Raw genomic sequence first — 109,675 nt, 5'->3', positions numbered from 1 at the left:
CGAGTGGTGGGAGAGTCTGCCTGTCGGGATCCGCGACGAGATCGACTCGGCTGCCTTGGTCGCGTCGGACTCGGGCGGCCCTGGACGTCCAGGCAATCGACCAGTACGTGCTCGAACACGCGAGGTGTACTGAGGCTGCGCTCAACGACGGAAAGCGGCTCCGTCACCGCGTCTCGGCACTGATGACGATGTCAACGGCGCGAGCCCACCCCTACGCTTCGTCGACTGACACCCGGACCCGACGCCGCCCCGGCCTGCCGAGCAGCGAGGTGGTGAACCGGTTCCCACCGACGACCTCCCCAACGACGAGTCGGCCATCGCTCAGCAGAAGAGGTCCGTCGAACACCGTGGTCGGACTTTCCAGATCCCGTCCCCGGCCATCCGAAGCACCGTGATCGTTGAAGATCCGTACCTTGACCAGCACGGTCTGGGCCTGCACGCGGACGATGAGGTGGGTGTCGCAGGCAGCAGCGGGCTCGCTGTGGAGAGCCAGTGTCGCGGGGATCCACTCGGTCGAACCGATGGCCATCACTGGGTGATTCACGTACAGGTCGGGGTCGGTACCTGCGATCTGCATCGTCCGACTGCTACGCCATCCGTGACCTCCCCGGAGGACAGGACCCCGCGCGGACAGCGACATGAGACAGGTGACCGACGGGCGTCGTTCTGGCACTCGCTCACCAGTCTCGGCCGGCGATCAGCTCCTCTGCATCCGCGTCTGTGAAGCCGTATGCCGACGCGACAAGCCAGAACTCCTCAGCGATCCATTCGCGCGCAACCGTCTCGATCTCACTCCCGGCTGCCTCGAACTCCGCTTCCAGAAGGTTGAACTCCTCCGTCGCGGCCTGGGTAAGCGCGTACAGGGCTTCCAGGTTCGGCGGCTGCTCAGCCTCAATCCGCTCGCACAGTCGCAGCAGTATCGCCCTGCCCTGGTCTACGACGTCGTCGGGGAAGTACGAGTCCTCGTACATCGGCCGCAAAAACGCGTGCCCTGTTACCTGCTGGTTTGTGATCGGCATGCGCTTCCCCATCTCCGCAAAGCAACTGACGCGCCGATCATGCACGACACCACTGACAGCTACGCCGCCCACGTACGCCAGTTCACTCGTGACCAGCACATTCCTCACAGGCCGCGACGTACGCGCGCGATCGCGGGTGGGGCCGAAGCCGGTGCGCACAGCATGAAACCAGCCTCTCCGGCCGACCGGCTGGCCAGGCACGCGCCGACGACTCCACCCGCCGCCGCAGGCGCGTGCCGGCCGCGCTCGACGACCTGACCGCGATGGTCAGCCGATCAGTCGTCCGTCGACTCGGCCCGGTCCCGGACGAACCGCCTCACCTCGGCCGGCGCCGAGCACAGGCAGGAGGGGGAGCGTCTGCTCGACTCCGCCCTGGATGGCCTCACGGTCCGCCGCTGTGGTCCCTGAGGCCATGGACCGACCGGCGGGTACGGTGCCCGGCCGCGTGATGGCGGGGGGGGGAGAGCCACCACGCGGCCCGGGTCCGCTCGGGGGCCCGCGCCGCTCACCGCCGCGGACTCCCGTGAAGACGCTTGTGGCCGCTTTCCGCAGACTCAAACCTTCCATCCGGACGTCGCACGGGTGCGCCGTCACCGTTCGCGCCGCTCCTCCACCGCCGCCGCGATGGAGGCGAGGGGCGAGCCCGGGTCGCGTTCGACTTCCAGGTCGCCGAGGGTGACGATGCCGACGAGCTCGCCGCTGCCGGTCTGCACGGGCAGGCGCCGTAGCGCGTGCCGGCGCATGAGGTCGACGGCTTCATCGACGTGGTCGTCGGGCCCGACCGTGATCGGTTCGGTGCTGCAGATGGCCAGAACGGTCGTCTCGGCCGGGTCGCGGTCCTCCGCCAGCGCGCGGACGACCAGGTCCCGGTCCGTGAGGATGCCGCGGAGCCGTCCCTCGTCGACGACCAGCACGTCTCCGATGCCCGCGTCACGCATCACCCGCGCCGCTTCCGCCAGCGAGGTCTGGCGCTCCACGGTCACCGGGTTGCGCGTCATCACCTCGTGCACTCGTCGGGTCATCGGTCCTCCCGATGGGTCGATCGGTCGCCTTGGTCGGAACGGTCCGGACAGTGCCCTTTCGTCGGGCGGTGCCGTCTGCGCGGCGTCTACCCGTCCACCGGCGAGGTAGGCCCTGAGCCGGTCCGTCCCAGTATCCGGGTGACGGCGCCGGGACGCGTTGCGTGCGGGCGGCGGACCCGAGTAACGGCATCACCCTTTCGCTGCTGACGCACGGCTACGCCTGGCTCCCCGACCGGATGCGCACCTCGGCGGCGGCCCGGTCACGGAGTGGGCCGGGCTCGACGTCACCGTTCCCGATCAGGACCTGACCAGTCCGCCGTGCGGGATGCCCGCGCTTCCGCGGCGGCTTCCGGTTCCGCCTGGCCTGGGCGCGTCGCGACCGGGGGCGGACGGGGCTCGGGCGTGAGTGGGCCCCGACCGGCCGGGGGGGGGATGGCCGATCGGGGCGGCCCCAGGCCGGCCGGGGGGAGGCGGGCCGGGGCGTTTCGGGAGTGGGGACGGGAAGGGCGTCGCCTCACGGCGGAGGGCACTGCAGGGCATCGACCGAACGATCTTCCCCGCAGGCACCGGATCGGGCCCGGGGACATCGTCCCTTCCCGCACCCACGTAAACATGAACGCTCAACGACGGTGTCGTGTTCCCGTCGCGGGTGGCCTTGGCCCCCGGCCTGCGGATCAGCCATGATCACACGCATGGTTTCAATGGTGCAGAACGTGGCGATCGACTGTGCGGACGCCTATGAGCTGGCGCGGTTCTGGAGCGGTGTGACCGGCCGCCCGGTGCATCCGGACGTCAAGCCGGGGGATCGGGAGACCCTCGTGCCGCTGGCGGAGGGCCCGGTGCTGTACTTCAACCAGGTACCCGAGGCCAAGACGGTCAAGAACCGGCTCCACCTGTGCCTGCGCCCCGAGACCTCGCGCGATCAGGAGGTGGAGCGCCTGCTGGGCCTCGGTGCCTCCTTCGTCGCCGATCACCGCAACCCCGACGGTTCGGGCTGGGCAGTTCTTGCCGACCCGGAGGGCAATGAGTTCTGCGTTCTGCGCAGTGATTCCGACCGGGCGGCCACGGATTCGTAGCCCCAGCGCGTGCGTCCGCCTTTCGCCGATCACCGGCCGATTTCTTAGCATCACAGGTCAACAATTCTCCTGGCCGCAACCCGGACGACTACAAAGGAGCCATCGGACCGACCCGGCCCTGACGGAGTGATAAACCCGTGGGCGGCCGGAATGAGGCGAAGGTGGTGGTGTGCATGCGCGAGTGCAGCAGGATCCGAGCGATTGCGGTCAGATTGCTCACGACGAGCCCGAGTCCTGGACCTCTCCCCTGAGGGGCCGGCCATGTTGATGCCGATCCTGTTCTCACCGGCTCAGGCCACGGCCGACGATTACCGCTCCCTGACGTCGACCATCCGGGCGAAGGCGGAAGACGGCCAGGGATTCTTCGGCGGAGCCGGACGCAAGGAGGGCGAGATGCCCTACCTGCCCCTCCACATCCGGTTGCGGGGCCTGTTCGTCGAGCTCTTCATCGAGCTCCGCCCGCGCAATACCAGCCTCCGTATCGCCGGGTTCCGGAATATCTTCGAGAACGGCGAGGCCCCGCCGGAAGCGTACGTGCACCACGTGCGGGACTCGGCCGCGCCGCAGGAACTCGACAGAACGGAAACCCTGCCGTTCGGCGGGGCCCGCGCCGACCTGGAGACGGCGGCAGCGGTCCGGCGTGCCGGGATCATGCTCGGACGCCGCCCCTTGAGCCTCGCGGTCATCCGACTCCACCAGAACCGTGATCCGCGGAGCACCGCCTACGGAATGCTGGTGCTCTCGGAAATGCTCTGCGAGGCCGCCCGGTATCCCGCGCTGGCCGATGCGATGTCACGCCTCTGGATACCCGGCGGACGACTTTAATCCGCAGGGACCACCGAATTCCCGCCCCCCTCCCGCCCCACGCGCATAGGGGCACGGAAGGAGGAAACGACCCCTCTTCAGGAGTTCCAGGAAGCGCTGGCCGCTTCGCGAGATGCCTCGTGCCGTGTGCCGCCCGGGCCCTGCCCCGGGCGGCACACGGCCTCCGCGACCACGGCCGGGCCAGGAACGCCCGCACCCGCCATAGGATGGCGCGCATGGCCGGTGTCATCCCCACGGATCCGCAGGAAGAAGCCGCACAGGGCCGCGTAGCCCTCTGGCTCACGCCGGAAGACCTGGGGTGGCTGGCACGCCACTGTTGCTGCCCGGAAGACGCGTCACCCGAGGAGAAGGACCGCTGCGGCCGCCTCCGGTTCCGAGCGAGCACCGCCCTGCACAAGCACGGCCGGTCCGACTGACGCCGCTCCGGGACGGGCCGAACGCTCCGGCTGCGGTGGACACGGGCGTGGAGTTCTCGTGCCGCGCCCGTCCCGGCCACCGGGGGTTCCCCTACCGGGCCTTCCCGTCAGGTCGACCGCATCGGCGGGGCGGTCAGGACGGCGGGATGCGGGACAGGAGGCTACGGAGCGCGGCAGTGCGGGCGTGCGTGGGATGCAGGTACCGTTCGCAGGCGGCCAGTGCCCGGGCGGCCTGCGCACGGGCCTCGTCACTGCGGCCCAGGCCGTGCAGCGCGGTGGCCCGGTACAGCTCCAGGTGCCCGACGGCGTGCGGCGGCGGCTCGGGGAGGGCCTGCGCCTCCAGCGACTCGGCCAGCGCCTCCTCGTGCCGGCCCAGGCCCGCCAGGCTGCGGACCAGCAGGACGCGGAGAGAGTCCGCGACCTCCCCGTCGTCGGCCCGTGGCAGGTTCGCGCGGACGATCGTCTCCGGCTCCTCGTACAGGCCCTGCGCGCACAGGGCGTGCCCGAGACAGATCAGGGCGGTCAGCTCGATCTGACGGTACTGGGCAGGATGCGCCCGCCGTGCCAGGGCGCGCAGGACGTCCCGGGTCTCCGACTCCGCCTCCACCGGTCGCTCTTCGTCGATGAGCACCAACGCACGGTTCAAGCGGGCGACCAGCAGCATGCCGTGGGGGAGATCGTTCGTCCGCCCTGCCTCCGCTATCAGCTCCTCGACCTCGCCCAGCGACGAGGGGACGCGTCGTCCGTGGGCGCGCGCCGCGACCACGGCGACATGGGTGGCGTACCAGGCGGTGCCCGGCCGGCGGTCCCGTCCCTTCCGGCGCCGCCGGGCCGTGGCGAGGGCCCGTGCCCGCGCCTCGGCCTCTTCGAAGCGGCCCTCCTCCATCAGCGCGTAGGCCTGTTCGAGAGCAGCGAAGTGCCACGGGGCCGGTGCTCCGCCCATCCAGGCCAACCAGGAGGTCGGCCGGCTCATACGCCCGAGAGGTGTCATGGCAGTTGACCTTATGCGGCCGCGGCGGACGTCCGACCGGCAGCCCGTCCACAGCCAGCCTGCCGGCCTCCGCCCCCTGCGGCTCCACGGCAACGAACCTGCCAAACTCCCTTAATATCACCGTCGTTGTATGACCCCGCCGTCGGGCGTAGCGTCGTCGCCAAGCTCCCGGTCCGTTCCGCGCGGCGCCGCCCCCCTTCCCCTGGTCCTCGCCGCCGCCCCCTTTCCGTACGGTCGATCAGGAAGGCGCTGTCTGCCGTGTCCGAACTCCATCTCGCCGTCGCGCTCGACGGTGCCGGTGGGCACCCGGTCGCCTGGCGCGAACCGGGTGCCCGGCCCGCCGAACTGTTCACGGCCCGCTACTGGGCCGGTGTGGTCGCCGAGGCAGAGGCCGGCCTGCTCGACTTCGTCACCTTCGACGACGCCCTCACCCTCCAGTCGGCCTCGCCGAACGGGCAGGACGAGCGGACGAACCTGGTCCGCGGGCGGCTGGACGCCGTGCTCACGGCGGCCCGCGTCGCTCCGCTGACCCGGCACGTCGGGCTGGTCCCCGGCGTGACCGCCACCCACACCGAGCCGTTCCACATCTCCAAGGCGGTCGCGACCCTCGACCACGTCAGTCGCGGCCGGGCGGGCCTCGACGTCCGGGTCTCCGGACTCCCGCACGAGGAGCGGCACTTCGGCCGTCGTCCGGTCCCGCTCCAGGAGGACGAGCTGCACGAGGAGGCCGCCGATCACGTCGAGGTGGTCCGCCGCCTGTGGGACAGCTGGGAGGACGACGCCGAGATCCGTGACGTGGCGACCGGCCGGTTCGTCGACCGCGACAAGCTTCACTACGTCGACTTCGAGGGGCAGCACTTCAGCGTCCGCGGGCCGTCGATCACCCCTCGCCCGCCCCAGGGGCAGCCCCTGGTCACCGTCCGGGCGACGGACAGCGCCGCGTACGGGCTGATCGCGCGGGCCGCGGACGTCGGGTTCCTGGCGTCCCGCGACACGGCAGGGACGCGGGCGGCGGTCACGGCCGTCCGGCAGGTGCGCGAGTCCGTTGGGCTCGGCCCGGAGCCCCTGCACCTCTTCGGGGAACTGACCGTGTTCCTGGACGCGGACGCCGCGGCGGCCTGCGACCGCCTCGGCCGTCTCGACGCGCTCGCGGGTGACCCGTACGACGGCGGCGGCGCCCCCGTGTTCACCGGCACTCCGACGCAACTCGCCGACCTGCTCCAGGAGCGCGCGGAGGCGGGCCTGTCCGGTTTCCGCCTGCGGCCGGGCGTGATCGCCCACGACCTGCCCGCCGTCACCCGCGTCCTCGTGCCGGAACTCCAGCGGCGCGGCCTCTTCCGCCGGGAGTACGGGGCGGGCACTCTGCGCGGCCTGCTGGGGCTCGACCGGCCCGCCAACCGCTACGCGGTGGCCGCCCTCCCCGCCTCCTGATCCCTCTCCCCGGAAGGACGAACCATGAGCACGAAGGCGCTCAAACAGATCCATCTCGCCGCCCACTTCCCCGGGGTCAACAACACCACCGTGTGGAGCGACCCGGCGGCCGGCAGCCATATCGACTTCGACTCCTTCGTCCACTTCGCGCGGACCGCGGAACGCGCCAAGTTCGACTTCCTCTTCCTCGCCGAGGGCCTGCGCCTGCGCGAACAGGGCGGCCGGATATACGACTTGGACGTCGTGGGCCGCCCCGACACCTTCACCGTGCTCGCCGCGCTCGCAGCCGTCACCGAACGCCTCGGCCTCACCGGCACGATCAACTCGACGTTCAACGAACCGTACGAGGTGGCCCGCCAGTTCGCGTCGCTGGACCACCTCTCCGAGGGCCGGGCCGCCTGGAACGTGGTCACCTCCTGGGACGCCTTCACCGGCGAGAACTTCCGCCGCGGCGGCTTCCTGCCCCGCGAGGACCGCTACACCCGCGCCCGGGAGTTCCTGGCCACGGCGAACGAGCTGTTCGACTCCTGGGAGCGGGGAGCGGTCGTCGCCGATGCCGCGTCGGGTCGTTTCCTGCGTGACGGACGGGCCGGAGCCTTCACGCACCAGGGCACGCACTTCGACATCGAGGGCCGTTTCAACGTGCCGCGCAGCCCGCAGGGCAGGCCGGTGATCTTCCAGGCCGGGGACTCCGACGAGGGCCGGGAGTTCGCGGCGGCTTCCGCCGACGCCATCTTCGGCCGGTACGGAACCCTCGACGAGGGGCGGGCCTTCTACGCGGACGTCAAGCGCCGCCTGGCCGCGTACGGCCGCACCCGCGACCGGCTGAAGATCCTCCCCGCGGCCACCTTCGTCCTGGGCGACACCGACGCCGAGGCGCACGAGGCCGCGTACGAGGTGCGCCGGCTGCAGGTCAGCGGCCAGACCGCGATCAAGTACCTGGAACACGTGTGGAACCGCGACCTGTCCGGATACGACCCGGACGGTCCGCTGCCCGACGTCGACCCCCTGCCCGGCGAGAACACCATCGCCCTCGGTCGGGCCAGTGTCCGCCAGTTCCGCGACCCCCTGGAGACCGCCCGCCGATGGCGCGCGCTCGCCGAGGCCAAGAACCTGTCCATCCGCGAACTCGTCATCTCCACCACCTCCGAGCAGACCTTCATCGGCTCCCCCGCCACCGTCGCCGAGTCGATCGACGCCCTCGTGCAGGCGGACGCCGCCGACGGCTTCATCCTGGTCCCGCACCTCACCCCGGGCGGCTTGGACGTCTTCGCCGACACCGTCGTTCCGCTGCTCCAGGAACGGGGCGTCTTCCGCACCGACTACGAGGGCACGACCCTGCGCGACCACCTCGGGCTGACCGGGCCGGACGCGGAGCGGGGCGCGGCGCGAGGCGTGGAGCGGGCCGTGGAGCGAGGCGCGGAGTCGGCTCGGCGGACCACGGTCGTGTGAAGGTCCCGCGTTCCCGGGGGTCCGTCCCGTCCGTCCGGTCCATCCCGTCCGACCGGTCCATCCCTTCCATCCTGTCCATCCCTTCCATCCGGCCCTGTCCCTTCCTGCACCTTCCCGACGTCCGAGGAGCCCGTCAGAGCCATGTCCGGTATCCCCCTCGGGGTCCTCGACCTCGTCCCGGTCCCTTCCGGTTCCACCGCCGCCCAGGCCCTCCACCACAGCATCGACCTCGCCCGGCAGACGGAGTCCTTCGGCTACGCCCGCTACTGGTTCGCCGAGCACCACCTGAACCCGGGGGTCGCCGGGACCTCGCCCGCCGTGGTTCTGGCCCTGGCGGCCGTGGCGACGAGCACCATCCGGATCGGTTCCGGCGCCGTCCAGCTCGGCCACCGCACCGCGCTGTCGACGGTCGAGGAGTTCGGCCTGATCGACGCCTTGCACCCGGGCCGCCTCGACCTGGGCCTCGGCCGCTCGGCGGGCGGGCCGCAGGCCCGGGCCGGCGACCCTGCGCCGGTCACGCCCGTCGTGGACGGGTACACCCCCAACGGGCTGCGCATACCGGCCCGGTTCTCCTTCGCTCACCTGCTGGGACACCCGCGCGTCGCGCTCCAGCACAAGCTGCTGAACCTGCCGGGCGCGCAGCCCCAGGACTACGCCGAGCAGGTCGACGACGTGCTCGCCCTGCTGCGCGGTGAGTACCGCAGTCCGGAGGGCGTGGAGGCGCACGCCGTCCCCGGCGAGGGCGCCGACGTGCAGGTGTGGATCCTGGGCAGCAGCGGCGGGGTCAGCGCGGAGACCGCCGGGCGCAACGGGCTACGGTTCGCCGCCAACTACCACGTCAGCCCGGCCACCGTGCTGGAGGCCACCGAGGGGTACCGGGCCGCCTTCAAGCCGTCCGCGGAGCTGGACCGGCCGTATGTGACGGTGTCCGCCGACGTGGTCGTGGCCGAGGACGACGGGACGGCGCGCGAACTGGCCACCGGGTACGCCCCCTGGGTGCGCAGCATCCGCACGGCCGCGGGCGCCATCCCCTACCCCACGCCCGCCGAGGCCCGCGCCCTCTCCTGGACGGACGCGGACCGCGAGCTGGTCGCCGACCGGGTGGAGACACAGTTCGTCGGCTCGCCCCGGACGGTCGCCGACCACCTCGAACGGCTCCAGGAGGCCACCGGCGCGGACGAGCTGCTGATCACCACGATCACGCACGGTCACGCGGACCGGGTCCGCTCCTACCGGCTGCTGGCCGAGGAGTGGAACCGCCGCGGCGGGCGCTGACCTGCGCGCCGTGCGGGCGTCCGGGGGCCCTCGTACCGTGGGGGTGTACTCCGGGAGGCATCGTGGCGTACCGGTTCTGCGAGAACGAACAGTTCGATTTCGAGGTGATGGTGCTCCTCGGGGCGGCCTGGCAGAAGGGTTCCGATCCCGGCGAGGTCCTGGCCACGGCCGGCATGCTGGGCGACGCTGACGGCCGTCGCTGGTTCGAAGGCTGGACGGAACTGGCCCGGCGCGTCCGGTCGGACGGCGAACAGACAGCCGGGGCAGGGCGGCGGACGAGCGCTCGGGACGCCTGGCTGCGGGCCGCCGGCTACTTCGGGACGGGGCTGGTCGCCGCCGACGCGCTGTCCGACGAGGAACGGCTCCTCGCGGTGTTCCGGGAGCACCGGGAGTGCTTCGACCGGTTCGCGGCGGCATGGGAGCCGGCCGCGGAGCGGGTGGCGGTGCCGTACGAGGGGACTGCGCTCCCCGGCTACCTCTTCCGGCCGGTCGGGGGCGACGCGGACGCGCCGACGGTGATCGTGAACAACGGCAGCGACGGTCCGGTGAGCACCGCGTGGACGATGCTCGGCGCGCCGGCCGTGGCGCGCGGCTGGAACGCCCTCCTCTTCGACGGGCCGGGGCAGCAGTCGATGCTGTTCGAGCACCGGATGCCGTTCCGTCCGGACTGGGAGAACGTGATCACCCCGGTGGTGGACTTCCTGGTGGCCCGGGACGACATCGCCGCCCGCAGGCTGGTGCTGGCCGGGATCAGTCAGGCCGGCTACTGGGTGCCCCGGGCCCTGGCCTTCGAACACCGCATCGCGGCGGGTGTCGCGGACCCGGGTGTGGTGTCCGTCGTGGACAGCTGGTGGAACAACTTCCCGCCGGAGCTGCACGAGCTGTTCGACTCGGGCGACCGGGACGCGTTCGACCAGGTCATGCGCGAAGGGATCGCGGAGGACGGGGAGTTCGCCGCCCTCTGGCAGTGGCGGGCCAAGCCGTACGCGATCGACTCCCCGTACGACCTGCTCACCGAGGTGGGGCGGTACGACCTGACGGGGCTGCTGGACCGGATCACGGTGCCGCTGCTGGTGACCTCGCCGGAGGGCGAGCACTTCTGGCCCGGCCAGTCACGGCGCCTGTACGAGGCGTTGCCGGGCGAGAAGGCGTTCGTGGAGTTCACGGCGGCGGAGGGCGCGGACATGCACTGCGAGCCGCTGGGCCGGGCCCTGTTCGAGCAGCGGGTGTTCGACTGGCTGGCCGCCCGCCTCGACGCCACGGCCTGACCTCAGGCAGGGGTGCGGCCGCCGCCTACGTCCTGCCGGCCGCCTGCGGCCCCGGCGCCGGGCAGTCCGGTGCCGTGGTACCGGACTGCACGTCCGAAGCGGCATCCGTGCGGGACGGGTTCCACAGCCGGTCGGCCTCCCCCCGCTCCACGTGGTCCTCGTAGATCCGCACCTTGTGCCGCATGACGCCCAGGGCCTCTCGCAGTTCCCTGATCTGCGCCTCCACGAAGGCCTCGTGCCTGCGCAACAGCTCAAGGCGGTCGAGCTCGTTGCCCGGCCCCTGCCGGACCAGCTCGATGTACTGCCGGATCATCGCCACCGACATGCCCGAGGAGCGCAGCTTGGTGCAGACCGCCAGCCACTCCACGTCCTCCTCGTGGTAGATCCGGCGGCCGTTGGACAGGCGGCGCACCGGGTTGGCGAACAGGCCCTCCCGCTCGTAGAACCGCAGCGCGTGCACGCTCAGTCCACTGCGCTGCGCCACTTCACCGATGCTCAGGTCCATGAGTGACTCCCGTCACGCCGCTCTTGATCTAGACCGGACTCTAGCTCCTAGCGTTGAGGTGACGGCCAGTCGGACGATCGGAAATGCGGGAGAACATGAGCGTTTGGTTTGTCACCGGTGCATCGCGCGGGCTCGGAGCGGAGATCACACGTGAGGCGCTGGAGCGGGGACACAGCGTGATCGCCACGGCGCGGGACGCGTCGGCGGTGCTCAAGGCCCACCCGGAGCAGCCGGACGGGTTGCTGGCGGTGGACGCGGACGTCACCGACGAGGAGCAGTTGGCGGCGGCGGTGGAGGCCGGACTGGTCAGGTTCGGCCGGATCGACACCGTCGTCAACAACGCAGGCTACGGCCTTGTGGGTGCGATTGAGGAGGTCTCAGACCGGGCTGCCCGCGACCTGTTCGAGGTCAACGTGTTCGGCGTGCTCAACACGCTGCGCGCGACCCTGCCGACGCTGCGCGCGCAGCGTTCGGGACACGTCCTGAACATCAGCTCCGTGGGTGGCTTCGCCACCGCTCCGGCGGTGGGACTGTACGGTGCGTCGAAGTTCGCCCTCGAAGGCATCTCCGAGGCCCTGCACGGCGAGCTCGCCCCCCTCGGCATCCGCGTCACGGTCATCGAACCCGGCGGCTTCCGGACCGACTTCCTGGGGAGCTCCAGCATCCGGGTCGAGCCGGCCAGCATCGCCGACTACGCCGTCGGCGCGGGGCCGGTGCGCGAGGCGATGAGCACGTTCGACGGTCTCCAGCCGGGCGATCCGGCGAAGGCGGCCCGGGCCATCGTCGACGTCACCGAGGCCGACCAACCGCCGCTGCGCCTGCAGTTGGGGGCCGACGCGGTGGAACGCGTCGAGGCGAAGCTGGATCTGGTACGACGTGAACTCGACCAGTGGCGTCACGTGGCGCTCTCCACCGCGATCTGAGGCACCGTCCGCCACCGACCTGCAGAATGATCTCGTGGCCGATGATGACAGGACCCGAACCAGCACGGAGCAGCGTTCCTTCCTGACGTGCGCGACGGCGGTGGCCCGGCTGCTGGGCGTCGAAGAGAGCGCCGGGGAGCCGGGCGATCTGCGCGCCCGCCGCCTCGCCCATGCGGTGCGCAAGCCGCTGCTCGAACGGGAGAGCATGCCCGAGGAGTGGTTCGTCCCGTTGATGGCGGCAGCCGTCCACGACCCGGACCCGAGTTTCTGCCGCTGGTTCGTCGAGCCCGCGGTCTACGCCTTCGGACTGCGCCGGGTGGCAGCGGCCCTCGTCGACCACCTGCGGAACGGCACGGATGCCGAGCGAGCGGGTGCTGTGCGGGCGTGGTACAGCGCCCATGTGCCGCTGCGCCCGGACAGGTCGCCGTTGTACGGACCCGGTGATGGTCTGATCGGGGCGGGTCGGCGTTGCCCCGCCTGAACGGGGGGCCGGCACGCGCGGGGGTGGACGCCCCGACGTCGCGGTCCCTCGTGCGCACGCTCCTGGACGAGCACGGCCACGCGGCGGTCCGGGCGCTCCTGTGGCGGAAGGACGACGGACCGAGACTCCCCGCGTACCGGAAGCACGGCGCCCGGCACGATCTCCGCGCCGAGGCTGCGTGCAGATGTGCCGAGGCTGCGTTCAGACGTTCAGCATGATGGCGTAGGCCAGGAAGAACAGGGCGCAGGCCAGGGCCACCAGACAGATGACGATGAGGGGCCCCTTGCCCCAGCCGCGGGTGAGAGGGCGGTACGGGCCCGCGCCGGAGCCGGTGCTCGACTCGCAGGGCGGCGTTTCGCCCGGCGGCACCCCGCCGGCGGGCCGTGACGTGTTGGTCGGGTCTCGGTCCGGAACGCGTGCTGACATGTCAGCCTCCCTCGGCTCGAAGGCCGCGCCCACCCATCCGGCAGGTCGGCCCCGGATGTCCGGCACCTACCCACCACATATCACCCTATGCCCGATATCCAATGAATAAGAATGAATAGGCATATTCACCCCCGTTTTGGGTAGAGGGCGAGTGCTGAACGGTGCCGGAGGTGAGACACATGGGCGCAGGCAAGAAGATGAAGGACACGGCCAAGACGACCAAGGGAAAAGTGAAGGAGACCACGGGGAAGGCCGTCGGCAACGAGGGGCTGGAAATGAAGGGCCGCCGCGAGCAGATCGCCGGTGATGCCAAGCAGACCGCGCGGAAGGCCAAGGACACACTCAAGCACTGACACCGACCCCTACGGGGCGTCGTGCGTCGACATGCGTGAGGGCCGGCAGGACACCTCCTGCCGGCCCTCGGCGAAGGACCGATATGAGCGCGAGCGAGAAGGCAAAGGCCGGGATCGAGCAGGTCGCAGGCAAGGTCGTCCGGAAAGCCGCCCACGCGATGGGCAAGGAGACCCTGGCGGCCAAGGGCGCGGCTCTGGAGGCCCGGGGTCGGGCCCGTCAGCTCAAGGAGAAGGGCAAGGACACGCTCAACTGACCAGGGCGGGCAGTTCGGACCACGTGCCGTGGTGGCCGGAGCCTCGTCCCAACACGAACCCTGTTCGCCGTCATGGTCCACGTCCTCGGCGAGTGCGTCCGGCACGCGGGGCAGGCCGACATCCTGCGTGAGAGCCCCGACGGCCGCACCACGGCCGCACCGGTCTGCGCGCCGAACACGAGAAGCAGGTCGACGAGGAAGCCCGTGCAGCCCACTGCGCGAAGATCGAGCAAGCCGCCAGGTCGGCCGCATCCCTCAGGGCTCAGTGGTGCCTCAGGTGCCCGCGCCCTCCCCCTCGTCCCCACTCCTCGACGCCGTGCCGCCCGTGCGGGCAAGCGCTGCCGGCCCGGGCGCCGTCCCGGTGTCGAGCTCGGCGATCACCCGCTGTTTCGGTCCTGGGCAGCCATGACCTCATCGCCGTGCTCGAAGGCCCAGGCGCCGAACGCGTCGATCGGGCCGAGCAACGTCCGGCCCAGGGCAGTGAGTTCGTACTCGACGCGGGGCGGCGCTTCGGCATAGGCGTGTCGCTCCACCAGACCGTTGAACTCCAGCCGCCGCAGCGTCTCGGTCAAGACCTTGGGACTGATGCCGCCGATGCGCTCGCGAAGTTCACCTGGCCGCCTGGGACCGTCCCGCAGGACCCAGAGCAGTACGGGGTTCCAGGTGTTGGAGAGAAGGTCGAAGGCGAGGCGGGCGCGACAGTCGGCGAGGGAGTCGTTGGTCGTCACGTACCAAATGGTGCCTGACGCGTTTCCTAGTGTCGTCCCGGAAGCGGTTGGAGCAACCGCGGAGAGGGATGGATCGATGAAGATCGGTGTGCTCGGGACGGGGAACATGGCGGATGCACTGGCCACGCACTGGGTGCGGGCCGGGCATGAGGTGTTCGTCGGAGGCCGGGACGAGCGGAAGGCCCAACGGCTCGCGACGCGTATCCGGGGCGGTGCGGGCCACGGGAGTCTGCGCGCGGCGGCGCGCTTCGGCGAGGTGGTGCTGGCCGCGCTGCCCTACGGTGCTGGGGCGGACGTCGTCAAGGAGCTCCAGGCGGCGCTGAACGGGAAAGTCCTGCTCGACTGTGCCAATCCGGTCGGACCCGGCTTCCGGCTGCTGACGGAGGGCGGCCCCTCGGCGGCGGGCCGCCTTGCCGCGGCGGCACCGGGTGCGCGGGTCGTCAAAGCGTTCAACCTCTGTCACGAGGACGTGTGGCGGATGACCCCGCCGGTCTTCGACGGTCAGCCCCTCGCAGTCCCGGTATGCGGGGATGACGAGGCAGCGCTCACCCGGGTGTACGAGCTGGTGCGGGATGTCGGCTGCGAGCCGGTGGCCGGAGGCGGGCTGGAGCGCGCCGGACTGCTGGAAGCGACCGCCGCGCTGTTCATCGGACTGTGGGTGGCGGAACAGGTTGACGTACGGACGATCGCACCGCCGTTGGCCTGTGCGACAGGCCCGAGTGCCGAGAGCGGGTGAGGCCTGCCGGGCACTGCGTCAGGAGTTCCAAGCCCCATGGGCGAGGAATATGGCGCGCAGCAACCGGCGCGCCGCCAGCCGCATGCCCCAGACCGTCGCACGTGCACCCCACACGGCGAGGCGCAGGAAGATGCGCCGGATGACGGACCGCGGCTTCCAACGGCGGAGGGCACGGCGCCTGCTTCTTCTTTTTCTGTGGTGCCGCAGGCGCCGCCTCCAGGGAGACACCATGACCACCTCCTCCGACCTCAGCGCCGTGGCCGTGCGCGGACTCCCCAACCTCGGCCCTTCTTCCCGAAAACCCGGTGCGCGGTGTCGGTCACCTTGCCCTTCAGATTTCCCGGTGGCTGACGGCCATGGCCTTCAGCGGCTTTCCCGGTCAACTGGTCCGCCTCGCCCGGGCGGTGACGGCGTACTGGGACAGCTCGCCGAGCCGTTGTCCGGTCCCGTCGTGGATCGCTCGCGCCGGGGCGTTCCGAGGCCGCCCTGCCTACCTCCGCGCGGACGGCTTGCGGGACGCCGTCTTCGTGGCGGCCGTCTTTCGGGCCGGGCTGCTGCCCGTTGCCTTCTTGGCAGCTGTCTTCCGTGCGGTGCTCTGGCCTGCAGACCGTTTCCTCGGCGCGGCCGTACTGGACTTCTTCGCAGCGGGCCTGGTCGACGAAGCGGATGTGGGGGCCTTCTTCCGGGGCGGTGCCGCCTTCGCAGCAGATCCCGAAGACCTTCCACCCGTGGTCTTCCTGTCCGCTGTCTTCTGCGCGGGAGCGGACTTTCTGGGCGACGGGGCCTTCTTGGCCGGTGTGGCCTTCTTGCGGGCGCTCGGGCCCTGCTCGGCCTGACGCGGGCGGGCGGAGCCGGACTGGGGAGCGTGACGACGGGCAGGCCGTCGCGGTGGCGGCGCCTGCTCCTCCTCTTCCTCGTCCCCGTCCTCTTCCTCGTCCTCGTCCTGCTCGTACCCGTCTTCCGGTTGCTCCTCTTCCTCCTCCTCGTCCTGGCCCTGCTCGTACTCGTCTTCGGGTTGCTCCTCGTCCTCCTCCTGCTCCTCGTCCTCTTCCTCGTCCTGGCCCTGCTCGTACTCGTCTTCCGGTTGCTCTTCTTCCCCCTCCTCGTCCTGAGCCTGCTCGTACTCGTCTTCCGGTGGCTCCCCCTCTCCTTCGTCCTCTTCCTCCGGCTCTTCTTCCGATTCCTCCTCGGGTTCGAGGTTGCCTTCTTCCTCCTGTTCTTCGTCGTCGTAACCGTCCGCCTCGTCCTCGTACGGCTCCTCGTCCTCCTCGTCTTCCTCGTCCTCCGGCCGACCGCCGCGCGTCAGGTCGAGCGTGCGCTCGTGCAGCGAGTCCGCGAAGCTGGCGAGCTGACGGTTGGCCGCAGCGGACAGGGCCTGCCGGCCGGCGTCGAGGGCTTCGCCCTTCAGCTGGTCACTCAGGTCGGCGAACTGCGGCATCTCCTTGACCTTGGTGAGGCCTTGCTTCAGCAGTTGCTCCGGCTCCAGGCCGAAGCGACGGCCGGCGATATAGGTCGCGATGGCGAAGGCCATCCGGCCCTTCTTCACCCGGCCGAGCACGTAGCCCCCAGCCAACGCGACTGCGAGTGCGATCTTGGTCGTGTCTTGCATGATCATCCCCTTCGGCCAGGGGCCCCGGGCCTGTCGGTGACGTACGCGACCGCGCAGCGGGATGTCTCGCCCTCCCGGCCCGGCGCGTCGGTCCAACCTCGGCCGTCCTGACAAGCTCCTGCCCCCCATCCAGGACTTAAGCGCAGATTTAGTGACATTCTGGATGGTGGGAGACCCTCTCCCAGGGGAGTGCCATATGTCCGCATCAGAACCTGCGCGCCCGCGGCGCGTCTCTCCGCGAGCTGCCGACGAAGGTGAAGAGCAGGGCCGGAAGCCGTCGCGGCGCGCCGGCCCCCGTCACCGGTCCGGCGTGCACGGCGCTGCGTCGGCGATGCGGTCGGCAGCCGAACAGCTGGCTCAGCTGCTCGGGCGTCCGCCGGACTCGGTTTCCTCGCTGAAGCCGACCGAGGACGGCTGGATGGCCCAGGTGGAGGTTGTGGAGTTGGAGCGCATCCCGGACACCACCAGCGTCATGGCCAGCTACAAGGTGGCACTGGACGAGGACGGCGAGCTGATCTCCTACGAACGCACCCGCCGCTACACCCGCGGAATGATCGACCGGCCGACCTGAGCGCAGGCCGCCGGGGGAAGGAGGCGCCATGACCATGGTGCCGCAAGGCGGCAGCGCCATCGCCCGAGGAGGCGGAAACTCGAGCAGCCTCTACGACGTACTCGAGCTCATTCTCGACCGCGGTCTGGTCATCGATGTGTTCGTCCGTATTTCGGTGGTGGGCATAGAACTCATCAAGATCGACGCACGCATCGTGGTGGCCAGCGTCGACACCTACCTCCGTTTCGCCGAGGCCTGCAACCGCCTGGACCTGGAAGCCGGGCGCAAGGCTCCGGCGCAGCTGCCGGATGTCGTGGGGAAGGTGATGGAGGGCGGTGCCCGAGGCAAGTCCAAGGGGGCATTGAGCGGTGCCGTCGACGCGGTCACCGACTCCCTGACCGGCAAGCGGTCCCGCAGCGAGGAACCGGAGGAGGAAACGGAGGAAGAGGAAGCTCCCAGGCGCAGACGTCCGGCCAGGCGCCCGGTGCGCAGGGAGAAGGAGTGAGCCATGGCGCTCTACGTGTACTCGATCGCCGCCACGGGCCATCCGCGGCATCTGGACGGCCTGACCGGGGTGGGCTCCAGCCCGTCACCCTTGCGTTCGGTAACCGCCCGCTCGCTGTGTGCAGTCGTCAGCGACGTCTCCGAGGAGATCCGGCCCAAGCGCCGGGACCTGCTGGTCCACCAGGAGGTGCAGGAGCGCCTGATGGCCGACGGCCCGATTCTGCCCTTGCAGTTCGGCTACATCGCCTCTGACGACAGCGCGGTCCAGCAAGTTCTGGAAACGAACGCCGACGGTTACCTGGACGCGCTCCGGCGCCTCGAGGGCTGCGCAGAGTACAACGTCCGGGTCGCCCAGGACGACCAGGAACCGCTGCTGCACCAGATCCTGCAGGACCTTCCCGAAGCCGCAGACCTCAACGAGCGGATCCGTGCCGGGGACACCGACCCTCAACTTCCTCTCGCCCTGGGTGAACTGGTCGCTCGCGAGGTAGAAGCACGACAGGAATCGCTTTCCGCCGGACTCGTCCAGGCACTGTTGCCCTTCGCTCGCGCACACGTCGCCCACCCGCCGACGGGGAACGACTTCCTCAACCTTTCGCTCCTCGTCCCCGACGAGCAGAAGGAAGACCTGATGACGGCCCACGCGAATCTGAGCCGGGAGATCGGCGGCGGCGTCGGCCTCCGCTTCACCGGCCCCCTGCCCCCGTACAGCTTCGTCTAGCTCCACCCGTCCCGCCGGTCCACCGCCCATGTGAAGGGAGGCGAACACCATGGGACTGCTGACCTACCTGCTGACGCTTCCCGTCGCGCCGGTGCGCGCAGTCACGTGGGTCGCCCAGCGCGTCGTCGAACAGGCCGAGGAGGAGTACTACGATCCCGCCCCCGTCTGGCGTGAACTCGCCGATCTGGAGCAGATGCTCCTCAACGGGGAGATCGACCAGGAAGAGTTCGACCTCCGGGAGGACGAGTTGCTCGACAGGCTCACCGAGATCGCAGAATTCCGGCACGGCACTTCGTGACCGGGGAACCGAGGCCGCCACGTGACTGATCCCCTACCCGACCGATTCGGATCCTTCCCCTCCCGCGCCCCGATGCCGTACGGGTCCAATTCGTCGTCGAGCCTGGCCGACATCCTCGAGCGGGTCCTGGACAAGGGCATCGTCATAGCCGGTGACATTCGCATCAACCTGCTCGACATCGAACTGTTGACCATCAAACTCCGGATTCTGATCGCCTCGGTGGACAAGGCCAAGGAAATGGGAATCGACTGGTGGGAACACGACCCCTCCCTGTCCTCCCGCCACACCGGCAGCCCGCTGGAGCAGGAGAACCGCCGCTTGCGCGCCGAACTGGAGGCTCTGCGGCGCGACGGGACCGGAGAAACCGAGCCTTCGGAACGCGCCGCAGGACGTCGTGGACCGTCCGGCCGCGCGCCTGAGGAGCGTCCGCCGTGAGCACCGAACCGGGACCCCTCACCTACGTCTACGCCGTGGCCCGGCAGACCGAGCGCCTGGCCGACGTCCTTTCCGGCCTCCGCGGCATCGACGCGGCACCCGTCAGGCTCCTGGCCGACGCCTCCGACGCCGGTTCCGCCCCGCTCGCCTTCGTCATCAGCCCCGTGGCGCACTCGGCCTTCAACGAGTCCGCACTCAAGAGGCACTTCGAAGACCTGCCGTGGCTCGAGAGCGTGGCCCGCGCCCACCACGACGTCGTGCAAGCGATCGCCGCGGAAGCGACGGTCCTGCCGCTGCGCATGGCCACCGTCTACGAGGACGACACCCGGGCCCGGCAGGCACTCGGCGGGCAGCGTGGAGCCTTGACCCGTCGCATGTCCGCACTCGACGGCCATACCGAGTACGGCGTGAAAATCTACCTGCCGCCGCCGGCAGCACCCACGACGGCCGAGCCCTCACGCGAGGCGGGCACGCCTCCCACCACGCCGGGCAAGGCGTACCTCCAGCGCCGCAGGGTGCAACGCAACGCCCGCGAAAGGGTCTACGAGCAGGCCCGGCTCGCCGCGACGGCCGTCGAAGCGGTCGCAGCCGGCTTCACCACCCAGCGCGTGCGTCACGCCCCGCAGAGCGGCGCCCTGAGCGGCCCGCAGGAGAACGTGGTCAACGACGCCTACCTGATCCCCGTCGAACTCGCCCAGCGGTTCCGGGCCGGCATCGAGGACGCCGCTCGGGACTTCCCCGAGGTCCGCATCGAGGTCACCGGACCGTGGGCCCCCTACTCCTTCGCCATGCCACCGGCCGAAGCCGCCGGCGCGGCGGGCGGCGAGCGTGGGCCATGAGCCTCGCGGAGTTCGACGAACCTCTGCCCGGCCGCCAGGTCGCCCTCGTCGACCTCCTCGACCGGCTGCTCAGCGGCGGGGTGGTCGTGGTCGGCGACATCGTCCTGTCCATCGCGGACATCGACCTCGTACGCATCTCACTGCGCGCCCTCATCGTGTCCGTCAGGTCCGAAGCGGATCCCGGCACGGTGCAGGACGCGCAGGACGCGCAGGGCGAGCCGGGCGAGGACGCGATGGAGGGGGACGGCCGTGGCCGCTGAGGAGCGTGCGCGTCACCCCCGCCGGCCCGGCGAGGGAACGCTCGACGAGGTCGGCGATACCATGGCGCACGCCTTCCGCCTCGTACGGCCGCCCCCGACCTCGCACGAGGAACCCACCGGAGCCGCACACCGTATCCGTGCCAATCGCGAGACCGTCGAGGAAGACCTCCTGAAACTCGTCCTCACCCTCGTCGAACTTCTGCGCCAGCTCATCGAACGGCAGGCACTGCGCCGGGTGGACGCCGGTGACCTGACCGACGAACAGGAGGAGGAGCTGGGTGCCACCTTGCTCGCCCTCCACGACAGCCTTTCCGATCTCTGTGCCGAACACGGCTACGCACTCGAAGACCTCAATCTCGACCTGGGGCCCCTCGGTCCGCTGCTCCCCCGCGGCGATTAGGGCCCGTCACGGCCGTCCATCAGCCGCCGGGAACGCGATCGGGTCCGGTCAGTCCCGTGCGCGGACCACCAGGCGGTACACGGCGAGGAGGATCAGGGAACCGACGATGGCGGCGATCCACGTCGACAGCTCGAAGAAGCCGTCGATGGAGTCGACCCCGAAAATGACCTTCCCCAGCCATCCGCCCAGAACGCCTCCGGCGATACCGATCAGTGGCGTAACGATGCAGCCGCCAGGGTCGCGGCCCGGCATCAGGAACTTCGCGATGATCCCGGCGAGCAGCCCCAGCACGATCCAGCTGATGATGCCCATGACATGCCTCTTCTCACATGAATCCTGTGATAGCTGTCTGCCCACGTGCCGCATCTCAAACCAAGGAGGCGTGTGGCCATGGAAGACGTCATGGCGACGATCGCCGCGACGCTGTGTGACGCGACGCATTACCGGGGGACTTCTGTCGTGGTGCGGCCCGACGGAGGGGGTGAGGGAGGAGAGGCGATCGTGTACTCACTGGCCCACCTCGGTCTGAACCGGCTGGGCTCCTTGAGGGCCCCCAACGTGGCGAGCGACCCCGGCTCTCCCTTCAGACAAGAGCTTCGCTGGGTCGTCCACGTCACCGTGTGGCGGGACAGGCCACGGACCGGGACGCCTCCGGAGGACCAACGCGGCAGAAGCTGGCAGGGCTACAGCGCGGATACCGCGGATCTGGGCGCCTGGGCGGAGAAGGCCGCCTACGTGCGCGTCTGGAGGGAGCCGGCGGGCGACCCGGGGCACGCGGCCGTCGCTGCCCCCGACGCTGCGAAGCCCAGTCCCCCGTGCGTCATCGTGGAGTGAGGAACCCCGGTGCGTGTTGAGGAGCGGTGCCTCACGCTCGCATGCGGCGGCGGGCGGCCGCCCGTACGACGAGCATCGCGGCAGCCCCGCCGACCCGTCGGCCGGCCGTCCACAGCCTTCCCTGACGCACGGCGGCGGGCGTCGGCACGCGCGCCCCGCGTTGACCCCGAGCAAGCGGCGCAGGTCTCGCCCGGGAGCCTGTTCGAGCCGGGCCGGGATTTCCCTGCCCGCAGCGTTGACCCAGACGTCGATGCCGCCGAAGCGGGCCACGGCCGCCGTGGCCAGATCGCCGCTTCTTTCCGCGGGCCACCGACCCATGTGCCCCGGAGCCCCGCATGGTGAGCGGGGGTGCTCACGCCGGCTCTCGGCCTGCGGCGAGCACGGAGTCGTCTGCGGCGAGCACGGAGTCGTCTAGGGTGCCGGTCCCCGGCAGGTGATGGCGGGCGGCGATCAGGGCGGCGTGCACGTCGGTGGTGCCGGTGGCCACGCACAGTGCCCGCTCGACGGCCTCGATCTCCTTGCGCACGGGCGAGTCGCCCTCCGACGCGTCGAGCACGGACAGCGCCCAGTAGCGGTCGACGAGACCGGGCAGCACGGCCGGGTGAGCCATCAGCATGGGTGGTTGCCTTTCGCCAGGGATCGATCAAGTGGCCGTCGCCTACCCTGCCGGGCGGTGTTGATTCCCGGTGAGGGTGAATACCTGGTCGAGTCCGACGACGCGCATGACGCGCTGGGTGTGGGTGGGAACCGCGGTCAGGACGATGTCTGCCCGGGCGGCATGGGCGTGGTTGTGGGCCACGAGCAGGGCGGTGAGTCCGCTGGAGTCGCAGAACTCCAGCCCGGCGAGGTCCACGACGAGGCACTGGCCCGGTCCGAGGGTGAGGGCGGTGACGCGTTCGCGCAGTGCGACGGCGGTGGCGTGGCCGCCACATGTTCGGGTCACAGCCGAACCCGTGAGCCAGCACCACCGTCAACCCCTGCGGATTGCCGGTGACCGTGACGTTGTTCCTGCGCTCGTGTCACCGGGCAGGCTCTCAGGAGGATCCGCCGGGGCGGCGGTCGGGACGACCGGACACGGGTGGCGTCGGTCGGCGCGGTCGGTCATCCGTACCGGCCGTCGGCGCGGCCGCCCGCGCCCAGCAGACCGGTCGCCTCCAGCCTCTGCGTGCGTTCCAGACGCGGCAGTTCGGTGCGCGCGACGTACGTGACGACGGCCGGGAGGCAGGCCCGTACCGGTTGCACGGCACGGAGCCAGCCGGGGACGTAGACGGAAGCCGCACGTCGTTCCGCGGCGGCCGCCAGTCTGTCGGCGACGTGGGCCGCCGGGTACACCTTGCGGGCCGGCCGTGGCATGTGGCCGCGCAGTTCCCGCAGGACGGCGTGGCGGTCGGCGTCGCGGATCATGTCGGTGTCGGTCCAGTTGATGTAGGCGATGCCGACGGCGACGCCGCGATGGGCGAGTTCTGCGCGCAGGGCGTGCGCGAAGGACTCGACCCCGGCTTTGGACGCGCAGTAGGCGCTCATGAGCGGTGACGTCCCCATGGCCGCCAGGGAGGCGACCTGGAGGTAGTAGCCGTGCGTGTCGAGGAGGTCGGGCAGGAAGCAGCGGGCCGTAACCGCACTGCCGATCAGGTTGACCTCGATGACGCGGCGCCAGACCTGCGGGTCCGAGTCGGCGAACGGCCCTCCCGCGGCGACTCCTGCGTTGCCCACGACGACGGACGCGGGTCCCAGGCGCGCCCGCACCTGTCGGGCCGTGTCGGCCATGGCCGCGTCATCGGTCACGTCGACCTCCCAGCAGGCCGGTTCACCGTGCAAGGAGGCGGCCACCTCCCGTAGACGCTCTCCTTCGAGGCCCAGCAGGGCCAGCCGCGCGCCCCGGTCGTCGAACGCCCGGGCGAGCGCCGCTCCCAGGCCGCGCGCCGCCCCCGTCACCACCACGGTGCGGCCCTGCAGGGGCCGGTTGTGCGTACGCGTCCTCACTCGCGGCCTCCGTCGCTCGGGCATGCCGTCCGGTTCTCCTGCTTCCAGGATGCTCCTGCCGAGAGCTCGCGCGCGCCGCCCGGGCTCGGCCCGCCGGCGCGAGAAGGCCGCGGCGGGCCTGTGGGACCCGACCGAACCCCCACGACACCTCGTCCGATCCGGGTGATATGCGGCGATATGTGGGTACGCGCACGATGACCGTGGAATAGCACCGCCGATGAAAGGTTGCGTCATGCCCCGAGGATCGAGCCCCAAGCGCGAGCGTCAGTACGAGCACATCAAGGAGTCGGGGGAGAAGCGCGGCATGTCGGAGGAGCGCGCGAAGGAAATGGCCTCCCGGACCGTGAACAAGGAACGTGCTCGCTCGGGAGAGAGCAAGACCGCCAGTCGCAGCTCCACCCAGGGCAAATCCGCCTCCCAGCGCGGAGGCGAGAAGTCCGGTGGCGGCAGCTCGTCCGGGCCCACCAAGGACGACCTGTACCGGGAAGCGAAGAAGCGCGGCATCGACGGACGCTCGACGATGACCAAGCAGCAGCTCAAGAACGCCCTGGGCCACTGACCCGAAGCCAGCGCCGCCGTAGGCGTTCCGTTCGCCGTCGTCGGAGGAGGAGCCATCGTGGCCGTCCGTCATCAGCTCATCCACTGTCCCCCGCGCAGGGTGTGGGCCGTACTCGCCGATCCGAACCTGTACGGGGAATGGGTGGTGGGGCCGTCCGAGTCCACACCGCTCGACGACTCCTGGCCCCGGACGGGAGCACAACTGCGCTACACGATCCGGCTGGGCCCCTGGTCCGCCGAAGGCACGACGACCGTCCGCCACCAGGAACCCGGCAAGGAACTCGAACTGGAGGCGTCGTTCAAGCCCCTGGGCACGGCCCGGATCTTCCTCCGGCTCAGGCCGTGGGGTGAGGAGACCCTCGTCGTCTGCGACGAGCATCCCCTGCGCGGCCTGGGAGGGACCCTGCACAACCCGGTGAGCGAAGCGGCCCTGCAGCTCCGGCACCGCGGCATGCTGGCCCGCCTGGCGAAGATCGCGGAACGGCTCCCCGACGAGGCGCTCCGTGCCTGACGCGGTGGTGATCGGCGCCGGACCCAATGGACTCGTGGCCGCGAACGTGCTGGTGGACGCCGGCTGGAGCGTGGTGGTCCTGGAGGCCCAGGAGGAACCGGGCGGAGCCGTGCGCAGCGACCGGGGGGTGCACCCGGACTACGTCTCGGACGTCTTCAGCGCCTTCTACCCGCTCGCTGCCGCCTCCCCGGTCCTCGCCCGCCTGGACCTCGGCGCGGAGGGCCTGAGGTGGAGCCACGCGCCGTCGGTCCTGGCGCACCCCCTGCTCGACGGCCGGTGTGCCGTGCTGGAGCGCCGGGTGGAGGACACCTGCGCGGGACTGGGCGCGTTCGCCGCGGCCGACGCCGACGCCTGGCGGGGCATGTTCCGGACGTGGAGCCGCGTCGGGCCGGATCTGGTCCAAGCCCTGTTCACGCCCTTCCCCCCGGTCCGGTCCGGGCTGCGGCTGGCCGGTAAGCTCCGCGCCTCCGGGGGGCTGAGGCTGGCCCGGAAGCTGGCCCTGCCGGTGCGCCGCCTGGGCGAGGAGGAGTTCGCCGGGGAAGGCGGCCGGCTGCTGCTCGCAGGCAATGCCCTGCACGCCGACCTTGCGCCGGAGGCCGCGGGCAGCGGCGGCTTCGGCTGGCTGATGTCGATGCTCGGCCAGAGCCACGGCTTCCCCGTCCCCGTCGGCGGATCCGGGGCACTGACGGCGGCGCTCGTGAGCCGCCTGCGGCGCCGCGGCGGTGTCCTGCGCTGCGGGGAGCGGGTCGCGTCCGTCGTCGTACGCGGGGGCCGTGCGGTCGGGGTCAGGACCGCGGGCGGGGAGGACGTGCGCGCGCACCGGGCCGTCCTGGCCGACACCTCGGCCACCACCCTCTACCGGGAGCTCGTCGGCGAGGAGCACCTGCCGTCCCGCCTGCTGCGGGACCTGGAACGCTTCCAGTGGGACTTCGCCACCTTCAAGGTCGACTGGGCGCTGACGGGTCCCGTGCCGTGGACGGCGCCGGGAGCGGCGGGCGCGGGGACCGTCCACGTCGCCGACGGCGTCGACGGCCTCACCCGCTTCGCCGCCCAGATCGCCACGGGCCACGTGCCCGACGAGCCGTTCACCCTCTTCGGGCAGATGACCACCGCGGACCCGAGCCGCTCACCGGCCGGTACGGAGTCGGCCTGGGCGTACACGCACCTGCCCCAGCGCATCGCCGCCGACGCCGGTCCCGACCGCATCACCGGCCGCTGGGACGTGCGCGAACAGGAGGCCATGGCCGACCGTGTCGAGGCCCAGGTGGAACGCTTCGCACCCGGCTTCCGCCAGTTGGTCCGCGCCCGCCGGATCCTGGCCCCGACCACCCTGCAGGCCATGGACGAGAACCTGCACAACGGCGCCATCAACAACGGCACCACCGCCCTGCACCAGCAGACCGTCTTCCGCCCCACCCCCGGGACCGGGAGGCCCGAGACGCCCGTCGAACGGCTGTACCTGGCCTCCGCCGCCGCTCACCCCGGCGGCGGCGTCCACGGCGCGCCGGGCGCCAACGCCGCCCGGGCGGCCCTGCGCTTGCGCGGAATGCCCACCCTCCTCCACCGGGCACTCCACCGGGCCCAGCGCGTCTGACGGCAGAGCGCCCCTGTCGCGTGTCGCGCAGGGACGCCCGGGCGGGATGCCACGCTTCAGGTTTCGGCCCTGGTCTCACACCGGTCTCACACCGGCCCCGACCCGGCGGCTCAGGGCTCGATCGTCATCTCCGCACAGCGCGCCACGACGGACGCGAGGCTCTGCCCCTCCGCGTGCAGCCGGCGCTGGATGCGCGCGCCGTTACCCCGTTCGTGCAGCCGCGCGATGCCCTCGCGGACGCGCTCGTCGTCGTCGTGGTCCTTCAACGCCTCACGCACGTGCCGGTACAGCGCTTCGACGGCGTGCTCGGCGGACGTCTCCCGCATGGTCTCGGGGTGCAGCAGGGGGCCGTCCAGGCCGGAGCGGCCGGCCCGCCAGGAGGCCAGGCGGAGCAGACCCGTATCGACCCGGGCCGGGGGGTGCCCGTCCTGCCAGGCGCGGGACGCCGTCTCGACGAGTCCGCGGACGAGAGCGGCGAGCAGGACGGGGGTGGCGGCGTCCAGGCCGACGTCGGCCACCCGGATCTCCACGGTGGGGTAGGAGGCCGACAGACGGGCGTCGAAGTAGATCATCCCCTGGTCGCGCAGCACCCCGGTGCCGATCATCGCGTCGACCCGCTCGTGGTAGCGGTCGGCGGAGCCGAAGACGCTGACGGGGCCGGCGGACGGCCATCGGTTCCACACCCTGCTGCGGTAGCTGGCGTAGCCGCTGTCCTCGCCCTGCCAGAAGGGGGAGTTCGCGCTCATCGCCAGCAGGACCGCCAGCCAGGGCCGGATGCGGTCGAGGACCGCGACCCCCTCCTCGTCCGAGTCGACCGACACGTGGACGTGGCAGCCGCACGTCAGCTGTTCCTGCGCCGTCAGTCCGAACTGCTCGCTCAGCCACCGGTAGCGGCGGCCGACGTTGAGCGACGGCTGCACGGGCAGCGGCGATGTCGCGACCGCCGCCACCACGGCGCCGGCACTCGCGGCGTGGCGGGCCGCCTCGCCGCGGATACGGACGATCTCCTCCTGGAGCTCGCCCATGTGCGTGATCGGTTCGGTGGCGAACTCCAGCTGCTCCTTCTGCAGTTCCTTCTCGAACTCGTGGTCCGGCCGGCCGCTGCTCCCGGGCTGTTGCCAGGCCGATCGCTCCGCGGCCGCCAGGACCGCCCCGGAGACGGCCAGGGGGGCGCCGCTGCGCCCGTCCACGAGCAGCAGCTCTTCTTCCACACCTACGCTTCGCATGTCGCCGCCTGCGGTTCGAACGGTCAGATGTCCCACGCCTGCCCCGCCCGCCGCCGGCCATGCCGCCGCCCCGTCGCCGGCCGCACGGACGGGGCAGGACGTGGACGTCATTGCGGTGGAGCGTCGCCCCGGCGGTTAAGACCGTGGTGCTGTGGAGAGAGGGCGAGGTCGGCCCACACCGTCTTCCCCTCGCCCTCGGGCCGTGTCCCCCAGCGCTGCGCGAGGCAGTCGACGATGAAGACACCGTGGCCGCCGACGCTCTGGGCACGGTGCTCCCCCAGTCGGGGCGGGGTGGGGCTGCGGTCGGTGACGGCTATGTGCAGCACGCTGCCGCTGTGGTCCACGCTCAGGCGGCGGGGTCCGCCTGCGTGCCGGTGGGCATTGGTGAGCAGTTCCGCTGCGACGAGAACGGCGTCGCCGTCGTCGACGGCGGTCAGCCCCCAGTCGGCCAGGGCCTGGCGTACGCAGGCGATCCCCGCTCCGCAGGCTCCCGCGTCACCGCGTTCGAAAGTGAGTTCACGGTGGTGCGGGGCGACGTACTGGGGAGGTCCCACGGCAGTTCCCGGACGGAAGGCCTACGGTTTCGGTTGCCCCGCACCTGCCCAGCGTCCGCCGCGGTATACGGCGCTGCTCCGGTCAATGTCCGTGCCGTGCGATCGCTTCCTCGACGGTGTCGTAGACCGTGAAGGCGTCGACCGCACCGGTCATCTCCAGCACCTGTCGGACCCCGCGGCTGGGCGAGACCAGCACGAGCGGGACGCCTTCGGCGTGGGCGCTGTCCCGCAGGGCGAGGAGAAGGTTGAGGCCGTCGGCGGTGAACAGTTCCACGGCGTTCAGATCGATGGCGAGCAGGTCCGGCACGGGGTCCAGCGCCTCACGCAGTGTGCGGTCACCGACGGCCGCGGTACCCAGGTAGAGGTCACCCGAGAGCACACAGACGACGGCGCCCCCGATACGGATCGTGTCCGTTTTCAGCTCGGGTGCCGGCATGGGCAGATCGGAGTGCGACGGGTTGGTGCTCATGGACCGCCTCCTCGCCCGTTCCGTGCCCGCTGCCCTCGGGCGGTGGCGTGACGGCCGGCGGGCTCCGGCAGGTGCCGGGCGGGCCCCGGCCGGGCTGGTCTCCACCGTACGCCTCCGGCCACAGGGGGGCACGGAGGTCGGCCCGGACGCGGCCGGTCGCCCGCCGCCGTGGGCGCCCGCGCGGGCGCCCACGGCCACCGCGGCCGTTACGGGAGCCGGGGGCGGATGCCTGCGGTACGGGTGCTGCCTTCGGGGGAAGCGAGGACCGGAAGGGCGTGAGCGGGCGGTCCGGGCGGGCACTGCCGAGGTATGACGCGACGCGATGACGGACCGGACCCGGCACATCGGCGCCCGGACGGGGTGGACGACGTGACGGTGGAAGCCCTCGGGTCCCTGTCGAAGGCGCTGGAGACGGTGGAGCGCGCCCGGGGCCACCTCTACGGGTTCCACCAGCTGACGGGGACGGCGGACCTGGAACTGGACCGTGCGGTCGGGCTGCTGAGGGCGGCCGGACACGACGAGTGGGCCGATCGGGTCGAGAGGGACATCCTGGGCCGCAACGTCATCCCCGGCCACTGGACCTTCCAGATCGTCGAGGCGTACGACCGTACCTACTACGAGCCGTTCAGAGGGCTCGAACGACAGGCGGTCGCAGCGCTGGCGGCCGGGAGGCAGCACCTCTACGAGGCCGAGATGAAAGAGGCACGCCGGACCGCAGGTCACCCCGATCACAGCGCCCGTCCCGAGGGACCGCGCTCGGACGACGAAGATCCGCGCTCCGACGACGATGCGCCGCCTTCGCCCTGACCGTCGCGGTGGCCCGGGCCGCGCCGCCCGCCCTCGACCGGACGGCGCGGTCCGCCGTCACCGGCCGGCGGGCCCCTCGGTGCGGTGGTCCTCGGGCCGCACGCCGGTGAAGGCGGAGGCGTCCTTGCTGCCGCTGGGGCGTCGCGACTTCCCCTTCGGACCTTCGTCGTGCATGCCCTCCTCGCCCTTACGGGCCAGTTCCTCGCCGCTCCGGCTGCTGCTCTCGGTCGGCCTGCCGTGGGGGTTTCCCGCTTCCTCCTTCGACACCGTCCTGCCGGCGCCCTTCTCGGGGGCGTAGCGGTCCGGGTGGAAGGACCGGTGGGCGCTGGGGTTGTCCTGCTGATGGGTCTCGTCGACGTCCGGCGACCAGCCGTGCTGTGCTCCCCGGTGCCGGCTCGCCTCGTGCTGTGACCCGTCCCTGTCCGATTTGCGACTCATGATCATTCTCCTGTTCTTCCAGGTGGGAGGCACCTGCCACCGATCGGGAACCGGCTGCCCGGCATGGTTGGCCCGATCGACCGCCCGGGCCGGTACCGCAGGAGGCGCCTACCCGGCGACCCGCTCGGCACTCCTTGGGCCCGGCCACCCGGGTGACCCGGGCGCGGCCCACGGCGCTGTCCCACCGCAGCAGCGGCCGCCCCCGTGAGGATGGGCAGGGCCGCCGCATCCCGGCCTGACAGCCCGCATCCACCAGCTCGGAGGACGTACATGGACGCGATCGTGCTCCTGCGCGACGACCACAAGACAGTCGAGAAGCTGTTCAAGCAGTTCGAGAAGACCGGGGACGAGGACACCGGCGAACGACGCCGGATCGCGGACCAGGTGATCGAGGAGCTCACCGTCCACGCCTGGATCGAGGAACAGATCTTCTATCCCGCTGCCCGAGAAGCCGCTCCCGACACCACCGACCACATCCTGGAGAGCATCGAGGAGCACCATGCCGTCGTGTGGATGCTGTCGGAGATCAAGGGGATGGACCCGTCCGACGAACGCTTCAAGGCGAAGATGAGCGTTCTGATGGAGAACGTCCGCCACCACGTGGAGGAAGAGGAGAAGGACTGGTTCCCGGACGTCCGCAAGGCCATGGGCCGCAACCGGCTCACCGAGCTCGGCCGGCAGCTCGAAGCCGAGAAGCCCAAGGCCCCGCGGGACCCGCTGGCCGTGCCCAGCGCCACCAGCTGATGACACCGCCCGGCAGCGGGTCCCGATCGCGTCCGCGTCCGGTCCGCCGGTCTGTGCGCGACGCCGCGGTTTCGGCCGGTCTGGCCGCTGCGCTGCTGACGGGCTGCGGGGCCTCTGCCGCACGGGTGGACGGGGCCAGGGACGCCGTCCGCGTCTTCGAAGGGGCGCTCGCCTCCCGCGACTACGCCGCGGCGTGCGAGCTGCTGGCCCCCGAAACGCGCGGCCGGCTGGAACAGGACGAGAAGCAGACGTGCGCGCGGGCGCTCGGGAGCCAGGAGCTGCCGGTGTCGGCGGCGATCGGCACGCCGGAGGTCTACGGGCGGCAGGCCCTGGTCCGCGCCGGGGAGGAGACGCTGTTCCTGTCGCAGTTCACCGGCGGATGGCGGGTGGTCGCGGCCGGCTGCACACCGCAGGGCGACCAGCCCTACCGGTGTCTGGTGGAGGGAGGCTGAGATGCGGGGTCTGTTCGCCGCCTGCCTGATCGTGATCGTGGGCGGGCTGGGGTACTTCATCGCGATCGGGGCGATGCACCGATGAGCCGACAGGGGCAGGACCGGGAACGACGCGGGAGCTTCTGGAGGGACAACAGCCTCACCCTGGCCTTCGGAGGCGCGTTCCTCGTCGTGCTTCTCGGTCAGGCGCTGGCCGGCCACGCGGAGTTCAACGAGGAGCTCACCGTCGACGGCCTCCAGCGGATCAGCCTGAGCCAGTACGTGACGACGTCGGACTTCGCCGTGGACGTCACCGAGAACTGGCAGTCGGAGTTCCTGCAGTTCTCGCTCTACATCTTCGGGACCGTCTGGCTGGTCCAGCGCGGCTCGCCCGAGTCCAAGGAACTCCACAAGATCGGCACGGAGTCCGACCGCGAGCAGCGCGTGGGCGACCACGCCACGCAGGACTCGCCCCGCTGGGCAGCCAGCAAGGACTGGCGCCAGGGCGTGTACGCCCGCTCGCTGGGCCTGGTCATGGGCGGGGTGTTCCTCCTGTCCTGGGCGGCCCAGTCGATCACGGGCATGGCCGCCTACGACGAGCAGCAACTGCGCCGGCTCCAGGACCCGGTCGGATGGGGCGGCTACGTCGTCTCGGCGGACTTCTGGAACCGGACCCTGCAGAACTGGCAGTCGGAACTCCTGGCCGTGGCGGCCATGGTCATCCTGTCCGTGTACCTGCGCCAGCGCGGCTCACCGGAATCCAAACCGGTGGGCGCCGCCCACACCTCGACCGGCGTCGAAGGCTGACGGCCGCGAGAGGCTCGCGGGCCCTCGGGCCCTCGTCGAAAGGAACGTCTGAACATGATCGGTCCATCCGACTTCTCCCCGGTCGCGGCCGTTGTCACCGGTTCCGACTCGGGCATCGGACGCGCCGTGGCCGCCCGACTGGCCGCGGCCGGACTGGACGTCGGCATCACGTGGCACCAGGACGAAGAGGGCGCCCGGCGCACGGCCGAGGAGGTCCGGGCGCACGGCAGGCGTGCCGTCCTCGCCCGGCTCGACCTGACGGAGCTGCCCGCCGCCGCCGACGTCATCGACCGGCTGGCCGGCGAACTCGGTCGCCTCGACGTGCTCGTGAACAACGCGGGCACCGGAACCGCCACGCCCTTCCTGGACCTGGACCTGGCGACCGTGCGCCAGGTCCTCGACGTCGACCTGGTGGGTCCCCTGCTGTGCGGACAGCGGGCGGCACGGCACATGATCCGCCAGGGCGGAGGCGGCCGGATCGTGAACGTCACCTCGGTCCACGAGCACCAGCCGCGCGTCGGCTCCGGGCCGTACTGCGCCGCCAAGGGCGGACTCGGCCTCCTGACCCAGGTGATGGCACTCGAACTCGCCGAACACGGCATCACCGTCAACTCCGTGGCTCCTGGGGAGATCGCCACCCCCATGACGGGTCAGGAGGACGGGGACGTGCGCACCGAGTCCCGTCCGGGCATTCCCGCCGGCCGTCCCGGTGACGCCCGGGAGGTCGCCGCCGTCATCGCCTTCCTGGCGGGCGCCGAGGCCTCGTACGTCACGGGGGCCTCCTGGGCCGTGGACGGGGGCATGCTGCGGATGGGTCCGATGGCCGGATCGCACATGGACCACGACCGGTGGCGCCGCCCCTGAACCGATGGGCATTCAGCAGCCGGTCCGCGCGTGGAACACGCGCCGCTGCGCAAGGGGACGGGCCGTCGGCGGCTGTGCCACGGGGAGGGTGCGCATTGCCGCTCCCCCCGGCCGTCACGTGGTCTGACGGCCGGGGGCCGCACTGCTGCCGAGGTGGCGTTCCAGCCAGTCCGCGGCGGCGCGCCGGTAGAGCCGTCTGTTGTCCGCCCGCAGGAATTCATGGCCCTCGTCGCGCAGCGTCAGCTGTCGCGCCGGTATTCCACGGCCCCGTGCCGCACGGACGAACTGCTCCGACTCCGTCGGGGGCACGTTGGTGTCGTGTTCGCCGTGGACGGCCAGCACGGGCGCGCGCAGTTGGTCGATGCGGCTCATCGGGGACAGGGCGCGCAGCAGGTCCCGGTCGTGTTCGGGATGTCCGTACTTGGCGGCGGCGGACTGGGCGATCCACGGTTCGGTGCCGGCGAAGAACGTGGCGAAGTCCGACATCCCGCAGACGGCCACCCCGGCACGGAAGAGGTCCGGATGCCACACGAGGGAGGCCATGGTCAGGTAGCCCCCGTACGAGCGGCCCATCACCCCCAGCCGCACGGGGTCGGCATAGCCGAGGGAGACGACGTGCGCGGCGCAGTCGGCGACGTCGTCGATGGCCGCGAACCGTCCGGCGCCGAGGTCGGCGTCCACGAACGACCGTCCCCAGCCGGAAGAGCCGCGGACGTCGGGGGCGAACACGTCCAGGCCCCTGCCGAGGAGCTCGTGGTAGAGCGGGCTGAACACCGGCCGCTCCTGTTCCTCGGGACCGCCGTGCAGGTGGATGACGCACGGGGCGGGCCTGCCCGGGTCCTGGCCCGGCGCCCGGTAGTACCAGCCCCCCAGCATCAGCCCGTCCCGGGCGCGGCAGCGCAGGGGCACGGGGCGTACGGGGGGCCGCCCAGGCGGTACCGCGTCCTCGTCGGAGGCCGACCAGCCGGCGCGCGCCGGTACGAGGCCCTGGTCCAGTTCCCAGATGCCCGGCCGGCGCCGGGACCCGGCCAGCGCGGCGAACAGGCCGCCGCGTTCCACGGGCGCGATGCGGGTCACCACTTCGTGCGGCAGCACCGGGCAGTGTCGCGGTCCGACGTCGCCGTCCGCATCGGTGAGGGGCAGGCCCGTGCTTTCCAGCTCGGTCGCGCCGTGGACGTTCCAGGCCAGGAGCGCCCAGCGGCCGTGGTCGGGCACGCTCAGCAGGTCGAGGGCGGCTCCCTCCCGTTCCGCCGCCACGGTTACGCTCCGGCCCGCGCCCTCCTCGTCCAGCCGGACCCGCAGGAAGGCCGCGAATTCGCGGTCCGTGTCGCTGCGCAGCCACACGGTCCGCGCGTCGGCGGAGAACCGGCCGATCCACGGGTCCCCGTCGGCGACGTGCAGGGCAAAGGTGGTGCGGCCGGAGCCGGTGTCGAGGACGAGGGCCTCGCGCCGGCCGCGCGGGCCACGGCGCACGAGCGCGAAGCGGCCGTCCGGGCTGGTGTCGCACACCCGCAGTGACGCCGCTCCCTCCTCGCCGTACAGCAGGACGGGCGCGTGCGCGCCGTCCGGGTCGACCAGGTACGCCGCGAGGCCGCCACCGCGGACCTGGCCGAGGGCCGGCACCGGGCCGGCCCCCACGTGCACGGACGGTGCCCGGTCGCGGGACCGCGCGGGCCGGTGTGCCGCCCCGCCCCCGAGGAGGGTCGCGGTGCCGTCGCGCTCGGACCAGGCCGCGCCGGGGCCCCGGACGCCGCTCGCGGCCGCACCGTCGGCGTCCGACGGGAGGTGCCCCGCCCCGGTGTGCTCCGCGCCCGGCACGGAAGGCTGGGCGACCGTGACGGCCAGGGCGGTGCCGTCACGGGTCCAGCACCCGAGGTGTGCGGAGCTTCCGGGCTCGGCACCGGCGAGAACCTGCCGTCCGGTTCCGTCCGGGCGCACCACCAGGACGCGGGTGTGCTCCCCGCCGCCCGGCGCCGAGGTGTAGGCGATCCAGCGCCCGTCGGGGGACCAGGAGACCTCGGTCACCGGATCGGGGTCGCCGTCCAGGACATGGGCTTCGGTGCCCCGGGCGGGGCCGCTCCACAGCTGGGGGACGCCCGCCCGGTCGCAGATGAAGGCCACGTGCTCACCGGTGGGGTCCGCAGACGGGTACCAGCATCCGTGCACGGTGAGCAGCGTGGGCGGGTCGGCGCCGACATGGTCCGGCATCCGCACCGGTACGGGCGCCGGTGCGGGGGACGTGCTGCCGGTCCCCCCGGTTCCGGGGGCCGCCGTCGTCCCGCCCGCCGTACCGAGTGCGTGATCCACGAGGTTCGTCCGCTCCAGGGGCATGGCCACCTCTCCCAGGCTTCCGTTTCCTGAGTTTTCCCACCACCCGGTCCCGTCACTTCACCGGATGCCGTGCGCCTGGAGCCAGATCTCCAGCGTCGCCACCTGCCACAAGGTGTTGGCCCCGCGCCGTGCGCGGTGGCGGTTGGGCTGCGCGAGCAGTTCACCGACGACCTGTGCGTCGAAGATCCCGCGTCGGCGTGCCTCCGGGGCCATGAGGGCGTCCCGCACCCGGGCCAGCACGGGCTCGGCCATGTGGCGCACGGCCGGCACGGGGAAGTAGCCCTTGGGGCGGTCGACGACCTGCCGGGGCAGTACGGTGCGTCCGACCTGCTTGAGCACTGCCTTGCCGCCGTCCGCGAGCTTCAGCCCCGGCGGACAGGCCGCGGCCAGCTCGACGAGGTCCTGGTCCAGGAAGGGCACCCGCGCCTCCAGGCCCCAGGCCATGGTCATGTTGTCGACCCGCTTGACCGGGTCGTCCGGCATGAGGGCGTGGACGTCCATGCGCAGGGCGGCATCGAGTGCGGTATCGGCTCCTGGGGTGGCCATGTGGCTCCGGACGAAGTCCATCGAGGCGTCGCGGCCGGCCGCGAGGTCCGGGTGGATCATGGCGGTGAGGTCGGCGTGCGTGCGGTCGAAGTACGCGCGGGCGTAGGCGTCGTCCGCTCCCGCCCGGCAGGCCGAGGCGATCTGCGGGTACCAGTGGTAGCCGGCGAACACCTCGTCGGCGCCCTGGCCGCACAGGACGACCTTGACCTCCTTGGAGACGTGTTCGGACAGCATGTGGAAGGCCACCGCGTCGTGGCTGACCATCGGCTCGCTCATGGCGCCGATGGCGTCCTCCAGCGCTGCGGGAAGCCGGTCGGACGGGATCATGAACTGCTGGTGGGCGGTCGAGAACCGGCGCGCGACCAGGTCCGAGTACACGAACTCGTCGCCGTCCTCACCGTTCTCCTCCTCGAAGCCCATCGCGAAGGTCGGAATGTCCTCGAAACCCTCCTCGGCGAGCATCGCCACCATCAGGCTCGAGTCCAGGCCTCCGGACAGGAGCACCCCCACGGGGACGTCCGCGACGGTACGGCGCCTCACGGCGGTCCGCAGCGCGTCGTGCACGGCCTCCCGCCAGGCCACGGGGTCGTCGCCGAGCTCGGAGTGCCTGGTGTACGTCGGCTGCCAGTAGCAGTGGTCGTGGCGGGTGCCGTCGGGTTCGACGACCCGGACGGTGGCCGGAGGGACCTTCCGTACGCCGGCCAGCACCGTACGGGGCGCGACCACGGTGCCGTGCCAGCTCAGGTACTGGTGGAGGGCCACCGGGTCGATGGACGTGTCCACTCCCCCGCCCGCGAGCAGGGCCGGAAGCGAGGAGGCGAAGCGGAGGCGGTCGCAGTCCTCGGTGACGTAGAGCGGCTTGATGCCCAGCCGGTCGCGGCCCAGGACGACACGTCCCGAGTGGTGTTCCGCTACGGCGAAGGCGAACATGCCGACGAAGAACTCGACGCATTCGCGTCCCCACTCCGCGTACGCCTTGACGACGACCTCGGTGTCGGAGTCGGAGAAGAAGCGGTACCCGAGCCTTTCGAGCCGGGCGCGCAGCTCCCGGTGGTTGTAGATGCAGCCGTTGAAGACCACCGTGAGGCCGAGCTGCGCGTCGACCATGGGCTGGGCGCCGCGCTCCGACAGGTCGATGATCTGCAGGCGCCGGTGGCCCAGGGCGACCGCCGCCTGGGACCAGATCCCTCTGCCGTCGGGTCCCCGCGGCTCCATCACATCGGTCATGCGTTCGACGGCGGCAAGATCGGGGCGGCGGCCGTCGAACCGTACCTCTCCGCTCAGGCCGCACATGACGCACCTCGCCATGCCTCGGCGCCCCGGGACGCCCGGAATACCCCACCCTTGTCGGCGGGCCAGGTCGCATACACCATGCTTCTGCACTCCTGTGCCGGCTCGACCGGCACAGGACGAGCCGGTCCAACAGGCGATCGACATGTTCCGCACCTGCCCGCACCTGGGGCTTTCAAGCGGACGCCTGCTCACTCGGCGTGTGGGCGGCACCGCCGCGCCCTGCTCGAGCGGGCATCCAGTTCATCGAGGAACCGGGTCAGTGCACGGGTTCCCAGTCTGAGGGATCGGAGCTCCACGCGCTCCTCGGGACCGTGCCACCGGTCCGCCGGCAGACCCGTCCCGAAGAAGAGCACGGGCGCGTCGCAGGCCCGGGCGAGCTGCGCGGCGGGGGTCGCCCCGCCGTTGCCGATGGGCCGGGCCGGAGCGCCGTAGGCGTGCCCGACCGCCCTGTGCAACGCCGCGAGGGCAGGATGCTCCGCCGGCGTGCGGTAGGGGTCCGAGATGGTGGAGGAAACGTCCAGTTCGTAGGCGTAGCCCGGTCGGCGGTGTCCGTCCAGCCAGCCGCGCAGCTGTTGCGCGACCTGGTCGGCCCGCTGGTCGGGGACGAGCCGGAAGAGCAGGTCGGCGCCGGCCTCGGCCGGGATAAGTCCGAACGCCGGAGCGTCGGTACGGCCGGCGGTGAGGCGGGCGATCTCGACCGACGGTCGGGTCCAGAGGCGCTCCGGTGCCGTGTACCCCGCTTCGCCGACGTCGGCGAAGGTGCCGGTGTCGGCCTGCCAGGACGGGAGGTGGAAGGGCAGGCTGTCGAGTGACGCCCGCAGGTCCGGCGCGGGTTCGCTCACCGCGTCGTAGAACCCGGGCAGAGTGATCCGCCCCGAATCGTCGCTCAGCAGGTCCAGCACCCGGCACAGCTCGACGGCCGCGTTCGAGGCGGCGCCGGACACGGCTCCGCTGTGGATGTCCCGCCGGGCGCCTCGGACGGTGAGCGAGGCGGTGACCGATCCGCGGACCACGCAGCAGACGGCCGGCTCGTCCAGGGACCAGAGCATGGAGTCGGAGACCATGACCACGTCCGCCGCCAGGTCGCCCGCGTGCTGCGACAGCAGGTGCGGCGAGGTGGACCGAACCGATCTCCTCCTCCCCCTCGATCAGGTACTTCACCGTCAGGGCCGGGGCTGGGGCGCGCCGTTCGGCGAGGTGCACAAGCAACGCCCACAGGTGACACAGGACCTGGCCCTTGGCGTCGGAGGCGCCCCGCCCGTAGAGACGGCCGTCGGCCTGCAGCGCGGAGAAGGGGGCGGTGAGCCGCCACTCGGAGGGAACGACGGCGTGTACGTCGTGATGGCTGTAGACGAGCAGGACCGGCGCGTCGGGATCGGCGGCCGGCCAGCAGGCGTGGACGGCGGGGAGGCCTTCCGTCTCCCACAGCTCCGCACGGGGGAAGCCTGCGCCGCGCAGGGTGTCCGCCAGCCAGTGGGCGGACCGGCGTACGTCGTCGTCCCGGTCCGCGTCGGAGGAGACGGACGCGATGCCCACCCACTCCGCCAGGGCCGCCACCTCCTCCGGACCGGGCATCCCGTCACCGGGCGAAGCGGCGTGGGCGGCGTTCACCGCCCCGCGGCCGCGGTATCACCGCAGGCCACCGCTGGCCACGGCGGCACCGCCGGGCGCCGCTTGCGGGGCGTCGGCTCCGTCGTCCGGGTGAACGTCTTCCAGCAGTCCGTGCATCTGGTCGAGCACCCGCCGGAAGTCGCTCCACGGGGTCGCCCGCTCGCCGGTGTCGGCAGGGGTCTCCGTCGGGCCGGTGCCCGCTCGTCTCGAGGTCATGCTCCACCTCTCGGGCTCGTGAGCCGGCTCTCCTGCCGGTTCCTCCCGCGCGCCACATGCGTGCCCGGGGCGTCTTCCCCGCTGCCGGAGGATCATGCGGAGCCGTCCGGCGGCGGCCGGCCGTCGCGCCGGGGCCGGCGGCGTCCCGCGCACCGCCCGTCGCACCACCCGAGTTTGGGATCGCGCGGAGCGTGCACAAGCGACGTGACAGTTACCTGACACGCACCACGGCGGGAGACGCACATGGGCATCATCGCTTGGATCCTGATCGGCCTGCTGGCAGGACTCGTGGCCAAGGCACTGATGCCGGGCAGGGACCCGGGCGGGATCATCGTCACGACGCTCATCGGCATCGCCGGTGGCCTGCTCGGCGGCTGGCTCGGCAAGGTCGTCTTCGGCGTCGACTCCATCGACGGCTTCTTCGACCTCTCCACCTGGATCGCCGCCATCGTCGGCTCGGTCATCCTTCTGGCCCTCTACCGCCTGGTCATCGGGAACCGGCGCTCGCACCGGCACGCGTGACCCCCGGCCGCGCGCCACGGTCGCACGGCCCACGGCGATCGGTTCCTCCCTCGGCCGAGGGAGGAACCGATCGCTTGTGCGACACCAGGTGTGGGATTCCCGGCACCGGGCAGACGTACGGCGCAGCCCCGCTCCGGCGGGGCTGACCAGTTCCAGGCCGGTGAGCTCCTGGCGGCCGAATCCTCCTGACACCGGATCGCGCCGGAACGCGCGCGGGCGGCCGCCCCTGTCACGGAGTGAAGAGCACCTTCACGGCGCCGTCCCGCTTCTCCTGGAACATCTCGTACGCGCTCGGGGCCTCCTGCAGGGGCAACCGGTGCGTGGCGAAGTCGTCGACGCCCAGGGGGTCGCCGTCGGTGAGCAGGGGAAGGATGTCGCCGACCCAGCGCCAGACGTTGGCCTGGCCCATGCGCAGGGTGAGCTGCTTGTCGAAGAGGGTCAGCAGGGGCAGTGGATCGGCCGCGCCCCCGTACACACCGGACACCGACACGGTTCCGCCGCGGCGGACGAGGTCGATGGCGGTGTAGAGGGCGGACAGCCGGTCGACGCCCGCGCGCTTCATCAGGGCCGCCGCCACGGCATCCGGCAGGAACGTGGTCATCTTCTGCGCGGCGGCTGCGACAGGGCTGCCGTGGGCCTCCATCCCGACCGCGTCGATGACGGCGTCCGGACCGCGCCCGCCGGTGAGTTCTCGGACGGCGTCCGTCAGGCCCTCGCCCCGTTCCAGGAGGTCCAGGGCGTGGTAGCCGCGGCGCCGGGCCCGCTCGAGCCGCTCGGGGACGAGGTCGATACCGATGACCGTGCCGGCACCGCGGTGGGCGGCGATGCGGCAGCTCATGTCCCCGATGGGGCCCAGGCCCAGCACGGCGACGCTGCCGCCCTTCGGGACCGCCGCGTACTCGACCGCCTGCCAGGCCGTCGGCAGCACATCCGACAGGTAGACGAAACGTTCGTCGGACGGCCCGTCGGGCACCCGGATGGGCAGGTGGTTGCCGAAGGGGACCCGTAGGTACTCGGCCTGGCCGCCGGGCACCTGACCGTAGAGCTTCGTGTACCCGAAGAGCGCCGCGCCCGTCCCGTGCTCGCGCACCTGCGTCGTCTCGCACTGGGACTGCAGCCCCCGTTCGCACATGAAGCAGGTGCCGCACGAGACGTTGAACGGGATGACCACCCTGTCCCCCGGCTTCAGCGAGCCGACCTCCGGCCCCACCTCCTCCACGATGCCCATGGGCTCGTGCCCCAGGATGTCGCCGGGGTCGAGGAACGCCCCCAGGACCTCGTAGAGGTGCAGGTCCGACCCGCACAAGCCGGTGGTCGTGATCTTCACGATCACGTCGTCGCGGTCCTTGAGGTCGGGGTCCGGAACGGATTCGAAACGGACGTCCCGCTTGCCGTGCCATGTGAGTGCCTTCATGACGCCTCCCTGCGGAGTGTGCTGCGCAGTGTGGTGTTCGATCCGTGGCCCCCATGGTGCGCGTGCCCCCTGCCACGTCGGCGAACCGGAATGTCCCGCAATGCGCTCACGGCATCCGGGTGGGTTTTCTGGGCAGTCGCCGGATATGAACCGACTTTCGGACACCGGACGCTCCTACTGGATGCAGACGGCGGACCTGCCGACCTTCGCCCCGCTGTCCGGGGCAGTCGAAACGGACGTGGCGATCGTCGGCGGCGGCATCGTCGGCCTCAGCACGGCGTGGGAGCTCTCGCGTGCGGGGCGCTCCGTCGTCGTACTGGAGGCGGACCGGCTGGCGGGCGGGGTGACGGGCCACACGACCGGCAAGCTCACCGCCTTGCACACCGCGGTGTACGACACGATCCGCGGCAAGCACGGGGACGACGCCGCACGTCGGTACGCCGCCTCCCAGAGCGCCGCCCTGCGGCACGTCGTCGAGGTGTCCGGTGAACTGGGCACCGACTGCGAACTGGAGAGCCGCCCGGCCTTCACCTACTGCCGGGATCCCGAGGGCGTCGACGCCCTGCGCGCGGAGGCCGAGGCGGCGCGGGCGGCCGGCCTCAGCGCGTCGTTCGTCACCGGGAGCGGGCTGCCCTTCCCCATTGCCGGGGCCGTCAGGGTGGAGGACCAGGCGCAGTTCCACCCCCTCAAGTACCTGCGGGGACTCGTCGAGGACGTCGCCGCGCGCGGCGGACGCATCCACGAGGGGACCCGGGTCACGCAGCTCGACGACGGGGATCCGTGCGTGCTCAGCACCGAATCCGGTGCCACCCTTGCCGCGGGGCACGTCGTCGTCGCCACCCATCACCCCCTGTTCGACAAGGCCCTGCTCGCCACCAGGCTCACGCAGCACCGGGACCTGGTGATCGCGGGCCCCCTGCCCGCCGGCCAGGACCCCGAGGGCATGTACATCTCGGAGGAGGAGGGCAAGCGATCCGTCCGCACCTCGCCCCTGCCGGACGGCCGACGGCTGCTCATCGTGACCGGGGAAGCCTTCACACCGGGCACCGGAGAGGACACCGAGGCCGGGTACGCCCGACTCCTGGCCTGGACCGAGCAGCACTTCCCCGGCTTCACCATCGCCCACCGGTGGGCCGCGCAGGACAACAGTTCGACCGACACGCTGCCGCTCATCGGCCGCCTGCCCACGAACGGCGAGAACGTCTACGTCGCCACCGGCTTCGCCGGCTGGGGCATGACGGGCGGCGTCCTGGCCGCGACGGTCATCGCCTCACTCGTCCGCGGCGACGAGGAGCCCTGGGACGGCCTGTACGACCCCGGCCGGGTCGGCTCGGCCCTGCGATCGGCGCCGACGTACCTCAAGGCCCAGTGGGACGTCGGGAAGCACTTCGTGCAGGACCGCCTGGACACCCTCGGCGACGGCACCAACGGCCCGGCCGCAGGCCTGCGGCCGGGTGACGGCACCGTGGTCCGAGCCGCCGGCGGGCCCTGCGCCGTACACCGTGACGACCAGGGAGAACTGCACGCCGTGTCGGCCGTCTGCACGCACATGGGGTGCCTGGTCGCGTTCAACAACGCCGAACGGACCTGGGAATGCCCCTGCCACGGTTCCCGCTTCGGCGTCGACGGCGAGATCCTGCAGGGACCGGCGCTGCGCCCCCTGGAACGCCGGGATCCCGAGGAACTCTGACGCGCCGGACCACCGGCCGGAATGAGGTGAGGCCATGGGCTTCTCCGCACGCAGACACGTCGGCCTGCGCGCCGCCGACCGGCACGCACGGCAGGCGGCCACGCGGTGGCGGCACGACGGTTCGGAAGCCCAGTGGGCCCGCAGCGACCTGCGCCTGCGTCGCGTGCTGTCCCTGTGGGCGATCCCCGTGTTCGCCGCCGGCAGCGCCCTCCTGGCGTACCTCGCTTCGCAGACCACCGCCGGGGCCGCTCCGCCCCGCACCGTGTACGTCGTCCTCGCCGCGGTCTGCTTCGCCCTGGCGGTCCTCGCACTGATCGACCTGCAGGTGATCAAGCACCGTATCCGCGAGGCAGAACGCTGGCACCGTGCCACCCGACCCTGAAGGCCGCGGCGCAGGAGGCCACCGGCGTCGCAGTACGCGCGTACGCGCGGCAGCCGTCGGCCATCCCCCGGACCGGACCGGCCGGGCCCGTCGGCGTCGTGTCGACCGGGTCGCGGGGGACTCCTTGGTCAAGATGGCCCCATGGGTTCCCGTCTCGAGGAGAAGCATCCGATGGACTGCGATGGGAAAGGGCGTCCCTGGTGAGCGAGGGAGGCGGCGAGGGTCTCGGTACGGTGCTGGCCTGGGTTCTCGATCGCTCCCACGAGGCGTCGGCTCTGGACCTGGCCGGACTGATCGACGAGGCCGCCGGTCGTATCGGGATCGGATCCACCCGGATGTTCCTCGCCGACATCCAGCAGAGCCGGCTCGTCCCCCTTCCCCAGCCCGGGGGGCTCGGCCCGCCCGCCCCGACCGCTCTCGACATCGACGGTTCCCTGGCCGGACTGGCCTACCGCACCCAGCGGGTCCAGCTGAGCAGGGACCGGAGCACCGCCTGGTTCCCGATGGTCGACGGCATCGAACGGGTGGGCGTCATGCAGGCCTCCGTGTCCGGCCCGGCCGCCGACCGGATGGAGGCGGGCCGGGCGCTTGCGAGCCTGGCGACGCTGCTGGTGGTGTCCCAGTCCTCCCACAACGACCTCCTCGTCCGCCATCAGCGGACACGCCCGATGAGCCTCCAGGCCGAACTGCTGTGGGCGTTCCTGCCACCGCGGACCATCGGCACCACCGAGGCCACTTCCGCGGCGATGCTGGAACCGGCCTACGACATCGGCGGCGACGCCTTCGACCACACCTTCATCGACGGCATCCTGCACGTGACGATGCTCGACGCGATGGGTCACGACCTGGCGTCCGGGGGCGCGAGCGCAGCGGCCATCGCGGCCTGCCGCTTCACGCGCCGTTCCGGCGGCTCCCTCCCCGACATCGCGACCACCATCGACCGCACTCTGGCCCGGTGGGTCCCCGACCGGCTCATGACCGGGGTCGTCGCCGAACTCGACACCCACAACGGCGACTTCTGCTGGACCAACTGCGGCCACCCGCCACCGCTGCTCATCCGCGACGGCCATGTCCTCCCCCGGGCCCTCGAACGGGACGCCGAACTCCCCCTCGGCCTCGGGTTCCACGAGCAGAAGCCTCCCACCCGGCACCACGTCCGCCTCCAGCCCGGCGACCGCGTCCTGATCCACAGCGACGGGGTGACCGAAGCCCGCTCCCCCGACGGCGACCTCTACGGCGAGGACCGGCTGACCGACACCGTGATCCGCTCCCTGGCGTCCGGACAGAACGCACCGGAGGCCCTGCGCCGGCTCGTCCAGAACCTCCTCGCCCACCAGGAACACCGACTGCGCGACGACGCCACCATCCTGCTGGCCGAATGGCACCCGAACGCCTCGGCCACCTCGGACACCCCGCCCGCCGAACGGCCCGCCCGCGCGTGACCCCGGGCCGGGATCAGGACCGGCCGGGTACGTGGATCTCCAGGACGCAGATGTCGTCGCGGTTCCCCGGACGCCGCGCCGCAAGCGTCTTGGCGAGCGTGCCCGTCCGGCCCTCCTGCACGAGTCTCAGAGCCGTGTCGGAGAGCCGGTCGAGCCCGGCCCATATGTCCTCCCGGGGATCCTCCACCAGACCGTCGGTGTAGAAGAGCAGATGGTCCCCGGGCCGCAGCTCGGTCACTTCCTGCCCGTACGTCGAGTCCAGCGCGGCTCCGAGGAGACTGCCGCGGGGCTGCGACAGGTAGGTCGCCGCACCGTCCCGGATCAGCAGCGGCGGAAGGTGGCCCGCCCGCACCCAGGTCAGCCGGCGGTCCCAGGGCCGGTAGCACCCCATGACCATGGTGGCGGTGGCACCGTTGTCGTCCACGGCCGTGTGGAGCAGGAGATTGTTGAGACGGCCGAGGACGTCCGGGAGGGGTGAGCCCGTGATGGCCATCCCCTTCGCGGTGAACCGCAGCTGGGCCATCGTGCCCACCGCCGACAGCCCGTGCCCGGCGACGTCTCCGACCACGAACAGCGCACTCCTGTCCGGGAGTTCGATCGCGGAATACCAGTCGCCCCCGACGTTCAGGCCGCTTTCGGCCGGCACGTAGGCCACCTCGACCCGCAGGCCTGCCAGTTCGAGCGACTGTTCGGCGATCGGCAGGAGGGTGTCCTGGAGCCTGGCAGCCAGCGCACGCTCGGCCTTGAGCATGCCGCGCTGGACGAGGTTGGCTCGTTCGCTCTCCTGCAGGGCCGTTTCGGCGCCCCGCTGCGCCGTCAGGTCCTGGAAGAACCCGTGTACTTCGACCGGGCTGCCGTCCGCGTCCCGCTGCGCCTCGGCGACGATCCGCAGGTGCCGTACTCCGTGGGCGGTGGTGATGCGGAAGGGCTGGTCGATCGCACCACCCTCGCCCAGCAGCCGCTGGACGGCCGCGCCCAGTTCCGGCAGGTCGTCCGCCAGCAGGTGGTCGGGCAGTTCCTCCAGCCGCATGGGTCCCAGGGCCGGGTCACGGTCGAAGACCGTGTAGACCTGGTCGGACCAGGTGATGGTGTCCGTCGTGAGGTTCCAGGCGGCCCAGCCGAGGTTGCCCAGCCGCTGCATGTCGTCCAGCCTGCGGGCCTCGCGATCGCTGGTGTCGTGGCGGATCCACGTCACGATCAGGCGGCCCCCCAGCCTCGAAGCCCGGACCGAGTAGACGGACTGCTGCGGAACTCCGGCGGCCACCTCCTCGTAGGTGAAGGGCTCCCCCTCGTAGACCGTCCCCGTCATCAGCGTGTCGAGGTATCCCTCCCACACATCGCTACCCGCGACCGTCGGGTACGTCTCGAGGATCTTCCGGCCGATCAGCGCCCTGCCGCGCCGCCCGGCCACGTCCAGCGCCTCCGGCGCCGCCGCGTCGATCCGGTAGTCCTCCACCTGCCCCGTCGGGGAACGGAGGGGGGTCAGCAGGACCGCCGGCCCGGGCAGTGCGTCGAACATCGCCTGGACGGCGCCGACGTCCTGCCCGAGGGGATCGGTCCCGTCGGGTCCCCGGCCCTCGCGCAGACGGCCTCCGCACAGCCTGACGGCCCGCCGGAGGAGGGTCCGGGTCCGGGCGTCGAAGGGTCCCGGGCGGGTGCGGAAGAATCCGATGACCGCCGTGACCGGCCGGGTTGCGGGTACGGGAAGCCAGGCGCGGGAGGGCCACCGCTCGGGCGGCTCGCCGATCAGCAGATACCGGGCCGAGTCCCGCGCCAGGTCTTCGAGCCACACCGCCTGCTCGGACTCGATGGCCTCCAGTGCCGCGACACCGCTGAGCGGGGGGATGTGGCTCCACTGCTCGGCCGTGGCGTCGTCCACGCCCGCGTGCCCGGTCAGCTCCAGGCTGCCGGCCGTGGCCACGGTGTAGATCATCACGGCGGCCACGTCCTCCGGGTCGCCCAGCACGGTCTGCAACAGGCCGGCGATCTCGTCGGCGGTACGGGTGCTGGGGGCCGCCAGGCCTTCGGCCAGCCGGGCGAGGAGCGCCCGGTGGTCGACGGGTCGGCCGTCGTCGGCGAGGACGTAGCGGCTGGTGTCGAAGGGCGTGTGCCCGGGCACACGCACGGCGGCCGGAACGGTCCGGATCCCGGCCTGGGGCCGCGGCTCCGCCGGCTCCGCACCTGCCTGCCCCTGGGTGATCCAGCACTCCTCCAGCAGGGACCGCCGGTGCCGCGCAGCGCGATCGAGCAACAGTTCGTAGGCGGCCTCCGGCGTCACGTCCGCCCGGGCCATCAGAATGCCCTTGGCGCGCTCCAGGACAGCCGTCATCGAGGCCAGGGCCTCGAGGTCCACGACCTCGGCACGCAGCCTGGACACGACCCTGGCCAGAGCCAGCATCTCGGGGCTCGCACCGCTGCCGGCAGCGGGTAGCACGGAGTCGCCCTCCATAGGTCGAGCATGCCACGCCCCCCGCCCGTTGTATCCGGCGGGTGCATCCCGTTCGCAGCTCCGCGGAAAGCCGCCGTGCACCTCTGCGGTTCGTGGCGGTGCTGACCCCGTGCGCCAGCACCGGCCCCCACGACGATGCGGCCGATGCGGGTTGACGGCCGGCACGGACGCGCGCCGGTGGACGCGGTCCTCGTGCCGACGACCGGAAGGTCCTGGCCGGGCCTGTCCGCGAGCCGGGCGTACGCGGCGGTGCGACGGGCAGGCGACGGGTGGGCCGCCCCCGTGCGCGTACGGGAACCCCGGTGCGGCCCCGCCTCGTCGGCAGGAGGGTGGCAGATGGCTTACGGCATCGTGTGGGACGAGGCGGCCGTGTACGGGGCGGCCCGGCACCTCGCCGACGACCCGGCCGGCCTTCGACAGCTGCTGTACGCCGTCGGGCTCCTGTCCGGCGAGCCGCGCCCGCGGGGTGCCGCTGTCCACGGCCCGGGGCTGTGCCGGATCCACGTCGGCCGCTACCGGGTGCTCTACGCCATCACCCGCGATCCGGGTGCCGTCGTCATTCTGCATGTCGGCCGCCTCGGATAGTGCGGACGATCTCGGTCGCCCATGGCCCTGCCTGCCTGTCGTTGCGGGGCGGGCTCCCTTACCGTCGAAGTGAGCGCTGCGCGACCGGCGTGCCGCCCCACCGGGCGACCTGCATGCACGCGGCTCGGAGAGTCACCTGTTCAGCCCACTGGGAGATGCGCCGTGAAGATGCTGATCAACAGTCCTCAGACCGTGGTCGCCGATGCCCTGCGCGGGCTGGCCGCCGCCCATCCGGACCTCGAGGTGGACGTGGAGGCCCGGGTCGTCGTACGCAAGGGCGCCCGCGAGGGCGGGCGGGTCGGCCTGGTGTCCGGCGGCGGTTCCGGGCACGAGCCGTTGCACGCGGGCTTCGTGGGACCCGGAATGCTGTCGGCCGCCTGCCCCGGCGAGGTGTTCACCTCTCCCGTGCCCGACCAGGTCCTGCGGGCGGCCAAGGCCGTGGACTCCGGCCAGGGGGTGCTGTTCATCGTCAAGAACTACACCGGGGACGTACTGAACTTCGACATGGCCGCCGAACTCGCCGAGGAGGACGGCGTCCGCGTCCAGCGCGTGCTGGTGGACGACGACGTGGCCGTCACCGACAGCCTGTACACCGCCGGCCGGCGCGGCACCGGAGCCACCCTCTTCGTCGAGAAGATCGCCGGGGCCGCCGCCGAGGAAGGCGCTCCGCTGGAGCAGGTCGCGGCGGTGGCCGAGCGCGTGAACAAGGCCTCCCGCAGCTTCGGCGTGGCCCTGAGCGCCTGCACCACGCCCGCCAAGGGCAGCCCCACCTTCGACCTGCCCGACGGCGAGCTGGAACTCGGCATCGGGATCCACGGCGAGCCCGGCCGCGAGCGCCGCCCGATGATGACGGCGCACGAGATCGCGGAGTTCGCGGTGGGCGCCGTACTGGACGACCTGGCGAGCGTCGCTCCGGCCGACGGGCCGGTTCTGGCCCTGGTGAACGGGATGGGTGCGACGCCGCTGCTGGAGCTGTACGGATTCCACGCAGCGGTGGCCCAGGTGCTCGCGGACCGCGGGGTACCGGTGGCGCGGAGCCTGGTGGGCAACTACGTCACCTCGCTGGACATGGCGGGGTGCTCGGTGACCCTCTGCCGGGCCGACGAGGAGTTCCTGCGGCTGTGGGACGCGCCGGTGCAGACCCCGGCACTGCGCTGGGGCCGCTGACCGGAGGTACCGTCCTGCTCCCCCTGGGCCGGTCGTGAAGCCCCGCCCGCCCCGCGGCGGCCGGCGCTGCGTACGGACACGGCCTCAGGAGGTGGGGTGGGCCCCGACGGCCTGCCGGTAGGCGACGTGGCCGCCGAGTGCCCCGGTGATGCCCACCGCCACCAGACCGGCCCACCCCCACAGCCGGCCCTTCGCGGGGCGGCCGCCGAGACGCGCCCCCAGGGAGACCGCGTAGCAGCTGACGGCCGCCGCGTTGGCGACGGCGTGGACGAGGCCCACCCTGGCCTGTTCGGGCGGCAGGTCGGCCCAGTCCGCCCAGCCGGCGACGGCGGCCGGGGCCACCCCCGCGAGGCCGACGGCCGTCAGGGTGGTGGCCGCACGTCGCTCGCCGGGTACGACATCCAGTACCGCGGCGGAGAGCCAGCACCCGATGGGCACCTGCACGAGGACGGGATGGAGGGGATGGCCCAGTGGCCGTCCCCTCAGCACGTCCCGCACGTCACCCAGCGGGAGGGACCGGATCCGCCGCTGGAGGACGCGGATCGCCGGGTCGGCCAGGGTGCTCCGTTCCAGGCGGTCCAGGGCCGTCAGCCACCATCCGGAAGCGGCGTTCAGGGCGGGGACGACGGTCGTGGGGTCGAGGGCTTTGGTGTTCATGCAGGGCGCCTACCCGCCATCGGGCCGTGCCCCACGTCGCTGTCGGCCGAATGGGAGGAGCGGTACCCCTGTACGTGTACGCGATCCCCTGGTCCGCAGCGCCGTCAGGCCGGCAGGTCGAGGTCTGCCCAGACGGTCTTGCCGCGACCGCTGGGACGGCTTCCCCAATGGTGGGCCAGGTGGTCGACGAGGAACAGGCCGTGACCGCCGACGGAGTCCGGCCGGTGCTCACGGAGCCGGGGCCGGTCGGGGCTCGGGTCCGTGACGGCGATCTGCAGCACACCGTGATGGTGCGCGAGAGTCATGCTCCGCACCCCGCCCGCGTGTTCGACGGCGTTGGAGAGCAGTTCCGCTGCGACCAGCACGGCGTCTTCGCCGTGGCCGGTCAGGCCGGTCAGGTCCCAGTCGGTCAGAGCCCGGCGCACCCACGAAATGCCGGCACTGCATGCCGCCGCACCCGCTGTCGCGTGGAGGTCGAGCTCGCGGTGATGTGCTGCGGACGACGGTGGATCCATGGCCAGTCCCTGGGAGCCGATGGCTTGTGGTACACCGCGCCTGCCCCCCGGCCGACCGGCTACACGACGGCGGCGCAGCCCGTTTACCCCGCCCCCTGCCGGACAGACGCCCGGCAGGGACGGGCTCACCTGCCCGGAGTCCCACACGGCAGAGAGGCGGTCGGGCATGACGAGGCATCCGGTGGTCGTCTACCCTCCCACCGCCAGCGGCGGTCGCCGCGTGCGCATCGACGCGAGCATCTCCGGCACCGCCTACAGCGACCGCGACCTGATCGAGTTCCTTCGCCGCGCCGGCGCCCAGGAACCCGAGGCGCTGTCCGAATCGGCCCTCATCGAGTGGCGCGGCGGCCGTCCCCACGACTACGGCGCACGCGGGTAGCCCGCGCCACTGCACGCAGGGGTGGCCGTCCCCCGGGTCACGGCCGACCCGGCGACCGTCGGGGTGGCCGCCGTGTCACGGGGCCTCCCCGGACCGGCCGGGGCGGATGTTCGTGACCGGCAGGCCGTACTCGGCGTGCAGGCGCTCGGCCACCAGCGAGCGGTGGCACGCCTGCGGATTCCCCTCGACGCAGAACAGCGCGGTCACCGAGCCGCTCGGGAGCTCGGTGACGAGCGTGCCGAGGTCGAACGGGTCGAGGATCTCCCCGGTGTAGCGTTCGATGTATTCCGGCGCGAGTGCGATGCGGGTGCGCTTGCCCACGCCCTGGCGGTCGTCCTCGCGGTACTGCAGCTGACGCAATTCGGTCGTGGGCGCCAGCCCCTTCACGTGCCGGTAGCCGATGCCCGCCGCGGCGAGGGCACGCTGCAGCCGTGCCGCGTTCGCCCAGGAGTATGCGGCGCCCCGAACGCCCCGTCGCTGGCGGAGATCGAGCAGCAGAGCCACTCCCCCGCACGCGAGCCCGTCGAGGAAGGCCCCGGCCGTGAATCCGTAGACGCCGATCGTCGCGATGCGTCTCATCGCAGTGTCCCCTCGGCTCGTCAGGCACTTCCCTCGTTCACAGCATCGCCCCCGAGGTCGTGAACGTCGCTTCCGCTCCGTGTCAGCCCCGCGGTGACGGGGGTAGGCGCGTGAGGATGGAACCGGCCGGTACCTCACCGTCCGGCGCAGAGACCCGTACGCACACGGAAAGGGCGAGACATGACCGGTGACGAGCAGCGGAACAGGGTGGCCGGCGAGATGCGGCGGAAGGCCGAGCAACTGGAACTGCAGGCGCAGCGGGCTGCCGAGCCCGCGGAGCGGGAGCGGCTCATGGAGAAGGCCGTGCACCTGCGTGCGAAGTGCGAGGAGATCGGGGGTCCGGAGAGCGCCACCATGGACCCCATGTAGTCGCGGGGCCGGGCCTGCCGCGCCCGGTCAGCCCGCTGATCGTGCCGCGCCGGGGCCGGTGACACGGCCCGCCCGGGGGTGCAGAATCGAGTCTGCGACACCGGGCGGGGGCCCGGGCCGGGGGCGGGGGTACCGATGGGCCGGGCGTGGCGTTGGGGATTGACCCTGCTGGTGGCGGGTGTCGTGCTGTGGTACGCCTCCTACTACACGACGATCCTGGTCTGGGAGCTGCGCAAGCTCCTCGCCTGGTTCGCCCTGCCCCTGCTGGCCGTGGCGTGTTGTGTCGCGGCCGGGCTGCTGGCGCGGTGGCTCCGACGGCGCGCGGGGCACACCGGCGCCGGGAACGCGGCCGTCGTCCTGGCGTGGTTGGGCACCGTCTCCGCCGTGGTTCTGGGCGTCGGCTGGCTGGTGTACGGGGCGTACCTCCAGGACCGCGCGTACATGGCCACGGCGCAGATCGCGACCGATCCGGTCCCCGCCCTCTCCGCCCGCTCCCCGTACGTGGTCGGCGAGGCGCAGGCCGCTCCGCACCTCGGCGACGTCACCGGCGAGATCGCCGACATCACCTACCTGCCCGACTCCGACCGTTTCGGCACCCTGGTCGAGCGGCGCGGCTGGCTCGCCGGGTACGAGGTGGGCCTGGTCCAGGAGGTCCCGCTGGGCGGCAGTGGCCGGAGCCAGGTGCGCTGCCCCTTCGACCTGGAGAAGGCGGACGCGCGGATCAGTGGCTGGTTCACCCACAACCTCGGCCGCAAGATCTCGAGTGTGAAGCGGTGGGTCCGTTTCGACGCCGACGACGCCTACGTGACCTGCTCCGACGGCACGCCGGTCGTGGTCGTTCCCCTCAAGCGCCAGACCGGGCTCTTCGTCGTGACGGAACGTCCCGCCGGCGTGGCGCTCTACGACGGCAGGACCGGGAAGGTGACGGTGACCACCGACACGACCGCGGTCCCCGGCCCGTCCTACCCGCTGAGCCTCGCCGCCCGCCAGCGCGAGGGAACGGCGGCGGTGGGCGGCTTCAGCGACTGGTGGTTCGAGCGCAGCGGCTGGGACGCCTCCGAGGACGGCGCCAACGAGGGGAACGAGTCCGAGTTCACCCTGCGGTACGGCGACACGTCCGTGGGCGGGGCCGGCAGTGCCTACGTCACCCCGCTCACGCCCCAGGGTGAGGCCAGCTCGGTGGTGGCCGTCTCGACGGTGCCCACCCGGCACAAGGGCGGCGGTCTCGCACCGATGACCGTCCACCGCCTCGATCCCGCCTGGTCGTCGCCGAAAGCGCTCGTGGCACTCATCAAGGCCGAATACCGGGACGTCTGTTGCTACAACGACGATCAGGTGTTCGAGGTCGTCCCCACCGGCGGGAGCACGTGGACGGCCACCGTCGGCAGCGAGCAGAACATCCGCTTCCGCGTGGAGGGCAGAGGACCGGTCGACGGACGCGAGGCCACCTGCCTCAAGGCCGCCGACGGTGCGCTCATCCGGTGCGCGTACGCGGCGCCCGGATCGCCCGAGGAGCAGGAACTCAAGCGCAGGGAGCAGCAGAAGCAGCAGGAGGAAGCAGCGAAGGGCTCGGGAGGGGCGGCGGGCGATCTCACGGGCCTGAGTGACGATCAACTGGCCGAACTGCAGCGCCGCTTGGGCGACGAGTTCCTCCGCCGCCTCAAGAGCGGCTGAGACGCCCGCTGCGGAACGCACGGTCGGGCGCGAGCAGGGCCACGGCCTCCCCTGCGCCGTCAGGTGCCCGCCCGGCCGCGCCCGCCCCCGGCAGGTTCCGGGCACCGGCGCCGACCCGCGCGGAGCGGGCGGGCAGGTGCTGCGCACGGGCGGCGTTTCCGGCCGCCTCGTCCGGGCAGGCGCCGACCGTCTCCGGAAAACCGGCGACCGGCCGCGAGGCACGACGGGAGAACCGCCGGGTAAGGAAAGATCATGAAAGCGGCAGTGTACGAAGGACCCCGCACGGTGACGGTCAAGGACGTTCCCGATGCGCGGATCGAGCATCCCTGCGACATCCTGGTCCGGATCACGACCACCAACATCTGCGGTTCCGATCTGCACATGTACGAAGGCAGGACATCCTTCGAGACCGGCCGGTCCATGGGCCACGAGAACCTCGGCGAGGTCGTCGAAGTGGGCAACGCCGTCAGCAAGGTCCAGGTGGGTGACTGGGTGGTCCTGCCGTTCAACATCGCCTGCGGCTTCTGCAAGCAGTGCGAGCAGGGCCTGACGAACTACTGCCTGACCATGCAGCCCAAGGCCGACATGGCCGGCGCCGCATACGGTTTCGCCGAGATGGGCCCCTACCAGGGCGGCCAGGCCGAGCTGCTGCGCGTTCCGTACGGCGACTTCAACGCCCTGCGCCTGGGTGAGGACGCCGCCGAGCGCCAGCTGGATTACGTGATGCTGGCCGACATCTTCCCCACCGGCTACCACGCCACGGAGATGGCCCAGGTGAAGCCCGGGGACCAGACGATCGTCTACGGCGCCGGGCCGGTCGGCCTCATGGCCGCCTACTCGGCGATCCTGAGGGGAGCGGGCCGGGTGTGGGTCGCCGACCACCAGCCCGACCGGTTGCGGCTGGCGGAGCAGATCGGCGCCATTGCCGTGAACACCGCCGAGCAGGACCCGGGAGAGGTCGTCAAGGAGGCCACCTTGGGGCTGGGTGCCGACAACGGATGCGAGTGCGTCGGCTACCAGGCCCATGACCCGCAGGGCGAGGAGGACGCGAGCCTGACCATGAACGGACTGATCGACGCCGTGCGGTTCACCGGCAGCCTCGGGGTCGTCGGTGTGTTCCTCCCCGAGGACCCGGGAGCGGCCGAGGCCCAAGGGCAGCTGGAAGCCCAGGGCAAGATCCCGATCGACTTCGGCATGCTGTGGTTCAAGGGACAGCACATCGGTACCGGCCAGGCACCGGTCAAGCGGTACAACCGAGCCCTGCGCGACCTCATCGCCGGCGGGAAGGCCGAGCCCGGTTTCCTCGTGTCCCACGAACTCGGCCTCGACGAAGCACCGGCGGCCTACGAGCACTTCGACAACCGCGACGACGGCTGGACCAAGGTCGTCCTGCACCCCGACGGCCGTGACGGATCGGGTGAGCGGCGCCCTTCGCACATGACGGTGCAGGAGCTGCGCCATCAGGCCTCCGAGCGGGGGATAGAGGGCCGTTCCCACATGAACAAGCAGCAGCTCGAAGCAGCCCTGGGACGGTGATCCGATGACCTCCTCCCCTCCTGAGCCCGGCGCCCGTCTCACCGATCCGGTGGGTCTGCACCCGCGCCCGCCGTTTCCCGAGCAGGACCAGGACCATCCCGGCACCACGGAGGCCATGGATCCACGTCCCGATCACGGCGAGCACAGCTACCGCGGCCACGACCTGCTGCCGGACCGCAAGGCGCTCGTCACCGGCGGAGACTCGGGGATAGGTCGGGCCGTCTGCCTGGCCTTCGCCCGGGAGGGGGCCGACGTCGTCTTCACCCACCTCCCCGAGGAGGAGACGGAGGCCGCGGAGACGGCGCGCCTGGTCCGGGAGGCCGGCCGTACGGCGGTGCCCGTCGCCTGCGACATACGGGACGAAGAGCAGTGCACGGCTCTCGTCGAGCGGGCGGTGGCCGAGCTGGGCGGCATCGATCTCCTCGTCAACAACGCCGCCTACCAGATGGCGCAGCCCGACGGGATCGAGGCGATCACCACCGCGCAGTTCGACCGGGTGATGAAGACCAACCTGTACGGAATGTTCTGGCTCACCAAGGCAGCACTCGCCCACATGCCGCGCGGGGGCTCGGTCCTCAACACGGCCTCCGTCCAGGGCTACCAACCCAGCCCGCACCTGCTCGACTACGCGATGACCAAGTCGGCGATCATCTCCTTCACCCACGGCCTGGCGCAGATGCTCGCCGAGCGGGGCATCCGCGTCAACGCGGTCGCCCCCGGCCCGGTCTGGACGCCCCTCATCCCGGCGACGATGCCCGATGCGACGACGTTCGGCCAGCAGTCGCCGCTGGGCCGCCCCGCGCAGCCCGCGGAGATGGCGACCGCTTTCGTCTTCCTCGCCTCGGACCAGGCCTCTTACATCACCGGCGAGATCGTCAACGCGACCGGCGGAACACCCCTGCCCTGACGGTGCCGGTCCGAGCGTGCCGTGCAGCGGGAAGGGGGCAGCCCGCTCAGGGAGCGGGCGAGCGGGCGCCGGTGGCCGAGGTCATCGGTGGCCGGGGGTGCGGGGGAGGTCGAGAAGAGCGTTGGAGACCACCTCGGTGGGCGCGGGGTGGATCCACAGCGGGGTCCGCGCGAGGTCGCCGGCCGTGATGCCACAGCTCATGGCGATGACCAGGGGCTGGATCAGGCTCGCCGCCTGCGGGCCCAGGATGTGGGCGCCCAGCAGCAGTCCCGTGCGGCGGTCCGCGAGCACCTTGCAGAAGCCCGGGCCGTCCTCCAGGGCCCAGCCGTAGGCGGTGTCTGCGAAGCGGCGCACGCTGACGGCGTAGTCGAGCCCCTCCTTGCGGCACTGCTGCTCGGTCCGCCCGACCTGCGCGATCTGGGGGCGGGTGAACACGGCGGCGGGGACCGCCTCGTGAGAGGTGCGGACCGGGTCGCCCGGGTGCAGCAGGTTGTGCGCCACCACCTCGGCCTCCCGGTTCGCCACGTGTTTGAGCGGAAAGGGGGTGCACACGTCGCCGAGGGCGAACACCCCCGGGGCGCCGGTCCGCTGAAAGGCGTCGACGGCCACCCGCCCGTCGTCGTGGAGCGGGATCCCCGCCCGGCCGGCGTCGATCCGATCGCTGTTCGGTGTGCGCCCCACGGCCACGAGCAGCGTGTCCGCCTCGACGGTCGTGCCGTCGTCCAGGATCAGGCGCAGCCGTCCCGGCTCCCCCTCGACGCGGGTCAGTGCGGTGCCCGTCCGCAGGTCGTAGCGGTCGGCGGCGATGGCGGTGTAGGCGGCGGCGATCGTCTCGTCCTGAGCGGAGAGGAGGGTGTCCTCCTGCTCGATGACCGTGATGCGGCTGCCCGCCGCGTGGAAGACGTGCGCCAGCTCGGCCGCGACGTAGCCGCCGCCGAGTACCGCGAGGTGCCGCGGCGGCCGGTCCAGGCGCATGACGCTGTCGGACGTCTCGTACGGCAGTCCGGAATCCCGCACCGGCGCGGGCACGTCCGGGCGGCCGCCGACGGCGATCACGACCTGCTCGCCGCGGACGGTGACGGCGTCCGCGCCGTCACCCACCACCAGTGTCCGGTCCCCGGTGAAACGGGCAGGCCCTTTGAGGACGTCGACATTCGGGGCCTCCCGCCGTCCGCGCTCCCCCTCCGCGGCCTCCCGGTCCAGACGTCCGAAGACCCGTGCCCGCACTGCGGGCCAGTCGACCCCGCCCAGCGCCGCCTGCACGCCGAACCGGCCGGCGTCGCGGATCCCGTCGGTGAGGTCCGCGACGTGTACGAGCATCTTGCTCGGGATGCACCCGCGGTTGAGGCAGGTTCCGCCGAAGGCGGCCTCTTCGACGAGGGCCACCTCCAGGTGCGAGAAGCGTTCGTCCACGATGATGTTGCCGGATCCGGCCCCGACGATCACGAGGTCATAGGTGCGCATGCGGCGCAACGTACCCCCGGACGACCTCTCCACTCGCGCACGGCACGCGGCGCCGCCCCCGGCCGGCGCCCACCTCTCCGGGACCGGCTCCGTGACGCCTACCGGCCCGTGGGCAGTCGGGGGCCGTGGCCGTGGTGGTGAGAGACGATCAGGACGGCACTGGTCCACGCGATCACCCCGCTCCAGGCCAGGAACTCCGACCCGGCGAAGCTCCCTGCCAGGAGCATGACGAGGGCGGCCAGTAGCAGCAGGGACATGCCGAGCCGCCGCCGGGCTCCACGCCATCTGCCCCGGTCGGACTGCGCCGGGGCGCCGCCGCCGTTCAGGTCGGCCAGCAACTGGTCCCAGGCCGCCGTCTCCTGCGGTGTCAGTTCGTTCCCGGTCACTCCCCCGCCTCCCCTGCCCACGGTCCTGGAGGCGCACTTGCCCGGCAACGGCCGGACCATGTACTCCGCCGACCGTCCCACCCGGGTCACCCCGGCCAGTGCACCCGGCCGAGGTGGATCAGACGGAGCTGGCCGAGAGCGGTACGGGTGGCGGCCGCCCAGTCATCCCCCCGCATCGAGGCGGCGAGGAACGCCGAGGCCGTCATGAACATGTGGTCCACCAGGAGTCTCGACAGCATCGTCACGTCCTGCCGGGGCCACCCCGCACTGAGGGGATCCGCTCGGAGGACCGCCTCTATCTCCTCGGCGAACACGTCCAGTTGCCCCGCGATGGCCTCCCGCACCGCCGCCACCCCGCCATGGCGTTCGCGGACCAGGAAGCGGACGTGCGCCGGCCGCGAACGCACCAGCTCGGCCACCAGATGCACCGCGGCCTCTCCGCGCCGCTCGGGGTCACCGGTCGTGGCGAGGACGTCCCGCACCGTCACGTGCAGACTGGCCAGCGCCTCCTCGACCAGCGCCGTCCCCAGCTCGTCCATGTCCCGGAAGTGCCGGTAGAAGGCGGTGGGGGCGACACCCGCGGCCCGGGTCACCTCTCGGAGCCCGAGGCTTCCCAGACTGCGCTCCTCCAGTAGCGACAGGGCCGCGTCGAGCAGGACACGGCGGGTGCGGCGGCGCTGGGTCTCACGGACCCCGGGGGAAGCACTCATGACGCGCAGTCAACCGCGTCACACTCGTGCGCCGCCAGCATGACCCGAACTGAACCGGGTAGTCAGTGAACAACTGTTACCCATTTGGAAGGATATCCCATGCTCTTCCTCGTAGCCGCCTTACTGGTGCTCGGCGTCCTGCTGGGCGCCGTGGCCCACCTGCCGGTGCCCGTCTCGGCGGCCGCCGGTCTCGCCATCGCCCTGTGGCTCAGCCTCTTCGCCGCCCGTGAACGACTGTCGGGCCGGCAGCGGGCCACCCGCCCCCACCACGACCGCGGAGGCCTGCGATGAGCCCGCACACCGAACCCCACAACCGTGTCCGTGCCCGCACCCGGGTCCGTACCTCCACCCGCGACGCCGACGCGATGGCCGTTACCGCGTTCGTCCTGGGCCTGGTGGGTCTGCTCGTGATGAACCTGGTGCTCGGCCCCGTCGCCGTGGTCCTCGGCGCGCTCGCCCTCCACCGCCGCACCACCCGGCCGGGCCGCGCCCAACTGGCCATCGCCCTGGGGCTGACCGACGTACTCGTCCTCGCCTGCCTCGTCGCCGCGGACGGCACCTGGTCCTGGAGCCTGACCTGAACCTTCCCCATGGGTACCCGGGATGCAGAAACGGACCGGCGCCGGCCCCGGTGGCTCGGGGGTCGGCGCCGGTCGTCGGTCCGGGACGGCTCAACCGGGCCAGGTACCGATGATGCGCCCGGTGGCTGCTCCTGCCGGGTCGACGGCCGCCTTGACCACGGCGAAGACCGCCCCTTGCAGGGCTGCGGCGACCAGGCCTTCCGGCCGGGTCCAGGGCTCGTCGGCGGCGTCGGGTGCGTCGTCGTCGTAACGGATCATCTTCCCCTTTCCTGCCTCCGACGTGCCTCAGCCCGGGCGTCGGCGGTCCTCGTCGCTCCACTTACGGGTGTCGCGGGGCTGGACGTAGGGCTCCTCGTCCTCGGGGTGGCCGCCGGCTATGGCGCGCTGGCGGGCCATCTCGGCGTCGAACTCCAGGCCGAGGAGGATGGCCAGGTTGGTGATCCACAGCCAGATCAGGAAGACGATCACTCCGGCGAGCGTGCCGTACGTCTTGTTGTACGAGCCGAAGTTCGCCACGTAGAACGCGAAGCCCGCCGACGCAATCATCCAGATCACCAGGGCCAGGAAACTCCCGGGCGTGACCCACTTGAATCCGCGGCCCTTGGCGTTCGGTGCCGCCCAGTACAGGATCGCGATCATGATCGTGACGAGCAGCACCAGGACCGGCCACTTCGCGATCGACCACACCGTCACCGCCGTGTCACCGAGCCCGAGGGCGGCACCCGCCTGCCGGGCCAGAGCGCCGGTGAACACCACGATCAGGGCGCTGACCACAGCCAGGATCATGAGCGTGATCGTCAGCGCCAGGCGCAGCGGCAGGACCTTCCACACCGGCCGGCCCTCGGGCATGTCGTAGACGGCGTTCGAAGTGCGGATGAAGGCGGCGACGTACCCGGAGGCCGACCAGATCGCCACGGCCAGGCCGATGACCGCCACGAGTGATCCGATGCCGGCGTTGCCCTGGAGCTGCCGGACCGCATTGGTGATCACATCGCGGGCGGAGCCGGGTGTCAGCTTCTGCAGGTTTTCCAGGACCTGCGCGGTGGCCGATTCTCCGGCGATACCGAGCAGGGAGACGAGTACGAGCAGCGCCGGGAAGAGGGCCAGCACACCGTAGTAGGTGAGCGCCGCGGCCCGGTCGGCGAGCTCGTCGTCCTTGAACTCCTTCAGCGTGCCGCGCAGCACCGCCTTCCACGATCGCTTCGGCATCTGCGAAAGCCGGTCCGGAGCCCGCTCCTCGACCTGCTCATCGGGGCCCGCGTCGCCGGATCCGGCCCTGGTGGGCCCGCGGGCGTCGTGCTGGGGGTTCGGTGTCCGTGTCCGTTTCATACTCGGCCCCTTTCCTCTCACGGAGGTCTCATGCACCGCCGCCGAGAGCCGGGCCGGGGCCGCCCCCCGCGCGGGTTTATCCCGGCGGCGGGCCGGACAGACGCCCACCAGGAGCCGTCCCGCACCGGCACGCTCCCGTACCGAGGTGAGTCCCCGTGAAAGGTCCCATCCGCCTGTCGGAAGCCCTGCTCGCCGCTCTGCAGCACCTGCGGGAAAGGCGGGAGATCAACACGGTGACCCTGCGCTACTCGGATGCTCCGGCCGTGCTGGTTCCGGAGGCCGAGGCCAACTTGACCCATGAGGAGCTGGTGCAGGCGCTGCCGGTGGACGAGCCGCGGCTGGTCCTGCACGAGCTGGCCTTCGCCAGTCCGGAGGGCACGAGGAAGCACGCACAGCTGCTGATCTTCTGGATGCCGCCTGCCGCCGGGGAGCAGGAGGACGCCTACACTGCCGGGTTCACGGCCCTGAAGGAGCACCTCCCCGACGTGCACGTCCACCTCACCGCGAGGCGGGCGAACCAGCTCGAATACCGAAGGCTGGTCGCCCTGGCCGGGTAGGCCGCTCCTCCCGGCGGCCGCGGTGTCTTCCCCGGCCGGCCCCGCGCGCCGGGCCGGATCAGGGGGCCCGGTCTCCCGCCCAGGCGGCGGCCTTCCTCAGTACGGCGGTGCGCCCGCGATCCGGTACCGTCCACAAGGTCTGCCCGCGCAGGCCCCAGGGTTCGAGCAGGGCGTTCGCGGCCTGGAAGCCGGTCGTGGCCGCCCGTTCCATCAGCGCGACCGGAAGGTCGCTCCGCACGAAATCCCCGGCGACCACCAGCCGGGGATCGGAGGTGCGGACGGTGGGACGGCCGGTGTAGCCGCCCACCGGGAACAGCGGGCAGTCCTCCCGCCACTCGTGGCGGACGTCGACGAGCCCCGCGGCGCGGGTCTCCGGGTACACGTGGTGGAGCTGCTGCCGGAGTTGCTGCTCCAGGGCGGTGCGCGGGGCGCGCGGGTCGACGGCGTAGGCGTGGAGTTCCACGACGGCCCCGCCGGTGCGTGCCGCCCAGTGGGCGGCTTCGTCCTCCCACCGGTTCAGCACGCTGATGTTGTCGAGGCCGCCGAAGCCGCTGGTGCCCAGGAATCCGGGCCGGTCGGGTGCGACGGGCCGGTCGAGCCAGAGCCGGGTCACGAGGAAGGGCGGGGCCGGGCGCAGCCCGGCCACGCGTTCGCGCCAGGGGCCGTCGCCCAGCCGCTCCGAGCGGGCGACCAGGGACCGCAGGCCGGCGGCGTCGAGGGCGAGGACCACGGCGTCGTAATGGCGTTCTTCACCGCCCCCGGCCACCTCGAACCCGTCGGCGCGTGCGGGTACCACGTGCTCCACGGGGCACCCGGTGCGGACGTCGGCGTCATGGCGTTCCAGGTAGGCGGCCAGGGGCTCCCACAGCGCCACCGGGTAGGGCGAGCGGGGCACGTCGAACAGCAGGCCTTCGGCGGAGCCCAGGAAGTAGATGTGGAACATGAGGGCCATCTCGGCCGCGGACAGCTGCCGCGGGTCGGCGAAGAAGCTCCGGGAGAAGACCTCGAAGGCCAGGTGGCGGGCCTGTTCGGGGAAGCCGACGGCCTCCAGGAAGTCGTGGGCGCTGGTGTCGTCGAGCCGGTGGTACACGTCGGGCACGCGGACGTCGAGGAGGGGCAGGGCCGGGACCGGGTTCATGGCGCGCAGGTCCCGCAGTCGGAACGACGGGCTCAGCGCCACGAAGCCCAGCGCGCTCCACGGCGGGGTGCGCGGCACGTGGCGGAAGCTGTCGCGCAGGCCGTCCGCGTGCACCAGTGGATAGTCGGGCAGCGGGGTGAGGTTGGCCAGGGCGGGGTCGGTTCGTCGAAGCAGGCCCCGCAGGTTGTAGTACTGCCGGAAGAAGGCGTGGAAGCCGCGGCTCATCGTCACGGTGCTGCCGTCGCGCAAGCGGGTCGGCCAGCCGCCCACCCGCCCGCCGAGGTAGGTCTCGCGCTCGTACAGCGTCACCTTCACGCCCCGTTCGGCCAGTGCCGTGGCGGCGGAGAGGCCGGCGATCCCGCCGCCGATGACGGCTGCCGTGGGGCGGTCCTGTCCGGGGCGGGCTCCCTGGCGGGCGGGCAGGATGCGTGCCCGCCGGTCCCTGCCACGGCGCGCGGCGGTCCGCGGTGCGGGGGCGGTCATGGCCGGCCGCCCTCGGGGCGGGCGGCCACGAAGGTGTGGGTGATGCCCGTCTGCCAGCCCGGCAGCGGTAGGGCGCGGACCCCGTCGAAGCCTGCTTCGCGGACACGGGCGGCGAACCGGTCGACGGAGTCGAAGTGGACGACGCTGCGCCACAGGTGGCGGTACAGGGGTCCGTCCCCCAGCAGGGTGGCTGCGGGCTGGACGATACCGCGGCACACCAGCGTCCACACGGCCCGGTCGGCGCGGCGGCCACTGAGGCTGTATTCGTGCACGGCGAGCCGGCCGCCCGGTCGCAGCACGCCGCGTACCGTGCCGAGGACGGCCCCGGGATCGGTGAGGTTGCGGAAGAGGTAGGCGGCGAACACCGCGTCGAACGGTCCGCCGACGCCCGCGTCCGCCAGGTGCTCGGCCGGGGCGTGGACGAAGCGCACCCCGTCCGCCCACGGTTTGCCGGCGGCCTTCGCCAGCATGCCGGCCGAGGCGTCGACGGCCGTGATGTCGGCGGCCGGGAGGACGGACCGGATCGCGGCCGTCGAGGCTCCGGTGCCGCAGCCGAGGTCCAGGACGCGCACGCCCTTCCCCGGTGCGGGCAGGCCGAGTCGGCGCACCGAACGGCGCAGATGCGCGTGGTAGCCGGGGTTCGCGGCGACGAGCGCGTCATAGGTGCGGGAGGCGTGGTCGAACGCGGCGGCGAGGTCCTCGTCGCGCAGCAGGGTCATCCGGTCTCCTGGGGCTGGTGGTGGCGGTGGGGTTCAGCGGGCGGGCCGGCGCGGCAGCCGGGGCAGCTCGACGGCGGTGCGCAGCATGGGGCCGACCGGGGCGTGTCTGCCGACCGCCACGTCCTCGCACAGGTTCGTGCGCCCGTCGAGGAAGCGGAGCAGCCGGGCCGGCGGGACCCGGGCGAAGAGCCGGCAGAACAGGTCGGGGCCGTCGACCCGGCCGCTGTCCAGGGCGCGCAGGAGTACCGCGTCCATGGCGCGGGCCCGTACGGAATGCGCGGCGGGCGGCACCGGTTCGCGGCCCTGCCGCAGCGCGGCCGCGACCGCCCGGGTCTGGCGCTGGAGTCCGGCGAAGGTGTAACCGGTGGACGGGCGGGTCGCGCCGCCGGCTGCACCGATCCGGAACACCGACGCGCCGACCCGTCGGGGGATGGGGGCGTCCGTCATGGGGATCAGCCCGGTCTCGGTGGCGAGGATCTCCAGGTCGCCGAGGGACAGCACGTCCGCGGTGTAGTGGCGCAGGGCCGCCTCGTAGCCGCTGTCCGTCAGCACGTGCGGGGAGAACTCGGTGTACTCCACGAGGGCTTCGCACGGGCCGGTGGGCAGGACGTAGCCGAAGGAGAGCCCGTCGGCGGGCTGTGGTGTGCGGAAGTCCATCAGTTCGACCGTCGCGCGGTCGAAGGCGGGCCGTGCGGTCCGGACGAACCAGCCGTGGAAATGCTGCAGCAAGGTGGTGCGGGCGGCCGGGAGGCTTCCTGGAGGACGTGAGTCGAACACCCATCGGGCCACGAGTTCGACGCGGCTGCCGCCAGGACGGGTCATCAGGACCCGGGGACCGGCGAGGTCTTCTTCCACGGCCTCCACGGTCGCTTCCAGACGGCGGACGTTGGGACTGCGGGCGAGGTCCTGGCCGACCAGGGTCTCGAAGTCGTCGGAGCGGATCATCTTGTACCGCAGCGGGGTGATGTCCCCTTCGATCGCGGGCCCGGCGGGCGGCCGTACCCGCAGGTGTCGCCACTGCGACCGCACCGCGGCATCGAAGCGGCCGCGGCCGGACTCCCAGAAGCACCAGGTGCGCGGGGCGGGACGCAGCGGGCCCGGCGGCGCGTCGATGAGGATCACGGCCGGGGCGGTCGCCCCGGGGGCCCGACCGCTCAGCCGGTGGGCCAGGGACAGTCCGGCGGCGCCCGCCCCGATGACCGCCACGTCAGCTCTCAGCACGGCTGTCGCCTCCATCCCCGGGTCCGAGTGCATACGCAGGCTTTCCGGCCCGGGGGCGGAATCGGATGCGGTCCCCTGCCCGGGTCACCTGGTCGGGTGCGTCCGCACGACGGCATTCCCGCGCGTTCGGGTATCCGCTTCGGACCGCATCCGTATCACGGGAAAGGACCGAAGACACATCTGCCGAGCGATCGACACCCCGACGAGAGGAACCGGCATGCGCCGTACCCGGGCCAAGGACCACTCCGCGGCCGCACCGCCGCCCGTCCCCCGCCTGGCGGCCCCGGCGGGGTCCGCACCGCGGCGTCGACCGGCCGGCCGGATGGTGGCCGACGCCGGGCCCGGCGCGGCGGACACGGCCGGTCTCACCCGCCCGGTCGATGCCGGAACCGTGGATGCCGACGTGCCCGCCGCGATTGCGCAGGCGCTGGAGCAGGTGCTCGCCGACCGGCTCAGCCGGGCCCGTGTGCTGGACGCCGGGTTCGCCCGTGAACTGGCCGATCGCGTGGCGCGCTTCACCCGGGAGGGCGGCAAGCGCACCCGTTCGCAGCTCCTCTGGTGGTCGATGCGTGCCTGTGGCGGGGGTGACGAGCCGACGGCCGTGGCCGCCCTGCGCATCGGTGCGGCGCTCGAGCTGCTCCAGACCTGTGCGCTGGTCCACGACGACGTGATGGACGGGTCGGCGCTGCGGCGCGGCCGCCCGGCGCTCCACGCCGACGTGCGGGACGGGTGCCGCGGCGGTGTGGCGCCGGCGCGCGCCGCCCGTTTCGGCGAGGCTGCCGCGGTCCTGGCCGGCGACCTGGCGCTGGCGTGGGCGGACGATGTGGTGGCGGACACTCCGCTCGACCCCTGGACGGCGACCGTGGTCCGCGAGGTCTGGAGCGACATGCGCACCGAGATGGTGGCGGGGCAGTACCTCGACCTCAGCGGCCAGTTGGCCGGCTCGCGCTCGCCGGCGCAGGCGCTGCGCGCCGCCCACCTCAAGAGCGCCCTGTACTCGGTCGAGCGGCCCCTGGCGCTGGGTGGGGCGGTGGCGGGCGCGGACGGCCGGACCATGCGGGCACTGTGTTCGGCGGGGCGTTGCGTGGGCATGGCGTTCCAGTTGCGCGACGACCTGGACGACGTCTTCGGCGACCCGCGCGAGACCGGCAAGAGCTGCGGGGGCGACGTCCGCGACGGGAAGCCGACGTATCTTGCCGCGCTGGCGGTGGAGCGCGCCGGAGCCACCGCCGACCGGCACGCCCTGGAGGTGCTGGAACGGGCCCTCGGGAACGAGGACCTGACACCTGCCGGGCTCGACGAGGTGCGGGAGGTGCTGGTACGGACGGGTGCGCGGGCGGCGGTCGAGGCGAAGATCGACCGCCTGTCGGCGCAGGGGCTGCGTCACTTCGACGGCGCCCTGCTCGAGGCGGGAGCCGCGGGCCGCCTGCGCGGGCTGCTGACCGCGCAGGCCGCTCCCCGTGCCGCGGATGGCCCTCCCCCCCGCCCGGATTCGGCTCCGGGTGCCGCCCCGGCCGGCTCGGGGGCAGCGGAGGGCGGGCGATGACCCGTACCGTGAGCGGCCGCACGGACCACGTGGTGGTCGTCGGTGCGGGCCTGTCCGGCCTCTCGGCCGCCCTGCACCTGTTGGGCGCGGGGCGCCGGGTCACCGTCGTCGAACGGGACGACCTGCCCGGCGGCCGGGCGGGACGCCTCCACCTGGCCGGATACCGCATCGACACCGGTCCGACCGTGCTGACCATGCCCGACATCGCGGACGAAGCCTTCGCGGCCGTCGGCGACAGCCTGGACCGGCGGGTGGAGCTGGTCCCGCTGCACCCGGCCTATCGGGCGGCGTTCGCGGACGGCAGCACCCTGGACGTGCACACCGACGGCGAGGCGATGGCCTCGGCGGTCGAACGGTTCGCCGGAGCCGGTGAGGCGGCGGGCTACCGGCGGCTGCGCGCCTGGCTGGAGCAGATCTACCGGGCCCAGATGCGTCGCTTCATCGACGCGAACTTCGACTCCCCCCTGGACCTGCTCACCGGTGACCTCGCCCGGCTGGCGGCGCTCGGCGGTTTCGGACGGCTGGACCGGCGCATCGGCCGCTTCCTGAAGGACGAGCGGTTGCAACGGGTCTTCTCCTTCCAGGCCCTGTACGCGGGCGTACCTCCGGCCCGAGCCCTCGCCGCCTACGCCGTCATCGCCTACATGGATACGGTCGCCGGGGTGTTCTTCCCGCGCGGCGGTATGCACGCCCTGCCCCGGGCCATGGCGGACGCCGCCGCCGACGTGGGCGCCGAGCTGCGGTTCGGCGAGCCGGTGACCGGGCTGGAACGTTCGGGTGAGCGGATCACCGCGGTCGTCACCTCGAAGGACCGCATTCCCTGCGACGCGGTCGTCCTCACCGCAGAACTCTCCTGCTGCTACCGGCTCCTGGGGCGCCGGCCGCGCAGGCCGGTGAGGCTGAGCCACTCCCCCTCCGCCGTCGTGCTGCACGCCGGCACGAACCGCACCTGGCCGCAACTGGCCCACCACACCATCTCGTTCGGCTCCGCGTGGCGGACCACCTTCGACGAACTCACCCGGCAGGGAAGGCTGATGAGCGATCCGTCCCTCCTCATCACCCGGCCCACGACCACCGACCCCACGCTCGCCCCACCGGGCCGTCATCTCCATTACATCCTCGCTCCCTGTCCCAACACGGAGATCGGGCCCGAGGGCGCCGCCTGGGGCGAGCTGGGCCCCCGCTACCGGGCCGGCCTGCTGCGAGAGCTGGAACGGCGCGGCCTCGACGGCATCGAGGCCGCCATCGAGGACGAGTGCCTCGTCACCCCGGCGGACTGGCTCGGCCAGGGGCATGCGGCCGGCACTCCCTTCTCGGCCGCCCACACGTTCCTGCAGACGGGCCCGTTCCGTCCCCGCAACCTGATCCGGGGCACGCAGAACGCCGTTCTGGCCGGCTGCGGCACCACCCCGGGCGTGGGCGTTCCGACCGCCCTGGTGTCGGGGAAGCTGGCGGCGGCCCGGATCACGGGCGGCGGCACCCGCGGTGCGTCCGCCCGGACGGGGGGAACGGCCCGATGACCGGACGCGAACTCGATGCGGCGGGCATCACCGACCCGGTGCTGCGCGCGGCGTACCGCCGCTGCCGCGAGCTCAACGCGGCGCACGGGAAGACGTACTTCCTGGCCACCCGCCTCCTGCCGGCCGAACGGAGGCCCGCGGTGCACGCCCTGTACGGGTTCGCCCGGTGGGCCGACGACATCGTCGACTCGCCGGATCCCGGTGTGGACGCCGGTCTGCGCGGTACGCGGCTCGCGGCGCTGCAACGGTGTCTGGACGAGGGGCTGAAGCAGGGTGACGGCGGCGAACCGGTGGTGACGGCCCTCGCCGACACCGCGCGCCGGTACGCCATCGATCACCGGCACTTCCGGGACTTCATGGCCGCGATGCGGTCCGATCTGGTGGTGACGGGCTATCCCACCTATGCCGATCTGCGGGGCTACATGCACGGCTCGGCGGCAGTGATCGGCCTGCAGATGCTGCCGGTACTGGGCACGGTGGTACCACGGGTGGAAGCCGAGCCTTCGGCCGCAGCCCTCGGCGTCGCCTTCCAGCTCACCAATTTCCTGCGGGACGTCGGCGAGGACCTCGACCGCGGGCGCGTGTACCTGCCGGGCGATCTGCTGGCCGGCCACGGGGTGGAGCGGGAGTTGCTGCACTGGTGCCGGAGCACGGGCCGTCAGGACCGCCGTGTGCTGGCCGCCCTGCGGGAGTTCGAGGCCCTCACCCGCGGCGTCTACCGGGAGGCGCAGCCCGGCCTCGCCATGCTCGATCCGCTGTCCCGGCCCTGCATCCGTACCGCGTACGTCCTGTACGGACGCATCCTGGACGCCGTCGGCCGGGACGGTTACGCCGTGCTCCACCGCCGCGCCGTGGTGCCGCGCCGCACGCGCGCGGCCGTCGCCATGGGCGCACTGGCCCAGGTGACCGCGACCAGGCTGCGTCGCGGTCGGCGTTACCCCTGCCCGCCCGGCCCGGTGCCTGCGGCATCACCCGCCGCCGACCCGGCCCGGCCGGTCTCCGAGGAGGTCCTGTGAGTCCCGAGCGGCCGGCACGACGTGCCCGTGTGCCCCTTTCCCTGCGCCGCAGGGCCGTGCCGTGGGACCGGCAGCGGCCGACCTGGCGCGACGCCAGGCCGAGCCTCGTCGCGGAAGCGCTGAAGCGGGCTCAGGCGCGGCCGTCGGGGAACTGGTACGTCGTGGGGGCGTCCGCCTCACTGGGCGGCGACCGGCCCGTGGCCCGCACCGTGGCCGGCCGTGAGGTCGTGCTCTGGCGCGGCGTCGGCGGACGGCTGCACGCCGGACCGGGCATCTGCCCACACCTCGGGGCACCCCTCGCGGACAGCCCGGTCCGGTGCGGGAGGCTGGTCTGCCACTGGCACGGGCTCGCTCTCGACGGGACCTCGTTCGCGGGCTGGGACCCGCTGCCGGCCTTCGACGACGGCATCCTCCTGTGGGTACGGCTAGACGACGTGGGCGGGGAGGAGCCGCTGGACGCGCCGGTCGTGCCGGGTCGGCCTGCTCCCGGTCGCGGGGTGGGCGCGGTGTACGAGGGAACGGGACGGTGTGAACCCGAGGACGTCGTGGCGAACCGCCTGGATCCGTGGCACGGGGCGTGGTTCCACCCGTACTCGTTCGTCGATCTCACGGTCGTGGGCTCGCCCGAGGGGGCCGGCACCGAGGACGGCTTCACCGTGGACGTCTCCTTCAAGGTGGCCGGTCGACTGGTGGTACCGGTGCGGGCGGTGTTCACCGCTCCTGAACCACGGACCGTGGTCATGCGCATCACGGAGGGGGAGGGCGTGGGCTCGGTGGTGGAGACGCACGCCACCCCCCTCGGGCCGGACGAGCTGGGTCGTCCGCGCACGGCGGTGACCGAGGCCGTGGTGGCCGCCTCCGACCGGCCGGGATTCGCGTTCGCCCGCTGGGTCGCACCGGCCCTCCGCCCGGTGATGCGTACAGCGGCGGCCCGGCTGTGGCGGGACGACCTGGCCTACGCCGAGCGCCGCTGGCACCTGCGCTCGACGGGCCGGTTCCCGGGGTGAATCCCGTCCCGCACCGGGCGGGGGACGGCCGGCGGTGCAAAGCCGCAGGGCGTGTCACGGTCCGCGGCGCGCGGAGGTGGCCCAAGCCGCGGCACCGTGCGGTGGCCCCGCCGCGCCTCCCGGCGTCCGTCCTCCCGTTCGGTGCCGGGGGCGGATCTCTCCTGACCACGACGGAAAACCGCGTGCAGACGGGACGGTGTCGGCATGATCACGGTGTTCTGGGTAGACGCAGGGCATGAACAATGCGACGATCTGGGTATTTCTGCTGGTCGGAGTGGCCGTCGTGGCCTTCCTGCTGATCGCGTTCGCCAGGGGGCGGCGCATCCAGGCCCGCGACAGCGGCCCCCTTCACACGGATGAGCCCTCCGGTGAGCCCTCCGGTTCGGAGCCGGCCCCCGGACCGGACACCGGCTCCGGGGACCGCCTCAAGCCGCACCAGCTCAAGGGGTACGGCAACTTCGGCACCCGGCTCGGCGAGAACGACCGCTGACGCCTCGCCCTCACCGGTGCACCGTGTGCGGCGCAGGGATCAGATGCGGGCGACGTTGCCCGAGTAGATCCAGCCGTCCTTCACGCCGTAGGTCTTGTCGACCCAGTACCAGAGGTTCCCCTTCGAGTTGGTGCACTGCTTGGTGAAGTTGAGCCGGTTCGTCCGGTAGACGGTGTCGACGACCCGGCCGGTTTCGTAGTAGGTCGTGCGCACGGGCGCGGAGGACTTGGTGACGTACAGCTCACCGCCTGCCTCCCGGCAGGTGATGGCGGCGGCCGAGGCCGGGGAGGCGGCGCAGAGTGCTGCGGAGAGACTCAGTCCGGCCGTGAGGGCCAGGGCGGAGAGACGGCGTGCGGCGCTGACGCGCATGGTGCTCCTTCATCTTCGCGTACAGGGAACAGCAAATGATCAAATGAATGACATGACTGGGTCAAATCGACGTCCGGGCAACCTTCTTGTCGCCTCGTCGGCCACGCGTGGGAGCGCCGTTGCCCGTTCGCCGGCAAGAACACCGGACCGTGACCGTCATGGCCGTCACGGCCGGGATGACCGTCAGGTCAGGATCTCGACGAACCCGTCGGTCCCGTGCACGCGGATCCGCTGACCGTCCCTGATCAGACGGGTGGCCCCCTCCACGCCGACGACCGTCGGCAGACCGTACTCCCGGGCGATCACCGCACCGTGGGTCATCAGCCCCCCCACCTCGGTCACCAGGCCCGCGATCCCGACGAAGAGCGGCGACCAGCTGGGGTCGGTGAAGGCCGTGACCAGGATGTCGCCCGCTTCGAGATCCGCGTCCGCGATGTCGAGGACGACACGGGCCCGCCCCTCGACGGTCCCGGCCGAGACCGGCACGCCGACCAGCGCGCCCGGCGGCACGTCGTCCCGGCGGTAGACCCCGGTGAGCGCCTCACCGTCGGAGGTGAGCACCCGGGGCGGGGTGAGCTCCTGGTGCGCCCGGAAGGCCTCTTCGCGCTGCCGGACGAGCTGCGGATCGACCGTCCGGTTCGAGCGCACCACGTCGTGGAGTTCCTGGAAGGTGAGGTGGAATACGTCCTCCCGCTCGGTGAGCACGCCCGCCTGCACGAGGCGGTCCGCCTCACCCATCAGGGCCTGCTTGTAGAGGGAGTAGCGGCTGACGATGTCGTACTTCGGGTACTCCCGGTACCCGATGAAGGTGCGGACCCGGTCGATCATCCGCTTGGTCTCGTCGGCCTTCCGGTCCCCGTCCGCCTGGGCGCGCAAGCGTGACAGCACGTCCTGCTCCTTCTGCCGCGCCCGCTGCCGCCCGAGCTCGAACCGCCGCTCGGCGGCGCCCTGCTCGAAGTTGCGTACGTTGTCGAGGATCGCGGGAACCAGCGCGCCGGGGCGTTCGCGCCAGCGCGGCCTGGTGATGTCGATCTCGCCGACGCAGCGCATGCCGTACCGGTCGAGGTAGGCCTCGATGACGTCACGCACCTCGGGCCCGCCGGTGAGCTTCGCGAGCTCCTCCAGGAAGTGGTCGTCGTCGGCCGCCACGCCGCGGAGGAACGCCACGACCTCGGGCAGCGGGCGGACCACGTCCGCGACGTCGAGCAGCGCCAGTCCCATTTCCGAGGTGATGTTGTCGGGGGCGGACAGCGTCAGTGTGTCGGCGGCGTTCTTCTCACCGAGCCACTCCCCCAGCCGGTCGTTGAGCCACCACGTGGCCTCCATGCCCGCCATGATCGCCTGCATGCTCAGTGGATCACCGACGATGCGCCTGTGCTCCTCGAATGCCTCCAGCAGGTAGTCGAAGAGCGCCGGTCCGCTCTTGGTCCGGATCTCGCGCTCCAAGGCCGCCAGGGAGGTCCGGCTGCGCTCGATCAGCCCACCGACGACGGCCCGATCGGTCTCGATCGGGGCGGGTGCCCCGCCGGGCGGCGGCCCTGCGGGTTCCGGGTCGGGGAGCGACGGTACGAAGTCCCCGCGGTCGAGGACCGTCTCCAGTGCGTCCCTGATCAGCGGATCGCCCTTTCCGAGGGCGTCCAGGAGGGTCACGCGGCTCGTGGGCGAGGCCAGGCGCCGCGTGACGTCCACGAACAGCCTGCCGCCGGCCTCGTGCATCGGCACCAAGGCGGTCAGCTGCCACATGGAGGACCCCAGGGGCTTCATGGGGTCCGTCATCATCTGCCCGTGCCCGACGGAGACGTAGACGTGGTTGTCCCGGTCGCCGCTCTCCGGCACGGGGAACAGTGTCGTGATCGGCCGGCTCTGCACGATCCGGAAGTCACCGTCCGCCAGGCACCATTCGATGTCCTGCGGACGCTCGAAATGTGCTTCGATCCGCCGCCCGAGCTCCACCAGCCGTACGGCCTGAGCGTCCGTCAGTGCCGGCTCCTCCTGCCGCTGCGCTTCGATCACCACCTCCTGCGTACCGCCTGCCGGCAGGGCGGTCACGGCGCGCCGTTTGGCGGAGATCACCCGGGAGACGACCTCGCCGTCGCGCACCGTGAAGACGTCCGGGTTCACCAGGCCGGAGACCAGGGCCTCTCCGAGGCCGAAGCCGGCGTCCACGGTGGCGACCTTGCGGTGGCCCGTGACCGGGTCGGCCGTGAACAGGATCCCGGACGCGTCCGGGAAGACCATCTGCTGGACGACGACGGCCATGTGGACCGTGCGGTGGTCGATGCCGTGCCGGTGCCGGTAGGTCACGGCACGCTCGGTGAACAGTGAGGCCCAGCAACGGCTGACGTGCCGGAGGACCGCCGTCGGTCCCACGACGTTCAGATAGGTGTCCTGCTGGCCCGCGAAGGAGGCCGTCGGCCCGTCCTCCGCCGTGGCGCTGGACCGCACGGCGTAGGCGGCCCCCTCGCCGCCGGACCGGGCGAGTGCACGGGTGATGTCCGCCGCGAGATCGTCCGGGACGGGGGTTGCTTCGACGGCCCGCCTGATCTGCGCGCTGAGCACGCGGATCGCTTCCCGGTCGTCCGGGGTCACGCGCGCCAACCGGTCCAGCAGGTCGTCGGCCGAGGGCGTCTGCTCGATGATCCGCCGGAAGGCCTTCGTCGTCACGCAGAAACCGCCGGGCACGTGCACCCCCTCGATGCGCGACAGCGCGCCCAGGTGTGCGGCCTTGCCGCCGACGATGGCGACCTGGGTCTCGTCCACCTGGTGAAGGTCCCACACGTACTGCTCGTTCACTGCGATGCCTCCAAGGCGGTCATGGCTCAGGTCGACGATTTTGCGCCCTGCCCCGCCCCTTGCGGCAAGCCCCCGGTCGCGCTATAAGTTGAGAGTGGCAAGGAGAGCGTTCTCCTTGCCTTTGTCGTTTCCGACGCTCCGTCAGCCGTACGGCGGCAGCCATCAGCCATCAGCAGGTATGCGGATCACGCAGAGCCGGCCTGCGAGATCTTCGCTTGTCGCATTCCTCGCCGTGCACCAGTGTGGCGTTCATGACCTCACCGCACACCATTGCCGTCCTCGGCCTGGGACGCCTGGGCGACGCGATCGCGACACGACTGGCCGCCGAGGGCTGGGACGTCGTCGGCTGGACACGCTCCGGGCGGCCTGCGTCGGGTGCCGCCCGGACGGCCGCCGATCCGCAGGAGGCCGTGGCGAAAGCCGACTTCGTGCTCCTGGCCCTGTTCGACGGTCCGGCCTGCCGGCGGGTGCTCGACGACGTCCGCGGCTCGTTGGGTTCCGACACGATCGTGCTGAACACCAGCACCATCGCCCCCGCCGAAGCAGCGGAGCTGGCCCGGCAGTTCGGCGCTTGCTACGTCCACGCGTCCGTGCTCGGCTCCGTGCCCGCTGCCACCACCGGCACCCTGCAGGTCCTCGCCGCGGCGGGCCGGGACACCTTCGACCGCGCCCTACCCGTCCTGGAAGCGCTGGGCACCGTCCGGCGCGTCGACGGCGACGCCGCCACCGCCGCTTCGCTCAAGCTGATCGCCAACAGCGGCCTCGCCGGCGCCGTCCTCGCGCTGCGCGACGCACTGCAGCAGTCCGACGCCCTCGGCCTGCCCCGCGCGCAGGCAGTGGACGTCCTCGAACTCGGGCAGCTCGGCAGGCTCGTGGCCCGCAAACGTCCTTTCCTGACGGCCGCATCGGGCGCGACCACGGCCACGGCCGAATTCACCGTCGGTGCGCTGGCCAAGGACATGGCTCTGCTGGCCGGCGCGTCCGGCGCCCCGCTGCGCAGCGCGGCCGAGCTCGCCGGCACGCCTGCCGGCCCCGCGTCCGACATCGCCGTCGCCGCCACGGTCCCCGCCGTGCACGACGCCGTCCTCGAACCGCTCCGTGCCTACGTCCGCGGCCACGCCACCGGCGACCCCGCCCACTTCCGGGACGCGTTCCTGCCCACCGCCCACGTCGAAGGGATCCGGGACGGCGCGTTCGTCTCCTGGCCCCTGGACGCCTACTGCGGCCTCTTCTCGGGCCGACCGGCTCCCGACGAACCGGCCCGGTCCCGCCGCATCGACACCGTCGACGTCCACGGCACCGTGGCGACCGCGACCATGACGCTTCGGCACGGCGCGGACACGTTCACCGACGTCTTCCTGCTGGTCCGCGCCGACGAGGGCTGGCGCATCGCCAACAAGGCCTACCACCGGCATCCCTCACCGGCCCACCCGCAGGTGGGGGGCCGGGGGTCAGAGGGTTTCGCTGAGTGAGTCCGCCAGGCGGCGTCGGGCCGCCCGGGTCGCCGGGAGCGCCGCCGCCGCGACCGCGCCCAGTACGGCGCCGACGATCACGGTCAGCAGCACCGGCAGCGGCGGCAGCTGGGCGATCCCCGCGCCGATCCCGCTCGACGCACCCTGGGTGTCCACCAGCCAGCTGCCGGTCAGAACGCCCACCGCCGTCCCCACCAGCGCCGCCGCGAGAGCGGTGAGCCCCGCGGCGGTCACGATCATCGCCCCGATCTGCCGGGGCGTGAGCCCGATCGCCTTCAGGGCGAGCAGGTCTCGGCCACGGTCGCGTACGCCCGTGCCGATCAGGGTCAGCAGTTCGATCAGCCCGATGAGGGCCAGTACGGCGATCAAGGCGCCGATCACCCCGCGGGCCGGTTCCAGCCGGTCGGCAGGGTTGGGTGTCTCGCGGATCTCCAGGGCACCGCCGGCCGCCGTGGCGAGGGCTCCGCTGACAGCCCGCGGATCCGCCCCCTCGCGCAGCTCCAGGGCGTGGTAGGCGGGCCGCAGCCGCGGGTCACGCTCGCGCAGGGCGTCGACGGTGGTGGTGATGACCCGGCCGCCGGACTCGGGCTCGATGGTCCGGCCGACGAGGTGCAGGATCTGCGGCCGTCCGCCGACCGTCATCCGCACCCAGTCGCCGACCCGTACGCCGAGGAGGTCCAGCAGTCCCTGGCCGGCCACCGCCTCGTCGGGTCCGGCGACCGCACGTCCTTCCACCACCGCGGAGGGGTAGGGCTGCCGGGCCGTGCCCAGCCCGCGCAGCGTGATGGTCCCGGTCTGTCCGGGGACGAGCGCGGCCATCTCGGCTCCCGGATGGACGGCGGCGACGCCCGGGACCGCCGCGAGGGTCCGTTCCAGCTCCGCGTCCGACGGTCCGGAGGGCTGCTCGGCCCGTACGGTCAGTGCCGCGGCCAGCCCCATCTGTGCGGGGCGGCTGCGGAACTGGTCGAGCGTCGACCAGGTGACGAGGGCGACCGTGATGAGCACCAGCGGCAGCGCGAGCCGGGCCACCGGTACGAGCGTCCGGCCGCGTCGGGGGAAGGCCGCGCGCCACCCGAGGACGAGGGCGGGGGGCACCCGGACGCCCAGCGCCCGCTTGGCGAGTGCGGTCATCGGTGCGGCGGAGGGCAGCGCCGCGCGGGCCACCGGCACGGGCGGCACCCGTCCGGCCCGCCAGGCCGAGAGCCCGGTGGAGGCCGCGATCAGCAGCACCGCTCCGACGGGTATGCCGATCATCATCGCCGTGTGGCCGGGCAGGTCCTGCCACACGGCGGCGGCCTCCCCGACCCGCCCGGGTATCCGGGCGCCGAGCAGGGCGATCGCCGTGGCGCCGAGGGCGACACCGAGGAGCGCGAAGGCCAGGTGCTGGAGGAGGAAGCCGCGGGTGACCTGGCCGGGGGTGAAGCCGATGGCCTTGAGGACGGCGATGTCCCGCAGCTGGCCCCGTACGCGGGCGCCGATCGCTCCCGACGCGGCCAGCGCGGCGGCGAGCAGGGCACCGAGGCCGAAGACGCCGAACATCGCGCCCAGCAGCCGGTCGTCGCCGCCCGCGTCGGCGCGTGCCTGCTGCCATTTGGTGACCTCGGCGACCCGGTCGGCGCCGAGTACGGTGACTGCGCGCTGGACGATGAAGTCCGTGTCGCCGGGGTCCTCCAGGCGCAGGCCCACGCTCTGTCCGGTGTCGCCCCGGGCGATCTCGTCGAGCGTGGCGGGGAGCACCCAGCCGATGCCCGCCGCGCCGCCCGGCTGGTAGCGGGGCTCGGCCACGTCGGCCGTCCCGGTCACCCGCAGCAGGTGCGGGGCGCCGTCCGGCCCGGTGACGCGTACGGTGTCGCCCGGCTCCGCCCACAGGGCCCGGGCGACCGAGGTCTCCAGTACGACGGAACCCGCGCCGGCGGCGTCGTCGGGCGCGCCGAGCCAGCTGCCGGCGCCGACGACGGGCCGTCCGGTGCGCGGGGGCTCGTCCGGGGCCGCGCGGAGGGTCACCCCGGCCCGGGCCCCGCGGGACTCGACGGTGGTGGCCGCCGTGCGGTAGGGCCCCGACAGTTCCGCGACGCCGTCCACGCCGGACAGGGCGCCCGTGTCCGCACCGGCACGGGTGTGCAGCCAGATGTGTGCGCCGTGGGACTGGTTGAAAACCCGCTGCCAGGGGTTCGCGGCGTAGCCGAACAACGCGCCGGCCAGGAGCAGCGAGGCGATGACCCCGGCGCTGGCCAGGACGACGAAGAGGGCTTCGCCGCGGTGTGCGCGGAAGTCGGCCTGCGCCCAGCGCAGGGTGGCCCGCACGGTCACTCCTTGAGTTCGAGCACGCCGGAGACGCCGCCGGACGGCCCGGGGCGGCGTCCGCCACCGAGCTGCGCGTCGTCGGCTATCCGGCCGTCGAAGAAGCTGATGACGCGGTCGGCGGCGCTGGCCATCCGGGCGTCGTGGGTGACCATCATGATCGTCTGACCGCGCTGGTGGAACCGGGTGAGCAGCCGCAGCACCTCACGGGTGCCCTTGCTGTCGAGGCTGCCGGCCGGTTCGTCGGCGAGCAGCAGTGCGGGGTGGTTGACCAGGGCGCGGGCGAGCGCGACGCGCTGCTGTTCGCCGCCGGACAGCTCTCCGGGCATGGCCCGTTCGCGGCCTTCGAGGCCGAGTTCGGCGAGCAGTTCGGCGCGGGAGTCGCGGGCGGCCTTCGGGGAGACGCCGGCGAGCAGGGCGGGCAGTTCGACGTTGTCGGCGACGGTGAGGTTGGAGACGAGGTTGAAGAACTGGAAGACGACGCCGATGCTGCGGCGGCGCAACACGGCCCAGCGGGCCTCCCGGTACGCGTCGACCCGCTCCCCGTCGATCCACAGCTTGCCGCCGTCGGGCCGCTGGAGGCCGCCGATGAGGTGCAGCAGCGTGGACTTGCCGGCTCCGGACGGGCCGGTGACCGCGACGAACTCGCCCGGCTGGACGGAGAGGTCCACCCCGCGGACGGCGGGCACCGGTGCGCCCTCGCCGTGGTGGGTCTTGGTCAGTCCCTCGGCGCGGACGATGGGCGGGGTGGGGCGGACGGTGGGCACGGCTGGAGCGGCGGTGGCGTCGTCGCTCATTCCAGCTCCTCCTGACAGCGTTCCAGCCAGTCGAGGTCGGCCTGCAGGTGCAGCATGGCGCCCTCGATCAGCAGTTGGGAGATCTTGTTGTCGCGGTCCTCGGCCGCGGCCAGCTTCGACAGGTCCCGCATGGTGTTGAGGTACTGGCGCCGCTGCTTGTTGATCAGGGCGATCGGATCGGCCAGACCCGACTGCGGTGCGAGCGCCAGTTTCATGAAGAACTCGTCCCGTACCCGGGGTTCCTCGGCGGTGTCCTCGAACCACGCCTGGACGGCTTCGCGCCCGGCGTCCGTCAGCTTGTACGTGCGTTTGTTGGGCCGGCCCGACTGTTCGACGTCCTCGCCCTCGATCAGACCGCTTTTCTCCAGCCTGCCGAGGGTGACGTAGATCTGACCCACGTTGGGCTGAGGGTACGCGGCGCCCAGGAGCTTCTCAAGGTCCTGCTTGAGCTCGTAACCGTGCGCAGGGCTACGGGTGAGGAGCGCAAGGAGCGCCAGCCGCACTCGCTCCCCCTCCCTCCCGCTCCGTAGTCAACCGTTCACTGGCACCGGGACGGATGTCGCCGCCGTCCGTCCCGTCTGCCTGGACGTCTAGTATCGCCCATGCCTAACGGGTATATATAGGCCACGATGGTCGGCGACGCAGCCGGATCGTGCACTGGGAGGAATCTATGCGGTGGATGCGTGCCGCGGGTAGAGCTCTCCTGGTGGTGGCGGTGGTGCTGGCGGGGTACGCCGGACTCGAAGTCCGCCCGGACTCGGGCACCGCTTCCGACGCCCGCGGCCCCCTGACGCTCGTGACGGCGGGCGATCTGACCGACTACCTCGGTCCGCTCCTCGACGACTGGAACGAGAGCCGTCCAGACGAGCGCGTGACGCTCGTCGAGCTGCCCGACTCGGCCGACGAGACCCGGGCCCAGATGATCAGCGAACTGCGATCGGGTCGCGACCGGTTCGACGTGCTGAACATCGACGTCGCCTGGACGTCGGAGTTCGCTGCCGCCGGATGGATCTCCCCGCTCGAACGGAACCGCTTCCCGCTGGACGCCTTCCTGCGGCCGGTCGTGGACACCGCGACCTTCGACGGACGGCTGTACGCGGTGCCGTACGTCACCAACGCGGGCCTGCTGTACTACCGCAAGGACGTCCTGGACCTGGAGGGCGAGCAGCCGCCGCGGACCTGGTCCGAACTGGTCCGGCAGGCGCGCACGATCGCCCCGCGGCACGGACTGGACGGCTACGCCGGCCAGTTCCTCCCCTACGAGGGGCTGACGGTCAACGTCACGGAGGCCGTGCATTCGGCGGGCGGTTCGATCCTGCGCGACGACGGCGCCCGCGTCACCGTGGACTCCGACGCGGCGCGCACCGGACTGCGGTTCCTCGCGGACGGGGTGCGGGACGGCTGGATCTCCCGCGAGGCGCTCGGCTACAAGGAGGAGGAGTCCCGGAAGGCGTTCCAGGACGGCCGGCTGCTCTTCCTGCGGAACTGGCCCTACGTGTACGCGGACGCGAGCGCGGCGGGGTCGAAGGTCGCGGGCCGGTTCGGCGCGGTGCCGCTGCCGGGGGCCGACGGGCCCGGCACCAGCGTGCTGGGCGGCTCCAACCTCGCCGTCAGCAGTCACGCACGCCATCCGGCGTCGGCGGCCGATCTGATCTCCTACCTCACCAGCGAGCGGGTGCAGCGGCGGGTGCTGACCGAGGGCTCGCTGCCACCGGTGCGCGCCGCGCTGTACGACGACCCCGGGCTGGTCCGCGCGTATCCGTACCTGCCGACCCTGCGCGAAAGCGTGCTGTCGGCGGTGCCGCGGCCCAAGAGTCCGCGCTACGACCAGGTGAGCCTCGCCGTGCAGGCCGTGGGGCAGGACCTGATGGCGCTGCGGCAGACGCCCGACGAAGCGGTGGCGCGGCTGGCGCGCGAGCTCGGGGCCATTTCCCGCGCGGACTGATCGCACTTCTCCACCTCCCCTGAGGGCTCCTACTTACATGTTAAGTAGGAGCCCTCAGTCATGCACGGGGGCATTTGTGGACAAAACACCCCACCTTTTGCCTGTTTCTGGACACATCGTTGACACCTTCCAGTCGCTCCTACTTAACATGCATGCATAACAGCGCACCTGATCCAGGGCGCTCTCGCATTCAGCAGACAGGTCGACGCGAGATGCTCAGCACCCTTCCGACCGGTACCGGTCGCCCCTCCCGCAGCCCAGCGCCTTCCGCCCCCTGGTGGCGCGACGCGGTGATCTACCAGGTCTACGTCCGCAGCTTCCTCGACAGCACCGGGGACGGGGTCGGTGACCTCGCCGGCGTCCGCGCCGGGCTTCCCTACCTGCGCAAGCTCGGCGTGGACGGCATCTGGCTCAGCCCCTTCTACCCGTCGCCGCAGCACGACCACGGTTACGACGTCGCCGACTACTGCGGTGTCGACCCGGTCTACGGCGACCTCGCGGAGTTCGACCGCCTCGTGTTGGACGCCCACCGGCTCGGTCTCAAGCTGCTGCTCGACATCGTCCCGAACCACTGCTCCAGCGAGCACCCGTGGTTCCGCGAGGCGCTCGCCGCGGCGCCGGGCAGCGCACCGCGCTCCCGCTTCCACTTCGCGCCGGGCCGCGGCCCGGACGGCGCGGAGCCGCCCAACAACTGGCACGCCATGTTCGGCGGCCCGGCCTGGAGCCGGACCACCGCGGCCGACGGCACCCCCGGCGACTGGTACCTGCACCTCTTCACGCCCGAGCAGCCCGACCTGAACTGGCGCGACCCCGCCGTGGGCGACGAATTCGAGCGGGTGCTGCGCTTCTGGCTGGACCGGGGCGTCGACGGTTTCCGCATCGACGTCGCGGCCGGCCTGTTCAAGCACCCCGAGCTGCCCGACTCCGACGACCCGGGCGCCGACGAGCGGGCCCGCGACGCCGTCAACCAGCTGGCCTGGAACCAGCCCGAGGTGCACGGAGTGTGGCGCCGCTGGCGCTCGGTCTGCGAGGAGTACACCGCCCGGGACGGCCACGAGCGGCTGCTGGTCGGCGAGGTGTCCGTGCCCACCGCGCGCGAGCACGCCGAGTACGTCCGGCCCGACGAACTGCACCAGGCCTTCTTCTTCGACCTGCTCAGCGCTCCCTGGGACGCCGAGGCCTTCCGCGCGACGATCACCGAGGCGATGCGCGACATCGCCGGCACCGGGTCCACCGTCACCTGGGTCCTCAACAACCACGACCAGGTCCGCACGGTCACCCGCTACGCGGGCGAGCCGGGGGTCGAGGGGAGCGGACTGGGAGCGGCCCGCGCCCGCGCCGCGGCCCTGCTGATGCTCGCCCTGCCCGGCGCCGCGTACGTGTACCAGGGCGAGGAGCTCGGCCTGCCCGAGGTCCTGGATCTGCCCGACGAGGTCCTCACCGACCCGATCTTCCGCCGCACCGGCAGCCGCAAGCACGTACGGGACGGCTGCCGCGTGCCCCTGCCCTGGTCCGGGCACGCCTCCCCCTTCGGCTTCAGCCACGAGACCGCCGGCGTCAAGCCGTGGCTCCCGCAGCCCGAGTGGTTCGCCGAACACGCCACCGACCGCGCCCTGGCCGACACCCGCTCCTTCTGGCACCTCTACCGCGACGGCCTCCAGCTGAGGCGCACCCTGCCGCAGCTCGGCGAAGGCACCCTGCGCTGGCTGGACGCGCCCGCGCAGGTCCTGGCCATCGCCCGCGGTGACGGCCTGATCTGCGCGGTGAACTTCGGCACGGAGCCGGTGCCCGCACCGGTCCCCGGTGCTCCGCTGCTCGCCAGCGGCCCCTGCCCCGACGGAATCCTCCCCGCGGCGACCGCGGCCTGGTGGGCGGGCGAGTACCCGGCTCCCGGCCCGGCGGCCCCGCAGCCGTAGCCCCCCGGCCCCCGGCCCCCGCACGCGCAGCCCCGCATCCCCAGCCGTAGCCCGTTCCTCCCTCAGCCCGTGGTCCCGGGCAGGCCCCCCCGGCCCCGGACTTCCCCGAAAGGACTCCTCATGCGACGACCCAGCAAGACGACCCGCCGCAGTGCCGCCACCGCGACGGCCGCCCTCGCCCTCGCCCTCGGCACCACCGCCTGCGGCGGCGCCACCGGACCCGCGAGCAGCGGCGACCTCGGCGGCCAGACCGTCACCGTGGCGGGCGTCTGGACCGGCGCCGAGCAGCAGAGCTTCAAGAAGGTCCTCGACGCCTTCACCCAGAAGACCGGCGCCAAGACGGTCTTCGTGCCCTCCGGCGACAACGTCTCCACCTTCGTCGGCAGCAAGATCGAGGGCGGCAACGCGCCCGACGTGGTGATGGTGCCGCAGGTCGGCGTGCTCCAGCAGTTCGCGAAGGAGGGCTGGCTCCAGCCGCTGTCCGAGCAGACCGCCCAGACCGCCGGATCCACGCTCGCGCCGGTGTGGAAGAACTACGGCACCGTCGACGGCACGTACTACGGCCTCTACTTCAAGGCCGCGCACAAGTCGACCGTCTGGTACGCCCCCGAGGCCTTCGCCCAGGCCGGCGTCGGCGAGCCCAAGAGCTACAGCGACATGCTGAAGACCGGCCGCACCCTCGCGGACTCCGGCCGCCCGGCCTTCGCCATAGCCGGCGAGGACGGCTGGACCCTCACCGACTGGTTCGAGAACATCTACCTCTCCCAGGCCGGACCGGAGAAGTACGACCAGCTCGCCCAGCACAAGCTGAAGTGGACCGACGAGAGCGTCGTGCGGGCCCTGACCACCCTCGGGGAACTGTTCAAGGACAAGCAGCTCGTCGCCGGCGGCGCCCAGGCGGCCCTGGGGACCGACTTCCCCTCCTCGGTCGCGCAGGTCTTCGGCCCGGAACCCAAGGCGGGCATGGTCTACGAGGGCGACTTCGTCGGCGGCGTCGCCAAGGGCCAGTTCGGCAAGAAGCTCGGGCAGGACGCCAAGTTCTTCCCCTTCCCCTCGGTCGACGGCGGCCGGCCGCCGGTGGTCAGCGGCGGTGACGCGGCGGTCGTCCTGAAGGACGGCAAGAACGGCAAGGCCGGCATGAAACTGGTCGAGTTCCTGGCGAGTGCCGAGGCGGCCGAGGTCTGGGCCGGCGCGGGCGGCTTCCTGTCCCCGAACAACGAGGTCGACTTCGCCTCGTACGGCGACGACACCACCCGCAGCACCGCCAACTCGCTGATCGCGGCGGGAAACTCGATCCGCTTCGACATGTCGGACCAGGCGCCGGCCGCGTTCGGCGGCACCAAGGGCGCGGGTGAGTGGAAGCTCCTCCAGGACTTCCTGCGCGACCCCTCCGACCCGCAGGGCACCGCCGCGAAGCTCGAGGCCGAGGCCGCCAAGGCCTACGGGAACTGAGGCGACCGCCATGGCTGACACCGTGACCGTCCGCCCAGCGACCGCCGGCTCCGCCGCCGACGGCCGGCGCCGGGCCCAGCGCAGGAAGCGCCGCCTCGCGGTCGTCTTCGTCCTGCCGGCCCTGCTGCTGCTCGGCGCGCTGGTCGTCTACCCCGTCCTCTTCTCCTTCGGCCGCAGCCTCTTCGACGCCGACGGCGACCGGTTCGTCGGCGCCGCGAACTACGCGGCGATCGTGCAGGACCCGGCCACCCTCAAGGCCATCCGCAACAGCGCCGTCTGGGTCGTCGTCGCCCCCACCCTGCTCACCGGACTGGGGCTGCTGCTCGCCGTCCTCACCGAGAAGGTGCGCTGGGCCACCGCGTTCAAGCTGGTCCTCTTCCTGCCGATGGCCGTGTCGTTCCTCGCGGCGGGCATCATCTTCCGGCTCGCCTACGAACAGGACCCGGACCGGGGCGTGCTCAACGCCGCCGCCGTCGCCGTCCACGACGGCTTCGACGACGCCGCCGCGTATCCGACGGCCCGGGCCCGGGAGGGCCACGGTCTGACGGGCGGGGCGGGCGGCCCGTACACCACCACGGCGACCGTACGGCCCGGGGGCTCGGTCGGCCTGGGGTTCATCGGCGTCGCTCCCGACGCCGTGCCGGCCGGCGCGAAGCCCGCGGCCGGCCCGGCCGACGCGGCGGGGACCTCACCCGCCGCGGGCTCCGCGGACGCGATCGGGGGTGTCGTCTACCTCGACTTCGCCCCCGGCGGCACCGGCACACCGGGCAGGGTCGACCCCGGTGAGAAGGGGTTGCCCGGCATGAAGGTCGAGGCCGTGCGGGACGGCCGCGTGGCCGCGACCGCCACCACGGCCGACGACGGGTCCTTCCGGTTCGCCGGCCTGGCCGACGGCGACTACACCGTCCGGCTGCCCGCGGCCAACTTCGACGCCCCGTACCAGGGCGTGAACTGGCTCGGCCCCGCGCTGGTCACGCCCGCCATCATCGGCGCCTACCTCTGGGTCTGGACCGGCTTCTCGATGGTCCTGATCGGCGCCGGCCTGGCGGCCATCCCGCGCGACGCGCTGGAGGCCGCGCGCATGGACGGCGCCACCGAGGGCCAGATCTTCCGCAAGATCACGGTGCCGCTGCTCGCGCCGGTGCTCACCGTGGTCTTCGTGACCCTGGTCATCAACGTGATGAAGGTCTTCGACCTCGTTTGGATCATCGCGCCCGGCCCGGTCCAGGAGGAAGCGAACGTACTGGCCACCCGCATGTGGCTGGTCTCCTTCGGCGGCGGCAACGACCAGGGCCTGGGCAGCGCGCTCAGCATGGTGCTCCTGCTCCTCGTCGTCCCCGCGATGATCTTCAATGTCCGGCGTTTCCGAAGGAGTGGAGCATGAGCGGCCACAGCACCGTCGAGCAGCGCGGCCCGTCCGGGCGGACGACGGCGCTCCGGCCCGTCGGCCGGTCCGCGCAACCGTCCGAGCAGCCGTCCACGCAAGCGTCCACGCGGTTGTCCGCGACGCCGCCCGGATCCGCGCCCGGGCGCCGCCGCGGGGGCCGGGTCTCCCGGCTCCTGGGCAGCTCCGTCGTCCAGGGCGTCCTGATCCTGGTCGCCCTCGTATGGATCACACCGCTGGCGGGCCTGCTCCTGTCCTCCCTGCGTTCCGAGCAGGACAACGCCACCGAGGGCTGGTGGACCGCCCTCACCGATCCGTCCCAGCTGTCCCTGGACAACTACAGCGCCCTGCTGAGGGATTCCGGCATCGGGGCGGCCTTCTGGAACACCGTCCTGATCTCCGTGCCGACCACCGTCCTGGTGGTCGTCATCGCGGCACTCGCCGGATACGCCTTCGCGTGGCTGGAGTTCCCCGGCCGCGACGCCGTCTTCCTCGTGGTCGTCGGGCTCCTCGTGGTACCCGTGCAGATCGGGCTGCTGCCGGTGGCCAAACTGTTCGGCGCGGTGGGCCTGTTCGGGACGATCGCGGGAGTGGTCCTCTTCCACGTCGCCTACGGACTACCGTTCGCGATCTTCCTCCTGCGCAACTACTTCGCCGAGATCCCGCGCGAGATGCTGGAGGCCGCCCGGATGGACGGCGGCAGCGAGTGGCGGATCTTCTCCCGGCTCGTGCTGCCGCTCGGCCGTCCGGCCATCGCGAGCCTGGCCATCTTCCAGTTCCTCTGGGTCTGGAACGACATGCTCGTGGCACTGCTCTTCGCGGACACCGGGTCGCAGCCGCTCACCGTCGCGCTCCAGTCCCAGATGCGACAGTTCGGCAGCAACATCGGCGTCCTCGCACCCGGGGCGTTCCTGTCGCTGGTGGTACCGCTGGTCGTCTTCTTCGCCTTCCAACGGCACTTCGTCCAGGGCGTGATGGCCGGCTCGGTGAAGTAGCAGCGGCCGGAAGACCCCCGCTCCCCGCCTCCGCACGGGTACCCGTACCCGTGCGGAGGCGTCCGCGCGCCGGAAGGTCGTCAGGGGGCCGTGAGCCGGGGGCGGCGCCCGGCCCACGGCCGGACCTCCTCCAACTGCGCCGCCACCCGCAGCACGGACACCTCGTCGTCGCGGCGGCCCACCAGCTGTACGGCGAGCGGAAGCCCGTCCGTGCCGTGGCCCGCGGGCACGGAGGCCGCCGGGTGCCCGGTGACGTTCCACAGCGCGGTATAGGCGACCATCGGGCGCGAACGCACCAAAGCCGTCAGCAGACCGGCGCCGTCCAGCGCGCCCACCGGGCGCGGGCGGGCGCCGACGACCGGGGTGAGGAGCAGGTCCATGGTGGTGAACATGCGGTCGGCGCGCTCCGCCAGCCGCTCCCCCGCCCTGATCCCGCGTTCCACGGCGGATTCGGGGACCAGGCGGGCGAGCGCGAGCGTGCTCCGGGTGCGCGCCTCCAGCAGGTCGGGGCGTTCGACGGCGGCGGCCTCCGCACGCACCCCGCCGCAGAACTGCGCCGCGAACGGAGCCGTCGCGTCCGGGTAGCGGGGGTTGACCTCCCGTACGTCGTGCCCCAGTTCGCGCAGCGCCCCTACGGTCTCCAGCATGGCCTCGACGTGCTCGGGATGCGGGCGCACACCGGGGACGGCGGGCCTGGCGGAATAGCCGATGCGCAGTCGGCCGGGCGGGGTCTCCAGGGCCCGCAGCCACCCGGTGGTGACGGGGCGGGCGCTCCAGCGGTCGGCGGGGGTGGTGCCGGCGAGGACGTCGTAGAGCAGGGCGGCGTCGCGGACGCTGCGGGTCAGCGGTCCCACGGTGCCGAGGGCGTACCAGAGGTGCGCGTTCGGGGCGGTGGAGACCCGGCCGCGCTGGGGTTTGAGGCCGAACAGCCCGCAACAAGCGGCCGGAATGCGGATCGATCCGCCGCCGTCGCCGCCGAGCGCGGCACCGACGAGCCCGGCCGCGACCGCGGCGGCGCTGCCGCCGCTGGACCCGCCGGGGGTGCGGGTGATGTCCCAGGGGTTGCGGGCGCTTCCGTGGGTGTCGGACTCGGTGAAGGGCCACTGGCCGAATTCGGGCATCGTGGTCTTGCCGATGACGACGGCTCCGGCGGCGCGCAGCCGGCGTACGGCTTCGGAATCGGCGGCGACGGGGCTGTGGTTGGCGGCGCCGCCGAAGGTGGTGACCTGCCCGGCGACGTCGAGCTCGTCCTTGACGGCGACGGGCACGCCGTGGAGCGGGCCGTGCCCCTGCCCGGCGTCCCCCTCCGCCTCCGCGTCCCGGGCGTCGGCCTCCGCGAGCGCCTGCTCGGCGAGGACGACGCGGAAGGCTCCGAGAGCGGGATCGAACCGGGCGATGCGGCGCAGCGCGGCCTCGACGAGGGCCCGGGAGGTGACCTTTCCGGTACGCACCATCTCGGCCTGCCGCTCGACCCCCTGGAACATCAACTCCGCGTCGTCCCCGTCCATGCCCACCCCTTCGCCCCCTACCTCTCGGTAACTCCGGGCAAGGCTGTCCCCCCACCGCCCCCGCGTCAAGCACTCACCCCTGAAGACCGGCCACCGGTCAGCCCCAGGTCCGGCCGGCCGGCTCCTTGATGGTGCGATTGATGCGGTTGAAGAAGTTGGTCAGCGCTATCTCGAGGTTGAGCGCGCCGATCTGTTCTTCGGTGAAATGGGAGTTGAGCTCTTCCCAGATGCCGTCGGTCACTCCCTCGGCGCCGTCCTGCAGCCGGGTGGCGGCCTCGGCCAGCGCCAGTGCCGCGCGCTCCGCATCGGTGTAGAACGGCGCCTCGCGCCAAGCGGCCACGTTGTGCAGACGCTCGTCGGTGTCACCTGCCCTCTTACCCCCGGCGACACTGGCGTGGACGCAGGCCGAACAGCTGTTGATCTGGCTGGCGCGCAGGTGGACCAGCGCGAGCAGCTTCGGGTCGACGCCGCCGGCGGCGATCGCCTTCTGCAGGTGCCCGATCGCCTTCCACACGTCGGGGTTGTCGGTGTTCTTGTTCTTCAGTCGGTTCTGCATGGCAGGGTGCTCTCCTCGGTCGGGGTTACCTTGCCGGGCCGGTGCCCGTCACCCCTATGACGGAGCAGCTCCCAGGGAGGTAACACCATGTCCGGCACTCAGCCCGCCGATCTGATGGCCGCGGCCTTCGAGGCCCACCGCGACCGGCTCACGGCCGTTGCCCACCGCGTGCTGGGTTCGCACGCGGATGCGGACGACGCGGTGCAGGAGGCGTGGCTGCGTCTGTCCCGCCAGGACGCCGGCACCATCGACAATCTCGGCGGCTGGCTGACCACCGTGGTCGGCCGCATCAGCCTCGACCTCCTGCGCTCCGGCCGTACCCGCCCGACCGTCCCCCTCGACGACGGACTGCCGGAACGCGTCGTGACCCTTGACGACGGCCAGGCTCCGGAGGAACTCATGGCGCTGGGCGACTCAGTGGGCCCGGCGTTGCTGACGGTCCTGGACTCGCTGCGCCCGGACGAACGTCTGGCGTTCGTGCTGCACGACGTGTTCGCCGTCCCGCACGGGGAGATCGGCACCATCCTCGGCAAGTCCGCCGACGCGACGAAGATGCTCACCAGCCGCGCCCGCCGGAAAGTGCGGGCGGCCCGGCAGTCGGCGCACGACCGGCAGCAGCAACGTGAGGTCGTCGGGGCGTTCCTGGCGGCGGCTCGCGAAGGCCACTTCGGGCGGCTGCTGGAACTGCTGCATCCCGAGGTCGAGTTCACCGTCCACACGCCCGGCGGGCGGTTCGTCACGATCGGGGCCACCGAGGTCGCGGGCCGCGCCCGCGTGGCCGGCGGCGCGGCGCGCGGACGTGCGGCGACCGTGAACGGGCGACCCGGCGTCCTCGCCTGGAACGAGGACGGCACCCCGATGTCCCTGCTCGCCTTCACCGTCGCCGACGGCCGCATCACCGGGATCACCGCCGTAGTGGACCCTGCCGAACTCGCGCGCCTGGACCTCCCCGGCCCGGTGTTCCGGTGAGTGCCCCCACCGCGCTCCACGGGTCCGGATGTCCCGAACCTGGCGGTGCCCGGAAGCCGTAGGCGGCGGGACAGCACGGTGCTGCGCGGCAAGGCCCTCGAAGACGACGACCAGTCGGGCGCCCTTCGGGGTGTCCCGGCGGACGTGGACCCCGTCGAGGGCAAGGGGGTCCGGTACGAGGACGCGGGCCTGATGCTCGGCGACGCGGGCGGGCTCTGCCTCTTCGAGTGCCGGAGCTGCCCGGGGCGCCGGGTCAAGGTGCGTTACGACTGCGCCTGAGACGCGGAGGCGCCGCCGCGGATGGGCGTGCGGGTCATCGTCGCGTCGGGCGTACCGCGCGGACGTGTGCGGCCGAGAGGTGGAGCTCGTACGGCATGGCGCAGTCGGAGGAGAGGGTCGCGACGAGGGTTCCGCAGGAGCCGCACACCTGGTTCATACCGCCGTCCGGGGCGGCTCCGCAGCAGGCCGGAGCCGCATGCTGCAGCTCCAGGCCGCGCGCGTCGTCCGGGTCGACGACGATGTTCCCCCGCGGGCCCCGCGACACCAGCGGCTGCCCGGCGGCGTTGCGGTACGTCCCGAGTCGCGGCATCACCGGTCCCGGGACCTCGGCGACGACCAGGGGCGCGCCGTACGGTTCCGTCTCGATCGCGTAGTGGCCGGACGGTACGGTCGCCGGCAGCGGACGCGGCTCGTCCGCCTCCGACCAGGCGTGGTAGGGGGCTTCGGGAACCGCGGGCAGCGGCATGAGCGGGCCGGTCAACCGAACCCCGCACGTCGCGCACACGAACACCACGACCCCCTGGGGCCGGTCCGTCCGCTGCTCCATCGGGGCCGCCTAACCCGCCTCTTGGAGCTTCTCGTGCTGCCGCTTCATGAGAGCGGGCGGGATCGGATCCCCCTCATGGGAGGTGAGGTAGACGGCAAGCGACCCGTTGGTGCGCACGACCGTCATCGTCAGCCCCTTGTGAGGGGCACGGGTGCTGACGGCGGAGAAGGCGACGGAGTCGTCCCCCACGCCGGCGGAGGGCAACGCCTTGACGGTGTCCTGGTCCTTCCAGCCCCGCTGGGAGGTGACCTCGAAGTCCTTGCACGCGGCGGCAGCCGCCTTCAGCTCGCGCATCCACGCCTCGGCCTCGCCCTCCGGGTAACTGGTGAGGACGACGCTCCCGACGCCACCACCCGTAGTGGCCTCGCCCTCGGCCTCGAGGGCCGCCGAGGCGGTAGCGGTGGCTTCGTGCCGCGGGGTGACGCTCCGCAGATCCGCCAGCGGCTGACAGGCGGGATCGGTCGCCGTGACCACGTCCACCTCCTCCAGGAGGGGCTCGCTCTGGGGCGTCGCCTCGAAGCCGGAGTGCTTGCCGCTCAGCACGGCGTCCGAAAGCGCCGCGGAAGTGAGCGGCGCGCTCCCGTTCCCGCCCGTCTCCCCACCGGAACAACCGACCGCCGCGGAGGTCAGGACGAGGAACACCACCGCTCCCCGTATGAAGCCGCCACGCACGCCGTTTCCCCCCACTCGCCGAACCATGAAGATCACATTCTGCCAGGGTGACGACCGCCGCCCGCCGGCGCACTGCCATAGGCTGGCGGCCATGCCTGCTCACAGCCCTGCATTCGTGGTCGACGACGACGTCGAGGTGCCCGTTCCCGCTGCGGGCGAGGTCTGGACCGTCGGCGCCGTCATCCTCAACGGGGACGGCGCGGCCTTCGCTCAGAAGAGGAGCGCGGACCGGCGGCTCTTCCCCGACTCCTGGGACATCGTCGGCGGCCATGTCGAGGCCGGCGAAACGGTCCTGGAGGCCCTGGCACGCGAGGTCGCGGAGGAGACCGGCTGGCGCCTGCGCCGCGTGCGGCGGTTCCTCGGCACCACGACCTGGACGGGGGACGACGGCGGTGGGCTCCGTCACGAGGCCGACTATCTCGTGGAGGTCGAGGGCGACTTGGACGCTCCCGCGCTGGAGTGGGCCAAACATCGCGCCTACGGCTGGTTCGGCCGCGACGACCTCGCCCGCCTTCAGGAGAACCGCCGGCCCGGGGAGTTCCTCGTCCACGATCTCATCGCCCGGGCTATCGAGGAGCGTCCGGCGACGTCCTAAGGCGTCTCCTGTTCCTCGTAGCTGCGTACCTCGCCGATCAGGCGGTGCAGGAGGCTGCGCGCGGCGGCGATGTCGGCCGTGGGGATGTCGGCGGTCAGTACCTGATGGATCGCGCCGGCGCGGGTGGTGATCCGCTCCAGGGTGGTGCGTCCGAGCGGGGTGAGGGTCAGGAGCGGTGATCCGCGGTGGTCCGGGTTCGGATGGAAGTCCGCGAGGCCCTCGCGGACGAGGTCGTTGGCGACCCGCTGTACTCCCTGGCGGGCGATCCCGAGGCGGCGGGCGGCTCGGGCGACGGGCATCGGCTCGTCGGAGACCACGCTGAGCAGTTGCCAACGGGCCTGGGTCTGCCCCTCGGCCGCCGCGACGCCCTCCCCCATCCGGCGGAGCAGCCCGGCGGCCTCGAACACGTCCGCGACCAGCAGCGCCAGCTCTTCGGACACCCCGCACCCTCCCTCGGACCCTAGGACGACAGCACGATGACAGTTCGTTAACCTCTTGTCATCCTACCGGTGCGGTACGGCGGGGGCGCGGGCCGGAGGGCGAAGCCGTGGCGCTCGCGCTCCTGGACCTCCGGGACCGGCTGCAGAATGATCACCTCGCCGGTCTGCCCGACGGGCCGACCGCCCTCGGGACCGGTCCTTGGGACGCGAGCCGGCGCGGCCGGGGGTTCAGGCCAGGCGGGTGCTGATCCGGTAGCGCATGTCGCCGGCCGCGCGGCGGATCTCCTCGGGCTGCCCGTCGTCCTCCAGCACCCCCAGGAGCACCATCAGCGCCCGCGCCTCGTCTGCGCTGATCAGCTTCAGGCGGGGCTCGGTCACCCCGTCGAGCAGTGCGTCCAGCAGGTCCACCACGTCGTCCATGTCCATGCTCACATCAACGCCCGACGCCCCGGGGATGTCACCCGGGGGACGGTGCACGCCGCTCAGCGGCTCGCGCGCAGCTGCCAGAACAGCCGGTTCTCCAGGGCTGCGGTCAGGTACGGGACGCCGTCGGTGTACCCGGATCCGTGCGCGTCGCCGAGTATCCGCGCGGCCAGGCCGCGATGGGCCGACTTCCAGCGCTGGTGCCGGCCCTCCAGCCGGCCGAGCGCGGCGTCGAGGCGGTTCCATTCCGCCCGGTCGGGCCCTCCCTCACGGCGGAGGTCGAGGTAGGCACGGGTGACGGTGTCGTGACCGGCGGCCCGCGCCTCGGCCCGTACGGCGGGCACGCTCGTGAAGGCGGTCGAGTGCAGCCGCGGGGCCGGGGGCACTCCGCAGAGGCTCTCGAAGCGCTTGTACTGCTCGGACTGGATGGCGCTGGCGCCCTGGGTGTAGTGCCGGAAGGAGGAGAAGTGGTCCGCGCGCATCGTGGCGACCGTACGGAAGAGTCCGGCGGCCCGCTCGAAGATCGCCGACGCGTCGTCCATTCGCTCGGCGCTTTCCCCCGGACATCCCGCCCGCAATGCGGAAACGGCCGATTCCACATGGTGCGCCATTGCCGTGAAGAGCATTTCGTGGGCCTGGAGGATACGGATGAAGAAGTATTCGTCGTGGAGTACGTAGACCGGCTGGACGGTGACGTCGAACCACGCCCAGGCTCCCGCGGCCGGCGGCCGGGGCAGGCGGTCGGCGAGTTCCCGCAACCGGGAAGCGGGAGTTCCGTCCAGTCGTGACGGCAGGTCGCGGGCCTCCGGCCCACCGAGGCCCGCGGCGACGAACCTCAGGGCGTGCCGCAGCCGCGTCCGTACCGTTTCCGCGTCCGGTCGGCCCCGGCCGGGGCCCTCCCGCGACCCGGTCGCGGCCCCGACCTCGAACCGGACGACATCGGCCATGAGCAGGGTGGCCATCCGGTCGGCGCTCCGCACGGAATTCCGTGCGTCCAGGAGAAGCTCCAGAACCGGCAGCGAAAGATACGTACGGTTCCAGAAACGGTCCTCGTGCTTGTCCAGCGAACAGTCGAGGAAAGCGTGGAGGAGCGGAAGGCCCGCCGCATTCCGGTCACGGATTTCTCCCAGCCGCTTCAGCATGCGTTCCGGCAGGAAATGTTTTCCCGTCCGTCGCACGTGGTCGTTGACGGACCGGGCCAGGGCGAGGCCGTCGGATCCCACCGGTATCCGGTCGGCGGCCACCCAGCGTCCGGCCGGCCGTAGGGCCGACGCACACCGCTCGTCCTGAGGAGTCATCGCCACTCACCTCTCCCGTGTCGCTGTGCGGCGGCGCTGACCTCCACCAGACAGGACCGAGGGACCGTCGGTCATGTCTCGGACTTTCGTGTCTTGACAGCGACGGGAGCAGTACCCCTCCGAGCAGCACCCCCTCCCCCACACCTCTCGCACAGGTCGCGTCTCGACGGGCTCCCCGGGCCGGGCCGGGGAGGGTGACGCTAGGGTGATGTCATGCCCGCCATGATCGTCCCGCCGCAGCGGACCCTGCGACTGGAACCCGTCACCGCCGACAACTTCGACGCGGTGTGTGCCGTGCAAGTGCGCCCCGATCAGACGCACTTGGTCTCCCCCGTCGTGAAGTCCCTCGCAGAGGCCTACGTCCACCCCACCTGCGCCTGGCCGCGTGCCGTCGTCGACGGGGGCGACGTCGTCGGCTTCGTGATGGCCTTCCACGACATCGTCTGGGACCCGGCGACCGATCCGACCGACCGGCGCAGCGGCATCTGGCGCCTCACGATCGACGCCGGCCATCAGGGCAAGGGCTACGGCCGCTTCGCCGTGCACTCCGTCGTCGACGAGATCCGCCGCCGCGGCACCCACGGGGCGGTCCACGTCAGCTGGCACCTCGGCCCCGGCAGTCCCGAACCCTTCTACCTGGGACTCGGGTTCACCCCCACCGGCGAACTCAGCGGTGACGAACGCGTGGGCGTGCTCACCCTCGACGCGGCCGCACCTCCGGCGGGCTGAGGACCACGGTCCCCCCGGGCCCCGGCGCCAGCCCCGCCTCGGGCCCGGACCCGCCCGCGCGGAAGGCCTGGGGGCTCATCCCCCGGACCCGTTTGAAGGCCGCCGACAGGGCGAAGGCGCTGCCGTAGCCGACCCGGCGGGCCACCCGCTCGACCGTGGCGTCGGGCTCGCGCAGCATGTCCGCCGCCAACGCGAGCCGCCAGCCCGTCAGATAGCCGACGGGCGGCTCCCCCATCACCTCCCTGAACCGGCGGGCCAACGACGCCCGTGACACCCCGACCCGTACGGCGAGTTCCGCCACCGTCCACGCGTGCGCCGGGCTCTCGTGCAGCAACCGCAGTGCCGGGCCGACGACCGGATCGCTCTGGGCGCGGAACCAGGCGGGCGCGCTCGAGTCCGCCGCCGACGGCCACGCCCGCAGGACCCCGATCAGGAGCAGGTCCAACAGCCGGTCCAGCACCACCTCCTGGCCCGGCTCCTCACTGGAGATCTCGGAGGCGAGCAGGTCGATCAGCGTCGCGTCCGCGGCCTTCGCCGGTCTGACCAGGATATTCGGCAGTGCGCCCAGCAGCCGGCGGCCGATCTCGCTCGGCGCCTGATAGGTGCCGCTGAGCATCACCGCCGAACCGGCGTGCTGGTGGGCGACTCCCCAGGTCCGCACACCCAGCGCCATGGAGTCCGTGACGTCCTCCCCCTCCGGTGTGCTGCACCGCTGGTCCGCTCCCACCGTCACCGTCACGGGTGTGTCCGGGGAGTCGGCCACGGTGTACGGGTCGGGCCCGCGCACCAATGCCACGTCGCCCGGGGCGACCCGTACCGGCTCTCCCCCGTCGGGCAGCAGCCACGCGGAACCGCGCACCATCGTGGCGACCGACAGCGGAGCGCGGTCCTCGATCCGCATGGCCCACGGCGGGTTGAGGACGGACTTGAGGAGGAAGGCCCCCCGGGCCTGGGGGCCTTCGAGCAGGCCGGTCAACATGTCCATGGGTACATCTTCTCCGCCGCGGTGCTCGGGGCCGGTCAGGCGGAAGGGACGTCCCAGACTCCGGTGGCCGCTGCCTCGCGGGCGAAGTCCGCGAAGTCCCTGGGCTTGCGGCCCAGGACCTCCTCGACCCCGTGGACGAGGTGCGCGTTGCGCCCGTCCAGGATCAGGGTGAACAATGCTGCGAAGTCCTCCGGGAGACCGTGCTCCCGCAGTTCCGCGCGGTACGCCTCGTCCGTGACGGGTACGTAGGAGATCTCCCGGCCGGTGACCTCCGACAGCTCGGCCGCGACGTCGGCGAAGCTCATGAGCCGGGGACCCGACAGCTCGTACGTCCTGCCGATGTGCCGGTCGTCGGTCAGCGCGGCCACCACCACGTCGGCGATGTCCTCGGTGTCGACGAACGCCTCGACGCCGTCCGCGGTCGGCAGGGCGATCACCCCGGCCAGCACCGGCTCCAGGAAGAAGCTCTCGTCGAAGTTCTGGTTGAACCAACTGGCCCGTACGACCGTCCAGTCGGCCCCCGACGCCTTCAGCTTCTCCTCGCTGAGCTGCGCGGCCTCCTCTCCCCGCCCGGACAACAGCACGAGGCGGCGTGCCCCCGCGGCGACCGCCGCCTCGGCGAAGGCCCCCACCTGCTCGGGGGCACCGGGGAAGGCAAGGTCGGGGTAGTAGGTCACGTACACCCGGTCGACGCCTTCCAGTGCCGGGAGCCAGGTGGTGGGCTCGTTCCAGTCGAAGGCCGGTGTGCCGCTGCGGGACCCCACCCGGACGGGCAGGCCCTGGGCCGTCAGCTTCTCGGCGACCTTGCGGCCGGTCTTGCCGTTCCCTCCGATGACCATGCTGAGCGCCCGGCCGGTGGTCTGCGTGTCGTTCGTCGTCTGCGTTGTCCGCGTCGTCTTCGTCATGACCTCAGTCAAGACGAGCGGCGCGAGACGCGACATAGCCGAAACGCTCATGCGCATACGCGAGCGTCTACGAGGACGACGCGGTCACCTCTTCCCAGCACGACTGCAGCTGTGCACGGAGGGACGGCAGGGATCCGGCATGGCCGTACAGGACCAGCACGAGCCTGCCGGGCTCGACGCTGTCAGGCTGCCGCGTGTACGACCAGTGCCTTCCGGCGCGCAGCAAGGACCTGCTCTCGGAGGGCCGCCGGTGGTGGTCGGGGACAATGGGCCACGGCTCAAGTCGACCGGGGGGAACGGATCATGCGTGTCGGGGTGTACCTCGCTCATCCGCGGGCGGGCAGTTTCAACCATGCGGTGTTCGACGCCGTCGTGGACGAGTTGGAGGGCCGCGGGTGCCGGGTGGTCGCGCACGATCTGTGCGCCGAAGGCTTTCCGCCCCTGCTGTCCGCCGAGGAGACGGGCACCGTCTCCCCGGCCGCGAGCGCGGACGATCCGCAAGTGGCCCTGCACCGGCGGGAGGTGGCCGGGCTCGACGCCCTGGTGTTCGTCCACCCGAACTGGTGGGGCATGCCGCCGGCCGTCCTGACGGGCTGGGTGCAGCGCGTCCTCGTGCCCGGCGTGGCCTACAAGCTGGGTACCGCCGACGGGGAGCCCGCCGGGCTGCTGTCGGCCGGCCGGGCCCTCGTGCTGAACACCTCCGACACCCCGGGCGAGCGTGAGGAGAGCGAGTTCGGCGACCCGCTCCAGCGGATCTGGGCGGCGTGCGTCCTGCCGTACGTGGGAGTCGTCGACGTGCGCCGGGTGGTCTTCCGTACCGTCACCGACTCCACCGACGAGACCCGCCGGGCCTGGCTCCTGCAGGCCCGGCGGGAGGCGGCCGCGCTGCTGGCCCGACCCCTGCAGGGGGCCGCGCTGCCGGCCTGACCCCCTGCAGGGGGCCGGGCCGCACTCAGGCCGCGGGGATCGTCGACGTCGGCGTGTTCCAGCCGGAGATCCGCAGCCGGGGCGCGCTTCCGTGCAGGTCCGCGGTCCGGTACGTCGCCGTCAGCGTGACCGACTCCCCCGGCCAGAGGCTGACCTGGTTGTCGGTCCACCGCACGGGCAGCACCGGGGTTCCCTGCTCCCCCACCAGGTGGACGTCCGTGAGCAGGGCCGGGGTGGCGCCGGTGCCCGCATGGCGCAGGGTCACGGTCGTCGTGGTCGTCCCGGAGGCGTCGGCAGTCGTGGAGGCCGTGGCGGCGACGGCCGTCCGCGGCATCGCGTCCAGCCCGCGCAGGTCTGCGTAGGAGGTGGTGGGCGTGTAGTACCAGTCGCTCCGCTCGTAATCGAGGACGTCCTCCTCCGTCGAGAGCCAGTAGACGTTGCGGCTCACCTCCCGTCCGGCGGCGTCGGTGAGCAGCAGCCTGGCCAGGTACGTGGTGGGCAGGCCCGGCACCGACGCGGGGACCGTGAGCACGGTGCTGCTCGCGCCGCCGCCGGCAACGCTCAGGCCGGTCGCCGTGCGGTCGTACTTCTGTGTGCCGTCGGGGGCGAAGAGCGTCACCCGGGCGGTCAGTCCTGAGGCGGGTGCGGTGCGGTTGTTGACGACCGCCACGGAGCGGTCGTCGTACCCGTACTGGACGTGCAGGGGTTCGTTCGCCTTCTTCGCGCCGAAGTAGGCGCCGCCCTGGTCGAGGTAGCGGTCCACGAGCTGCCAGTGGAGCGAGGTCCAGCCGCTGTTGAACATCCAGTAGACGACGCCGGTCGACGGGTCCGAGGGGTCCTTGGCGTTGCGGGCGTACGCCTCGAACTGCGCGCGCACGTTCTCGTACTGGGCGAGCTGCGCCTTGCGTACGTAGTCCTCCAGGCTCGCCGGGGCCCCGTAGCGGGCGGTGAGGGCGGCGCCGTAGAGCTCCAGCGTGTCGAAGGTGGCGGACGGGGAGCGGTGGTACTGGGGTGCGGTCGGGTCCTTCCACAGGGTTTCGAGTTCGGCCGGGGTCATCATGCGGCGCAGTGTGTCGAGGGTCGGGACGTCGGGGCCGGCGCTGGTCTCGGAGTTGAAGCCGCTCGCTCCTCCCTCGCGCTTGTCGTACCAGTAGCCCGGCGGGACCCAGTCGTACGGTCCGGTCATCTTCATGCCGGAGCGGCCGGTGATCGGGGACGAGGTGTCGGAGGCGGCGGGGATCACCGGGGCGGTCCAGTCGGCGGCCTTCAGCGCGTCGAGGTAGCCGCGCTCGATCTCCTCGTTCGGTGCGGCGTCACTGCCGATCAGGAAGGAGATCACGCTGGGGTGGTGGCGCAGCCGGGCGGCCTCGGCGGCCATCGAGGCCCGGGCCACGGAGTGGTCGGCGCCGGACCAGCGTTCACCGGAGCCGGAGCGGTTGGTCTCGCCCTCCCATTTGGTGCAGCACTCCCAGCCGGGGAGGGTGAGGATGCCGTGCCGGTCGGCGAGGTCGAAGAACTCGTCGGGCTCGATGTGCCCTTCCAGGCGCAGGGTGTTCAGGCCGAGGTCGAGGGCGTACTTCAGGCGGTCCTCGGTGTAGGTCGGGTCCCAGCGGAGGAACTCGTCGGGGGACCAGCCGCCGCCCTTGATGAGGAGGGGGCGGCCGTTGACCTCGTACCGGCGGGCGCCGTCCGCGTTGAGGGGTGCGCGTACGTCGCGGATGCCGAAGGCCTGGTGGGCGGTGTCGGAGGGGGTGGCGTTCACGGTGGCCGTGAGGTGTAGCGCGTACATCGGCTGCCCGCCCATGTGGGCCGGCCACCACACCCGGGGCGATTCCAGCCTCAGCACGGGGTGTTCGGCGGGTGCGAAGACCACCGCCCGCGTCTCGTGGGGGGCGAGCGTGACGGTGCGGCCGAAGGGCGCGCCGCCGCCGACGGTGCCGGACAGGGTCGTGGTGACGGTGGCGTCGGAGTCGTTGCGCAGCCGGGCCTTGACGGTGAGGTCGGCGGACGCCATGGACGGCAGGGCGAGGGCGGTCACCACGTGGGCGTCGCGCAGGGCGACCGGTCCGGCGCGGCGGACGGTGACGTCGCGGACGATGCCCATGTTCTGGTCCGGGGGCGGTTGCAGCCAGTCGAGCCAGCCCATGGTGAGGTGCTTGCGCGGGTTGTTGGGCTGGATCCGGAAGGCGACGGTGTTGGTTCCGGGCCGGACGAGGGCGGTGACGTCGAACTCGTGACGGGTGTAGGCGCCGGTGACCGTGTCGGCGGTGGCGATCCGGTGACCGTTGACGTGGACGTCGGCGGCGGAGATGACGCCGCTGAGGTCCAGGTGGGTACGGGCCGTCGTGTCGGCGAGGGTGAAGTCGGAGCGGTACCACCAGGGCACGGCGAAGTCCGCGGCGGGAATCAGCTTCTGCCGGGTGGAGTGGAACGGGTCCGGGTACACACCGGCGGCGAGCAGCGCGGCGAGGACGGTGGACCGGGGGCCCGCGGAGTACCAGCCGGTGGCCGGATAGCCGGGGCTGGACACGGCTTCGGCCGTGTCGGTGACCTTGGCCGTGGACTGGACGGCGTAGCCCGAGAGGGGGGTCGCGCTGCCGGGTGCGTCGGGGACGACGGTCGTCGGCGCCGTGGCCGACGCCGGCGTACGGGGTGCCGCCCCGGGGCCGGGTACGGCGGGGTTCGCCGCGCCGGAGGTGCCCGCGGCGAGGAGGAGCGCCAGGCCGGCCACGGCGAGGGCGACGGCCCTCGTGCGGTGGCGGCGGTGCCGGCAGTGGGGGCGGTGGCGGCAGGGGTGGGCGAGGCGGCGGAACACGGGGCCTCCCGCGGGACCGGGCCCTGGATCGGGCGCGGCCGACGGCGGGCGCGGCTGGTCCCGGGCTGTTCATCGGGGTGGGTGCGTCCCGCCCGCTGCGCGGCGGCCGGGCCGGAGGGATCGAGCATGCCACGGGCGCGGCCGCGTGCGGTGGCGACAGCCCGTGGGGCGCCGAACCTTCTCATCCCGCCGGACCTTATCCCGCCGCGCCGCTTTCCGGGCGCCCCGCGCCCCGCGCCCCGCGCCCCGCGCCCGCTCAGGGGAGCACGACGGCCGGATAGTCCTCGGTGTAGGACTCGCCGTCCGCCCCGTGGTAGGTGCAGGTACGGGCGGCGGTGTCGACCTGGTACCAGACGATGCCCGCGTCCCAGCAGCCGCGAACGAACTCCGGGAACGTCGTTTCCCCGGCCTGGTCCGCGCGCAGCGCCGCGATCAGGCCGGCCCGGTCGAACGGCGGTGCCGCGGCGAAGCCGGTGACGAGCGGCTCGCCCTGGACGACGACGTGACCGTGCTCGGTCAGGTAGAGGAAGGCGTTGGAGGGTACGGCCATGCGGCAGAGGCTCACGCCGGCCTGCCGCAGGCTCTCGGCGAGGTAGGGGAAGCCGCCAACCCTCGGCCGGGCGGCCGCACCTCGCTCCATGGCGGCCTGCAGACGACTGATCGCATCCCTGTCATTCATGACACCATGATGACAAACAGACAACATGTTGTCCAATTCAGGACCCCCGGTCCCCCTCGCGACCCCACACGGCCCCGCACGGCCCCGCACGGCCCGTTAAGCCGTAGCCCTGACCTGCGGCGGCTTTTAAGATCTTCGCCATGGCTACGAGACTCGTGCAGATCAACATGAAGGCCCATGACGACTCCGCGCTCGGCCGGTTCTGGGCGGCGGCGCTCGGGTGGGGCATCGACAGCGAGGCGCCCGGCGTGACGAACCTCGAACCCGTGGGCTTCAGCTACCCCGACCCCAGCGCCGTCTGCATCGACCTCATCGCCCGTCCCGAACCCAAGGCGGTGAAGAACCGGGTGCACCTCGATCTGGCGACCACCTCCGCGGCTCACCAGGCGGAGCTGGTCGCGCGCCTGCGGGAGCTGGGTGCGACGCTCGCCGACGTGGGTCAGGACGACGTCCCCTGGACGGTCATGGCCGACCCGGAGGGCAACGAGTTCTGCGTCCTGGAACCCCGTCCGGTCTACGAGGGCACCGGGCCGATCGCCGCGGTGGTGGTCGACTGTGCCGACCCGCGGGCGATGGCCCGGTTCTGGGACGAGGCGATGGACTGGAAGCTCCACGAGGTCACCGACGACCGGGCGACCATGCGTTCCGCCCAAGGCGTCGGCCCGTACCTGGAGTTCATCCGCACCCCCGACACCAAGAGCGGGTGGAACCGCGTGCACCTCGACATCAGCCCCTACCGCGGCGACGACCCTGCGGTCGAGGAAGCCCGGCTGCGCGCCCTGGGTGCCACCGACCCCGGTATCGACCAGTCCGCGATCTCCTGGAGAATTCTGGCCGACCCGGAGGGCAACGAGTTCTGCCTGCTCTCCCCCCGCTGACCCTCTCGACCCCTCGCCGCCCCCTCGCCGACCCCGCGCAACGGCCACCGGTACGACCCCGCCCCCGCACGGCTCGGGCGGCCCGTCCTCCAGGCATGGAGGCACGCACTCGCCGCACGACTGCCGCGACCGGACGCGCGTACGGAAGGGCGATCCGCGTCGTGTCGTTCTACGACAGGCTGATGCGCCGACGGGTGGACCTGCCCGCGCCGTTCCGGTCCTCGGCGGGGCCGGCCGGATGCGTGGCAGGCGTCCGGCTCCGCGGTAGGGGGCGGGTGGGGCGCGCCCCTCCCGACGGAACGGACGCGTCCGCCCCGCCCGGATCCGCGTCCACCGCCAACGGCACCGCCACCGTCACCGCCACCGCCTCCATCGGCAACCACGTCCCCTACGCCGCCGCCCCGGACCTGCTGCCCGCAGGCGTCCGCGCGGGCGTGGGCGTGGGCGCCACCCGAGATCCCGTCCGGTCCTGGCGGGAGGCCCGGACGGCCCTCCGCTTCACGGCCGCGCGCCGACCGGTCGTCCGCTACGCCGACCTGGGCGCGCCGACACTGCCGGCCGAGATACCCGAGGACGTCGCACGCGCCCACCACGACGTGGCCGCGATCGCCCCCACGACGTGGCCGTGGTCGCCCGCCTCGCGCGCCATCCGGAGGACCTGGAGACCCTGGCCGCCTTCCGCGCCACGCTCCCTGCGCCGCACCGCCGACGGACTCCCCTTCCGCCTCCACCTCCACCTCGGACTGCACCTGCACGTGCACCTGCAGCACGGGGCAGCGTCGCCCGCAGGATCGAACAGATCACGAAGCCCCCGGGCATCGAACGCCCACCCCGGAGGCCTCGTGCGGGCCGCGCTCGCCCTCACCGCGCGGCGGCTGCTGACCACTGACACAACAACGGACCGTGCCGCAAAAATTGTTGAATGTTGCCACAATGGCCAGGAATATTCGCTCAATTTGGTGACTTGCGTACTGATGTTTCATCATCATGACTGCACGTCAGCTTTCGACGTGCGTCGAGGAGGCGGGGGCGCCGGGGGGTCCCCCGTTCGTACCGGCAGATGCGGCAGGCGAGTCCTTGCTCTCGCCGTGCCCCGCCGTGGCTCCCGTCCCACTTCCGTCACCTAGGCAAAGGCCCATGTCCGCCCAGCAACTCTCGGACCTCATACGTTTCGCCCGCCACAACTCGCCCTTCTACCGGGACCTCTACGCATCCCTGCCGGCGCACGCCGACCGGCTCACCGACCTTCCGGTGGTCGACCAGGAGGCGTTCTGGGCGGCCAACACCCTGTACGACAGCCGCGTGCTGACCGGCCCGCTCAGCGAGGCCACGGTCTACAAGACCGGCGGCACCACCGGGTCGCCCAAGTTCTCCGTCTACACCCGCGACGAGTGGCGCACCTTCGTCACCTCCTTCGGGCAGGGCCTCGTGGACACCGGGCTGCGCCCCGGGCACCGCGTCGCCGACCTCTTCTACGCCGGGGAGTTGTACGCCAGCTTCCTGTTCGTCCTCGACTCGCTCGCCCACGCGCCCGTGGACAACGTCCGCCTGCCCATCGGCGGCGGCGCGCCGCTGGAGTCGACGATCCCGACGCTGCGCGATCTCGCGGCGCAGGTGCTCGCGGGCACTCCCACCACCCTGTGCCGGCTCGCCGAACAGGTCGTCGCGTCCGGCGTCCGCCTCGACTCCATCGAGCTGCTGCTCTTCGGCGGCGAGGCGCTCTTCGACGACCAGCGGCGCCTGCTGGCCACGGCGTTCCCCCACGCCGAGGCACGATCCGTCGGCTACGCCAGCGTCGACGCCGGCCTGCTCGGCCGCCCGGTACCGGGCGCCGATGCGCGGGTGCACCGGGCCTTCACGCCGTACTCCGTCGTCGAGATCCTCGACGACACCACGGAGGAGCCCGTCACCGAGCCGGGACGCCCCGGCCGGGTCGTCGTCACGAGCCTGTTCCGCCGTCTCATGCCGATCATCCGCTACCCCGCCGGAGACCGGGCCGAATGGACGGGCACCGGACCGGGACACTTCCGGATCCTCGGACGCGCCGAGGAAGGCGTACGGGTCGGCCCCGTGTCCCTCTACACGCAGGACGCCCAGGACGCCGTGGCCACCGCCGACACCGCAGGTCAGGTGGTCGGCATGCAGCTCGTCGTCCGCCGCTGGGACGGCCGCGACGGGCTCGTCCTGCGGCTGGCCACCGCCCCGGGCGGCGAACGAGACGCCGAACGGCGGGAGGCACTGGCCCGGGCCGTCGTCGCCGAGCTGGAGACCGTACGGCCGCTGTACCCCGACAGCGTGCGCGCCGGGTTCGTGCACCCGGTGTCCGTGGAGTGGGCGCGCCACCGCGACCTCGCCGTCAACCCGCGCTCGGGCAAGCTCGTCCGGGTCCTGGACGAGAGGCCTACGGCATGACCGCCCCGGCACCCGCTTCCGCCCCCACCCCCTCAGCCGAAACCGCAACCGAGACGGCGGCCGAGACCGCGGCCACGGCCACGAGCCCGGCCCGCACGGCCCGCCGGGCCCCGCTGATCCTGCGCAACCGCGCCTTCGCCGCCGTGTGGCTGGGCCAGGTCCTCACCCAGGCCGCCGTGCGGATGTTCCAGGTCGGCGTGTCCTGGTGGATCGTGGCCTACGCCGTGCGCGACGCCCGCGGTCTGGCCTCCGGGCTGTTCATGGCCGTCTGCACGCTGCCCGCCGTGGTACTGGCGCCCGTGGTGGCCCGGACCGTGGCCGGGTTCGCCCACCGCTCGGTGCTGCGGACCGCCGCCGGCCTGGCCGCGGCCACGGCCGGTGTCCTCGCGGTGTGGGCGCAGGGCGGCGGACCGCCGCTCGCCGGGGTGTACGCCGCCGGCCTGGCGCTGGCCACCTGCCAGGCGTTCTTCGACCCGTGCCTGACCACCTCGGTGCCGGAACTCGTCGACGACGCCGACATCGAGACGGCGACCGGCTTCGAGCTGTCCACCCAGTCCCTCGCGGGTCTCGGTGGAGCGCTGCTCGGCGCCCTCACCGTCGACCGGGCCGGAATGGCCTGGCTCGCCGCCGGCTGCGCGGCCGCCTACGCGGGCGCCGCCGTCCTCGTCGCGAGCGCCCGCTTCCGCGGGCCGGCGTCGTCCGCGGCCGGCCCGGACGAACCGCCCGCGCGGCGCCCGCTCCGCCGCATCCTCGGTGAACTGCCCCACGTACGCCGGATCCTGGTCTGTTTCACCGCGGCGAACCTCTTCACCGCCGCCGTGTTCGTCGTCATCCCGCTCTACACCCGCTCCGTCCTCGGCGGCGGTGGCGGCACGGTCGCCCTGCTGGAGGCCTCGCTGGGTACGGGCGCCCTGATCGGTGCCTTCACCGGCACCCGCGTGCCGGGCCGGCCCACGGTCGCCGGTGCGTACTGCCTGGGCCTGATGGCCCTCGCCCTGGCGCTGCCCGGCCTGTTCGCGCACCGTCTGGTCATCGCCGCCTGCCTGGTGGTGGCGGGCTGGTGCGCCGGGGCCGTCAGCGTCCGCTTCGTTGCCCTCTTCCAGCGGCTGGTGCCGGCCGCCGACAAGCCCGGCTTCTTCGCCGTGATGCAGGCCGTCCTGGGCGCCTCCCTGCCGGTGGCGTCCCTGGTGTTCGGCTCCGCGGGCGACGTCCTCTCCCCTCAGACGCTGTGCCTGGTCCAGGGCGTCGGCCTGCTGCCCGCCGCCTGCGCGCTCGCCCTGCCGGGGACCCGTGCGCCCGAACCCACGCCCTCGGCGGAAACGCGAACCCCAGGAGGTGCCCGGTGAGCACCCTCACCACCCCGGTCATCGCCCCGGCCACCCGGGCGGACATCGCCGAACTGCGCCAGCTCTACTACGCCGTCTACGGCCCCCACTACCCGGTGGCGCTCGGTACGGACCCGGCCGAGATGGCCCTGCTCATGGCGGACCCGCACTCCCTGTGGCTCGTCGCCCGCTGCGCGGCCACCGGAGCCCTGACCGCGTCCGCCGCCATCCACGGCGAGGCCGGCAGCCGCATCGCCCGGCTGGAAGGCATCGCCGTACACCCCGAGCACCGCTCCGCCGGTCTGGCCGCCGCCCTGACCGAGGCGCTCTGCGCCGAGATGCTGGACACGGGCAGGCTGGACTCGGTGTACGCGACCGTCCGCACCGTCGGGTCCGGCCCCCAGCGGGTCGTCGCCCGCAACGGCTTCCGCCCGCTGGGCATCCTGCCCAACGCGGTGGATCTCAGCAGCCGCGAGAGCCTCGCCCTCTACGCGCGTCATTCCCCCGGTGTGCTCGACCGCCGGGTGCCCGTCACCGAAGTGCCCGCAGCACTGCTGCCGTTGCTGCGCACCGCCGGGGACGCCCTCGGCATCGGCTACCCCGGAGTGCGGGCCGCCGCCGTCCGCCCCCGTCCGGCACCCGGACACCAAGGCGGCGTCGAGCGGCTGGAGGTGATCGAGGCACCCGCGTTCGTACGCCGCCGCTTCCGCGAGCGGTTCCCGGGCGCGGAGGGCTGGTTCTACCCGCTGCACACCCCGAACGTGCTGCTCACGCCCGAGGACGGCCGGTTCGAGGTGTACGCGTACCTCAACCGCGCCGGCGGGTACTGCTCCCTGCTGACCGCCCACCCCGACCCGGCGGCCGCGGCCGCCCACCTCGAACCCGTCACCCGGGCCCTGGCCCGCGCGGGCGCCGGCTACGTCGAGGCGCTGGTGCCGCTGGCCCATGAGGAGGCGCTCTCGGCCTTCCTCGCCCAGGGTTTCGTCGCCGGAGCCCTCTACCCGGCGATGCGCGCGGACGGCGACGGCTTCCACGACTACGCCGTCCTGTCCCGCTCCAGCGAGCGGATCGACTTCCGCGGCGTCGCCGTCGAACCGCCCCTCCAGCCCTACCTGGACTGCTACGCGTCGGCCTGGGCGTCGGCGCACCTGCCCACACCATCCGAGGTTGCCCCATGAACCGCATGAACCCCCATCTCGCGCCGGTCGCCGTACCCGACCCGGCCCTCCTGCCGCACGTCCAACAGCTGTGCGACCTGACCGACCCGTACGCCCACGGGCCTGCGGTGGACGAGCTGTTCGCCGCCGCCATGGCGGAGACCCATGCCTGGCACGCCGAACGCTCCCCGTTCTTCCGCTCCCTGTACGAGGCCACTCCCCCGGCGGAGCCGTACCGTACGCCGCTCGTCCACGCGAACTTCTTCAAGCGGCACGAGGTGCTCTCCATCCCGCGCGAGGACGTCGAACTGCACCTGACCTCGTCGGGCACCACCGGCCAGAAGTCGCAGATGTTCTTCGACCACTGGACCATCCGCTCCGCCCAGCGCATGGTCGCCCGGATCTTCGAGCGCAACGGCTGGATCACCCCGGACCAGGAGGTCAACTACCTCCTGTACAGCTACGAGCCGGCCCCGTCCCTGAACCTGGGCACCGCCTTCACCGACAACTACCTGTGCGACTTCGCCCCCGCGCGCAGCGTCGAGTACGCGCTGCGCAACACCGGCGGCGACCACGAGTTCGACCCGTTCGGTTGCATCGCCGCGCTGCGCCGCTTCGAGCGGGAGGACGCCCCGGTCCGCATCCTGGGCTTCCCCGCCTTCCTCTTCTTCACGCTGGAGCGGATGCGGGCCATGGGGATGGCGCCGCTGCGCCTGCCCGAGGGCTCGCTCGTCGTCCTCGGCGGCGGCTGGAAGGGGCACGCCGACCGGCGCATCGAGAAGGAGGAGCTGTACGCGCGCGTCACCGAGCAGCTCGGCATCCCGGGTGAGCGGATCCGGGACACCTTCGGGTCGGTGGAGCACTGCATCCCGTACATCGAGTGCGACCACCACCGGTTGCACGCCCCCGTCTGGTCCCGGGTGACGATCCGCTCCACCCGGAGCCTGGAGCCCCTGCCGTACGGGGAGCGCGGCTACCTGCACCTGGTGTCGCCGTACATCACCTCGGTGCCGGCGCAGAGCGTGGTCATGGGCGACCTCGCTTCCCTCCGGCCCGGCGAAGCCTGCGGGTGCGAGCTGGAGACCCCCTGGTTCACCGTGCACGGCCGTGCCGGGGTGAGCCGCAACCGGAGCTGCGCGGTGGCCGCGGCGGAACTGATGAAGGGAATGGCGTGACCATGAGCATGCACCACCACTACTGGCAGGGTTCCTTCGTCGGCGACGAGGAGGCCGGGCGCCGCCTCGTCGAGCTGCCCGCGGCCGTCGAGGCCGCGCTGGCGACGGAGCTGGCGACCGAGACCGTCCTGGCCGCCTGCGACGCCCTGGCCACCGCGCTGTGCGACCCGGCCCACCCCGTGCACGGCCGGCTCGCCGCGCACCTGCCGGAGGGAGAGGACCCGGCGGTCCTGTCCGAGCTGGGCGTCGTCCTCGGCCGACGGGAACTGACCCGAAAGCTGCGCCGTGAACTGGGCGGCGCGGCTCCGGGCCGGCTGAACCGGGCGGATCCGCGCGAGACGGTCTACGAGGCGTGGGCGCCCGTCGGCCTGGTCGCGCACATCGCCCCGGGCAACGCGGCGACCGTGGCACCGCTGAGCATCGTCGAGGGCCTGCTGGCCGGGAACGTCAACGTGCTGAAGACCAGCAGCGCCGACACCCTGTTCACCCAGCACCTGATGGCCGAACTGGCGGCCCTGGACCCCACGGGTGCGCTGGCCGCGCGCATCGTCGTCCTGCGGTTCCCGTCGTCCCGGCAGGAGTGGCTGCGCCTGATGTGCGCACCCGCGGACGCCGTCGCCGTGTGGGGCGGGGAGGGCGCCGTGGACGGTGTGACGGCCCATGTGCCCGCCGGTTGCCGGCTGGTGGAGTGGGGGCACCGGATCTCCTTCGCCTACCTGACGAGGGACGCCTGGTCGGACGCCGTGACGCTCGGCGCCCTCGCGGACGACGTGTGCCTGCACGAGCAGCAGGCCTGCTCCAGCCCCCAGGTGGTCTACCTCGACACCGAGGACGAGGGCGAGGTGTTCGCCTTCGCCGAGCGGTTCGCCGCCGTGCTCGCGGCCCGCCCGCCGGCGGTGGGCGCCGCGTCGGCCCCCTCTCCGGATCCGGCGGAGGCGGCCGAGCTGACCACCACCGAGCTGGTGGCGCGGCTGGAGGAACATCTCGGTCTGACCCGGGTGTTCGCCGCGCCCGACGGTTCGTGGCGGGTCATGGCCGACACCCGGTCCCCACTCACCGCTTCTCCGCTGCACCGCAGCGTGTGGGTCAAGCCACTGCCGCGGAAGCGGATGATCGCCACCCTGCGCCCGATGCGCCGCTACCTGCAGACCGCGGGAATCGCGGGCAGCCGGACCGACATCGCCGAGCTGTCGCGCACCGCCCTGGCCGCGGGTGTCACCCGGGTGACACCGGTCGGGGCCATGCTGGAGAGCTATGCGGGCGAGCCGCACGACGGCGTGTACGCCCTCCAGCGCTACAGCCGCCGCGTCGCGGTGCAGGCCGACCCGGCCGTCTTCGCCACCACCGCATGTCTGGACGACCTGGCCCGGCCCGTCGTCCTGCCGCCGCCGACGGGACCGCTGCTGGGCAAGGAGGACGTGCAGGAGCCGGGCCGGCGGGTGGCGCGCGCGGATGCCGAGCTGTACTTCCGCAGTGGCGGCAGCACCGGGGCGCCCGCGCTGTCGATCTTCAGTTACGACGACTACGACACGCAGATGCACGCCGCCGCGCGCGGCCTGCTCGCGGCCGGCTACGACCCGGTCGGGGACCGTACCGCGAACCTCTTCTACTGCGGTGCCATGTACGGCAGTTTCATCAGCTTCTTCTCCGTGCTGGAACGTCTCGGCGGGGTGCAGCTGCCACTGTCGGCCGGCCCCGACCACCGGGCGACGGCGCAGGCGCTCATCGACCACGGGGCCGACACCCTCTTCGGGATGCCCTCCTACCTGTGGCAGCTGCTGCACGCGGAGGCCGACGCACTGCGTGCGTACGGCGGCCTGCGCAAGGTCTTCTACGGCGGCGAGCACTTCACCCCGGAGCAGCAGCGCACGCTGAAGGACACCTTCGGCATCGAGGTCATCCGCTCCATCACCTACGGCAGCACCGACCTCGGGCCGCTGGGCTACCAGTGCACCGAGAGCTCCGGCGGCGTCCACCACCTGCACGCCGACCTGCACACCATGGAGATCCTGGACCTGGCCGAGGACCGGCCGGTGACGCCGGGCGAGACCGGCAGGCTTGTCTTCACCACGCACGCACGGCGCGGCCAGGACCTGGGCCGGTACGTGATCGGCGACCTGGGCCGGGAGGTCCCGGGCCGCTGTCCGTGCGGCCGCCTCGCTCCCCGTTTCGAGCTCCGGGGCCGTACGGGTGACGTGATGCGGGTGGCGACCCACTTCCTCAACCAGCGCCGCTTCCTGGACCTGGCCGGGGAGCGAGGCGGCCACCGGGGCGAGTTGCAGATCCGGCTCGACGTCACGGACGCACGCGAGCGGCTGACCGTACGGGTGGAACGCGCCGGGGCGACGGATCCCGAGCGGCTGCGGGAGGTCTTCCTGGCCGGGTACCCCGAGCTCCGGGAGGCGGTGGCGGAGCGGCTGCTCGACCTGGTCGTCGAAGCCGTCGACGGCGCGTCGCTGGACCGCAGCCCGACCAGCGGCAAACTGCTGGCCGTGGTGGACGCCCGCCGGTAGCCGCCGAGTGGGTCCGGCGCGCAGCCCGGGGGTGCTCGACAGCCTGCCGGGCCGCGTGCGCGGGCCGCGGACCGGTCGTCGACACTTGCCGTGCGGCGGGAACTCGGTGTCCTGCGCGAACGGCAGTTCCCATCGACGAGAACAGGACCCATGTCCGAAGACGCGACCGTGCGGGAGTTGTGGGACAGGACGTATCGGGCCCTGTTGCCCTGGACCCGCGTACCCACGGCTGATCTGAACGCACGCTGCGCGGAGGCGGTGACGGCGGCACTGGCCGTGCTGTGGAACGGCTGCGACGACGTTCTCCTCGACGTGCCGGCCACCGACGAGCAGATCCATGCGGTCGTCGCCGCTCAGCAGGCGTACGGCCTCGGATGGCGCGACGCCGTGCTCGGCGACGTCACCGCCGCCCCCGGGGCCGCGCGGCTGGGCCGCGGCCCGGGCGGGCTGTGGGCACCGGCCGCGGACCGGAACGGTGGCCGGGGGCGGTCGTGGCGCCCCACGCTCCGCCACGACCTGGAATTCTTCGCGAGGCATCCCTGGGCCCCGGAGCTGGAGCACCTGCGGGCCGTGCGGCGCGCGGTCGAGGCGTCCTCGGCAGATCCGCGCACCGCGCTCACCGTGCTCTTCCGCACGGCCTGGGAGCAGCAGGCCGCCGAACGCCGGGGGTGGGACGATGCCGCGTGGTGGCAGTACCTGGGGGTGGCGGACCTGACGTCGTGGGCGGTGGTCGCCCTGGGCCTGCCCGGGGCGGACCCCGCGCGTGCGGGCACGGCCGTGGAGGAGGCCGCCGAGGCGGTGAGCCCGCCCTGCTGGACCTGGACGGGTACGGGCCTGCCGGACGGCTTCCTCGACGAGGCCTTCGCCGCACTGGCCCTGTGAGGCGGGCACTTGACTGTCCCCCCGGATCGCCAGCAGACTCGGCTCACTTGTTGATCTTCGCCGGGGGGTACGAAGACCGTGATCGTTTTCTATGCATGCCTGGGGCTTCCCGTCGTCGCGCTGGTCACGTACCTGCTCTGGAGCGACCGGGCCACCCGGACGAGGAACCTCGACGGACTGCTGGCGGAGGAACGGGCCCGGCAGGAGGCCCGCTTCGACAAGCACTCCCCCGCGCGCAGGTTCTACACCCCGCCGGGCGAACGCAAGCGCCGCGGCTGAGCCACGACACCGAACTGGTCACGAAATGTAAATACATCAACACTCTCCGCAGCGATCATCACACGGAAGAGTTATGGATATGTCCGGATTGGGCAACACGAGCCCTATGTGCGGCAATTCGTAGCGGGTGCGGGCCAGAGTGTGGCTCCTCGGCCAGTGGCCGGGAACCGTTTCGAGCCCGGCCGGAACGCATCCGCCCGCCTATGCGCGGGTGCATGTCGCCGGTCCGGGCCGTCCGTTGACGTCGAAGGGGTC

Annotated in this window: 114 protein-coding genes and 4 pseudogenes; 67 read left to right on the top strand and 51 right to left on the bottom strand. The window is 72.3% G+C overall.

The features are described 5' to 3' along the window. Window positions 1-211: 211 nt before the first annotated feature. From IH80_RS0113350 to IH80_RS0113340, 3 genes are all read right to left on the bottom strand, one after another. Complete coding sequence (locus IH80_RS0113350; RefSeq protein WP_030960353.1) at window positions 212-577, bottom strand: hypothetical protein; 366 nt, start codon at window positions 575-577, stop codon at window positions 212-214. A 100-nt stretch (window positions 578-677) separates the two neighbouring features. Next, complete coding sequence (locus IH80_RS0113345) at window positions 678-1,019, bottom strand: DUF5713 family protein (RefSeq protein WP_030960351.1); 342 nt, start codon at window positions 1,017-1,019, stop codon at window positions 678-680. Between the two features lie 590 nt (window positions 1,020-1,609). After that, window positions 1,610-2,041, bottom strand: a complete 432-nt coding sequence (locus tag IH80_RS0113340; RefSeq protein ID WP_030960350.1) for a CBS domain-containing protein — start codon at window positions 2,039-2,041, stop codon at window positions 1,610-1,612. A 692-nt stretch (window positions 2,042-2,733) separates the two neighbouring features. Here IH80_RS0113340 and IH80_RS0113335 point away from each other — a divergent pair. Together IH80_RS0113335 and IH80_RS0113330 are read left to right on the top strand one after the other, a co-directional pair. Then, window positions 2,734-3,117 (top strand): VOC family protein, encoded by a 384-nt coding sequence (locus IH80_RS0113335; protein ID WP_030960349.1) that lies wholly within the window; start codon window positions 2,734-2,736, stop codon window positions 3,115-3,117. Window positions 3,118-3,378: 261 nt separating this feature from the next. Beyond that, the gene (locus IH80_RS0113330) at window positions 3,379-3,942 is read left to right on the top strand and encodes a ribosome-inactivating family protein (RefSeq protein ID WP_078906493.1); all 564 of its coding nucleotides are present in this window, start codon (window positions 3,379-3,381) and stop codon (window positions 3,940-3,942) included. Between the two features lie 549 nt (window positions 3,943-4,491). Here the strand turns inward: IH80_RS0113330 and IH80_RS0113320 are convergent. Beyond that, window positions 4,492-5,301, bottom strand: coding sequence for a hypothetical protein (locus IH80_RS0113320; RefSeq protein ID WP_158943425.1), 810 nt, complete (start codon window positions 5,299-5,301; stop codon window positions 4,492-4,494). Window positions 5,302-5,598: 297 nt separating this feature from the next. Here IH80_RS0113320 and IH80_RS0113315 point away from each other — a divergent pair, with 297 nt between their 5' ends. The 4 genes from IH80_RS0113315 (at window position 5,599) to IH80_RS0113300 (ending at window position 10,775) form a co-directional block, all read left to right on the top strand. Continuing rightward, window positions 5,599-6,780: an LLM class flavin-dependent oxidoreductase gene (locus IH80_RS0113315; RefSeq protein WP_107056810.1), complete on the top strand. Its 1,182-nt coding sequence runs from the start codon at window positions 5,599-5,601 to the stop codon at window positions 6,778-6,780. A gap of 24 nt (window positions 6,781-6,804) precedes the next feature. Beyond that, a complete protein-coding gene (locus IH80_RS0113310) occupies window positions 6,805-8,232 on the top strand; it encodes an NtaA/DmoA family FMN-dependent monooxygenase (RefSeq protein WP_051809231.1) in 1,428 nt (475 codons plus the stop codon). Window positions 8,233-8,373: 141 nt separating this feature from the next. Next, window positions 8,374-9,507, top strand: coding sequence for an LLM class flavin-dependent oxidoreductase (locus tag IH80_RS0113305; protein WP_030960341.1), 1,134 nt, complete (start codon window positions 8,374-8,376; stop codon window positions 9,505-9,507). Window positions 9,508-9,569: 62 nt separating this feature from the next. Next, window positions 9,570-10,775 carry an alpha/beta hydrolase family protein gene (locus IH80_RS0113300; RefSeq protein ID WP_051809229.1) on the top strand — a complete coding sequence of 402 codons (1,206 nt, stop codon included), beginning with the start codon at window positions 9,570-9,572 and terminating at the stop codon, window positions 10,773-10,775. 25 nt (window positions 10,776-10,800) lie between these two features. On the opposite strand, the gene IH80_RS0113295 is transcribed toward IH80_RS0113300, so the two are convergent. Continuing rightward, complete coding sequence (locus tag IH80_RS0113295; protein WP_051809227.1) at window positions 10,801-11,280, bottom strand: MerR family transcriptional regulator; 480 nt, start codon at window positions 11,278-11,280, stop codon at window positions 10,801-10,803. Window positions 11,281-11,363: 83 nt separating this feature from the next. Between IH80_RS0113295 and IH80_RS0113290 the strand changes: the two genes are divergently transcribed. Further along, window positions 11,364-12,203 (top strand): oxidoreductase, encoded by an 840-nt coding sequence (locus tag IH80_RS0113290; protein WP_078906492.1) that lies wholly within the window; start codon window positions 11,364-11,366, stop codon window positions 12,201-12,203. Window positions 12,204-12,237: 34 nt separating this feature from the next. Continuing rightward, window positions 12,238-12,684 (top strand): hypothetical protein, encoded by a 447-nt coding sequence (locus tag IH80_RS0113285; protein ID WP_234432219.1) that lies wholly within the window; start codon window positions 12,238-12,240, stop codon window positions 12,682-12,684. Window positions 12,685-12,885: 201 nt separating this feature from the next. Here the strand turns inward: IH80_RS0113285 and IH80_RS0113280 are convergent, their stop codons facing one another. Then, entirely contained in the window at window positions 12,886-13,110 is a 225-nt protein-coding gene (locus tag IH80_RS0113280) for a DUF6480 family protein (protein WP_030960333.1), read from the bottom strand. Between the two features lie 179 nt (window positions 13,111-13,289). On the opposite strand from IH80_RS0113280, the gene IH80_RS0113275 reads away from it, so the two are divergent. From IH80_RS0113275 to IH80_RS42220, 3 genes and pseudogenes are all read left to right on the top strand, one after another. Then, window positions 13,290-13,463 (top strand): CsbD family protein, encoded by a 174-nt coding sequence (locus IH80_RS0113275; protein WP_030960331.1) that lies wholly within the window; start codon window positions 13,290-13,292, stop codon window positions 13,461-13,463. Between the two features lie 83 nt (window positions 13,464-13,546). Beyond that, window positions 13,547-13,717 (top strand): hypothetical protein, encoded by a 171-nt coding sequence (locus IH80_RS45335; protein ID WP_199819251.1) that lies wholly within the window; start codon window positions 13,547-13,549, stop codon window positions 13,715-13,717. Between the two features lie 20 nt (window positions 13,718-13,737). Then, window positions 13,738-13,980 (top strand): annotated as a pseudogene (locus IH80_RS42220) (DUF664 domain-containing protein); the annotation flags it as partial. 114 nt (window positions 13,981-14,094) lie between these two features. Here IH80_RS42220 and IH80_RS0113260 read toward each other — a convergent pair. Further along, the gene (locus IH80_RS0113260) at window positions 14,095-14,445 is read right to left on the bottom strand and encodes a winged helix-turn-helix transcriptional regulator (protein ID WP_030960329.1); all 351 of its coding nucleotides are present in this window, start codon (window positions 14,443-14,445) and stop codon (window positions 14,095-14,097) included. Between the two features lie 76 nt (window positions 14,446-14,521). On the opposite strand from IH80_RS0113260, the gene IH80_RS0113255 reads away from it, so the two are divergent. Next, the gene (locus tag IH80_RS0113255) at window positions 14,522-15,181 is read left to right on the top strand and encodes an NADPH-dependent F420 reductase (RefSeq protein ID WP_030960328.1); all 660 of its coding nucleotides are present in this window, start codon (window positions 14,522-14,524) and stop codon (window positions 15,179-15,181) included. Between the two features lie 490 nt (window positions 15,182-15,671). Here IH80_RS0113255 and IH80_RS44695 read toward each other — a convergent pair whose 3' ends face one another. Next, window positions 15,672-16,886 carry a histone protein gene (locus IH80_RS44695; protein ID WP_158943423.1) on the bottom strand — a complete coding sequence of 405 codons (1,215 nt, stop codon included), beginning with the start codon at window positions 16,884-16,886 and terminating at the stop codon, window positions 15,672-15,674. Window positions 16,887-16,986: 100 nt separating this feature from the next. Here IH80_RS44695 and IH80_RS0113240 point away from each other — a divergent pair, with 100 nt between their 5' ends. The 8 genes from IH80_RS0113240 to IH80_RS0113205 all read left to right on the top strand — a co-directional run bounded on the left by IH80_RS0113240 (window position 16,987) and on the right by IH80_RS0113205 (window position 20,797). Beyond that, window positions 16,987-17,361 carry a gas vesicle protein gene (locus IH80_RS0113240; RefSeq protein ID WP_030960323.1) on the top strand — a complete coding sequence of 125 codons (375 nt, stop codon included), beginning with the start codon at window positions 16,987-16,989 and terminating at the stop codon, window positions 17,359-17,361. Window positions 17,362-17,389: 28 nt separating this feature from the next. Further along, window positions 17,390-17,845, top strand: a complete 456-nt coding sequence (locus IH80_RS0113235) for a gas vesicle structural protein GvpA (RefSeq protein ID WP_030960321.1) — start codon at window positions 17,390-17,392, stop codon at window positions 17,843-17,845. A gap of 3 nt (window positions 17,846-17,848) precedes the next feature. Next, window positions 17,849-18,565: a GvpL/GvpF family gas vesicle protein gene (locus IH80_RS0113230; protein ID WP_030960320.1), complete on the top strand. Its 717-nt coding sequence runs from the start codon at window positions 17,849-17,851 to the stop codon at window positions 18,563-18,565. A 49-nt stretch (window positions 18,566-18,614) separates the two neighbouring features. Then, window positions 18,615-18,863 carry a gas vesicle protein GvpG gene (locus IH80_RS0113225; RefSeq protein ID WP_030960319.1) on the top strand — a complete coding sequence of 83 codons (249 nt, stop codon included), beginning with the start codon at window positions 18,615-18,617 and terminating at the stop codon, window positions 18,861-18,863. 72 nt (window positions 18,864-18,935) lie between these two features. Beyond that, entirely contained in the window at window positions 18,936-19,298 is a 363-nt protein-coding gene (locus IH80_RS0113220; RefSeq protein ID WP_051809223.1) for a gas vesicle protein, read from the top strand. Continuing rightward, window positions 19,295-20,137, top strand: a complete 843-nt coding sequence (locus IH80_RS0113215; protein ID WP_037879773.1) for a GvpL/GvpF family gas vesicle protein — start codon at window positions 19,295-19,297, stop codon at window positions 20,135-20,137. Before IH80_RS0113220 ends, IH80_RS0113215 begins: the two co-directional genes overlap by 4 nt. Further along, window positions 20,134-20,397, top strand: coding sequence for a gas vesicle protein (locus tag IH80_RS45940; protein ID WP_037879771.1), 264 nt, complete (start codon window positions 20,134-20,136; stop codon window positions 20,395-20,397). Before IH80_RS0113215 ends, IH80_RS45940 begins: the two co-directional genes overlap by 4 nt. Window positions 20,398-20,458: 61 nt before the next feature. Further along, window positions 20,459-20,797, top strand: coding sequence for a gas vesicle protein K (locus IH80_RS0113205; protein WP_078906498.1), 339 nt, complete (start codon window positions 20,459-20,461; stop codon window positions 20,795-20,797). Window positions 20,798-20,845: 48 nt separating this feature from the next. On the opposite strand, the gene IH80_RS0113200 is transcribed toward IH80_RS0113205, so the two are convergent. Further along, window positions 20,846-21,109, bottom strand: a complete 264-nt coding sequence (locus tag IH80_RS0113200; RefSeq protein WP_030960312.1) for a GlsB/YeaQ/YmgE family stress response membrane protein — start codon at window positions 21,107-21,109, stop codon at window positions 20,846-20,848. A gap of 78 nt (window positions 21,110-21,187) precedes the next feature. Between IH80_RS0113200 and IH80_RS0113195 the strand changes: the two genes are divergently transcribed. Further along, a complete protein-coding gene (locus IH80_RS0113195; RefSeq protein WP_030960311.1) occupies window positions 21,188-21,631 on the top strand; it encodes a hypothetical protein in 444 nt (147 codons plus the stop codon). Window positions 21,632-21,983: 352 nt separating this feature from the next. On the opposite strand, the gene IH80_RS0113190 is transcribed toward IH80_RS0113195, so the two are convergent. The 4 genes and pseudogenes from IH80_RS0113190 to IH80_RS0113180 all read right to left on the bottom strand — a co-directional run bounded on the left by IH80_RS0113190 (window position 21,984) and on the right by IH80_RS0113180 (window position 23,638). Next, window positions 21,984-22,247, bottom strand: a complete 264-nt coding sequence (locus IH80_RS0113190; protein ID WP_037879767.1) for a DUF5133 domain-containing protein — start codon at window positions 22,245-22,247, stop codon at window positions 21,984-21,986. 42 nt (window positions 22,248-22,289) lie between these two features. Next, window positions 22,290-22,574, bottom strand: coding sequence for an STAS domain-containing protein (locus IH80_RS0113185; protein WP_051809221.1), 285 nt, complete (start codon window positions 22,572-22,574; stop codon window positions 22,290-22,292). Then, a pseudogene (locus tag IH80_RS45935) lies at window positions 22,555-22,644 on the bottom strand (alpha/beta hydrolase); the annotation flags it as partial. The pseudogene IH80_RS45935 and the gene IH80_RS0113185, both read right to left, overlap by 20 nt. Before the next feature lie 88 nt (window positions 22,645-22,732). Next, window positions 22,733-23,638, bottom strand: coding sequence for an SDR family oxidoreductase (locus IH80_RS0113180; protein WP_051809220.1), 906 nt, complete (start codon window positions 23,636-23,638; stop codon window positions 22,733-22,735). A gap of 208 nt (window positions 23,639-23,846) precedes the next feature. Between IH80_RS0113180 and IH80_RS0113175 the strand changes: the two genes are divergently transcribed. The 3 genes from IH80_RS0113175 to IH80_RS0113165 are packed head-to-tail and all read left to right on the top strand — an operon-like array spanning window position 23,847 to window position 26,277. Further along, window positions 23,847-24,173, top strand: a complete 327-nt coding sequence (locus IH80_RS0113175) for a hypothetical protein (RefSeq protein WP_030960304.1) — start codon at window positions 23,847-23,849, stop codon at window positions 24,171-24,173. 57 nt (window positions 24,174-24,230) lie between these two features. After that, window positions 24,231-24,683, top strand: a complete 453-nt coding sequence (locus tag IH80_RS0113170) for an SRPBCC family protein (RefSeq protein ID WP_030960303.1) — start codon at window positions 24,231-24,233, stop codon at window positions 24,681-24,683. Further along, window positions 24,676-26,277: a phytoene desaturase family protein gene (locus tag IH80_RS0113165; protein WP_030960302.1), complete on the top strand. Its 1,602-nt coding sequence runs from the start codon at window positions 24,676-24,678 to the stop codon at window positions 26,275-26,277. The genes IH80_RS0113170 and IH80_RS0113165 overlap by 8 nt, the downstream gene beginning before the upstream one ends. A gap of 110 nt (window positions 26,278-26,387) precedes the next feature. Here the strand turns inward: IH80_RS0113165 and IH80_RS0113160 are convergent, their stop codons facing one another. From IH80_RS0113160 to IH80_RS44690, 3 genes are all read right to left on the bottom strand, one after another. After that, window positions 26,388-27,503, bottom strand: coding sequence for a glutamate--cysteine ligase (locus tag IH80_RS0113160; RefSeq protein WP_030960301.1), 1,116 nt, complete (start codon window positions 27,501-27,503; stop codon window positions 26,388-26,390). A gap of 107 nt (window positions 27,504-27,610) precedes the next feature. Next, a complete protein-coding gene (locus IH80_RS40795; protein ID WP_051809217.1) occupies window positions 27,611-28,057 on the bottom strand; it encodes an ATP-binding protein in 447 nt (148 codons plus the stop codon). Window positions 28,058-28,139: 82 nt separating this feature from the next. Then, window positions 28,140-28,526, bottom strand: coding sequence for an STAS domain-containing protein (locus tag IH80_RS44690; RefSeq protein ID WP_051809216.1), 387 nt, complete (start codon window positions 28,524-28,526; stop codon window positions 28,140-28,142). Window positions 28,527-28,835: 309 nt separating this feature from the next. Between IH80_RS44690 and IH80_RS0113145 the strand changes: the two genes are divergently transcribed. Beyond that, window positions 28,836-29,333 (top strand): hypothetical protein, encoded by a 498-nt coding sequence (locus IH80_RS0113145; RefSeq protein WP_030960296.1) that lies wholly within the window; start codon window positions 28,836-28,838, stop codon window positions 29,331-29,333. 57 nt (window positions 29,334-29,390) lie between these two features. Here IH80_RS0113145 and IH80_RS0113140 read toward each other — a convergent pair whose 3' ends face one another. Next, window positions 29,391-29,771, bottom strand: a complete 381-nt coding sequence (locus IH80_RS0113140) for a hypothetical protein (protein WP_037879815.1) — start codon at window positions 29,769-29,771, stop codon at window positions 29,391-29,393. A gap of 270 nt (window positions 29,772-30,041) precedes the next feature. On the opposite strand from IH80_RS0113140, the gene IH80_RS0113135 reads away from it, so the two are divergent. From IH80_RS0113135 to IH80_RS0113115, 4 genes are all read left to right on the top strand, one after another. Further along, window positions 30,042-30,515, top strand: coding sequence for a hemerythrin domain-containing protein (locus IH80_RS0113135; protein WP_030960293.1), 474 nt, complete (start codon window positions 30,042-30,044; stop codon window positions 30,513-30,515). Window positions 30,516-30,568: 53 nt separating this feature from the next. Beyond that, a complete protein-coding gene (locus IH80_RS0113130; protein ID WP_030960292.1) occupies window positions 30,569-30,967 on the top strand; it encodes a hypothetical protein in 399 nt (132 codons plus the stop codon). Between the two features lie 81 nt (window positions 30,968-31,048). Further along, entirely contained in the window at window positions 31,049-31,753 is a 705-nt protein-coding gene (locus tag IH80_RS0113120; RefSeq protein WP_051809214.1) for a DUF6766 family protein, read from the top strand. A gap of 54 nt (window positions 31,754-31,807) precedes the next feature. After that, a complete protein-coding gene (locus tag IH80_RS0113115; protein ID WP_051809211.1) occupies window positions 31,808-32,617 on the top strand; it encodes an SDR family oxidoreductase in 810 nt (269 codons plus the stop codon). A gap of 114 nt (window positions 32,618-32,731) precedes the next feature. On the opposite strand, the gene IH80_RS39205 is transcribed toward IH80_RS0113115, so the two are convergent. The 5 genes and pseudogenes from IH80_RS39205 to IH80_RS0113095 form a co-directional block, all read right to left on the bottom strand. Further along, on the bottom strand, window positions 32,732-34,948 hold the full coding sequence (locus IH80_RS39205) for a prolyl oligopeptidase family serine peptidase (RefSeq protein ID WP_078906491.1): 2,217 nt from the start codon (window positions 34,946-34,948) through the stop codon (window positions 32,732-32,734). Between the two features lie 57 nt (window positions 34,949-35,005). Then, window positions 35,006-36,787, bottom strand: a complete 1,782-nt coding sequence (locus IH80_RS0113105) for an N-acetylglutaminylglutamine amidotransferase (RefSeq protein WP_030960286.1) — start codon at window positions 36,785-36,787, stop codon at window positions 35,006-35,008. Window positions 36,788-36,975: 188 nt separating this feature from the next. Next, window positions 36,976-37,851, bottom strand: a complete 876-nt coding sequence (locus IH80_RS40785) for a M20/M25/M40 family metallo-hydrolase (RefSeq protein ID WP_051809209.1) — start codon at window positions 37,849-37,851, stop codon at window positions 36,976-36,978. A gap of 40 nt (window positions 37,852-37,891) precedes the next feature. After that, a pseudogene (locus tag IH80_RS47350) lies at window positions 37,892-38,362 on the bottom strand (M20/M25/M40 family metallo-hydrolase); the annotation flags it as partial. A 54-nt stretch (window positions 38,363-38,416) separates the two neighbouring features. After that, a complete protein-coding gene (locus tag IH80_RS0113095) occupies window positions 38,417-38,614 on the bottom strand; it encodes a hypothetical protein (RefSeq protein ID WP_030960285.1) in 198 nt (65 codons plus the stop codon). A gap of 243 nt (window positions 38,615-38,857) precedes the next feature. Between IH80_RS0113095 and IH80_RS0113090 the strand changes: the two genes are divergently transcribed. Beyond that, on the top strand, window positions 38,858-39,136 hold the full coding sequence (locus tag IH80_RS0113090; RefSeq protein WP_030960284.1) for a GlsB/YeaQ/YmgE family stress response membrane protein: 279 nt from the start codon (window positions 38,858-38,860) through the stop codon (window positions 39,134-39,136). Between the two features lie 229 nt (window positions 39,137-39,365). On the opposite strand, the gene IH80_RS0113085 is transcribed toward IH80_RS0113090, so the two are convergent. Continuing rightward, entirely contained in the window at window positions 39,366-40,550 is a 1,185-nt protein-coding gene (locus IH80_RS0113085) for a zinc-dependent alcohol dehydrogenase (protein ID WP_030960282.1), read from the bottom strand. Window positions 40,551-40,695: 145 nt separating this feature from the next. On the opposite strand from IH80_RS0113085, the gene IH80_RS0113080 reads away from it, so the two are divergent. From IH80_RS0113080 to IH80_RS0113070, 3 genes are all read left to right on the top strand, one after another. Next, entirely contained in the window at window positions 40,696-42,240 is a 1,545-nt protein-coding gene (locus IH80_RS0113080; RefSeq protein ID WP_030960281.1) for an FAD-dependent oxidoreductase, read from the top strand. Between the two features lie 34 nt (window positions 42,241-42,274). Then, window positions 42,275-42,622 carry a DUF6343 family protein gene (locus IH80_RS40780; RefSeq protein WP_107056806.1) on the top strand — a complete coding sequence of 116 codons (348 nt, stop codon included), beginning with the start codon at window positions 42,275-42,277 and terminating at the stop codon, window positions 42,620-42,622. Window positions 42,623-42,822: 200 nt separating this feature from the next. Continuing rightward, a complete protein-coding gene (locus tag IH80_RS0113070) occupies window positions 42,823-44,064 on the top strand; it encodes a PP2C family protein-serine/threonine phosphatase (RefSeq protein ID WP_051809207.1) in 1,242 nt (413 codons plus the stop codon). Between the two features lie 13 nt (window positions 44,065-44,077). Here the strand turns inward: IH80_RS0113070 and IH80_RS0113065 are convergent, their stop codons facing one another. Further along, window positions 44,078-46,513 (bottom strand): SpoIIE family protein phosphatase, encoded by a 2,436-nt coding sequence (locus IH80_RS0113065; RefSeq protein ID WP_051809205.1) that lies wholly within the window; start codon window positions 46,511-46,513, stop codon window positions 44,078-44,080. A 336-nt stretch (window positions 46,514-46,849) separates the two neighbouring features. Between IH80_RS0113065 and IH80_RS0113060 the strand changes: the two genes are divergently transcribed. Next, a complete protein-coding gene (locus IH80_RS0113060) occupies window positions 46,850-47,098 on the top strand; it encodes a type II toxin-antitoxin system RelE family toxin (RefSeq protein ID WP_030960276.1) in 249 nt (82 codons plus the stop codon). A 162-nt stretch (window positions 47,099-47,260) separates the two neighbouring features. Continuing rightward, window positions 47,261-48,265 (top strand): dihydroxyacetone kinase subunit DhaK, encoded by a 1,005-nt coding sequence (dhaK, locus tag IH80_RS0113055; protein WP_030960274.1) that lies wholly within the window; start codon window positions 47,261-47,263, stop codon window positions 48,263-48,265. Window positions 48,266-48,349: 84 nt separating this feature from the next. On the opposite strand, the gene IH80_RS0113050 is transcribed toward dhaK, so the two are convergent. Both IH80_RS0113050 and IH80_RS0113045 read right to left on the bottom strand, forming a co-directional pair. Next, window positions 48,350-48,922, bottom strand: a complete 573-nt coding sequence (locus IH80_RS0113050; RefSeq protein ID WP_051809203.1) for a DUF2231 domain-containing protein — start codon at window positions 48,920-48,922, stop codon at window positions 48,350-48,352. A gap of 104 nt (window positions 48,923-49,026) precedes the next feature. After that, window positions 49,027-49,347 (bottom strand): ATP-binding protein, encoded by a 321-nt coding sequence (locus tag IH80_RS0113045; RefSeq protein ID WP_051809201.1) that lies wholly within the window; start codon window positions 49,345-49,347, stop codon window positions 49,027-49,029. A gap of 256 nt (window positions 49,348-49,603) precedes the next feature. On the opposite strand from IH80_RS0113045, the gene IH80_RS0113040 reads away from it, so the two are divergent. Then, complete coding sequence (locus IH80_RS0113040) at window positions 49,604-49,816, top strand: hypothetical protein (protein ID WP_030960268.1); 213 nt, start codon at window positions 49,604-49,606, stop codon at window positions 49,814-49,816. Between the two features lie 75 nt (window positions 49,817-49,891). Here the strand turns inward: IH80_RS0113040 and IH80_RS0113035 are convergent, their stop codons facing one another. After that, window positions 49,892-50,395 (bottom strand): DUF488 domain-containing protein, encoded by a 504-nt coding sequence (locus tag IH80_RS0113035; RefSeq protein ID WP_030960267.1) that lies wholly within the window; start codon window positions 50,393-50,395, stop codon window positions 49,892-49,894. 180 nt (window positions 50,396-50,575) lie between these two features. Between IH80_RS0113035 and IH80_RS0113030 the strand changes: the two genes are divergently transcribed. From IH80_RS0113030 to IH80_RS0113015, 4 genes are all read left to right on the top strand, one after another. After that, on the top strand, window positions 50,576-50,764 hold the full coding sequence (locus IH80_RS0113030) for a DUF6381 family protein (protein WP_030960266.1): 189 nt from the start codon (window positions 50,576-50,578) through the stop codon (window positions 50,762-50,764). Window positions 50,765-50,923: 159 nt separating this feature from the next. After that, on the top strand, window positions 50,924-52,438 hold the full coding sequence (locus IH80_RS0113025) for a hypothetical protein (protein ID WP_234432218.1): 1,515 nt from the start codon (window positions 50,924-50,926) through the stop codon (window positions 52,436-52,438). Window positions 52,439-52,690: 252 nt separating this feature from the next. Next, a complete protein-coding gene (locus IH80_RS0113020; protein WP_030960263.1) occupies window positions 52,691-53,974 on the top strand; it encodes an alcohol dehydrogenase catalytic domain-containing protein in 1,284 nt (427 codons plus the stop codon). A gap of 4 nt (window positions 53,975-53,978) precedes the next feature. Further along, entirely contained in the window at window positions 53,979-54,881 is a 903-nt protein-coding gene (locus IH80_RS0113015; protein WP_030960261.1) for a glucose 1-dehydrogenase, read from the top strand. An 81-nt stretch (window positions 54,882-54,962) separates the two neighbouring features. Here IH80_RS0113015 and IH80_RS0113010 read toward each other — a convergent pair whose 3' ends face one another. The 3 genes from IH80_RS0113010 to IH80_RS0113000 form a co-directional block, all read right to left on the bottom strand. Beyond that, a complete protein-coding gene (locus tag IH80_RS0113010; RefSeq protein ID WP_030960259.1) occupies window positions 54,963-56,345 on the bottom strand; it encodes a mycothione reductase in 1,383 nt (460 codons plus the stop codon). Between the two features lie 98 nt (window positions 56,346-56,443). Next, window positions 56,444-56,731, bottom strand: coding sequence for a hypothetical protein (locus IH80_RS0113005; protein ID WP_030960257.1), 288 nt, complete (start codon window positions 56,729-56,731; stop codon window positions 56,444-56,446). An 86-nt stretch (window positions 56,732-56,817) separates the two neighbouring features. Further along, on the bottom strand, window positions 56,818-57,441 hold the full coding sequence (locus IH80_RS0113000; protein ID WP_030960256.1) for a TetR family transcriptional regulator: 624 nt from the start codon (window positions 57,439-57,441) through the stop codon (window positions 56,818-56,820). A gap of 99 nt (window positions 57,442-57,540) precedes the next feature. On the opposite strand from IH80_RS0113000, the gene IH80_RS0112995 reads away from it, so the two are divergent. Together IH80_RS0112995 and IH80_RS0112990 are read left to right on the top strand one after the other, a co-directional pair. Further along, on the top strand, window positions 57,541-57,732 hold the full coding sequence (locus IH80_RS0112995) for a hypothetical protein (protein WP_030960255.1): 192 nt from the start codon (window positions 57,541-57,543) through the stop codon (window positions 57,730-57,732). Further along, window positions 57,729-58,022: a hypothetical protein gene (locus IH80_RS0112990; RefSeq protein ID WP_030960254.1), complete on the top strand. Its 294-nt coding sequence runs from the start codon at window positions 57,729-57,731 to the stop codon at window positions 58,020-58,022. Before IH80_RS0112995 ends, IH80_RS0112990 begins: the two co-directional genes overlap by 4 nt. Before the next feature lie 90 nt (window positions 58,023-58,112). Here IH80_RS0112990 and IH80_RS43685 read toward each other — a convergent pair. Together IH80_RS43685 and IH80_RS0112980 are read right to left on the bottom strand one after the other, a co-directional pair. Then, a pseudogene (locus IH80_RS43685) lies at window positions 58,113-58,268 on the bottom strand (DUF4235 domain-containing protein); the annotation flags it as partial. Between the two features lie 39 nt (window positions 58,269-58,307). Next, a complete protein-coding gene (locus IH80_RS0112980) occupies window positions 58,308-59,351 on the bottom strand; it encodes a YihY/virulence factor BrkB family protein (RefSeq protein ID WP_030960250.1) in 1,044 nt (347 codons plus the stop codon). Window positions 59,352-59,506: 155 nt separating this feature from the next. On the opposite strand from IH80_RS0112980, the gene IH80_RS0112975 reads away from it, so the two are divergent. Beyond that, on the top strand, window positions 59,507-59,908 hold the full coding sequence (locus tag IH80_RS0112975; RefSeq protein WP_030960249.1) for a cofilin family protein: 402 nt from the start codon (window positions 59,507-59,509) through the stop codon (window positions 59,906-59,908). 58 nt (window positions 59,909-59,966) lie between these two features. On the opposite strand, the gene IH80_RS0112970 is transcribed toward IH80_RS0112975, so the two are convergent. The 3 genes from IH80_RS0112970 to IH80_RS0112960 are packed head-to-tail and all read right to left on the bottom strand — an operon-like array spanning window position 59,967 to window position 63,469. Then, window positions 59,967-61,529: an FAD-dependent oxidoreductase gene (locus IH80_RS0112970; protein WP_030960248.1), complete on the bottom strand. Its 1,563-nt coding sequence runs from the start codon at window positions 61,527-61,529 to the stop codon at window positions 59,967-59,969. Next, the gene (locus IH80_RS0112965; protein WP_030960246.1) at window positions 61,526-62,248 is read right to left on the bottom strand and encodes a class I SAM-dependent methyltransferase; all 723 of its coding nucleotides are present in this window, start codon (window positions 62,246-62,248) and stop codon (window positions 61,526-61,528) included. The genes IH80_RS0112970 and IH80_RS0112965 overlap by 4 nt, the downstream gene beginning before the upstream one ends. 33 nt (window positions 62,249-62,281) lie before the next feature. Beyond that, on the bottom strand, window positions 62,282-63,469 hold the full coding sequence (locus IH80_RS0112960) for a lycopene cyclase family protein (protein WP_107056809.1): 1,188 nt from the start codon (window positions 63,467-63,469) through the stop codon (window positions 62,282-62,284). Between the two features lie 217 nt (window positions 63,470-63,686). Between IH80_RS0112960 and IH80_RS0112955 the strand changes: the two genes are divergently transcribed. The 5 genes from IH80_RS0112955 to IH80_RS0112935 all read left to right on the top strand — a co-directional run bounded on the left by IH80_RS0112955 (window position 63,687) and on the right by IH80_RS0112935 (window position 69,048). Beyond that, on the top strand, window positions 63,687-65,015 hold the full coding sequence (locus tag IH80_RS0112955; RefSeq protein WP_051809199.1) for a polyprenyl synthetase family protein: 1,329 nt from the start codon (window positions 63,687-63,689) through the stop codon (window positions 65,013-65,015). Continuing rightward, window positions 65,012-66,535 carry a phytoene desaturase gene (locus IH80_RS0112950; protein WP_030960241.1) on the top strand — a complete coding sequence of 508 codons (1,524 nt, stop codon included), beginning with the start codon at window positions 65,012-65,014 and terminating at the stop codon, window positions 66,533-66,535. The genes IH80_RS0112955 and IH80_RS0112950 overlap by 4 nt, the downstream gene beginning before the upstream one ends. Next, a complete protein-coding gene (locus IH80_RS0112945; protein ID WP_030960240.1) occupies window positions 66,532-67,551 on the top strand; it encodes a phytoene/squalene synthase family protein in 1,020 nt (339 codons plus the stop codon). The genes IH80_RS0112950 and IH80_RS0112945 overlap by 4 nt, the downstream gene beginning before the upstream one ends. Beyond that, window positions 67,548-68,558: a DUF5914 domain-containing protein gene (locus IH80_RS0112940; protein ID WP_030960239.1), complete on the top strand. Its 1,011-nt coding sequence runs from the start codon at window positions 67,548-67,550 to the stop codon at window positions 68,556-68,558. The genes IH80_RS0112945 and IH80_RS0112940 overlap by 4 nt, the downstream gene beginning before the upstream one ends. Window positions 68,559-68,793: 235 nt before the next feature. Continuing rightward, on the top strand, window positions 68,794-69,048 hold the full coding sequence (locus tag IH80_RS0112935; RefSeq protein WP_051809197.1) for a DUF6479 family protein: 255 nt from the start codon (window positions 68,794-68,796) through the stop codon (window positions 69,046-69,048). A 39-nt stretch (window positions 69,049-69,087) separates the two neighbouring features. Here the strand turns inward: IH80_RS0112935 and IH80_RS0112930 are convergent, their stop codons facing one another. Both IH80_RS0112930 and rph read right to left on the bottom strand, forming a co-directional pair. Beyond that, window positions 69,088-69,417: a hypothetical protein gene (locus IH80_RS0112930; protein WP_030960236.1), complete on the bottom strand. Its 330-nt coding sequence runs from the start codon at window positions 69,415-69,417 to the stop codon at window positions 69,088-69,090. Between the two features lie 183 nt (window positions 69,418-69,600). Further along, window positions 69,601-72,210 carry a rifamycin-inactivating phosphotransferase gene (gene rph / locus IH80_RS0112925; RefSeq protein WP_030960234.1) on the bottom strand — a complete coding sequence of 870 codons (2,610 nt, stop codon included), beginning with the start codon at window positions 72,208-72,210 and terminating at the stop codon, window positions 69,601-69,603. A gap of 251 nt (window positions 72,211-72,461) precedes the next feature. On the opposite strand from rph, the gene IH80_RS0112920 reads away from it, so the two are divergent. Beyond that, on the top strand, window positions 72,462-73,682 hold the full coding sequence (locus IH80_RS0112920; RefSeq protein ID WP_051809244.1) for a nuclear transport factor 2 family protein: 1,221 nt from the start codon (window positions 72,462-72,464) through the stop codon (window positions 73,680-73,682). On the opposite strand, the gene IH80_RS0112915 is transcribed toward IH80_RS0112920, so the two are convergent. From IH80_RS0112915 to IH80_RS0112905, 3 genes are read right to left on the bottom strand one after another with little or no spacing between them, the layout of a single operon-like run. Further along, window positions 73,662-75,986: an ABC transporter permease gene (locus IH80_RS0112915; RefSeq protein ID WP_030960231.1), complete on the bottom strand. Its 2,325-nt coding sequence runs from the start codon at window positions 75,984-75,986 to the stop codon at window positions 73,662-73,664. The genes IH80_RS0112920 and IH80_RS0112915 overlap by 21 nt on opposite strands. A 2-nt stretch (window positions 75,987-75,988) precedes the next feature. Next, window positions 75,989-76,780 carry an ABC transporter ATP-binding protein gene (locus tag IH80_RS0112910; protein ID WP_051809196.1) on the bottom strand — a complete coding sequence of 264 codons (792 nt, stop codon included), beginning with the start codon at window positions 76,778-76,780 and terminating at the stop codon, window positions 75,989-75,991. Continuing rightward, window positions 76,777-77,283: a PadR family transcriptional regulator gene (locus IH80_RS0112905; RefSeq protein ID WP_030960229.1), complete on the bottom strand. Its 507-nt coding sequence runs from the start codon at window positions 77,281-77,283 to the stop codon at window positions 76,777-76,779. The genes IH80_RS0112910 and IH80_RS0112905 overlap by 4 nt, the downstream gene beginning before the upstream one ends. A 167-nt stretch (window positions 77,284-77,450) precedes the next feature. Between IH80_RS0112905 and IH80_RS0112900 the strand changes: the two genes are divergently transcribed. The 5 genes from IH80_RS0112900 to IH80_RS0112880 all read left to right on the top strand — a co-directional run bounded on the left by IH80_RS0112900 (window position 77,451) and on the right by IH80_RS0112880 (window position 84,472). Then, a complete protein-coding gene (locus IH80_RS0112900) occupies window positions 77,451-78,725 on the top strand; it encodes an ABC transporter substrate-binding protein (RefSeq protein WP_030960226.1) in 1,275 nt (424 codons plus the stop codon). A 212-nt stretch (window positions 78,726-78,937) separates the two neighbouring features. Then, the gene (locus tag IH80_RS0112895) at window positions 78,938-80,641 is read left to right on the top strand and encodes a glycoside hydrolase family 13 protein (RefSeq protein WP_078906488.1); all 1,704 of its coding nucleotides are present in this window, start codon (window positions 78,938-78,940) and stop codon (window positions 80,639-80,641) included. A 120-nt stretch (window positions 80,642-80,761) separates the two neighbouring features. Further along, a complete protein-coding gene (locus IH80_RS0112890) occupies window positions 80,762-82,093 on the top strand; it encodes an ABC transporter substrate-binding protein (protein ID WP_030960223.1) in 1,332 nt (443 codons plus the stop codon). Window positions 82,094-82,103: 10 nt separating this feature from the next. After that, window positions 82,104-83,477 (top strand): ABC transporter permease subunit, encoded by a 1,374-nt coding sequence (locus IH80_RS0112885; RefSeq protein ID WP_030960222.1) that lies wholly within the window; start codon window positions 82,104-82,106, stop codon window positions 83,475-83,477. Beyond that, a complete protein-coding gene (locus IH80_RS0112880) occupies window positions 83,474-84,472 on the top strand; it encodes a carbohydrate ABC transporter permease (protein WP_078906486.1) in 999 nt (332 codons plus the stop codon). The genes IH80_RS0112885 and IH80_RS0112880 overlap by 4 nt, the downstream gene beginning before the upstream one ends. Before the next feature lie 80 nt (window positions 84,473-84,552). On the opposite strand, the gene IH80_RS0112875 is transcribed toward IH80_RS0112880, so the two are convergent. Both IH80_RS0112875 and IH80_RS0112870 read right to left on the bottom strand, forming a co-directional pair. Next, a complete protein-coding gene (locus tag IH80_RS0112875) occupies window positions 84,553-85,980 on the bottom strand; it encodes an amidase (RefSeq protein ID WP_037879757.1) in 1,428 nt (475 codons plus the stop codon). A 97-nt stretch (window positions 85,981-86,077) separates the two neighbouring features. After that, window positions 86,078-86,536, bottom strand: coding sequence for a carboxymuconolactone decarboxylase family protein (locus IH80_RS0112870; RefSeq protein WP_030960218.1), 459 nt, complete (start codon window positions 86,534-86,536; stop codon window positions 86,078-86,080). An 87-nt stretch (window positions 86,537-86,623) separates the two neighbouring features. Here IH80_RS0112870 and IH80_RS0112865 point away from each other — a divergent pair, with 87 nt between their 5' ends. Together IH80_RS0112865 and IH80_RS0112860 are read left to right on the top strand one after the other, a co-directional pair. Then, complete coding sequence (locus IH80_RS0112865; RefSeq protein WP_030960216.1) at window positions 86,624-87,505, top strand: sigma-70 family RNA polymerase sigma factor; 882 nt, start codon at window positions 86,624-86,626, stop codon at window positions 87,503-87,505. 45 nt (window positions 87,506-87,550) lie between these two features. Then, complete coding sequence (locus IH80_RS0112860; RefSeq protein WP_158943421.1) at window positions 87,551-87,784, top strand: hypothetical protein; 234 nt, start codon at window positions 87,551-87,553, stop codon at window positions 87,782-87,784. 34 nt (window positions 87,785-87,818) lie between these two features. On the opposite strand, the gene IH80_RS0112855 is transcribed toward IH80_RS0112860, so the two are convergent. Further along, the gene (locus IH80_RS0112855) at window positions 87,819-88,331 is read right to left on the bottom strand and encodes a hypothetical protein (RefSeq protein ID WP_030960213.1); all 513 of its coding nucleotides are present in this window, start codon (window positions 88,329-88,331) and stop codon (window positions 87,819-87,821) included. 9 nt (window positions 88,332-88,340) lie between these two features. Next, window positions 88,341-89,003, bottom strand: coding sequence for a hypothetical protein (locus IH80_RS0112850; RefSeq protein WP_158943419.1), 663 nt, complete (start codon window positions 89,001-89,003; stop codon window positions 88,341-88,343). Between the two features lie 91 nt (window positions 89,004-89,094). On the opposite strand from IH80_RS0112850, the gene IH80_RS0112845 reads away from it, so the two are divergent. After that, the gene (locus IH80_RS0112845) at window positions 89,095-89,598 is read left to right on the top strand and encodes an NUDIX hydrolase (RefSeq protein WP_030960209.1); all 504 of its coding nucleotides are present in this window, start codon (window positions 89,095-89,097) and stop codon (window positions 89,596-89,598) included. Here IH80_RS0112845 and IH80_RS0112840 read toward each other — a convergent pair. From IH80_RS0112840 to IH80_RS0112830, 3 genes are all read right to left on the bottom strand, one after another. Then, window positions 89,595-90,038: a MarR family winged helix-turn-helix transcriptional regulator gene (locus IH80_RS0112840; protein ID WP_030960208.1), complete on the bottom strand. Its 444-nt coding sequence runs from the start codon at window positions 90,036-90,038 to the stop codon at window positions 89,595-89,597. The genes IH80_RS0112845 and IH80_RS0112840 overlap by 4 nt on opposite strands. A gap of 228 nt (window positions 90,039-90,266) precedes the next feature. After that, a complete protein-coding gene (locus IH80_RS0112835) occupies window positions 90,267-90,464 on the bottom strand; it encodes a hypothetical protein (protein ID WP_030960206.1) in 198 nt (65 codons plus the stop codon). Window positions 90,465-90,520: 56 nt separating this feature from the next. After that, on the bottom strand, window positions 90,521-91,759 hold the full coding sequence (locus IH80_RS0112830) for a tryptophan 2,3-dioxygenase family protein (RefSeq protein WP_107056804.1): 1,239 nt from the start codon (window positions 91,757-91,759) through the stop codon (window positions 90,521-90,523). 213 nt (window positions 91,760-91,972) lie between these two features. Between IH80_RS0112830 and IH80_RS0112825 the strand changes: the two genes are divergently transcribed. Then, window positions 91,973-92,488 (top strand): GNAT family N-acetyltransferase, encoded by a 516-nt coding sequence (locus IH80_RS0112825; protein WP_234432217.1) that lies wholly within the window; start codon window positions 91,973-91,975, stop codon window positions 92,486-92,488. Here IH80_RS0112825 and IH80_RS0112820 read toward each other — a convergent pair. Both IH80_RS0112820 and IH80_RS0112815 read right to left on the bottom strand, forming a co-directional pair. Then, entirely contained in the window at window positions 92,454-93,473 is a 1,020-nt protein-coding gene (locus IH80_RS0112820) for an AraC family transcriptional regulator (protein WP_030960201.1), read from the bottom strand. The genes IH80_RS0112825 and IH80_RS0112820 overlap by 35 nt on opposite strands. 35 nt (window positions 93,474-93,508) lie before the next feature. Further along, window positions 93,509-94,378 (bottom strand): NAD(P)H-binding protein, encoded by an 870-nt coding sequence (locus IH80_RS0112815; RefSeq protein WP_030960199.1) that lies wholly within the window; start codon window positions 94,376-94,378, stop codon window positions 93,509-93,511. A gap of 303 nt (window positions 94,379-94,681) precedes the next feature. Between IH80_RS0112815 and IH80_RS0112810 the strand changes: the two genes are divergently transcribed. Continuing rightward, window positions 94,682-95,305, top strand: coding sequence for an NAD(P)H-dependent oxidoreductase (locus IH80_RS0112810; protein WP_030960198.1), 624 nt, complete (start codon window positions 94,682-94,684; stop codon window positions 95,303-95,305). Window positions 95,306-95,330: 25 nt separating this feature from the next. Here the strand turns inward: IH80_RS0112810 and IH80_RS0112805 are convergent, their stop codons facing one another. Continuing rightward, window positions 95,331-98,120: a glycoside hydrolase family 2 protein gene (locus IH80_RS0112805; RefSeq protein ID WP_030960197.1), complete on the bottom strand. Its 2,790-nt coding sequence runs from the start codon at window positions 98,118-98,120 to the stop codon at window positions 95,331-95,333. Window positions 98,121-98,376: 256 nt separating this feature from the next. Next, entirely contained in the window at window positions 98,377-98,799 is a 423-nt protein-coding gene (locus tag IH80_RS0112800; RefSeq protein WP_030960195.1) for a DUF1398 family protein, read from the bottom strand. Window positions 98,800-98,939: 140 nt separating this feature from the next. Here IH80_RS0112800 and IH80_RS0112795 point away from each other — a divergent pair, with 140 nt between their 5' ends. The 8 genes from IH80_RS0112795 to IH80_RS0112755 all read left to right on the top strand — a co-directional run bounded on the left by IH80_RS0112795 (window position 98,940) and on the right by IH80_RS0112755 (window position 109,420). Next, on the top strand, window positions 98,940-99,677 hold the full coding sequence (locus tag IH80_RS0112795) for a VOC family protein (protein WP_030960193.1): 738 nt from the start codon (window positions 98,940-98,942) through the stop codon (window positions 99,675-99,677). A 1,137-nt stretch (window positions 99,678-100,814) separates the two neighbouring features. Further along, the gene (locus tag IH80_RS0112785; protein ID WP_030960192.1) at window positions 100,815-102,089 is read left to right on the top strand and encodes a phenylacetate--CoA ligase family protein; all 1,275 of its coding nucleotides are present in this window, start codon (window positions 100,815-100,817) and stop codon (window positions 102,087-102,089) included. After that, entirely contained in the window at window positions 102,086-103,435 is a 1,350-nt protein-coding gene (locus IH80_RS0112780) for an MFS transporter (RefSeq protein WP_078906485.1), read from the top strand. Before IH80_RS0112785 ends, IH80_RS0112780 begins: the two co-directional genes overlap by 4 nt. Then, window positions 103,432-104,592 (top strand): GNAT family N-acetyltransferase, encoded by a 1,161-nt coding sequence (locus tag IH80_RS0112775; RefSeq protein ID WP_051809194.1) that lies wholly within the window; start codon window positions 103,432-103,434, stop codon window positions 104,590-104,592. The genes IH80_RS0112780 and IH80_RS0112775 overlap by 4 nt, the downstream gene beginning before the upstream one ends. A 5-nt stretch (window positions 104,593-104,597) precedes the next feature. Beyond that, window positions 104,598-105,746 carry an acyl-protein synthase gene (locus tag IH80_RS0112770; RefSeq protein ID WP_030960188.1) on the top strand — a complete coding sequence of 383 codons (1,149 nt, stop codon included), beginning with the start codon at window positions 104,598-104,600 and terminating at the stop codon, window positions 105,744-105,746. 2 nt (window positions 105,747-105,748) lie between these two features. Further along, window positions 105,749-108,259: an acyl-CoA reductase gene (locus tag IH80_RS0112765; RefSeq protein ID WP_030960187.1), complete on the top strand. Its 2,511-nt coding sequence runs from the start codon at window positions 105,749-105,751 to the stop codon at window positions 108,257-108,259. A gap of 150 nt (window positions 108,260-108,409) precedes the next feature. Beyond that, window positions 108,410-109,141, top strand: a complete 732-nt coding sequence (locus IH80_RS0112760) for a hypothetical protein (protein ID WP_158943417.1) — start codon at window positions 108,410-108,412, stop codon at window positions 109,139-109,141. Between the two features lie 78 nt (window positions 109,142-109,219). After that, window positions 109,220-109,420, top strand: coding sequence for a hypothetical protein (locus IH80_RS0112755; protein ID WP_030960183.1), 201 nt, complete (start codon window positions 109,220-109,222; stop codon window positions 109,418-109,420). The last annotated feature ends 255 nt before the right edge of the window (window positions 109,421-109,675 follow it).

Source organism: Streptomyces sp. NRRL S-378, assembly GCF_000720645.1.
Lineage (GTDB): Bacteria > Actinomycetota > Actinomycetes > Streptomycetales > Streptomycetaceae > Streptomyces.
Note: the sequence above shows the minus strand (reverse complement) of the source record. Positions and strands in the feature narration are given on the sequence as shown.

Coding starts and splice junctions, on each gene's coding strand:
- IH80_RS0113350 (WP_030960353.1), bottom strand. CDS start 577: ATGCAGATCGCAGGTACCGACCCCGACCTGTACGTGAATCACCCAGTG.
- IH80_RS0113345 (WP_030960351.1), bottom strand. CDS start 1,019: ATGCCGATCACAAACCAGCAGGTAACAGGGCACGCGTTTTTGCGGCCG.
- IH80_RS0113340 (WP_030960350.1), bottom strand. CDS start 2,041: ATGACCCGACGAGTGCACGAGGTGATGACGCGCAACCCGGTGACCGTG.
- IH80_RS0113335 (WP_030960349.1), top strand. CDS start 2,734: ATGGTTTCAATGGTGCAGAACGTGGCGATCGACTGTGCGGACGCCTAT.
- IH80_RS0113330 (WP_078906493.1), top strand. CDS start 3,379: ATGTTGATGCCGATCCTGTTCTCACCGGCTCAGGCCACGGCCGACGAT.
- IH80_RS0113320 (WP_158943425.1), bottom strand. CDS start 5,301: ATGGGCGGAGCACCGGCCCCGTGGCACTTCGCTGCTCTCGAACAGGCC.
- IH80_RS0113310 (WP_051809231.1), top strand. CDS start 6,805: ATGAGCACGAAGGCGCTCAAACAGATCCATCTCGCCGCCCACTTCCCC.
- IH80_RS0113305 (WP_030960341.1), top strand. CDS start 8,374: ATGTCCGGTATCCCCCTCGGGGTCCTCGACCTCGTCCCGGTCCCTTCC.
- IH80_RS0113295 (WP_051809227.1), bottom strand. CDS start 11,280: ATGGACCTGAGCATCGGTGAAGTGGCGCAGCGCAGTGGACTGAGCGTG.
- IH80_RS0113290 (WP_078906492.1), top strand. CDS start 11,364: ATGCGGGAGAACATGAGCGTTTGGTTTGTCACCGGTGCATCGCGCGGG.
- IH80_RS0113280 (WP_030960333.1), bottom strand. CDS start 13,110: ATGTCAGCACGCGTTCCGGACCGAGACCCGACCAACACGTCACGGCCC.
- IH80_RS0113275 (WP_030960331.1), top strand. CDS start 13,290: ATGGGCGCAGGCAAGAAGATGAAGGACACGGCCAAGACGACCAAGGGA.
- IH80_RS45335 (WP_199819251.1), top strand. CDS start 13,547: ATGAGCGCGAGCGAGAAGGCAAAGGCCGGGATCGAGCAGGTCGCAGGC.
- IH80_RS0113255 (WP_030960328.1), top strand. CDS start 14,522: ATGAAGATCGGTGTGCTCGGGACGGGGAACATGGCGGATGCACTGGCC.
- IH80_RS0113240 (WP_030960323.1), top strand. CDS start 16,987: ATGTCCGCATCAGAACCTGCGCGCCCGCGGCGCGTCTCTCCGCGAGCT.
- IH80_RS0113235 (WP_030960321.1), top strand. CDS start 17,390: ATGACCATGGTGCCGCAAGGCGGCAGCGCCATCGCCCGAGGAGGCGGA.
- IH80_RS0113230 (WP_030960320.1), top strand. CDS start 17,849: ATGGCGCTCTACGTGTACTCGATCGCCGCCACGGGCCATCCGCGGCAT.
- IH80_RS0113225 (WP_030960319.1), top strand. CDS start 18,615: ATGGGACTGCTGACCTACCTGCTGACGCTTCCCGTCGCGCCGGTGCGC.
- IH80_RS0113220 (WP_051809223.1), top strand. CDS start 18,936: ATGCCGTACGGGTCCAATTCGTCGTCGAGCCTGGCCGACATCCTCGAG.
- IH80_RS45940 (WP_037879771.1), top strand. CDS start 20,134: ATGAGCCTCGCGGAGTTCGACGAACCTCTGCCCGGCCGCCAGGTCGCC.
- IH80_RS0113205 (WP_078906498.1), top strand. CDS start 20,459: ATGGCGCACGCCTTCCGCCTCGTACGGCCGCCCCCGACCTCGCACGAG.
- IH80_RS0113200 (WP_030960312.1), bottom strand. CDS start 21,109: ATGGGCATCATCAGCTGGATCGTGCTGGGGCTGCTCGCCGGGATCATC.
- IH80_RS0113195 (WP_030960311.1), top strand. CDS start 21,188: ATGGAAGACGTCATGGCGACGATCGCCGCGACGCTGTGTGACGCGACG.
- IH80_RS0113190 (WP_037879767.1), bottom strand. CDS start 22,247: ATGCTGATGGCTCACCCGGCCGTGCTGCCCGGTCTCGTCGACCGCTAC.
- IH80_RS0113180 (WP_051809220.1), bottom strand. CDS start 23,638: ATGCCCGAGCGACGGAGGCCGCGAGTGAGGACGCGTACGCACAACCGG.
- IH80_RS0113175 (WP_030960304.1), top strand. CDS start 23,847: ATGCCCCGAGGATCGAGCCCCAAGCGCGAGCGTCAGTACGAGCACATC.
- IH80_RS0113160 (WP_030960301.1), bottom strand. CDS start 27,503: ATGCGAAGCGTAGGTGTGGAAGAAGAGCTGCTGCTCGTGGACGGGCGC.
- IH80_RS44690 (WP_051809216.1), bottom strand. CDS start 28,526: ATGAGCACCAACCCGTCGCACTCCGATCTGCCCATGCCGGCACCCGAG.
- IH80_RS0113145 (WP_030960296.1), top strand. CDS start 28,836: ATGACGCGACGCGATGACGGACCGGACCCGGCACATCGGCGCCCGGAC.
- IH80_RS0113140 (WP_037879815.1), bottom strand. CDS start 29,771: ATGAGTCGCAAATCGGACAGGGACGGGTCACAGCACGAGGCGAGCCGG.
- IH80_RS0113135 (WP_030960293.1), top strand. CDS start 30,042: ATGGACGCGATCGTGCTCCTGCGCGACGACCACAAGACAGTCGAGAAG.
- IH80_RS0113120 (WP_051809214.1), top strand. CDS start 31,049: ATGAGCCGACAGGGGCAGGACCGGGAACGACGCGGGAGCTTCTGGAGG.
- IH80_RS0113115 (WP_051809211.1), top strand. CDS start 31,808: ATGATCGGTCCATCCGACTTCTCCCCGGTCGCGGCCGTTGTCACCGGT.
- IH80_RS39205 (WP_078906491.1), bottom strand. CDS start 34,948: ATGCCCCTGGAGCGGACGAACCTCGTGGATCACGCACTCGGTACGGCG.
- IH80_RS0113105 (WP_030960286.1), bottom strand. CDS start 36,787: ATGTGCGGCCTGAGCGGAGAGGTACGGTTCGACGGCCGCCGCCCCGAT.
- IH80_RS40785 (WP_051809209.1), bottom strand. CDS start 37,851: ATGGTCTCCGACTCCATGCTCTGGTCCCTGGACGAGCCGGCCGTCTGC.
- IH80_RS0113095 (WP_030960285.1), bottom strand. CDS start 38,614: ATGACCTCGAGACGAGCGGGCACCGGCCCGACGGAGACCCCTGCCGAC.
- IH80_RS0113090 (WP_030960284.1), top strand. CDS start 38,858: ATGGGCATCATCGCTTGGATCCTGATCGGCCTGCTGGCAGGACTCGTG.
- IH80_RS0113085 (WP_030960282.1), bottom strand. CDS start 40,550: ATGAAGGCACTCACATGGCACGGCAAGCGGGACGTCCGTTTCGAATCC.
- IH80_RS0113080 (WP_030960281.1), top strand. CDS start 40,696: ATGAACCGACTTTCGGACACCGGACGCTCCTACTGGATGCAGACGGCG.
- IH80_RS40780 (WP_107056806.1), top strand. CDS start 42,275: ATGGGCTTCTCCGCACGCAGACACGTCGGCCTGCGCGCCGCCGACCGG.
- IH80_RS0113065 (WP_051809205.1), bottom strand. CDS start 46,513: ATGGAGGGCGACTCCGTGCTACCCGCTGCCGGCAGCGGTGCGAGCCCC.
- IH80_RS0113060 (WP_030960276.1), top strand. CDS start 46,850: ATGGCTTACGGCATCGTGTGGGACGAGGCGGCCGTGTACGGGGCGGCC.
- IH80_RS0113050 (WP_051809203.1), bottom strand. CDS start 48,922: ATGAACACCAAAGCCCTCGACCCCACGACCGTCGTCCCCGCCCTGAAC.
- IH80_RS0113040 (WP_030960268.1), top strand. CDS start 49,604: ATGACGAGGCATCCGGTGGTCGTCTACCCTCCCACCGCCAGCGGCGGT.
- IH80_RS0113035 (WP_030960267.1), bottom strand. CDS start 50,395: ATGAGACGCATCGCGACGATCGGCGTCTACGGATTCACGGCCGGGGCC.
- IH80_RS0113030 (WP_030960266.1), top strand. CDS start 50,576: ATGACCGGTGACGAGCAGCGGAACAGGGTGGCCGGCGAGATGCGGCGG.
- IH80_RS0113020 (WP_030960263.1), top strand. CDS start 52,691: ATGAAAGCGGCAGTGTACGAAGGACCCCGCACGGTGACGGTCAAGGAC.
- IH80_RS0113015 (WP_030960261.1), top strand. CDS start 53,979: ATGACCTCCTCCCCTCCTGAGCCCGGCGCCCGTCTCACCGATCCGGTG.
- IH80_RS0113010 (WP_030960259.1), bottom strand. CDS start 56,345: ATGCGCACCTATGACCTCGTGATCGTCGGGGCCGGATCCGGCAACATC.
- IH80_RS0113000 (WP_030960256.1), bottom strand. CDS start 57,441: ATGAGTGCTTCCCCCGGGGTCCGTGAGACCCAGCGCCGCCGCACCCGC.
- IH80_RS0112995 (WP_030960255.1), top strand. CDS start 57,541: ATGCTCTTCCTCGTAGCCGCCTTACTGGTGCTCGGCGTCCTGCTGGGC.
- IH80_RS0112990 (WP_030960254.1), top strand. CDS start 57,729: ATGAGCCCGCACACCGAACCCCACAACCGTGTCCGTGCCCGCACCCGG.
- IH80_RS0112980 (WP_030960250.1), bottom strand. CDS start 59,351: ATGAAACGGACACGGACACCGAACCCCCAGCACGACGCCCGCGGGCCC.
- IH80_RS0112970 (WP_030960248.1), bottom strand. CDS start 61,529: ATGACCGCCCCCGCACCGCGGACCGCCGCGCGCCGTGGCAGGGACCGG.
- IH80_RS0112965 (WP_030960246.1), bottom strand. CDS start 62,248: ATGACCCTGCTGCGCGACGAGGACCTCGCCGCCGCGTTCGACCACGCC.
- IH80_RS0112955 (WP_051809199.1), top strand. CDS start 63,687: ATGCGCCGTACCCGGGCCAAGGACCACTCCGCGGCCGCACCGCCGCCC.
- IH80_RS0112950 (WP_030960241.1), top strand. CDS start 65,012: ATGACCCGTACCGTGAGCGGCCGCACGGACCACGTGGTGGTCGTCGGT.
- IH80_RS0112945 (WP_030960240.1), top strand. CDS start 66,532: ATGACCGGACGCGAACTCGATGCGGCGGGCATCACCGACCCGGTGCTG.
- IH80_RS0112935 (WP_051809197.1), top strand. CDS start 68,794: ATGAACAATGCGACGATCTGGGTATTTCTGCTGGTCGGAGTGGCCGTC.
- IH80_RS0112930 (WP_030960236.1), bottom strand. CDS start 69,417: ATGCGCGTCAGCGCCGCACGCCGTCTCTCCGCCCTGGCCCTCACGGCC.
- IH80_RS0112920 (WP_051809244.1), top strand. CDS start 72,462: ATGACCTCACCGCACACCATTGCCGTCCTCGGCCTGGGACGCCTGGGC.
- IH80_RS0112910 (WP_051809196.1), bottom strand. CDS start 76,780: ATGAGCGACGACGCCACCGCCGCTCCAGCCGTGCCCACCGTCCGCCCC.
- IH80_RS0112900 (WP_030960226.1), top strand. CDS start 77,451: ATGCGGTGGATGCGTGCCGCGGGTAGAGCTCTCCTGGTGGTGGCGGTG.
- IH80_RS0112895 (WP_078906488.1), top strand. CDS start 78,938: ATGCTCAGCACCCTTCCGACCGGTACCGGTCGCCCCTCCCGCAGCCCA.
- IH80_RS0112890 (WP_030960223.1), top strand. CDS start 80,762: ATGCGACGACCCAGCAAGACGACCCGCCGCAGTGCCGCCACCGCGACG.
- IH80_RS0112885 (WP_030960222.1), top strand. CDS start 82,104: ATGGCTGACACCGTGACCGTCCGCCCAGCGACCGCCGGCTCCGCCGCC.
- IH80_RS0112880 (WP_078906486.1), top strand. CDS start 83,474: ATGAGCGGCCACAGCACCGTCGAGCAGCGCGGCCCGTCCGGGCGGACG.
- IH80_RS0112875 (WP_037879757.1), bottom strand. CDS start 85,980: ATGGACGGGGACGACGCGGAGTTGATGTTCCAGGGGGTCGAGCGGCAG.
- IH80_RS0112870 (WP_030960218.1), bottom strand. CDS start 86,536: ATGCAGAACCGACTGAAGAACAAGAACACCGACAACCCCGACGTGTGG.
- IH80_RS0112865 (WP_030960216.1), top strand. CDS start 86,624: ATGTCCGGCACTCAGCCCGCCGATCTGATGGCCGCGGCCTTCGAGGCC.
- IH80_RS0112855 (WP_030960213.1), bottom strand. CDS start 88,331: ATGGAGCAGCGGACGGACCGGCCCCAGGGGGTCGTGGTGTTCGTGTGC.
- IH80_RS0112845 (WP_030960209.1), top strand. CDS start 89,095: ATGCCTGCTCACAGCCCTGCATTCGTGGTCGACGACGACGTCGAGGTG.
- IH80_RS0112835 (WP_030960206.1), bottom strand. CDS start 90,464: ATGGACATGGACGACGTGGTGGACCTGCTGGACGCACTGCTCGACGGG.
- IH80_RS0112830 (WP_107056804.1), bottom strand. CDS start 91,759: ATGACTCCTCAGGACGAGCGGTGTGCGTCGGCCCTACGGCCGGCCGGA.
- IH80_RS0112825 (WP_234432217.1), top strand. CDS start 91,973: ATGCCCGCCATGATCGTCCCGCCGCAGCGGACCCTGCGACTGGAACCC.
- IH80_RS0112820 (WP_030960201.1), bottom strand. CDS start 93,473: ATGGACATGTTGACCGGCCTGCTCGAAGGCCCCCAGGCCCGGGGGGCC.
- IH80_RS0112815 (WP_030960199.1), bottom strand. CDS start 94,378: ATGACGAAGACGACGCGGACAACGCAGACGACGAACGACACGCAGACC.
- IH80_RS0112810 (WP_030960198.1), top strand. CDS start 94,682: ATGCGTGTCGGGGTGTACCTCGCTCATCCGCGGGCGGGCAGTTTCAAC.
- IH80_RS0112800 (WP_030960195.1), bottom strand. CDS start 98,799: ATGAATGACAGGGATGCGATCAGTCGTCTGCAGGCCGCCATGGAGCGA.
- IH80_RS0112795 (WP_030960193.1), top strand. CDS start 98,940: ATGGCTACGAGACTCGTGCAGATCAACATGAAGGCCCATGACGACTCC.
- IH80_RS0112785 (WP_030960192.1), top strand. CDS start 100,815: ATGTCCGCCCAGCAACTCTCGGACCTCATACGTTTCGCCCGCCACAAC.
- IH80_RS0112780 (WP_078906485.1), top strand. CDS start 102,086: ATGACCGCCCCGGCACCCGCTTCCGCCCCCACCCCCTCAGCCGAAACC.
- IH80_RS0112770 (WP_030960188.1), top strand. CDS start 104,598: ATGAACCCCCATCTCGCGCCGGTCGCCGTACCCGACCCGGCCCTCCTG.
- IH80_RS0112765 (WP_030960187.1), top strand. CDS start 105,749: ATGAGCATGCACCACCACTACTGGCAGGGTTCCTTCGTCGGCGACGAG.
- IH80_RS0112760 (WP_158943417.1), top strand. CDS start 108,410: ATGTCCGAAGACGCGACCGTGCGGGAGTTGTGGGACAGGACGTATCGG.